Origin of the sequence: Streptomyces sp. AP-93, assembly GCF_022808175.1 — a bacterium.
Classification (GTDB): domain Bacteria; phylum Actinomycetota; class Actinomycetes; order Streptomycetales; family Streptomycetaceae; genus Streptomyces.
Genome location: NZ_JALGBX010000001.1, coordinates 337,134 through 450,643 on the forward strand (window position 1 = coordinate 337,134; position 113,510 = coordinate 450,643).

General features: G+C 70.5%; 109 protein-coding genes and 1 riboswitch (2 of these 110 cut by a window edge). Of the genes, 59 read left to right on the forward strand and 50 right to left on the reverse strand.

Going from position 1 to position 113,510, the window contains the following annotated elements; genetic code table 11:
• Window positions 1–712: the 3' portion of a DNA sulfur modification protein DndB gene (locus MTF69_RS01605; RefSeq protein WP_243329877.1), read on the forward strand. 470 nt of this gene lie to the left of the window's left edge; 712 of the gene's 1,182 nt are visible here — the last part of the coding sequence; the start codon falls outside the window, past its left edge; the stop codon is at window positions 710–712.
• Window positions 713–873: 161 nt separating this feature from the next.
• Window positions 874–1,482 carry a hypothetical protein gene (locus tag MTF69_RS01610; RefSeq protein WP_243329879.1) on the forward strand — a complete coding sequence of 203 codons (609 nt, stop codon included), beginning with the start codon at window positions 874–876 and terminating at the stop codon, window positions 1,480–1,482.
• Between the two features lie 39 nt (window positions 1,483–1,521).
• On the opposite strand, the gene MTF69_RS01615 is transcribed toward MTF69_RS01610, so the two are convergent.
• The 3 genes from MTF69_RS01615 to MTF69_RS01625 are packed head-to-tail and all read right to left on the reverse strand — an operon-like array spanning window position 1,522 to window position 2,828.
• A complete protein-coding gene (locus MTF69_RS01615; protein ID WP_243329880.1) occupies window positions 1,522–1,896 on the reverse strand; it encodes a hypothetical protein in 375 nt (124 codons plus the stop codon).
• The gene (locus MTF69_RS01620; RefSeq protein ID WP_243329889.1) at window positions 1,897–2,406 is read right to left on the reverse strand and encodes a hypothetical protein; all 510 of its coding nucleotides are present in this window, start codon (window positions 2,404–2,406) and stop codon (window positions 1,897–1,899) included. It abuts the gene before it with no gap.
• Window positions 2,403–2,828 (reverse strand): hypothetical protein, encoded by a 426-nt coding sequence (locus MTF69_RS01625; protein WP_243329890.1) that lies wholly within the window; start codon window positions 2,826–2,828, stop codon window positions 2,403–2,405. Before MTF69_RS01625 ends, MTF69_RS01620 begins: the two co-directional genes overlap by 4 nt.
• Before the next feature lie 239 nt (window positions 2,829–3,067).
• Here MTF69_RS01625 and MTF69_RS01630 point away from each other — a divergent pair, with 239 nt between their 5' ends.
• Both MTF69_RS01630 and MTF69_RS01635 read left to right on the forward strand, forming a co-directional pair.
• The gene (locus MTF69_RS01630; RefSeq protein WP_243329891.1) at window positions 3,068–3,478 is read left to right on the forward strand and encodes a hypothetical protein; all 411 of its coding nucleotides are present in this window, start codon (window positions 3,068–3,070) and stop codon (window positions 3,476–3,478) included.
• Window positions 3,475–3,684, forward strand: coding sequence for a hypothetical protein (locus MTF69_RS01635; RefSeq protein ID WP_243329892.1), 210 nt, complete (start codon window positions 3,475–3,477; stop codon window positions 3,682–3,684). The genes MTF69_RS01630 and MTF69_RS01635 overlap by 4 nt, the downstream gene beginning before the upstream one ends.
• 65 nt (window positions 3,685–3,749) lie before the next feature.
• Here the strand turns inward: MTF69_RS01635 and MTF69_RS01640 are convergent, their stop codons facing one another.
• Window positions 3,750–4,031 carry a hypothetical protein gene (locus MTF69_RS01640; protein ID WP_243329893.1) on the reverse strand — a complete coding sequence of 94 codons (282 nt, stop codon included), beginning with the start codon at window positions 4,029–4,031 and terminating at the stop codon, window positions 3,750–3,752.
• Window positions 4,032–4,090: 59 nt separating this feature from the next.
• Between MTF69_RS01640 and MTF69_RS01645 the strand changes: the two genes are divergently transcribed.
• A complete protein-coding gene (locus MTF69_RS01645) occupies window positions 4,091–4,327 on the forward strand; it encodes a hypothetical protein (protein WP_243329894.1) in 237 nt (78 codons plus the stop codon).
• On the opposite strand, the gene MTF69_RS01650 is transcribed toward MTF69_RS01645, so the two are convergent.
• From MTF69_RS01650 to MTF69_RS01730, 17 genes are all read right to left on the reverse strand, one after another.
• Entirely contained in the window at window positions 4,324–4,611 is a 288-nt protein-coding gene (locus MTF69_RS01650; protein ID WP_243329898.1) for a hypothetical protein, read from the reverse strand. The genes MTF69_RS01645 and MTF69_RS01650 overlap by 4 nt on opposite strands.
• A 53-nt stretch (window positions 4,612–4,664) precedes the next feature.
• A complete protein-coding gene (locus MTF69_RS01655) occupies window positions 4,665–5,036 on the reverse strand; it encodes a hypothetical protein (protein WP_243329900.1) in 372 nt (123 codons plus the stop codon).
• A 62-nt stretch (window positions 5,037–5,098) separates the two neighbouring features.
• The gene (locus MTF69_RS01660; RefSeq protein WP_243329902.1) at window positions 5,099–5,341 is read right to left on the reverse strand and encodes a hypothetical protein; all 243 of its coding nucleotides are present in this window, start codon (window positions 5,339–5,341) and stop codon (window positions 5,099–5,101) included.
• 36 nt (window positions 5,342–5,377) lie between these two features.
• Window positions 5,378–5,524: a hypothetical protein gene (locus MTF69_RS01665; RefSeq protein WP_243329905.1), complete on the reverse strand. Its 147-nt coding sequence runs from the start codon at window positions 5,522–5,524 to the stop codon at window positions 5,378–5,380.
• 313 nt (window positions 5,525–5,837) lie between these two features.
• On the reverse strand, window positions 5,838–6,464 hold the full coding sequence (locus MTF69_RS01670) for an ATP-binding protein (protein ID WP_243329907.1): 627 nt from the start codon (window positions 6,462–6,464) through the stop codon (window positions 5,838–5,840).
• 159 nt (window positions 6,465–6,623) lie between these two features.
• The gene (locus MTF69_RS01675; protein WP_243329909.1) at window positions 6,624–6,986 is read right to left on the reverse strand and encodes a replication/maintenance protein RepL; all 363 of its coding nucleotides are present in this window, start codon (window positions 6,984–6,986) and stop codon (window positions 6,624–6,626) included.
• A 40-nt stretch (window positions 6,987–7,026) separates the two neighbouring features.
• On the reverse strand, window positions 7,027–7,596 hold the full coding sequence (locus MTF69_RS01680; RefSeq protein WP_243329911.1) for a hypothetical protein: 570 nt from the start codon (window positions 7,594–7,596) through the stop codon (window positions 7,027–7,029).
• A 594-nt stretch (window positions 7,597–8,190) separates the two neighbouring features.
• Window positions 8,191–8,640, reverse strand: a complete 450-nt coding sequence (locus tag MTF69_RS01685; RefSeq protein ID WP_243329914.1) for a hypothetical protein — start codon at window positions 8,638–8,640, stop codon at window positions 8,191–8,193.
• Window positions 8,641–8,921: 281 nt separating this feature from the next.
• The gene (locus MTF69_RS01690) at window positions 8,922–9,521 is read right to left on the reverse strand and encodes a hypothetical protein (RefSeq protein WP_243329916.1); all 600 of its coding nucleotides are present in this window, start codon (window positions 9,519–9,521) and stop codon (window positions 8,922–8,924) included.
• Between the two features lie 62 nt (window positions 9,522–9,583).
• Window positions 9,584–9,967 (reverse strand): hypothetical protein, encoded by a 384-nt coding sequence (locus MTF69_RS01695; protein ID WP_243329918.1) that lies wholly within the window; start codon window positions 9,965–9,967, stop codon window positions 9,584–9,586.
• Window positions 9,964–10,404 carry a hypothetical protein gene (locus MTF69_RS01700; protein ID WP_243329920.1) on the reverse strand — a complete coding sequence of 147 codons (441 nt, stop codon included), beginning with the start codon at window positions 10,402–10,404 and terminating at the stop codon, window positions 9,964–9,966. Before MTF69_RS01700 ends, MTF69_RS01695 begins: the two co-directional genes overlap by 4 nt.
• Before the next feature lie 641 nt (window positions 10,405–11,045).
• Window positions 11,046–11,435: a hypothetical protein gene (locus MTF69_RS01705; RefSeq protein WP_243329922.1), complete on the reverse strand. Its 390-nt coding sequence runs from the start codon at window positions 11,433–11,435 to the stop codon at window positions 11,046–11,048.
• A gap of 81 nt (window positions 11,436–11,516) precedes the next feature.
• Window positions 11,517–11,837, reverse strand: coding sequence for a hypothetical protein (locus tag MTF69_RS01710; protein ID WP_243329924.1), 321 nt, complete (start codon window positions 11,835–11,837; stop codon window positions 11,517–11,519).
• A gap of 110 nt (window positions 11,838–11,947) precedes the next feature.
• The gene (locus MTF69_RS01715; protein WP_243329932.1) at window positions 11,948–13,042 is read right to left on the reverse strand and encodes a hypothetical protein; all 1,095 of its coding nucleotides are present in this window, start codon (window positions 13,040–13,042) and stop codon (window positions 11,948–11,950) included.
• A 186-nt stretch (window positions 13,043–13,228) separates the two neighbouring features.
• Window positions 13,229–13,501 (reverse strand): hypothetical protein, encoded by a 273-nt coding sequence (locus tag MTF69_RS01720; RefSeq protein ID WP_243329934.1) that lies wholly within the window; start codon window positions 13,499–13,501, stop codon window positions 13,229–13,231.
• A 314-nt stretch (window positions 13,502–13,815) separates the two neighbouring features.
• Complete coding sequence (locus MTF69_RS01725) at window positions 13,816–19,413, reverse strand: hypothetical protein (protein ID WP_243329936.1); 5,598 nt, start codon at window positions 19,411–19,413, stop codon at window positions 13,816–13,818.
• 434 nt (window positions 19,414–19,847) lie between these two features.
• The gene (locus MTF69_RS01730; protein ID WP_243329938.1) at window positions 19,848–21,194 is read right to left on the reverse strand and encodes a hypothetical protein; all 1,347 of its coding nucleotides are present in this window, start codon (window positions 21,192–21,194) and stop codon (window positions 19,848–19,850) included.
• A gap of 605 nt (window positions 21,195–21,799) precedes the next feature.
• On the opposite strand from MTF69_RS01730, the gene MTF69_RS01735 reads away from it, so the two are divergent.
• From MTF69_RS01735 to MTF69_RS01765, 7 genes are all read left to right on the forward strand, one after another.
• Window positions 21,800–22,258 carry a hypothetical protein gene (locus MTF69_RS01735; RefSeq protein ID WP_243329939.1) on the forward strand — a complete coding sequence of 153 codons (459 nt, stop codon included), beginning with the start codon at window positions 21,800–21,802 and terminating at the stop codon, window positions 22,256–22,258.
• Window positions 22,259–22,352: 94 nt separating this feature from the next.
• Window positions 22,353–22,724 (forward strand): hypothetical protein, encoded by a 372-nt coding sequence (locus tag MTF69_RS01740; RefSeq protein WP_243329941.1) that lies wholly within the window; start codon window positions 22,353–22,355, stop codon window positions 22,722–22,724.
• A gap of 312 nt (window positions 22,725–23,036) precedes the next feature.
• Complete coding sequence (locus MTF69_RS01745) at window positions 23,037–23,261, forward strand: hypothetical protein (RefSeq protein ID WP_243329943.1); 225 nt, start codon at window positions 23,037–23,039, stop codon at window positions 23,259–23,261.
• A gap of 195 nt (window positions 23,262–23,456) precedes the next feature.
• The gene (locus MTF69_RS01750) at window positions 23,457–23,813 is read left to right on the forward strand and encodes a hypothetical protein (RefSeq protein ID WP_243329945.1); all 357 of its coding nucleotides are present in this window, start codon (window positions 23,457–23,459) and stop codon (window positions 23,811–23,813) included.
• 33 nt (window positions 23,814–23,846) lie between these two features.
• A complete protein-coding gene (locus MTF69_RS01755; protein WP_243329947.1) occupies window positions 23,847–25,244 on the forward strand; it encodes a GIY-YIG nuclease family protein in 1,398 nt (465 codons plus the stop codon).
• A gap of 108 nt (window positions 25,245–25,352) precedes the next feature.
• Window positions 25,353–26,513, forward strand: coding sequence for a hypothetical protein (locus tag MTF69_RS01760; RefSeq protein WP_243329949.1), 1,161 nt, complete (start codon window positions 25,353–25,355; stop codon window positions 26,511–26,513).
• Window positions 26,514–26,519: 6 nt separating this feature from the next.
• Complete coding sequence (locus MTF69_RS01765) at window positions 26,520–26,675, forward strand: hypothetical protein (protein WP_243329951.1); 156 nt, start codon at window positions 26,520–26,522, stop codon at window positions 26,673–26,675.
• 12 nt (window positions 26,676–26,687) lie between these two features.
• Here the strand turns inward: MTF69_RS01765 and MTF69_RS01770 are convergent, their stop codons facing one another.
• Window positions 26,688–27,152: a hypothetical protein gene (locus MTF69_RS01770; RefSeq protein ID WP_243329954.1), complete on the reverse strand. Its 465-nt coding sequence runs from the start codon at window positions 27,150–27,152 to the stop codon at window positions 26,688–26,690.
• A gap of 141 nt (window positions 27,153–27,293) precedes the next feature.
• On the opposite strand from MTF69_RS01770, the gene MTF69_RS01775 reads away from it, so the two are divergent.
• Window positions 27,294–27,551: a hypothetical protein gene (locus MTF69_RS01775; protein WP_243329955.1), complete on the forward strand. Its 258-nt coding sequence runs from the start codon at window positions 27,294–27,296 to the stop codon at window positions 27,549–27,551.
• Window positions 27,552–27,652: 101 nt separating this feature from the next.
• Complete coding sequence (locus MTF69_RS01780) at window positions 27,653–28,192, forward strand: hypothetical protein (protein ID WP_243329957.1); 540 nt, start codon at window positions 27,653–27,655, stop codon at window positions 28,190–28,192.
• On the opposite strand, the gene MTF69_RS01785 is transcribed toward MTF69_RS01780, so the two are convergent.
• Window positions 28,189–29,412 carry a hypothetical protein gene (locus MTF69_RS01785; RefSeq protein ID WP_243329960.1) on the reverse strand — a complete coding sequence of 408 codons (1,224 nt, stop codon included), beginning with the start codon at window positions 29,410–29,412 and terminating at the stop codon, window positions 28,189–28,191. The genes MTF69_RS01780 and MTF69_RS01785 overlap by 4 nt on opposite strands.
• Before the next feature lie 399 nt (window positions 29,413–29,811).
• On the opposite strand from MTF69_RS01785, the gene MTF69_RS43310 reads away from it, so the two are divergent.
• Together MTF69_RS43310 and MTF69_RS43315 are read left to right on the forward strand one after the other, a co-directional pair.
• The gene (locus MTF69_RS43310) at window positions 29,812–29,967 is read left to right on the forward strand and encodes a helix-turn-helix domain-containing protein (RefSeq protein ID WP_308401353.1); all 156 of its coding nucleotides are present in this window, start codon (window positions 29,812–29,814) and stop codon (window positions 29,965–29,967) included.
• A gap of 50 nt (window positions 29,968–30,017) precedes the next feature.
• Complete coding sequence (locus MTF69_RS43315) at window positions 30,018–31,355, forward strand: tyrosine-type recombinase/integrase (protein WP_243329963.1); 1,338 nt, start codon at window positions 30,018–30,020, stop codon at window positions 31,353–31,355.
• A gap of 86 nt (window positions 31,356–31,441) precedes the next feature.
• Here MTF69_RS43315 and MTF69_RS01800 read toward each other — a convergent pair whose 3' ends face one another.
• Complete coding sequence (locus MTF69_RS01800; protein ID WP_243329965.1) at window positions 31,442–32,725, reverse strand: DNA sulfur modification protein DndB; 1,284 nt, start codon at window positions 32,723–32,725, stop codon at window positions 31,442–31,444.
• Between the two features lie 492 nt (window positions 32,726–33,217).
• Here MTF69_RS01800 and MTF69_RS01805 point away from each other — a divergent pair, with 492 nt between their 5' ends.
• A complete protein-coding gene (locus MTF69_RS01805) occupies window positions 33,218–33,535 on the forward strand; it encodes a MazG-like family protein (protein ID WP_243329966.1) in 318 nt (105 codons plus the stop codon).
• A 9-nt stretch (window positions 33,536–33,544) separates the two neighbouring features.
• Here the strand turns inward: MTF69_RS01805 and MTF69_RS01810 are convergent, their stop codons facing one another.
• Window positions 33,545–34,198 carry a TetR/AcrR family transcriptional regulator gene (locus tag MTF69_RS01810; protein WP_243329969.1) on the reverse strand — a complete coding sequence of 218 codons (654 nt, stop codon included), beginning with the start codon at window positions 34,196–34,198 and terminating at the stop codon, window positions 33,545–33,547.
• 86 nt (window positions 34,199–34,284) lie between these two features.
• On the opposite strand from MTF69_RS01810, the gene MTF69_RS01815 reads away from it, so the two are divergent.
• The gene (locus MTF69_RS01815; RefSeq protein WP_243329970.1) at window positions 34,285–35,055 is read left to right on the forward strand and encodes an SDR family NAD(P)-dependent oxidoreductase; all 771 of its coding nucleotides are present in this window, start codon (window positions 34,285–34,287) and stop codon (window positions 35,053–35,055) included.
• Window positions 35,056–35,071: 16 nt separating this feature from the next.
• On the opposite strand, the gene MTF69_RS01820 is transcribed toward MTF69_RS01815, so the two are convergent.
• Window positions 35,072–35,590, reverse strand: coding sequence for a DUF4240 domain-containing protein (locus MTF69_RS01820; protein WP_243330439.1), 519 nt, complete (start codon window positions 35,588–35,590; stop codon window positions 35,072–35,074).
• Window positions 35,591–35,770: 180 nt separating this feature from the next.
• On the opposite strand from MTF69_RS01820, the gene MTF69_RS01825 reads away from it, so the two are divergent.
• On the forward strand, window positions 35,771–36,964 hold the full coding sequence (locus MTF69_RS01825; RefSeq protein ID WP_243329972.1) for a serine/threonine-protein kinase: 1,194 nt from the start codon (window positions 35,771–35,773) through the stop codon (window positions 36,962–36,964).
• A gap of 163 nt (window positions 36,965–37,127) precedes the next feature.
• Here MTF69_RS01825 and aceE read toward each other — a convergent pair whose 3' ends face one another.
• From aceE to MTF69_RS01850, 5 genes are all read right to left on the reverse strand, one after another.
• The gene (gene aceE, locus MTF69_RS01830) at window positions 37,128–39,812 is read right to left on the reverse strand and encodes a pyruvate dehydrogenase (acetyl-transferring), homodimeric type (protein WP_243329975.1); all 2,685 of its coding nucleotides are present in this window, start codon (window positions 39,810–39,812) and stop codon (window positions 37,128–37,130) included.
• Window positions 39,813–40,056: 244 nt separating this feature from the next.
• The gene (locus MTF69_RS01835) at window positions 40,057–40,680 is read right to left on the reverse strand and encodes a GntR family transcriptional regulator (RefSeq protein WP_243330441.1); all 624 of its coding nucleotides are present in this window, start codon (window positions 40,678–40,680) and stop codon (window positions 40,057–40,059) included.
• 299 nt (window positions 40,681–40,979) lie between these two features.
• Window positions 40,980–42,731, reverse strand: coding sequence for a 2-oxoglutarate dehydrogenase, E2 component, dihydrolipoamide succinyltransferase (gene sucB, locus MTF69_RS01840; RefSeq protein WP_243329977.1), 1,752 nt, complete (start codon window positions 42,729–42,731; stop codon window positions 40,980–40,982).
• A 54-nt stretch (window positions 42,732–42,785) separates the two neighbouring features.
• Entirely contained in the window at window positions 42,786–44,174 is a 1,389-nt protein-coding gene (lpdA, locus tag MTF69_RS01845; protein ID WP_243329979.1) for a dihydrolipoyl dehydrogenase, read from the reverse strand.
• Window positions 44,175–44,470: 296 nt separating this feature from the next.
• The gene (locus tag MTF69_RS01850; protein WP_243329981.1) at window positions 44,471–46,009 is read right to left on the reverse strand and encodes a leucyl aminopeptidase; all 1,539 of its coding nucleotides are present in this window, start codon (window positions 46,007–46,009) and stop codon (window positions 44,471–44,473) included.
• A gap of 344 nt (window positions 46,010–46,353) precedes the next feature.
• Here MTF69_RS01850 and MTF69_RS01855 point away from each other — a divergent pair, with 344 nt between their 5' ends.
• From MTF69_RS01855 to MTF69_RS01875, 5 genes are all read left to right on the forward strand, one after another.
• The gene (locus MTF69_RS01855; RefSeq protein WP_243329984.1) at window positions 46,354–48,378 is read left to right on the forward strand and encodes a hypothetical protein; all 2,025 of its coding nucleotides are present in this window, start codon (window positions 46,354–46,356) and stop codon (window positions 48,376–48,378) included.
• Window positions 48,379–48,533: 155 nt separating this feature from the next.
• Window positions 48,534–50,048 carry a GT4 family glycosyltransferase PelF gene (gene pelF, locus MTF69_RS01860; RefSeq protein ID WP_243329986.1) on the forward strand — a complete coding sequence of 505 codons (1,515 nt, stop codon included), beginning with the start codon at window positions 48,534–48,536 and terminating at the stop codon, window positions 50,046–50,048.
• Complete coding sequence (locus tag MTF69_RS01865; RefSeq protein WP_243329988.1) at window positions 50,045–51,643, forward strand: hypothetical protein; 1,599 nt, start codon at window positions 50,045–50,047, stop codon at window positions 51,641–51,643. The genes pelF and MTF69_RS01865 overlap by 4 nt, the downstream gene beginning before the upstream one ends.
• Window positions 51,644–51,664: 21 nt before the next feature.
• On the forward strand, window positions 51,665–52,360 hold the full coding sequence (locus tag MTF69_RS01870) for a spherulation-specific family 4 protein (RefSeq protein ID WP_243329990.1): 696 nt from the start codon (window positions 51,665–51,667) through the stop codon (window positions 52,358–52,360).
• A complete protein-coding gene (locus MTF69_RS01875) occupies window positions 52,357–53,196 on the forward strand; it encodes an endo alpha-1,4 polygalactosaminidase (RefSeq protein ID WP_243329992.1) in 840 nt (279 codons plus the stop codon). Before MTF69_RS01870 ends, MTF69_RS01875 begins: the two co-directional genes overlap by 4 nt.
• Window positions 53,197–53,218: 22 nt before the next feature.
• Here MTF69_RS01875 and MTF69_RS01880 read toward each other — a convergent pair whose 3' ends face one another.
• From MTF69_RS01880 to MTF69_RS01905, 6 genes are all read right to left on the reverse strand, one after another.
• Window positions 53,219–54,400 carry a sensor histidine kinase gene (locus MTF69_RS01880; RefSeq protein WP_243330442.1) on the reverse strand — a complete coding sequence of 394 codons (1,182 nt, stop codon included), beginning with the start codon at window positions 54,398–54,400 and terminating at the stop codon, window positions 53,219–53,221.
• A 71-nt stretch (window positions 54,401–54,471) separates the two neighbouring features.
• On the reverse strand, window positions 54,472–55,215 hold the full coding sequence (locus MTF69_RS01885; RefSeq protein ID WP_243329994.1) for a hypothetical protein: 744 nt from the start codon (window positions 55,213–55,215) through the stop codon (window positions 54,472–54,474).
• On the reverse strand, window positions 55,212–56,936 hold the full coding sequence (locus MTF69_RS01890) for a phosphatidylglycerol lysyltransferase domain-containing protein (protein WP_374321932.1): 1,725 nt from the start codon (window positions 56,934–56,936) through the stop codon (window positions 55,212–55,214). The genes MTF69_RS01885 and MTF69_RS01890 overlap by 4 nt, the downstream gene beginning before the upstream one ends.
• 299 nt (window positions 56,937–57,235) lie before the next feature.
• The gene (gene cobT, locus MTF69_RS01895; protein ID WP_243329997.1) at window positions 57,236–58,297 is read right to left on the reverse strand and encodes a nicotinate-nucleotide--dimethylbenzimidazole phosphoribosyltransferase; all 1,062 of its coding nucleotides are present in this window, start codon (window positions 58,295–58,297) and stop codon (window positions 57,236–57,238) included.
• A 50-nt stretch (window positions 58,298–58,347) separates the two neighbouring features.
• Window positions 58,348–59,274, reverse strand: a complete 927-nt coding sequence (locus MTF69_RS01900; RefSeq protein ID WP_243329999.1) for a DMT family transporter — start codon at window positions 59,272–59,274, stop codon at window positions 58,348–58,350.
• Window positions 59,275–59,308: 34 nt separating this feature from the next.
• Window positions 59,309–60,514 (reverse strand): bifunctional adenosylcobinamide kinase/adenosylcobinamide-phosphate guanylyltransferase, encoded by a 1,206-nt coding sequence (locus MTF69_RS01905; RefSeq protein WP_243330001.1) that lies wholly within the window; start codon window positions 60,512–60,514, stop codon window positions 59,309–59,311.
• Window positions 60,515–60,618: 104 nt separating this feature from the next.
• Between MTF69_RS01905 and MTF69_RS01910 the strand changes: the two genes are divergently transcribed.
• A complete protein-coding gene (locus MTF69_RS01910) occupies window positions 60,619–60,831 on the forward strand; it encodes a hypothetical protein (protein ID WP_243330004.1) in 213 nt (70 codons plus the stop codon).
• Window positions 60,832–60,949: 118 nt separating this feature from the next.
• On the opposite strand, the gene MTF69_RS01915 is transcribed toward MTF69_RS01910, so the two are convergent.
• Entirely contained in the window at window positions 60,950–61,672 is a 723-nt protein-coding gene (locus tag MTF69_RS01915) for a bifunctional 2-polyprenyl-6-hydroxyphenol methylase/3-demethylubiquinol 3-O-methyltransferase UbiG (RefSeq protein WP_243330443.1), read from the reverse strand.
• 89 nt (window positions 61,673–61,761) lie between these two features.
• Complete coding sequence (locus MTF69_RS01920) at window positions 61,762–62,361, reverse strand: DUF3043 domain-containing protein (RefSeq protein ID WP_243330006.1); 600 nt, start codon at window positions 62,359–62,361, stop codon at window positions 61,762–61,764.
• A 241-nt stretch (window positions 62,362–62,602) separates the two neighbouring features.
• Between MTF69_RS01920 and MTF69_RS01925 the strand changes: the two genes are divergently transcribed.
• Window positions 62,603–63,397: a PspA/IM30 family protein gene (locus MTF69_RS01925; RefSeq protein ID WP_243330008.1), complete on the forward strand. Its 795-nt coding sequence runs from the start codon at window positions 62,603–62,605 to the stop codon at window positions 63,395–63,397.
• Window positions 63,398–63,440: 43 nt separating this feature from the next.
• Window positions 63,441–63,719, forward strand: coding sequence for a hypothetical protein (locus MTF69_RS01930; protein ID WP_243330010.1), 279 nt, complete (start codon window positions 63,441–63,443; stop codon window positions 63,717–63,719).
• 45 nt (window positions 63,720–63,764) lie between these two features.
• Here the strand turns inward: MTF69_RS01930 and MTF69_RS01935 are convergent, their stop codons facing one another.
• Window positions 63,765–64,529: a hypothetical protein gene (locus tag MTF69_RS01935; RefSeq protein ID WP_243330012.1), complete on the reverse strand. Its 765-nt coding sequence runs from the start codon at window positions 64,527–64,529 to the stop codon at window positions 63,765–63,767.
• 70 nt (window positions 64,530–64,599) lie between these two features.
• Here MTF69_RS01935 and MTF69_RS01940 point away from each other — a divergent pair, with 70 nt between their 5' ends.
• The 3 genes from MTF69_RS01940 to MTF69_RS01950 all read left to right on the forward strand — a co-directional run bounded on the left by MTF69_RS01940 (window position 64,600) and on the right by MTF69_RS01950 (window position 69,876).
• Window positions 64,600–65,421, forward strand: a complete 822-nt coding sequence (locus MTF69_RS01940) for an adenosylcobinamide-GDP ribazoletransferase (protein WP_243330013.1) — start codon at window positions 64,600–64,602, stop codon at window positions 65,419–65,421.
• Window positions 65,422–65,769: 348 nt separating this feature from the next.
• The gene (locus MTF69_RS01945; RefSeq protein WP_243330014.1) at window positions 65,770–66,486 is read left to right on the forward strand and encodes a response regulator transcription factor; all 717 of its coding nucleotides are present in this window, start codon (window positions 65,770–65,772) and stop codon (window positions 66,484–66,486) included.
• A 258-nt stretch (window positions 66,487–66,744) separates the two neighbouring features.
• On the forward strand, window positions 66,745–69,876 hold the full coding sequence (locus MTF69_RS01950; RefSeq protein ID WP_243330015.1) for an efflux RND transporter permease subunit: 3,132 nt from the start codon (window positions 66,745–66,747) through the stop codon (window positions 69,874–69,876).
• 92 nt (window positions 69,877–69,968) lie between these two features.
• On the opposite strand, the gene nadA is transcribed toward MTF69_RS01950, so the two are convergent.
• Window positions 69,969–71,171 (reverse strand): quinolinate synthase NadA, encoded by a 1,203-nt coding sequence (gene nadA / locus MTF69_RS01955; protein ID WP_243330016.1) that lies wholly within the window; start codon window positions 71,169–71,171, stop codon window positions 69,969–69,971.
• A 340-nt stretch (window positions 71,172–71,511) separates the two neighbouring features.
• Here nadA and erpA point away from each other — a divergent pair, with 340 nt between their 5' ends.
• On the forward strand, window positions 71,512–71,868 hold the full coding sequence (erpA, locus tag MTF69_RS01960) for an iron-sulfur cluster insertion protein ErpA (RefSeq protein ID WP_243330017.1): 357 nt from the start codon (window positions 71,512–71,514) through the stop codon (window positions 71,866–71,868).
• Between the two features lie 125 nt (window positions 71,869–71,993).
• Here erpA and MTF69_RS01965 read toward each other — a convergent pair whose 3' ends face one another.
• Window positions 71,994–73,496, reverse strand: a complete 1,503-nt coding sequence (locus MTF69_RS01965; RefSeq protein ID WP_243330018.1) for a hypothetical protein — start codon at window positions 73,494–73,496, stop codon at window positions 71,994–71,996.
• Between the two features lie 82 nt (window positions 73,497–73,578).
• A complete protein-coding gene (locus MTF69_RS01970; RefSeq protein ID WP_243330019.1) occupies window positions 73,579–73,797 on the reverse strand; it encodes a hypothetical protein in 219 nt (72 codons plus the stop codon).
• A 132-nt stretch (window positions 73,798–73,929) separates the two neighbouring features.
• On the opposite strand from MTF69_RS01970, the gene MTF69_RS01975 reads away from it, so the two are divergent.
• A complete protein-coding gene (locus tag MTF69_RS01975; protein WP_243330021.1) occupies window positions 73,930–74,907 on the forward strand; it encodes a carbohydrate kinase family protein in 978 nt (325 codons plus the stop codon).
• A gap of 302 nt (window positions 74,908–75,209) precedes the next feature.
• On the opposite strand, the gene MTF69_RS01980 is transcribed toward MTF69_RS01975, so the two are convergent.
• Window positions 75,210–76,592, reverse strand: coding sequence for a cysteine desulfurase/sulfurtransferase TusA family protein (locus MTF69_RS01980; protein ID WP_243330023.1), 1,383 nt, complete (start codon window positions 76,590–76,592; stop codon window positions 75,210–75,212).
• A 316-nt stretch (window positions 76,593–76,908) separates the two neighbouring features.
• On the opposite strand from MTF69_RS01980, the gene coxB reads away from it, so the two are divergent.
• The 4 genes from coxB to MTF69_RS02000 all read left to right on the forward strand — a co-directional run bounded on the left by coxB (window position 76,909) and on the right by MTF69_RS02000 (window position 81,391).
• Window positions 76,909–77,883, forward strand: a complete 975-nt coding sequence (gene coxB, locus MTF69_RS01985; protein WP_243330025.1) for a cytochrome c oxidase subunit II — start codon at window positions 76,909–76,911, stop codon at window positions 77,881–77,883.
• Window positions 77,880–79,610, forward strand: a complete 1,731-nt coding sequence (ctaD, locus tag MTF69_RS01990; RefSeq protein WP_243330026.1) for a cytochrome c oxidase subunit I — start codon at window positions 77,880–77,882, stop codon at window positions 79,608–79,610. The genes coxB and ctaD overlap by 4 nt, the downstream gene beginning before the upstream one ends.
• Window positions 79,607–80,005, forward strand: a complete 399-nt coding sequence (locus MTF69_RS01995; protein WP_243330028.1) for a cytochrome c oxidase subunit 4 — start codon at window positions 79,607–79,609, stop codon at window positions 80,003–80,005. Before ctaD ends, MTF69_RS01995 begins: the two co-directional genes overlap by 4 nt.
• A gap of 138 nt (window positions 80,006–80,143) precedes the next feature.
• Window positions 80,144–81,391: an Ig-like domain-containing protein gene (locus MTF69_RS02000; RefSeq protein WP_243330030.1), complete on the forward strand. Its 1,248-nt coding sequence runs from the start codon at window positions 80,144–80,146 to the stop codon at window positions 81,389–81,391.
• A gap of 138 nt (window positions 81,392–81,529) precedes the next feature.
• Here the strand turns inward: MTF69_RS02000 and MTF69_RS02005 are convergent, their stop codons facing one another.
• On the reverse strand, window positions 81,530–81,931 hold the full coding sequence (locus MTF69_RS02005; protein WP_243330031.1) for a hypothetical protein: 402 nt from the start codon (window positions 81,929–81,931) through the stop codon (window positions 81,530–81,532).
• Window positions 81,932–82,143: 212 nt separating this feature from the next.
• Here MTF69_RS02005 and MTF69_RS02010 point away from each other — a divergent pair, with 212 nt between their 5' ends.
• The 6 genes from MTF69_RS02010 to MTF69_RS02035 all read left to right on the forward strand — a co-directional run bounded on the left by MTF69_RS02010 (window position 82,144) and on the right by MTF69_RS02035 (window position 89,519).
• The gene (locus MTF69_RS02010; protein WP_008738823.1) at window positions 82,144–82,764 is read left to right on the forward strand and encodes a heme-copper oxidase subunit III; all 621 of its coding nucleotides are present in this window, start codon (window positions 82,144–82,146) and stop codon (window positions 82,762–82,764) included.
• Window positions 82,765–82,840: 76 nt separating this feature from the next.
• Complete coding sequence (locus MTF69_RS02015) at window positions 82,841–83,650, forward strand: c-type cytochrome (protein ID WP_243330033.1); 810 nt, start codon at window positions 82,841–82,843, stop codon at window positions 83,648–83,650.
• The gene (locus MTF69_RS02020) at window positions 83,647–84,705 is read left to right on the forward strand and encodes a Rieske 2Fe-2S domain-containing protein (protein WP_243330035.1); all 1,059 of its coding nucleotides are present in this window, start codon (window positions 83,647–83,649) and stop codon (window positions 84,703–84,705) included. Before MTF69_RS02015 ends, MTF69_RS02020 begins: the two co-directional genes overlap by 4 nt.
• Complete coding sequence (locus MTF69_RS02025; protein ID WP_243330036.1) at window positions 84,702–86,330, forward strand: cytochrome bc complex cytochrome b subunit; 1,629 nt, start codon at window positions 84,702–84,704, stop codon at window positions 86,328–86,330. The genes MTF69_RS02020 and MTF69_RS02025 overlap by 4 nt, the downstream gene beginning before the upstream one ends.
• Before the next feature lie 224 nt (window positions 86,331–86,554).
• On the forward strand, window positions 86,555–87,619 hold the full coding sequence (gene trpD, locus MTF69_RS02030; protein WP_243330038.1) for an anthranilate phosphoribosyltransferase: 1,065 nt from the start codon (window positions 86,555–86,557) through the stop codon (window positions 87,617–87,619).
• A gap of 111 nt (window positions 87,620–87,730) precedes the next feature.
• Window positions 87,731–87,847, forward strand: a riboswitch (SAM riboswitch).
• A 256-nt stretch (window positions 87,848–88,103) separates the two neighbouring features.
• Entirely contained in the window at window positions 88,104–89,519 is a 1,416-nt protein-coding gene (locus MTF69_RS02035; protein WP_243330040.1) for an aminotransferase class V-fold PLP-dependent enzyme, read from the forward strand.
• 481 nt (window positions 89,520–90,000) lie between these two features.
• Here the strand turns inward: MTF69_RS02035 and MTF69_RS02040 are convergent, their stop codons facing one another.
• Window positions 90,001–90,282, reverse strand: a complete 282-nt coding sequence (locus tag MTF69_RS02040) for an Lrp/AsnC family transcriptional regulator (RefSeq protein WP_243330042.1) — start codon at window positions 90,280–90,282, stop codon at window positions 90,001–90,003.
• On the reverse strand, window positions 90,279–91,013 hold the full coding sequence (locus MTF69_RS02045) for a rhomboid family intramembrane serine protease (RefSeq protein ID WP_243330044.1): 735 nt from the start codon (window positions 91,011–91,013) through the stop codon (window positions 90,279–90,281). The genes MTF69_RS02040 and MTF69_RS02045 overlap by 4 nt, the downstream gene beginning before the upstream one ends.
• 135 nt (window positions 91,014–91,148) lie before the next feature.
• On the opposite strand from MTF69_RS02045, the gene MTF69_RS02050 reads away from it, so the two are divergent.
• The 7 genes from MTF69_RS02050 (at window position 91,149) to MTF69_RS02080 (ending at window position 99,971) form a co-directional block, all read left to right on the forward strand.
• Window positions 91,149–91,388: a hypothetical protein gene (locus MTF69_RS02050; protein WP_008738811.1), complete on the forward strand. Its 240-nt coding sequence runs from the start codon at window positions 91,149–91,151 to the stop codon at window positions 91,386–91,388.
• 40 nt (window positions 91,389–91,428) lie between these two features.
• Window positions 91,429–92,793: an NYN domain-containing protein gene (locus MTF69_RS02055; protein ID WP_243330445.1), complete on the forward strand. Its 1,365-nt coding sequence runs from the start codon at window positions 91,429–91,431 to the stop codon at window positions 92,791–92,793.
• A gap of 264 nt (window positions 92,794–93,057) precedes the next feature.
• Window positions 93,058–94,089: a C40 family peptidase gene (locus MTF69_RS02060; RefSeq protein ID WP_243330046.1), complete on the forward strand. Its 1,032-nt coding sequence runs from the start codon at window positions 93,058–93,060 to the stop codon at window positions 94,087–94,089.
• Window positions 94,090–94,339: 250 nt separating this feature from the next.
• Entirely contained in the window at window positions 94,340–95,392 is a 1,053-nt protein-coding gene (locus MTF69_RS02065) for a C40 family peptidase (protein WP_243330048.1), read from the forward strand.
• 43 nt (window positions 95,393–95,435) lie between these two features.
• Window positions 95,436–96,623, forward strand: coding sequence for a hypothetical protein (locus MTF69_RS02070; RefSeq protein ID WP_243330056.1), 1,188 nt, complete (start codon window positions 95,436–95,438; stop codon window positions 96,621–96,623).
• 312 nt (window positions 96,624–96,935) lie between these two features.
• Window positions 96,936–98,078, forward strand: a complete 1,143-nt coding sequence (locus tag MTF69_RS02075) for a glycosyltransferase family 4 protein (protein WP_243330057.1) — start codon at window positions 96,936–96,938, stop codon at window positions 98,076–98,078.
• A 279-nt stretch (window positions 98,079–98,357) separates the two neighbouring features.
• Complete coding sequence (locus MTF69_RS02080; protein ID WP_243330059.1) at window positions 98,358–99,971, forward strand: GMC oxidoreductase; 1,614 nt, start codon at window positions 98,358–98,360, stop codon at window positions 99,969–99,971.
• Between the two features lie 42 nt (window positions 99,972–100,013).
• Here MTF69_RS02080 and MTF69_RS02085 read toward each other — a convergent pair whose 3' ends face one another.
• Complete coding sequence (locus MTF69_RS02085; protein ID WP_243330060.1) at window positions 100,014–101,810, reverse strand: long-chain fatty acid--CoA ligase; 1,797 nt, start codon at window positions 101,808–101,810, stop codon at window positions 100,014–100,016.
• A gap of 240 nt (window positions 101,811–102,050) precedes the next feature.
• Between MTF69_RS02085 and MTF69_RS02090 the strand changes: the two genes are divergently transcribed.
• From MTF69_RS02090 to MTF69_RS02115, 6 genes are all read left to right on the forward strand, one after another.
• Window positions 102,051–102,833, forward strand: coding sequence for a metallophosphoesterase (locus MTF69_RS02090; RefSeq protein ID WP_243330062.1), 783 nt, complete (start codon window positions 102,051–102,053; stop codon window positions 102,831–102,833).
• An 83-nt stretch (window positions 102,834–102,916) separates the two neighbouring features.
• The gene (locus tag MTF69_RS02095) at window positions 102,917–103,369 is read left to right on the forward strand and encodes an SRPBCC family protein (RefSeq protein ID WP_243330063.1); all 453 of its coding nucleotides are present in this window, start codon (window positions 102,917–102,919) and stop codon (window positions 103,367–103,369) included.
• A gap of 506 nt (window positions 103,370–103,875) precedes the next feature.
• Window positions 103,876–105,024 (forward strand): ArsA family ATPase, encoded by a 1,149-nt coding sequence (locus tag MTF69_RS02100; RefSeq protein ID WP_243330064.1) that lies wholly within the window; start codon window positions 103,876–103,878, stop codon window positions 105,022–105,024.
• Window positions 105,025–105,170: 146 nt separating this feature from the next.
• Entirely contained in the window at window positions 105,171–105,689 is a 519-nt protein-coding gene (locus MTF69_RS02105) for a DUF5304 domain-containing protein (protein ID WP_243330067.1), read from the forward strand.
• Window positions 105,690–105,750: 61 nt separating this feature from the next.
• Entirely contained in the window at window positions 105,751–106,692 is a 942-nt protein-coding gene (locus MTF69_RS02110; protein ID WP_243330069.1) for an ROK family glucokinase, read from the forward strand.
• Window positions 106,693–106,771: 79 nt separating this feature from the next.
• Window positions 106,772–107,539, forward strand: coding sequence for an endonuclease/exonuclease/phosphatase family protein (locus MTF69_RS02115; RefSeq protein ID WP_243330071.1), 768 nt, complete (start codon window positions 106,772–106,774; stop codon window positions 107,537–107,539).
• Window positions 107,540–108,212: 673 nt separating this feature from the next.
• Here MTF69_RS02115 and MTF69_RS02120 read toward each other — a convergent pair.
• Both MTF69_RS02120 and MTF69_RS02125 read right to left on the reverse strand, forming a co-directional pair.
• A complete protein-coding gene (locus tag MTF69_RS02120) occupies window positions 108,213–108,794 on the reverse strand; it encodes a hypothetical protein (protein WP_243330073.1) in 582 nt (193 codons plus the stop codon).
• Window positions 108,787–109,566, reverse strand: a complete 780-nt coding sequence (locus tag MTF69_RS02125) for a carboxylesterase (protein WP_243330075.1) — start codon at window positions 109,564–109,566, stop codon at window positions 108,787–108,789. The genes MTF69_RS02120 and MTF69_RS02125 overlap by 8 nt, the downstream gene beginning before the upstream one ends.
• Before the next feature lie 163 nt (window positions 109,567–109,729).
• Here MTF69_RS02125 and MTF69_RS02130 point away from each other — a divergent pair, with 163 nt between their 5' ends.
• The 4 genes from MTF69_RS02130 to MTF69_RS02145 form a co-directional block, all read left to right on the forward strand.
• On the forward strand, window positions 109,730–110,485 hold the full coding sequence (locus MTF69_RS02130) for a lysophospholipid acyltransferase family protein (protein ID WP_374322003.1): 756 nt from the start codon (window positions 109,730–109,732) through the stop codon (window positions 110,483–110,485).
• A 38-nt stretch (window positions 110,486–110,523) separates the two neighbouring features.
• Window positions 110,524–111,732, forward strand: a complete 1,209-nt coding sequence (gene macS, locus MTF69_RS02135; protein WP_243330079.1) for a MacS family sensor histidine kinase — start codon at window positions 110,524–110,526, stop codon at window positions 111,730–111,732.
• A gap of 86 nt (window positions 111,733–111,818) precedes the next feature.
• Window positions 111,819–112,463 carry a response regulator transcription factor gene (locus MTF69_RS02140; RefSeq protein WP_243330446.1) on the forward strand — a complete coding sequence of 215 codons (645 nt, stop codon included), beginning with the start codon at window positions 111,819–111,821 and terminating at the stop codon, window positions 112,461–112,463.
• A 172-nt stretch (window positions 112,464–112,635) separates the two neighbouring features.
• Window positions 112,636–113,510: the 5' portion of a 6-phosphofructokinase gene (locus tag MTF69_RS02145; RefSeq protein ID WP_243330081.1), read on the forward strand. It continues 154 nt past the right edge of the window; the window shows 875 of its 1,029 coding nt (coding positions 1–875); its start codon is at window positions 112,636–112,638; the stop codon falls past the right edge of the window.

A 113,510-nucleotide genomic window follows, 5' to 3' on the forward strand; every position in this document is an offset into this window, starting at 1 on the left:
GAAGTCCCGCGCCCAGGACTTCGCCGACCTCCAGCGCAACGTGAAGCCGCCCACGGCCTCCCTCGGCCAGTCCATGGACCGCCGCCAGCCCATCAACAACGAGCTCTCCGATCTCTTCACCACCGTCCCGCTCCTCGTCGACCGCGTCGAGTACAGCAAGGACAACCCCGGCAAGCTCTCCGCGAAGCTGTTCAGCTTCAAGACCATCCGCTACGTCTCCGGCCTGCTCCTCGTCGGCAACGGCTACCGTTCCCCGGCCACCATGGACAAGGCCGTCAACGCCTGCTTCGAGGGCGAAGCCAACGCCGAGAAGGCCCGCAAGACACTCAAGGACTTCTGGACCACCCTCGGTGAGCTCGTCCGCTTCGCCGACGTCATCGACGAGGACGTCCCCGTCCCCGAGCTGCGCGAGGCCACCTACCTCACCTCCGCGGGCGTCCTCTACGCCATCGCCTACGCCGTCCACCAGACGATCCAGACCTACGACATCACCACCCCCGGCGCGGTCCGCGCCCTGGACGACGTCAGCTTCGACCGCGCCCCCAAGGACGGCAACGGCGACCTCGTGCTCCCGGTGACGGCCGAGCACACCATCTTCGCCGGCACCCTGATCAACGCGCAGAACGGCAAGCTGGAGGCTGGCCGTACCGCCTGGGAGGGCGCGGGGATGGTCCTGTACAAGCACATCAAGGAGACCCTCGCCACCGACTGATCCGCGCCCCGCACGGCACGGCCCCGCCCCCCTACACCGGGAGCGGGGCCACCGCCTTATCCGGACCCAACGAGAGGAAACCCGTGCACATACCTGCCGACAACCACCACATATGCTCCGTCTGCGGAACTAAGACTCAGAAAACCCCCGGCCGACACGAGATGGGCCCGCACAACACCCCCGGAAATGAGAAGTGCCCGGCTTCGGGGACGCTCTCCAGCGCAGACCGAACACGGCTCTTCATAGCGGCCCTCGAACGAGGCGAAGTTCCTTCCCTGCCCGTCCCCGTACGCAGCTCGTTCGGAAGCCCGCTGGCACTGGCGCCCTGGTTCCCCCGCTGGGACGGCAACGCCTACCCGTCCATCGCGCTCTTCGCCCGCCGGCGCATGGCCTACTGGCTCCCGGAGACGACCAGCACGGACCACGAAGAGAAGATCCGGGATCTGCTCGGCAAGCGGGTCCGCCCCCGGTGGGAATCGGAGTACAAGTGCTGGACCGTGGCCGATACCCACTTCCTCGTACTCGCATTCGAACTCCTGCGGCGCTACCCGAAGCTGTCGATCGGGCGCGAGTACAACCCGCACGAGAAGTGCGTTTGGCGGTGCCGGAACGCCGAGGGCCCCCTGTGCACCTGCTCCTGCCAGGCCCGCAACCACGCCGGGGGGCGGTGGAAGGACGGCTGGAACATCCTGTCCGAGGACACCCGCGTCATCGACCGCAGCAGCTGGAGCTGGATGGCCGTCGAGACCAAGACCCCCGAGACCCTCTGACAGTCGCAGTACCCCGACGGGGCCGCCGCACCGGCCCCATCACCACCACGGCCGCGCCGGTCGCGAAGGCGCCGATCGGGTGCCCAGCCCGTACCGCACCATCCTCTGCTCGCGCGACTCCACCGGGCCCTGCTCCGGCTCAGGCGCCAGCATCTGCGGCTGCTTCGCCCGCGCGTCCTCCACCATCCGCTGCTGCCGCATCTTGATGTCCCGCGCGTGCGCGCGGTCCCACTCGGTCCAGTCGCTCTCCGGCTTGGCCATGGCCTCGGCCATCCGCTGCTCATCGGCGGCCACCGCCTCGTCGTAGCGCTGCCGCTGCTGGTCGTTCCCGAAGTCGACGACGACCGGCACGTCCAGGGCCGGGTCCGGCCTCTCCGCCGACGCCTCCGGCTTACGCCGCCACGGTGCCCTCATCTACGCCTCCTCCTCCGCCACGATGGTGACCTCGTTCTCCGGGTCGACGCCCGGTGGCGGCCCCGGCTTCACCGGACGTAGGCCGTCCGGCGCGATCACGGTCCCGTTGTCCTTGGGCATCCCGTTCGGGTAGCGCTCAACCGGCGGCGCCGGCCAGTTCCTGGTGCCTGTCATCGCCGCCTGCGCCAGCCCCATCAGGAACGGCGTGCGACCCTGCTCCACGTCGTCCCACACCGGCGGCAGCTCCTCGGACGCCCGCAGGCCAGCAGGGACCGACCTCTCGGCCGCCTCCCGCCGGGACCGCACCTCGGACAGGGTCGACGTGCCCTGGTCGCTCATCCACGCCCGCTCGGCCGGGTCGGGCGGAAGCTGCAACCCCTCGCGGGGGTCGTAGTAGAACTGCTCGGCCTCGTTCTGTTCCTGCGAGCCCGGCGGGTTCTGCTTGAGCCAGTAGGCGGCCTTCCATTCCCGCAGCAGCTTCTTCCGCCGCGACGCCCGATGCTCGCTCACAGGATGTCCGGCAGGGCCCGCCGCATCCGCTGCGCGGCCTCCCGGCTCAGGCTCTGTTGCGCCGCGCCGGCCAGCTTGGACTCCCAGAACCCGCCGCCCGAGGTGGTGTTCGCGCTGGCGGTGTAGTCGGCATAGGTCTCTCGCACCCCGCTGTACGCGGCGTTGTCCTCGCGCACCGCGCCGGGCCCGCGCACCAGCGCCGCCCTCTGCCGGGCCTCGTCCACGGTCGGGGAGTCGGTCAAGTAGACGGCGTTGCCCCGGGGCAGGGACCGGCCGCCGAACGCCTCGGGGGCCACCGACTGCACGAACGCACCCCGGTCGTGGGCCTCCGTCTGCGTGTTCCACGTCCCGCGCTGGCTGGAGTAGAGCTGCCACGCGAGCTGAGCGTGCGCGTTGCCGTCGTAGTACGCCTCGCGGTGCATCCGACGAACCTCGGCCTGCTGTGCACGGACGTTATCGATGGTGGGGGCTACACATTCGTCGCCCTGGTACATGAGGACTCCCGAATACGGCGGAATAGATTCACACCAATTGTCCCTTTATCATGAAGCTGGACGCTAACCCTCTACTCCACTCGTGACCGCTCGATCATCGGACCCACCCCCGGCCTCAGACACAGGTGCTATTTCCCGAGAGCCCCGACGACCGAGAAGAGTCCCGCGTGGACCCCGAGCAGATCAGCCCACTATCGCCGGACCCGGATCTCCCCGAGAGCCGCGGCATCGCGCTCTCCGCCGACCGGCACCTGAACGCCCGCCAGTTCGGCCACGGCCTCGAACCGCGCGGTGCCGACCGCTCCGGCGTCGGAACCGGCGCCCCCACCGGCTACACCCTCCCGCACTACGGCAGCACCGGCGAAAGTTGCGTCCGCCCCCTCGGCGGCGAAGTCAACGACGACGACAACGGCCTCGCCCCCGGCTGCTGCACCGGACCGCCCGGAATGATCACCCGAGGCTCCGACATCACCTTCGACTACGCCGAGCGCAACATCGTCAGCCGGCCCCACCACGGCGCCCGCCGCGAGGACGACGAATTCGCGGACGAGGCGTACCGCAGTCTGGGGCACCGATGACCCACACCTACGGCCGCCCCGAAGGCGCCGCCGCCGCACAGCGCGAACTCGACCGACTCGAACACCGACACCAGGACATCCACAAGAGCGCGCCCGACTACCCGCACGACCCCAAGCCCGAAGAGATCGACCACCGCGCCGCCCTGTACGCGGCCGTCCCCGGCGACGACCACGGCTGCACCTTCCACAACCGAACGAACAACTGAACACACAACTGCATACACAACTGAAAGAGGGGCCCGACGGGGCCCCTTTCTCGTTGGCAGTGGCCTCAGCGGCGCAGGGTCGAGGACCGCTCCGGATGGGCCTCGCTGACCCCGTGCACGACCTTCACCGACACGTAGTCCGCGTGCAGCACCGCGACCACGTCGTTGACCGCGTGCCGGTCGAACTCGGCGGCCCCGCGCTCTGCGTTCCACGTGAACACGTTCGGCAGGGCGTCCGCCACCCAGTTGTGCGTCTCCGCGTCGTAGTCCGCGGGCATCGTCAGCCTCGCCGGCGCGTGCCTGCTGTCGGTGGGGACGAAGATCTTCGGCATGTCGTTCTCGTTCATCATGTTCTCCTTCGTAGATCCCCCCTGTGCGGGCACTGCTGGTACGGCACCCTTGACGCATGAAGCTGCCCCGAGCCGCCTGCCCGATCTGCGAGAAGCCGGTGTCACTGCTGCCCACCCGCAGGAGCGGGCACGGTAGCCTCCATGATCACAAGCGCAACGCCCGCGCCCTCGTGCTCTGCGAAGGGAGCATGACTCACGTTCCCTACGGCGACGCGGTGGGATGGCAGGAGACCCTCCCGGAAGACGCGGACCGGGCAGTGGCTCCGGTGGCTGAGACCCTGGCCCTTTTCTAGCGGGCGAAGGCCGGATTGACCGCCGGCACCACTTCGGGCAGCTCCTCCAGCGCTTCGATGTCCTCCGCGCTGATGAAGTGGCGAAAGGTGTGTCCTTCCAGGTGGTTGACGGCCGTCGGACCGTGGTTCTCGTCCATCACGAACGCGGTGCGCCTGCTATTGGCTCGGACGTCCCACGCGTGGACGGGGAGGATGATGTCGTCGCCGCCCCCGTCCGGCGCGAACAGGGCATGCCAGCCGTGCGTCTCGGGGTACGAGGCGACGACGTCGGTGTTCTGGAGCATGTGTGGTTCTCCTGATTCGGGGGGCGCTGGGGGCCTTCTGCGGCGGGGGCGGGTCACTGCCGGGCGTACCCTTCGAGGCGCGTGGCGAAGGCGTCCAGCTCGCGCAGGCTCCTGCGCAGGTTCAGCGCCAGCTCCGTCGCGTGCTCCGCGGTGACGTTCTCCTCGACCGCGGAGACCCTGGCCAGCCCGTCGGCTTGTACGTGGAGTTCGAGGAGCCTCCGGTCGATGGCCTTGAGATCGAGCGATCCTTCGCGGATCATCTGGCGTGGACGCGTCACGGGGACGCCAGCCAAGGGCTCCGTCGAGAGCGCGGTCCGCTCCCAGTGCTCCTCCAGACAGGCGGCGCAGTACTCCTCTTCGGGGCACTGGGAGCAGCCGTCGTCTTCGACTGCCGCCGCTGATGCCGCGATCTCGGTCATGGTCATGCCGTTCTCCTGGTTCGGGGGTGTTGGTGTGGGGGCCGTCTGCGGCGTCGCTGGCGGGCGGGTCACGCTGTCGCGGCGCTCAACTCATCGGCCCCCGCGAGGAAGCGGGCCAGCAGCTCGGCGTAGGTGAACTGCCCGTGTGTGCGGAAGAGGGCCAGCAGCTCGGTGTGGGCGTGCCTTTCGTCCGCGTCGAGCGCGGCGATCTCCTTGGCCTGGGTCTCGGCGAGCGCGGCGGTCTGCATGATGTGGGTCTCGATGAGATCGGCGATCTTGAGGCGCGCGTCGGCGTCGAGGTTGTTGGACATGGCGGTGCCTTTCGACGGGGAATCGGTTCTGCGGAGTCAGGCGGGGAGGTACGGGGACCACTCGGTCTCGGCGCTCCACACGCCGGCCTCCTTGTCGAAGCCGAGCAGGCGTTCGTAGGAGGCCACGGCGTCGAAGGGGCGGGTGAAGTAGCGGTGTTTGACCTGCGCCCCACTCTCGGTCATCCAGCGAACGACGTAGAGGTGCCCCGCGCGGGGGGCCAACGGGTTCTCCATATAAGGGGTATTCGGGGTCATATGTCCATTGTGGGGCCCTCGGCGCGATCCGCAAGGGACCGCCGTCAGGTTCATCCGCGCGGCCTCGGACCTGGCCTAAGACCCAGTTGCGCGGACGTGAGTTCGAGGTCCGCGGCTCACTCTTCCCCCACGATGGTCACGCGGGGGCCGGGCGGGGGGCCGACACCGGAGAGCATGGCCCTGTTCAACCACCAGAGCGTCTCGGGATCTTCCTCGGGCGCCCCGTCGGGATGCAGGTCCATCAGCGCCCCCGCAAGGAGGGACCACCGATGAACACGACGTCGGCACATGCCTCGTACAGGAAGGACGCCCCGCTCTCGCCATAGCGCTCCGCCCACTCGTCCATACGCAGGGCGGAGGTGATGATCGTCGGCTTCCCAGAGAGGTACCGGCCGCGGAGCAGGTCGTCGAACACATCAGCCGAGAAGCGCGATGGGTTGCGACCGTCCACGCTGTCGACGAGGAGGAGATCCGCACCTCTCGCTTCGGTAACGAGCCGGTGGGCGCGCTCGATCTCCGCGCAGCTCGCGGGGCCGGCGATCTGGCGGGGCTGCCTGGCGTCGGCCAGTTCGGCGAAGCGCACGAACATCACCGTCCGCCCCTGGAGGTAACTCGACACCAGCGCCGCCGCGGCCAGGGTGGTCTTGCGGGTGCCGTAGGGGCCGCACAGCAGCAGACCCCCGCCGCAGCCCTCGCGGTCGACGGGAACACCATCCTTGAGTCGATGGCGTTCCGGCAGCCCCGAGTGCCAGGCTACGACGGTCTCGTACGCCTCGCGGCTGTGCTCGGTGGGCGTGTAGGAGATCAGGTCGCGCGGCCAGTACACCAATGGGAACGACAGGGGCCGGGGCGGGAGATCGGATGCCATCGTGAGCGGTCCTGTTCTTCGATCAGATGCTGGTCAGGTGCGCCGGGGCACAGAAGCAGATTCACCCGTTTATCGGCTATTGCGGCAAACGCCCCAGTGGCTAACCTGGAAGAGTTCTGGCCCCCGGGGTCCCTCCGAGCTGCGGGGGCCGCTGCATGTTCAGGACGCGCGGGAGAAGAGGTCGATGACCTCGGCGGTCGGCTCTTCCTCGAACGGGTCCTCCCAGTCCGGCGACAGGCCGAACATGATGTAGTCCGGGTTGATCAGCAGCAGGCGCTTCATCTTGATGCGCACGATGCCGGCGTCCAGAAGCTCCTTGAAGGCCCGCGAGACGGTCGGCTGGGACATCCCCGTCCCCACGGCCATGTCCATCTGGACGGCGCCGATGACGCAGCCGTTCTTGAAGCGGTTCTGGTTCGCGCACAGCCAGAACAGGAGCTTGTAAGCCGGCGGCTTGAGGTCGAAGCAGAGCTCGGGGGCGACGGGATTGACGGTCTCGCCGTAGGTGAACTTGCCGGGCATGGCGGTCTCCATGTGGTTCGGTGGCCGGAGCCGGTGAAGGTCAGGCCGCGTTGCGCTTCGCTTCGCGCTCGATTCGGAGCGCACGCCAGGTGTCCTCGCTGATGGTCTTCCCGGCGGGGAGACGGTCCTTGCAGTACGAGGTGGCGGGGAACAGGTCGGGCACGTGGCGGGGAACGCGGCGCAGCGCGTAGAAGTGCGCTTCACCCCCGGCGTTGAAGAGCCAGCGGGGATTCAACTGCCAGCCCCCGTTCTCCTCGTAAGCGAGGCCGCTGGCCAGAACCTTCCCCCGCGCCCGGTAGAAGGACGGCCGGCTCATGCCCATCTCGGATGCGAGGTCGGCCGCCGAGCCGGTGTTGACACGGCCGTGGTCGGTGCGGGATCGGTGGCGGATGAGGTGGTGGATGAACCTGTACTCGTTCTTGCCGAAGTCGAGGATGTCCATCAGTTCAAGGGCCGCGTCGCTGACGGTTCCGTACGGAGCGCCGCGGTAGTCGATGGCGTACTTCGACGTTTCCTTCTCGGTCACGCGCTGCTCGTCGAGAACCTCGCCGGTCCTCTTCCGCGTGACGGTGCGGTCGTAACTCCGCTGCTTCTCATGCTTGAAACCCATGGAAATGCCCTCCGAGGCATCCGTTCTGCTGCTGCGGAGGGCTATCCGGCCATGAATGGCGGCGTTCCTGCTCTGAGACAACCCTATTCATCTGAGCCAGTCGCGCAACAGGTCAAATGGGTGATCATATGGATAAGCGCGACATAAGGAAAAGCCCGAATGTGTCTCATGTGTGAGACACAGTGTCTCCCGTGTGAGACACACGAAACGGCATTTCCGCAGGTCAGGGGCGGTGCGGGCAAACGCCCCTCTAATAGCGAAGCTAAAGGTCCGTGCTCAAGCTCAGGTCCAAGCACCCGGACACCTTGAAGTTCATCCGCCAAGGCTGGCCAGCCGGAAGCGACCGTAGGGAGCGGGGATGGCCTTAGCGACCGTAGGGAGCGGGGATGCCTTTGAGGACCGAAGGGACTCTACAAGCTCAAAGCTTTTGGCTCTTAGCTTCTGATCTCCCTACGGTCGACAAGGACATCCCCGCTCCCTTCGGTCGCTAAGTGCGTCCCCGCTCCCTTCGGTCGCTTCCGGCCGCACACTTTGGGGGAACGATCGGTAATGCCGAAAGGGTCACGCAGTACGAGCACAGCACAAGTAAGCGCTCTAAACCCAGCCCAGCGCTTTGCAGTGCACGAAGACCCGCTCGTAGTTCCGGACATCCGGTGGCATCAGCACCCACGGGGTCTGGATCTTAATGACCCAGCCGGCACTGATCCCCTCCCGCTCCTGGACACCCCGCAGAGCCTCCACCAGGTAGAGCTGCTTCACCGTCACCAGTCGGGCCCTCGGCTCTTCCACCGCCACGGACTCACCCGTCAGCGCAGGCCCCAGGAGCTTCTCCATGGCCCGCTCCTTGTACGACATGTCCTTCTGCCGCGCCTTCGAGTCCTCGCCCACCAACCGCTCCAGCGGCGAGAACTCGGTGACCATGGCCGGCTGCGTCTTGCCGAACCCGTCGTACCACGTCTCCAGGTACTCCACCGGCCTGAACGCCACGAGCAGGCAGTTGTACTTACTGGGCTGGAAGACTTCCTGGACTGTTTGAGTGCTCACGGCTCAGCCTGACCTGCCCGACGCCCCCGCGGCAGCAGCCGAACCGGTGAACTTTCCGTCCGAGTAACTCCCCTGCGCGGAAGGGTGGCAGGTAGATGCGGGGCATCCGGGGAAACTGAACCGTCCGCAGTTACGGCGACACAAACAACACCGTCACCGAGGGCTCGTCACGGGCCGCAGCGCGGCCGGCGCACCCGACACCTTCATCTGCGCAAGCTACGCAGATGCGTTGAGAGTGTAAGAACAACGGAAAGCGCAGGGGGCGCAGTAACTGCCTCCACTCAGGCGGGCCGCTCCGAGGCTGCCTCCTGCTGCTCCAGCACGTGCGCCGCCAGCCACAGACCCACGTCGCGCTTCGGCACCACCACCACGTCCCAGGCGCCACGCCCCCGCACCGACACCCTGACCGGCGTCCAGGCCCTGTACGGCTCCAGGAGCGCCGACAGCTTCGGAGAGGACACCCAGACCTCAAGACGCCGGTGCTGGGCCCTCCGCGGCCCCAGGAACGCGTCCAGCGGGTACACGCTGATCCGCGCGCACCGCGCTGGCCGCGACCCGTTGTGCACCAGCTCCAGCCGGTGCGCCTTCACCACCACCGTCTGCACGCCGCTCGGCGTCCACCACAGCCTGCCCATGCGCCACCGAGTCCCCGGCTCCGCCGGGTCGTGAAGCCGCTCGAAGGCCCTCGTCTGCTCACCCCGCAGACCACCGCGCACCTCGACGACGTCGGGCTCGACGACCCCCACGGGGCCGGAAATCGCGGGGGCCTTAACAGCTTCCGACTCCCGCTCCGTGTACTCGCGCACCAGGACCGCCCGCTGCTGCGGCGTGCCGGCCGGGTTCCTGTTCTTGTCCCGCGCGAGGGGCCGAGAAGTTCTCATACAGGAAGTCTGCTCAGCCGCGGCGAGGAACTGCTAGCTGCTGGTTACCTACGGCACCAGCTCTAGGCCCAGCGCGCGGTCCACTCCTCCTGCTGGAAGTCCCGCCACTCGCCGAAGCCGAACGTACGCGGCGCGGGCACCTCGTTCGTCAACATCTTCTCCAGGATGGCCCGGCGCTCGGGCGTGAGGGCCAGGACCCGGCGCAGGGCCTCAAGGTCGCTCTCGTCGTCGAACGCGGCCCGCTTCGCCTCCAGGTCCGCCCTGGCCGCCTCCGGGCTGTCGCCCGCGCCGACCGGGAAGGGGGGCTTGATGTAGAACTCCTGGCACGTGTTGTCGTCCCCGAACGCCGCGTCAGGAACACGGTCAGGCGGAACCGGGAAGGCCACCCAGCGACCCCCCTCGTACGTCCCGCCGTACCGAGCCTCGATCACCGTCACCGAGCTCAAGATGACTCCCCGCGGCCCAGAGCCGTCCGCACGAACCGCTCCACATCATCTTCGCTGTACCCCAGCTTCAACACGCGGTCGATGCCCATGAGCAGCAACTGCGCGGCGATGTCCCGGCCCCAGGTGTTGCCCAGCTCTCCCGACTCCGCAGGATCGCCGGGATCATCACCGTTCCACTCGTACAGCTTCTCGACGCCCAGGTCGTGCAGGAACACACCGTGCTCGCGGTACACATCACCCACGACCAGGGCCACGGCCTCGAACCGGGTCGGCGCCTCGATCTCGCATCGCAGGCCCGGGTAACGACCCCAGACCTCCGCGTCGTACGTGCACCCTGCCGGCGGGCTCACCGCCAACGACGCGAACCCCTCGGGCAGGTGACCGTCCTCCCGGCCGTAGTCAGGCCACGGATCGACCAGAGCGAATGTGTGCTTCATCGGCTGCCTCCACACGCGTCGGACGTCAGCACCATGTCAACGATGCTCGGCATGCGGCGGATACTCCCACACCGCACCGACAACATCCCCGCCAATATCAGAAAGGTTCCTTTTTTTCGGGGTGCAATTGGCTCCCTGTCTACTACCGGCCATGAGAGCAGTACTACGAACACAGCAGCCGAGCACACGCCAGAGCACGCGCACGCTTATGGGATGCCAGAGGAGATGCAAAATCGAGAAAACGGCGGGGTGCAACAAGTCCATGGCCTGCCAGTAGGTACTAAGACACTGCGGATAGAACCACGGTCGTGCCAGAGCCGTGCTGATGGGATGCCCGCGCGCTTGCCCTCGCTTATGGGCTACCTTCCCGTGCTTACGGGCTGGAGAGAGCAGGCAGGCGCCCGCGCGCTCGAAACGGACAATCAGGGCAGTACCCCGGTGTCAAGCATCTTCCTGCGGAGAGATTTATTTAATGTCACACAAAAATCGCCAGCTACGATGAGAGCACGGCCTCTCCCCCCAGCGGCCGGAGCGGTTGAGCCCCCTTGGGAGTAGGCGCCTGAGGGGGCTCCTGCATTTTTCTCGGCAACAAAAAAGAAGCCCCCGCTCCGAAGAACGGGGGCCTGTGGTTCAGGGGCTCACTAACAGCCGATCACAACGCGGTCGAAGGCGTCGATCTCATGGTCCAAGGTGCGGCCGGCGTTCGCGTTGGAATCGCGGAGGGCCTTCAAAACCTGCTTCTGCGCACACCGGTTCACGTGGCCCGCGGTCACTTTCGTCACGGAGTAGCGCCTCGCCTGGATGTCGTCGCCCATGTCGAGCAGCAGCAGCCGCAGGCGGTTGGCGAGCGGGAATGGGACGTCCTTGAACTTGAAGGCGAAACCGTCCTTGCCGTGCGGCCGGACCTGGGTTCTGCGGAGTAGCTCGGCCACCTCTCCGTCGCCGACCCCCTCGTTTTCGGGTAGGCGGACGAGGAGCCCATGGCCCACGAGGTCGGATATCTGGAACTTGGCCACGATGCGCTCGGTCATGGTTCTCCTCAGGGGATCGGTGTGCAGGATCAGGCGGAGAGCTTGACGTCCAGGCTGGCCCGCAGTCGGGGCGCTGGACGGTCAGTGGTTCGGACCGCGCTCGCGCCATTCAGGGACGAGGATGCGGCCAGACTCTGTGTACGCGGACGTCTCGAAGGTCTGGTAGCCGAGTCGGTTCAGGGCTTCCATGCACTCCTGCGAGTTGGGGTTGCTGGCGCTACGGTCGAGGCCCATCGCGAGGAAGACGATCTGCCGCGGCGGGTAGAGCCGACCGTTGACGAGCACGCCGTAGGTCTTCGTTATCGGCTCCGGTTCGAAGTCGTCGGCGATGATCTGCACGGACGCACGGTCAAGTTCCTGGCGGCCGTTGCCGGGGATGTGGATGGTGGTGGTGTCGGGCACAGGCGTCCCTTTCGGTCTGCGCGATATCCGGGTAGCCCCGGAGGCTGAACCGCACGGACACCCCGCACGCCCCCGCAGGGAGGGCGCCGGAGAGACGGCACGGGTTCTCATCAAGCGGTGTCGCTGGTGCGCGGCGCGGGGATGGTGGGAACGTTGGCCACGGCGTTGTTCTTCCACTCGTCCTTGTGGCGGATGTAGCCCTCGGCGACGTTGGATGTCGGCGACCAGCGTCCCTGACGGCGCAGGTAGGCGCCCGTGGCTCCATGCTCGTCGGCGATGGTGGCGCCCGAGGCGCGCAGGCCGTGAGCGGTGAGCTTGAGTCCGTTCTCGTCGTAGTCGACGCCGGCCGCGGCGGCGATTTTCTGGATGATGTCGTTGACGGACTCGGCTTTGAGGTCGCCGCCGATGTTGCCCCAGCGGTCGACGCGGCGCAGGATGCGGCCGGTCGTGAGGCCGCGTTCGGCGAGGGCTGTGCGGTATTCGGTCCAGGCGGTGACGGGGTCGAGGATGTCGTCGCGCCGGGGCATCTTGACGTCCACGCCGTCGCCGGCCTGGTCGGTCTTGGAGCTGGAGAAGTAGAGGACCAGGCCCTCCTTCATGACCGTCGCGTCGGGGATGTTGCGTGCGGCGAATTCGGATCGGCGGGTGAAGGCCCAGATCGACCAGATGACGATGAGGCGGTCCCGGAGGCCCGTCAGGGTGCTGGTGTCGCACTGCTGGACCATGGCGGTGAATCCGTCGAGGTCGACCACCGCGGACTTCTTCACCCTGCGGCCGGCGTCGGAGAGCCGCTTCTTGTGCGCCTTGAGGAGCATCCGGGCCTGGGTGTCGTCGGGCTTGTCGTGGCCCTTCCAGGTGTGCAGGGTGCGCACGGCTGCGATGGCGATCCCGATGTACGAGCCGCTGAGCGAGGCGCCCGTCTTGGGTGACGGGGTCTCGGTGAGGACCCGTGTCCATTCGGTGAGGGTCTGGGAGGTCATCGGAAGGAAGTCGCGGTTGTTCTGTGCGCACCATTCGCCGCACTGTTCCCACCATCTCCGGTAGGAGCGCATTGTCTCCGGAGGGATGGAGTCGGCCAGCGCCTTGACCGTTTCGGGGCTGAGTTCGTAGTTCGCCGGGTTGTGTGACGGAATGACCAGTTCGCCGGATTCGCTTACCCGATCACGGAAGGTGACCGGAAGTAGCTCAGCGTCGATGATTTCCATGGATTGAATTTGTCCTATTTCGTCGATCCCGTGAATCAGGCTTCACGGGACTGAGCCATACCTTACTGAACTGCCGTTCGCTCAGGGGGGGTTGTCCGGATCTTGGACCCGACCTACGCCCGGATCGAGAAGATGATGCCGAAAACTTCTCAAAGTACCTTTTGGAACCTGCACGGCCGGCCCGGGTCACCTCCGCGCCCGCTGCACCTCCCCGCACTCCTCCGCGAGATACCGCCGGAAGTACTGCGCCAGGGTGCGCGCGTCGTCGCTGCTGACCGTTCCCGCGGGGACGCCCCAGAACTCGCCCTCCGCGACCGCCGGCCACAGGATGGGGTGGCAGATCACCGATCCGAAGCCGACCGGGACGACCAGCCAGCGCGCGAACTCGTCGTCGAACGCCGGCCGAGACATCAGCATGCCCACCGTGGAGCTTCCGTCCGGCTTCCTCCACTCGACCATGCGCTGGTGGTGCATCTGCTTCCGGGTGAGGGGCCGACTGAACGGCGCTGCCCGCCTGGACTTGGGGATGGATTCTTCGGTGCAAGTTGTCATCATCCTTCGATGATCACTCGGTCGAATTTCGAACTTTAAATATTCGAAGGTTCGAGAAGTTGTTGCTCAACTCCTCCGGCCGCTTCAACATCCCCCGACAGGCTCGGCCACGCGTAGTGGCTCGCAGGGTTGCGCCCCTGTCTCGGCCGGCCCGCCCCCGCGAAGACCTTCCTGCCCCGGCCGGGGAGACCGGGCCACCCGCAGGCAGCCCGGCCCCCGCCTCAGACCCGGGGCGGCACCACCGTCCCCAGCGCCGCGCCCAGACCGGCCACCGTCCCCGCGACCGACGCGGCCATCGCCCAACGCCTGCCCCTGGGAGTCTCGATCGCCGCCCACCGGACCGGACCCCAGCCCAGCTCCTCGCGCAGCTCCCGCGCTTCCCGCCGCAGCGCCTCGACCTCCAGCAGGCGCAGCTCCGACGCCAACTCCCTCACGATCGTCTCCGCGTTCGCGACCGCCGTTGCAGCCGCCACGCCACCCCAGGTGTCGATGTCCGCGCGCAGCTCCTCCAGCTCGGCGCGCAGCGCGGCGAGGACGTCCACCGGCTCCGGCGTGACCTCGTACGTGGCCCACGCGGTACGCGGGTCCACCGGTTCCGGCTTCGGCATCATCCACGCGGTACGCGGGTCAGCAACGCGCTTCGGCACCGTCGGCATGTCCAGCACCGTGCACACCACCAGCGCGGGAACCTCGGGCACCTCGTACGCCTCCAGGATCTCGCTCCACGTGAGGAACACCTCCTCCTCGGCGGCAGCCCGGCGCGGCACGGTCAGCGTGACCGGCGTCCCGCACACGACGTACCGCTCGGCGACCAGGGCGCGCGGGTCCACGTGCTCCAGGTGGCCCGGCTCGGCCCCGTCCAGCTCGACCAGGGTCTTGCCGATCGTCGCGCTGACCACACGCCCCGCGCGTCCCTGGTGAAGCACGCGGTCTCCGGTGTTCCAGTAACCGCGTCCCGTGCTGGGGAGCACCGGCGCGACGGGCTCAATGTCGGCACGAGGAATTTCCTGGACGGACTCGCCGGCCGGGGTGTTGAGGCTTTCTCCGGCAGCCATCCGCCACGCTGCCTTGCGCTGCTGCTCGCTGATGGGCGCGAGGCCCTGCACGGCCGCCTGCTCCTCCTCCTGGTCGTCCTCGCCGTACAGGGAGCGGTCGACGTCCTCGAAGGTGCAGCCGCCCCGCCAGTCGGGCCCGTAGTGCTGCTCCAGCAGCTCCGCCATGACCGACTTCTTCTCCGTGTCGGCAACAGGAGATTCCTCGACGGGCTCGCCGGCCAGTTCCTGGACCTGCCCGGAGATTTCTTCGCCGTTGGCAGGCTGCTCCTCGCGCAGCGGCACCAGGCAGAACCCGCGCTTGGTGTCCACCGCCGCCGCCGTGTCGCGCAGCCCCTCAAAATCGGTGTCCAGGGGAAGGCGCGCGCACCAGCCGCACCACGCACCAAGCGTCCAGTCCTGCCCGAGCCAGTACGGCGACTTCGTGATGACGCTCCCGCACTCACCGCACGGGGCGTGATCCGGCGCCTGTCCCAGCAGGCCCGGCAGCGGCTTGATCTTCCGCATGCGGCGCAGGACATCGCCCTTGAAGACCTCGACGCGCACGAGCTGCGCCGTGGAGTCCTCGGCCATGCCGAACTCGCCCAGGTCCGCGCCCTCGTACTGCTCCCACGGGCCCGCGCCGTACCCTTCGGCCTCCAGGTACATCGGGACGAACTGCTGGTCATAGGCGCCGTTGCAGGAGCGCTTCCACACCACGTGGCCGCACTCACACTCCACCGTCAACCGCGACTCCACGCGGTGCTTCTTGCCGGGGAAGGAGACGTAGCGGGCGAGGGTGCCCGTGTGCTCGTGCTCGTCGGCAACGGGAAATTCCTCACCCTGCTCGCCGGCGACTTCCTCGAAGAGAATTTGGAACGGTTCGGCGAGCCCGTACCAGTCGCATAGCCGCTCCACCGATTCCGTGAGGGACTCGCCCGCCTGCGCGGGCACCTGGTTCTGTTCGTGGTCCTGGAGGTGGAAGGAGGAAGCGCCCGCGCCCGCCGTGTGGAAGCCGATGCGGCACTCAATCCCGGCGTGGCCGTCGAAGGTGACCGAGCGCAGCCGGTAGCCGCTGGGGCTGGCCACCCAGTCGTTGACGTCCCGCACGCGGGCAACGGTCTGCGGCTCGGAGGGGACGGGGGCGAAGCCGCGCACCCGGTGAGGGTTGATGCCCACCTGACGGAACCCGGCGTCCCTCAGGGCCTCGGCGAACTCCCCCAACATCTCGTCCCACAGCTTGCGGTCGGTGAGCTTGCGGGGCCGCCGGTGGTCGCTGTTCAGCACGGGGACCACGGCCACGGCGTGCATGTCGTTGATGACGACGAAGCCGCTGCCGGTGGTGGAGTCCTGGTCGTGGTCGTTGAATCCGGCGGCGGTCAGCACCTCCTTGGCCCGGCGGATCTCCCAGCGGTGCGCGCGGGGGCGAGGTGTGTACTTCTCCTCCGAGTCGGCAACGGGAATTTCCTGGCCCTGGTCGCCGGCCGGGGTCTGCTCGATCGGCTCGGAGATTTCCGCTGCGTCCGCGCCGTGCATCGACGGGTACAGCTCACCCAGGTACACGCCCAGCGTCTCCCGCCACGCCGCCCCCGTCAGCTCGCCCCACACCGCGAGCGACACCAGCGAAGAGAAGACGTCCCCGAGCTGCTGGCACTGCGAGGAGCGGGACCCGACGACCGGGAAGTCCGCCGGGAGACCGACGAGGAGGCACACTTCCGCGATCGTGAACCGGCGCCCCGTCGTGGCCTCGTACCAGCCTCGGATCTTCGAGGTGATGCCGTTGATGGGCTTCGGGTCGGGGTGTCGGCGGGTGACCCCGTCCATGCGGAACACGTTGCCGCCGGAGGTCTGGCGGTTGCCCCGCGTGTTCACCTCCGCGTCTGCCTCCCAGCCGATGGCCTGGTAAGCCAGGGTGGTGATCCCCGGCGCCTCGGGCAGGGCCGCCATGCGGTACCAGTGCGCCGCCATGATCGAACGCCGACGGTGGCTGGGCGAGCCGAAGTCGGCGGCGTCCAAGACATCCCACGAGGCCGACTCGCAACCGGCCACGGACAGCTCAAGCCAGATGTCTTCCTGAATCTCCTCGGGCAACTGGGCGGCCTGCTCGATGACCACCCGCGTGAGGGGGGCGCCTATGTACCGCAGCCCCAGGCACCAGATCACCGGGGCCAGCATGAGCCCGGCGGTCTTGCCGTCCATGCCGTCCACGAGCGCCCACATCTCCGGGACGGTGAAGTCCGTCCGCGACCCGTACGAGGAGAAGCACCCCTCCTCCTCCGAGCACTCCTCCCCCTCCTCCTCGTGGTCGCAGTACTCCGTACCGTCCTTCTCGTAGTTGCCGAAGGCGAAGCCAACCTGGGCAATCGCCTCGGTCAGGATCTCCAGGCTCTGCGCCGTACGGCCCGCACCGTTGCCCGCTATCGAATAGTCCGGGCAAGGCATCGTGAACATCGCGTCACGGGTCCAGCGGAGCGCGGGGTGTTCCGGGGTCAGCGTCCTGACGTCCGCCTGCACCACCGTGCACCCGGCGGCCCTCGACGTCGCCACCGGGCCCTTCTCCAGGTCCACACAGACCATGTCCGAGTCCGTCACCAGCCGCTTGCCCTTGCAGCCCCCGCCGCAGCCCGCGCAGAAGTTCAGCCCGCGCGGACGGTCGCCCTGCTTCTCCGGGTACAGCCACCGCACCGGCCACGGCGCGGCCAGATCCTCCCGCTGCTCCTCGCTCAGGCAGTCCAGGAGCGCTACCAGCTCCTCGCCGTCCACCGCCATGAGGTCCGCGTGGGTCACCGGCTTCGCCTCGGGCTTCGGCATCGCCCACTCAAGGCGCGGGTCCACCGGCTCCGCGTCGGCCCACGGCAGTGCGTCCGCGAGGATCGCCCGCTTCATCGCCGCGCGAGACTTCTCACCCCTGACGACCTCCACACCGCTGGCCATGTGCGTGACGGAGTAGAGCCCGTCCAGCAGGACGGCACGGTACGTGTGACCTCGCAGCTCGGCCCACTCGTGCCCGCGCTTCTGATCACCCGTGAACACGATGTCGCCGACCTTGACCGTCGCCGCCTTGGCCCTGGGAGCCATACCGCGTCGTCCCATCGTGCTGCTCTCCCCGCCCGTGCTGGTGTTCTTCTGTGCCGTCTTCGCGGCCTTCGCTTCCTGCTGCGCCCGGATCGCGTCAGCCTCGGCGTACAGAGCCGCCACGACGTCGGGGCGCGGGTTGGACTCGCCTGCCTCCAGGGCGGCCGTCACCATCTCGGCGACGATGTCGCAGTACCGCTCTTCCCAGTCCAGGCGCGATCCCATCGCCCCGGACGTCTTCCCGCACAGCTCGTACGCCGTCTCCCACACGTTGCCGTCGTGGCCGGATGCCTTGGCCAGCGGGCGGGCCAGGTGCAGCGCGCAGACACCGACCGTGCCCATCACCGCGCCGTCCTCGGCGAGGATGTCGACGACGAACCGCGCCGGGGCGTTCTTGTTCCAGCACGCCCCGATGCACAGCCCCGCTTCATCCCACGAGCCCGGCCCGCACTCCAACGCGGTCTTGCCGTGCACGCCGTACTGCTCCCGGACGCCGTCCGTCCTCGTGATCACCCAACGGTCCAGCGGGACTTCCCTCAGCCCGGCCACCGTCAGCTTGTGCGCGGCCCGCTTGCGGAACATGCCGTCCACCGCACCGGACGTACCGGCCTCCGCAGACCAGCCGTTCGGCCGGTGCTCCCAGCCCCACGTGTACTTCGCCATGATCCCGACGCGCCCGTACCGCTCGACCCGGAACACCCTGGGCTCAAGCTCGGTCTGCACCAGCTCGGCCGACCACGTCACCCGCTCCTCGTTCATGTGCCCGAACCGGGCCCACACGTCCTGGGCCCATGCGGCGGACGCCGAGTCGGCGCGGCACCACGCGACGGCCGCCGTGAGGCTGTTGTCCTCGTCCAGCTCTGCCCACCAGAACGTGGAGTCGTGCACCCCTCGCACCACCTGCCAGCGTCCCCGCTCGTAGCCCCGCGAGAACAACCGGTACTCGTCCCCAGACGCGAGGGTCAGCACCCAGTCATAACCGTCGTCATCGGTGCGGTGGTGCTCACCCGCGTACGGCTCGACGGACTCACCGGCCAGCAGCTCGGCGGGGAATTCCACCACCGGTTCCGGCTGCTCCTCGACCTCGACGGGCGCCGGAAAGTAGTTCGCGGGCAGCACGGTCAGCAGTGCTTCGCCGTACGCGAATTCCGCCCGCTGACCCTTGCCCGGCATTGCCATCCATGCCCACTTCGGCATACCGGCATCGGCGTGCTTCGTCGCCCAAACGGTCTGCGCGAGCATCGACGTATCCGCGTCACGCTGCACCTGAGACAGGGTGTACTCACCGGGGAGATTGGGCTCCGGCGCGGCCTCGACCGGTGCGACGTCTTCCGGGGTCTCCTCGATTTCCTCGAAGGTCACCATGTCGCCATGCTTGGCAATGATCTCTTTAGGGGTCAACGGCTCGGCCGAGAGGTTGACCGTCTCGCGACCACTTTTCCATTTGATCGCGTCGGTATTCTTCGCGAGCGTGGACTTCCACTTGGACTTGGGGCGCTGGGCCGCGCGGTCAATCTTGGCCTGAATCTTGATTTCCAGTTCCGCACGCTTGGCGATGTGCTCGCGCATGACCGACTCGGCAGACTCGCGCGTCGAGGACATGGAATGTCCGACAGTGCGCATGTCGGTGCCGCCGGTCTCATTGGTCACGGAACGGCGCACGCGGAGTACCCGCTGGCCCTCTCGGGTCACGCTGTCCACGCCAAACGTCATGCCGCGCCACGATGAGCGGACGATTGCCGCGCCAAGGAGTTCGGTCCACTCGAACTTGATTTGGACAGAGCTGTCCGCTGCGGGTGTACTGCTCATGCGCGTGTTTCCTCCGAGAGTGGCGTTGGCTGGGGCCGGGGGTTCAGGTCCGGCGTTCCCCTAATTATCGCAAAGGGGCGGGGAGGATAACAGAGGGAAAGGGGAAAAGTAATGTGACAAAAAACATGGTTCAGGATTTGAGAAAAGGAAAATAAAACTTGCGCGGTCGACTATGTCCTGAGTGTCCCGGCGAAATGTAATAAATAATTAAATAGGCGGACACCCCCCAATATCAATTGACATGAGTGTATGTATGGGGGCCTGGGCTCTCACATTTCACCCTGGAGCGGGGGCGGAGGCAGCATCAGAAGGCAGTGTCATTTCCTTGTGCGTTGACCCTACGGAATTGCCGTGTCCCAGGCAATACCCTCCAGCTCATACGCTTCGTATACTCCGGCCGGGACAGTCTCCGTCGCTCCGTTGTGCGGCATCTCCTCGTTGGTCACCGCCGGCAGATGGCCCTCGCTCCGGACCGCCGCGAGGACTGCCTGCTCCACCTCCCACGCCTGGGCCCCTGTGTCGACGCCCAGGTACCAGCAGATGTCCCAGCCGGCGCACCGGAAGCTCCGGAAGCGCTTGACCGGGTCGTTGGCAGCGCCCACCTTGAGCACACCGGACTCCTTCTGTTCGGCGATATAGATCCACGCGGGCTTGGCGTGGTTGAGACCCCTGGTGCAGCAGTAGGGACAGCCGCCGCTGCCCGCCGTGAGCACCCACAGGGCGCTGCGCAGGCTCCGCGGCATCTTCGTGCCGCAGCGTCCGCACGTCGTCTCCCAGCGCCCGTCAGGGAGCTTCGTGAAGCCCGCGGCGATGAGCCTGTCGTGCTCACGGACGGCCCGCGCCTCTGCCACTTCCTCCGCCTTCGCCGATTCGCGGCAGCTTCGGCAGTTCCGTAGTCCCGTGATGACGGAGGCGTCGGCGGTGAAGAGCCGCGCGCAGTCTTCGCATGTGCGCCGCCACCTGTTCTTGTGCTCCGTGGGGATACAGCCGGTCAGGCGGAGGCGCCGAGCGGTGCGGTGTTCCCCGAAGCACTTCCTGCATCCGAGGCGGATGTTCTCGGCCTGGTGGAGAGGGCGCTCGCTGATGTCCCCGCACCGCGTGCAGCGCATCAGCCAGGAGGCGGCGGCTCCGCGGTAGGGACCGGCGGCCTCGAACTGCGTCAGGGCGAGACGGCGACGGGCTTCATCCTCGGGCAGGGAGAAACGGTCGGAGGTGGCTCGCTTCTTGCATTCGCCGCAGCCTTTTCCCTTCCTGATGTAGCAGAGCCGGGTGGTCACGACGGTGCGGCAGACCTCGTGAAGGCAGGACCAGGGATCTTTCGAGCCGGGAAAGGGCTCCTGTGGAATGTAGCCAGCCTGGTTCATGAACTTCACCGCAGCCGGTTCCTGCGCCTTCCGCTTCTCCCTCCAATGCTCGGTCTGCCGGACGAGTTCCTCTTCCCTCCGCTGCGCCTTCCGATCTGCTGTGGCGGCCTTCCCTTCCGCCTTCCTCCGCTCCCGGCACATCCCCGGGCAGGCCCTGTTTCCGATCGCCGAGACGTTGTTGAGCGTCACCCAGGCGTCCCCGCCGCAGATGTTGCAGGTGCATTCCCACTTCGTCAGGACGCCCGGATAGTCGCGGTCCTTCGGCGTGAACCCCGCCTTCACCATGCGATCGAAGGCCACATCATCGTCGGTGCGCGTCATCGGGCCGGCGCGGTAGCAGTAGACGCACTCCTTTCCCTGCCGGATGCTGGTCAGCTTCTTCGTGTCCTGGTTTCCGCACTCCACGCACTCGACCCGGTGGGAGACGTCGCATCCCCGGTATCGGTCGAGGAGAATCCAGCCCGCGGTACGGAATTCCGCTTTGCCCCATTCGGTGTCAACCATCTCTCATGATTGACACGCTCGATTTCCAGGGTGCTAATCCCGCCTCGTGGACGGCGCTGGAGCCTTCACAACTTCTCGGGTAAGCTGCAACATGTTCCTCCAACGGCGTTGGCGGACACTCAGGCGCCCGTGGGGTTCAGCCTCTCTCCGGAGAGGACCGCGGGCGCCTTCTGCATGTTCTGGCCCGTGAGATGGGCTGTTCGCTGCGTACGGCAGAGCGTGCGCGATGGGCTGAACGGCTGGAGATCCGGGTCGTCCAGCACCGCTCCAACGCGCGCGGCCACCTGCGGAAACTCGGAGCGTCCCAGGTCAGCGCGTTGCTCCAGCAGTTCCTAGACAAGCCGTGGGTGCTTGCCGGGGCGTCGTTCCGGGTGCTCATCTGGGTCCGTCCCCGAACCATCAGCCCGTAAGGGAGCTTTGCCGTGACCGTGCTCTACCACTACACCTTGGTTTTCCACCTGCCCCAGATCCTTCGCTCCGGCTATATCAACGTCACGGAGTCGAACATCTCCGCGGGCCGTGAGCACGCGGGCCCTGACGTGGTGTGGCTGACGGCGGCCAACACGGCGGATCGCTCCGGTGGGTGGTACACGGGCTCCCATGTCGACAAGACCGCCGTCAGGATCACCGTGGACGTGCCGGAGCGTGAGGTCTACCGCTGGACGGAGTGGGCGCCGCGCCACGGCTGCTCGGCCCGCACCATGGCCGCGCTCCGCCGCGTCAAGGGGGGCAACTCGTGGCGGGTGGTGGCCCGGCGGGTGCAGTGCGAAGAGTGGAAGGAGATCGTCGTCTCGCGCGGCTTCAAGGACGGCGAAGTCCGTAAAGGTGTGACTCGGGTGGATGCCTTTGGGCGCCGGCTCGACTTCGACGTCATCGGCTAGCCCAGCTACCTGGACTCTCCTGGCCCCCGCTGGATACGACCCCGCTTCCTCGCGAAGGTACGGCCGGCGGGAGCTTCTTCACCCGATCGTGAGCATGTCTCTGCGGCTGTCCGGCGGCGCCGCGGCCGAGGATGACGGCATGACCATCCCTGGGACGCAGTCCTTCTACGCAGAAGCCGACCTGCTCGGAACCGCCATCGTGCGCGCGCTGCACGAGACCGACGACACTGTCGACCGGCGCGGTTCCGGCATCGTCCTGCCCCTGGTCGACGAGGCCGTTCAGCGCTTCCCGGACGATCTGCGGTACACGTTTCTGATTTCTGTGATCCGGGCGCTGGCCGAGTGGGACAGGGCCGCGCTGACGGTGATCGAGGATCTGACGGCGGACACCATGAACGAGGCGACGGTGGCGTCCCTTCTCGACAACCGCGAGCGCGTGGCCCTTCGGGACGAGCACCGCACCTAGCCGGCACTCGCGCACACAAGAAGCCCCAGGAGCTGCCCTGCGCCAGCATCATCTTCTTCTCCAGCTCCAGCGCCGTCCCTGTCCGTGTCGCGGTACCTCTCCTCGTACCACCAGGATTGACGGACCTTCTCCATTTCCCCCGCGGAATTCGTTCCGAACCGGCCGTCCGGTACCTCGCGTTGGACTGGTGACCCCCGGCGACCGCCGACAGCACTCGTTCGGCTCCTGCGGTCGACCGGGGCACTGCGACCCCTCCGGCCTACCGCCGGTAACATGCGGCTGGGCTGGCGCCCGTTCTCTGGGAGGGGACTCATGGATATGTCACCGCATGTGCTGGAGCGTCCGGACACCGACGAGGAGAAGCCGGTGTGGGTGATGGTGCGGGTGGGCGTATCCCGCTACTGCTACCACACCGACCTCCAGTGTCCTGCCCTGCAAGGCAAGCACGACACCGGCCGCCACTTGGAGCTGATGACCGAGGTGACGGCCCAGGGCCAGGAGCTCACCCAGTGCGGAAGGTGCCGCCGGCACGCGTAGGAAAATACGGGGCCCCTGCCTTCGGGCGGGGGCCTCTTCATCTTCCCGGCTCCCGCCCGGCCGCGGTGGCGTAGTACCTCAACGGGCAGGGGGAGTTGTTGAAGTCCCCCGCGAAAACAGGGTTCTCAGCCCTGGTCGCGACCGGTCCTTGGGACGCCTCTGCCGTGTTCGACCTGCGGAAGCTACCTTCCTGCGGTGACTACTGACGAACCGTCCAGCATGTCCGGTGCTCCGAGCCCGGAGCCCGTGAAAAAGACCTCCCTCGACAAGGCCGGCCCCGAGCCCGCTCCCGATAAGCCCGAGCGCGGGGAGCCGGAGCTCTCGCTCGGCGAGGCCCTCATAGGCGTCGCTGCCCTCGGGGCCGGTGCCTACGTGGCGGCGAAGGTGGCCGCTGCGGAGGAGGAGCGAAAGTGGCAGGAGACCAAGAACAGTTGCTTCGGCTGCCTGTTCCTGATCGTGCTCGTCATCGGGGGCATCGGCTCGGCGTGCAGCCCCACGGAGGAGAAGACCGAGCCGTCGCCGTCGTCCACCTCGGTCTACGGAACTCGCTGACCGCTTGTCAGACCCTGCTGCGAAGATGCGGGGATGACCTCCGCCAACACCCGCGCCGCCGTCGCCCGCCAAGCTTCCACCCTCGCCTCTCGCGCCGCGGAGGCCCTGGCGGACATGTTGAAGGCCCGGCAGATGCCGAAGGACCCACAGGGCTATCAGAGCACCGGTGTGCCATGGCCGGCTACGTGCATGGACTGCGGACGCGACACCGCGCCGCAGGTCAACAGCCTTCGCAACGGCCAGGGCGGATGCCGGTTCTGCGGGAACGAGCGCCGGGTCGCCGCGCTAAGGATGGCGGCCACCGCCCTGGCCGAGAAGGACGCGCGCCGTTCGGGGTTCGTGCCGCTGGAGGCGTTCCAGCACACCAAGCACCGGTGGCGGCTGCTGCATGTGGCCTGCGCCCGGGAGACGCGGATGCGGGTCAACGACATACGCAACGCGCTGGCGAAGGGGAACGTCCGCGAGTGCTGGGAGTGCAGAAACGAAACGATCGGGCGGAAGCGGTCGTTCGAGGAGGCCGAGGCGGTCGCCATCGCCCTGCGGAGGAACAAGAGGCCGCTCGTCCCCTACCCCGGCGCCAACGAACCGTGGAAGTGCGAGTGCCTGGACTGCGGGGCGGTGGTGTATCCGAGGTTCGGGAAGCTGAACAGCCGGGACACGGGAAACTGCTCGAACTGCGGCCCCGTCGCTGCCGCCGCCAAACAGCTTGCCGACAATGGCGGCCAGGCGGCGGCTGACATGCTCGCAGCCGGGTTCGAGCCGCTGGAGGACTATCCCGGAACCAGCCGCCCGTGGAAGAGCCGTCACCTGTGCGGGCGTGAGGTACGTCCCCGCCTGAGCAACATCCGAGCCGGTACCGGCGGCTGCCGGGAGTGCGGGTTTGAGGCAACCGCGGCGAAGCTGTTCGGCGATCCGGCGGTGGCCGTAGCCGACATGCGCGCGGCCGGGTTCGAGCCACTGGAGGACTACCCCGGCGTCGTGCACCCGTGGCGGTGCGTCCACTTGCGGTGTGAGCGTGAGGTAAGCCCGCGGCTGAACAGCATCCGCAACGGTCAGGGAGGATGCCGGGAGTGCTTCCCCGGTGGCTTCCAACACGGCAAGCCGGGACTCGTGTACGTGCTGATGCACTACGCCTTCGGGGCGGTGAAGGTAGGCATCACCGGCACGGCCACGAGCCGCCTGGCGGACTTCCGGTCGATCGGCTGGACCGTGGTGAGGACGTATCCCTTCGAGGTCGGCGGGGAGGCGTACGGGGTCGAGCAAAGTGTCCACGCGCACCTGCGCGACGACCGCGGGCTCATCCCCTTCCTGACCGCCGAGCAGATGCCGTACGGCGGGTGGACGGAGACCTACGACGCCCGTCTCGTCTCCGCGCTGGAGCTGATGAGCATCGTGGAGGCCGAGATCGGCGAACGTGTGGCCGTGGCTTAGAGGACGCCCCCGCGGAGAAGATGTTCTGGCTGATTTCCGGGCATTGGTGCAGAAACTCCGCGACTGGGAGAATTGGTGCAACTTACCTTCCAGTAGCGGAGTACGCCGATGCCAGCCAGCAAGACCGACACCAAGACCGGAAACAAGACCGCGGTTGCCGCTCCGGCCGCACGGGATCTCACGACGCTCAAGACCAACCTGCTCGACAACACCGACCTCACCGCCGAGCGCGACGACTTCGTGTACCCGGACGACGACCCGGACCCGGCGAAGAGGGGAAAGTCCTCGCGGACCGGGGAGCCGCCGGCCACCGCCGAGGAGCGGATCGCGGACCGGGCGGACTGGGTACCGGCGTACGGCTCCGCTCCCGTGCCGCCGGCCCCGCGGTGGTTCCAGTCCCAGGGCGTCGGCTCCCGGCCCGTGACGGGCGGCAGGGGCAGCGGACACGAAATCTCCCTCGCGTGGACCTCGGGTGTCGGCGCCATCCCCAAGGGCTCGAAGACACCCCCGCTGACACCCGTACCGAACGGCGACCCCGTCAACGCGGGCGCCCGGGGCCTGGACTCGATCGGGATCGGTGAACACCGGCTGTACGTCGGTGCGCCCGCTCCGGCCCCGCCGGACGGTACGACGCCCCCGGCCGGTGACGTGCCTCCGCCCCCGGCGACGCCCACGATGGTGCTGACGGGGGCGGGGACGACCGTGCACTTCGACGGGTACTTCCTCCCCGCCGTGGACCCCGCTCCGCCGGTGTGGACGCCGATCGCGGCCAACAAGGTCTACGCGGTGCAGGTGGCCGCGGTGAGCGCGGACGGGGTCGAAGGCGCGCGCAGCGAGGTCCTGGTCGTGAACACGCACGCGAGGGTGGACCCGGACGAGCTCGACGACGTCGTCCCGCCTCTGGCCCCGCCTGACTTCCAGCTTCTGCGGATGCCGGACATGGCGGCGCCGTCACCGAAGGTCAAGGTGTCGTGGAGGCCCGTGCCGAACGCCGCCGGGTACGAGGTCTATCTGCGCGTGGTCGGTACCGGGGCCGCCGGCATGGACCCGACCCGGCCGGGCCTGCTGACCGGTGACGTACTGGCGGGGACGGCCCCGCAGCCCGCTGTGCCCGGAGCTGTGGTCGAGTTCGAGATTCCCGTCAGCAGGCCCAACGCCCAGCACACGCTCAAGGTCCGGTCGAAGCGGGTCGCCGTGCGCGAGGGCGAGGACGAGACCAAGTTCAGCCCGTGCACGGAGCTGACCGTTCGCACGGCCGCGGTGGCGTAGGAGGACATGATGAAGAAGCCCCTGGTGAAGAAGAGCGGTGAGCCCGCCTCCCCGTCGGGCCGGCTGAGCAAGGTGACGCAGGCGGTTTTCAAGAAGGCCGATCCGGGTGCGGCTCAGGCTCAGCGACGGGCGGCGGTCCGGCAGCGTTCGAAGGGGCGCTGAGAGACGTCCTGCCTACGCCGCTGGGGAAAAGATGCTGCGCAACTTCCTGCGCTCGGTCTCCCGCTTGCAGGCATCGCGAGAGCAGGGCCTCATCCGACGGTCCAAGGCTTCGCCTTCAAGCAGTGGGGTGAAGTCGTTCCCGTAGTTGCACCAGACGTATGAGCACAGCTTGTCGTAGTGGTAGACCTCTGAGTACCTGGAGTTCGTCGCCCGAATCCAGACCAGGGGGTCCCTCATCCAAGAGCGGATCTTTTCCCCGCGTTCGTTGAGGCGCTTGGCTCCGGGGTCGTCGTCGAGCGCCCACCCGAGACTCTTCGAAGCCAGGCTCTGGTCGCCCCTGGCGTAAGCCTCGTGAGCCTGCTTGAGGAAGCAGTTCCGCCTGTCACCACGCTCGCGGTAGTGCTTCTCACAGGCGCGGGCGTAGTCCTCCAGCAGGCGCGCGATGTGCCCGTTGCGCACGTCGTTCAGCGTCTCCATGGTCCCCTCCTTGATTCCGCACAAGGCTAGTGGTCGACGCGCATCTGCGGTCTTGGCTTTGTCAATCGAGAAGGGCTACCACTTCCTTTTTCTGGCGATTGATCATGGAGGGGAGGCAGTGGCCGGACGAAGGAGATCGCGATGAACACGCCGGTGAAGGCGAAGGACAGGCTCACGGAGGGTTCCGTGTCGACGGTGTTGTCGTTGCCGGGGCAGGCGCCGGGGACGTTCCAGGTGTGCGCGGTGGAGGCGCTGGCGGAGGTGCGGGTGCCCCCGCCGGGCGCGGTGTTGCTGGGATGGTTCCCGGCTCCGGTGGAGCTGCTGACGTCGGACTCGGATGCGCTGGGGCATGCACTCTGGTCGGCGGGCGGTTCGGTGGTGCGGAGGTACGGGAGCTAACCGGAGCGGACGCGGAAGTCATCGCCCTCGTCGGCACCGACTACTCCAAGACCCTCGACGCCATCCTCAACCGAGGTGTCGTACGCATCGGCAACGAGACCATGAACCGCGCACTCGCCCAGGAGCTGCTCCTGGGAGACCGCGAACTACTCGTCCTGGGCATCCGCAAGGCCACCTTCGGCGACACCGTCACCCTCACTGCCGCCACCTGCCCCGACTGCGGCCAGAGCTTCGAGGCAGCCGTCTCCACCGACGACATCCCCGTCAAGCACCTCGACGACCCCGAGCGCATCGAATACGCCGTACCCCTGCGCGACGGCGCCACCGCTAACGTCCGGCTTCCTATCGGGTCCGACTACGCCCACGTCGCCGGCCTCGCGCAGGACAACCCCGCCCAGCAGAACACCGCGCTCCTCGACCGCTGCATCGTGAAGATCACGCAGTCCAACGGCGCGGAACAGCGCGGCGGGGCAGGAACCGCGGGGAAGTTGAAGATGCCCAACCGCGCCAAGATCGTGAAGTTCCTGATCGAGAGCCAGCCCGGCCCCCGGTACACCGACACCGTCCTCGTACACGAGGCGTGCGGCGCGACCATCCCGGCGCCGGTCACCTTCTTCGACCTGTACGGGGAGATCATCTAAGCCGGAACCGACCGCACGCCGTCGAACTGCTCGGCCCTCGGGACGTACCCGGCAGATACCGGCGCGTCCGACTGTCCAGGCAACAGGGCGATTTCCATACGTGCACGGGCCCATACCTCGGCCAGTGATAGCTCGTCCGCGCACACCGTTTCCGAGGCGCCGTTCTGAGGCATCTGCTCGGGCGACAGCCACTGCGGTAGCTCCCTGTCCACCCGAAGCCACCGCAACACCCGCTGCTCGACCAGGTACGCCTGCGCGCCAGTCTCGAACAGCCGTCTGCGGTAAACCAGCCACCCTCGCCGGGTGTGCTGCCGCAGCCGCGGCAGTCGACCCCGTGGTCCGCCCGTTCCGATCTTGTAGGCCCGAAGTTCAGGGTGGTGAAGCAGATACAGCAGCGCCGGCTCGGCGAGTTTGAGACCACGGGTCGAACAAAATCCGCACCGGCTTCCCTTCCTCGCACTCGCGACGCCGGGGAAGCTGATGTTCCCGCAGTCCCTACAGCCGCACTCCCACGGCGCGTTCGCGTTCCCCGGGTACTCGCCGACCGGCTCCCAACCGGCCGCCTCCATCAGCAGTACCGCCTCGCCCACTGCACGCCTAGCCCCCTCCGCCAGACGCCCGTACCGGCACGGGTTGCAGGACGTCTGCCCCCTCCGGACGGCGTTCAGTTTCACCTCCGCCGGCTTCCCGCACACCGGGCACCGGCACAGCCACCACTGGGCAGCGCCGGGGTATCCAGCCAACGGAATCCATCCGCGCGAACCCATATCCGCCACGGCGGTCTCGGCCTTTCGCAGCCGCTGCGTCTCCCCGTTCGCCCGGCGCGCACACGTCTTGCAGCCGTGTCCGGCCCGCACGTCGCCCTCGCAGGGGCTCTGCACGGTGCCGCAGACCATGCAGCCTGACGGCCACGGCTCACCGACCCCCGGGTACTCCACCAGGGGCTCGAACCGGGCCTGCCGCATCGTCTCGTACGACCGCGTACGCGTCCGGGCCAGATGTGACTCGCGCTTCTTGCGGTGCCCCCAGGGCGTACACGACCCCTGCCCCCGCTTGGTCTGCTGCCGGATCGTGCTCAGCTTCGTGCGGACCGGCGCGCCGCAGACCAGGCAGGTGAGCTTCCAGTAGTCCATCGCCCTACCCGGGTACTCCTCCGCCGGTTCAAGACTGTGCGCACGGGCATCGGAGACGGCGACGGCGCCAGCGATCGGAATGGTCACGCCAGGAGAGTAGGCGCCCCCACCGACAACGAGCCCTGCGCGAGCGGAAGACGGAGATCCGTGTAGGCGCACACCGTGGCGAAGCCGGCCCAGGCACTGCTCCATGGGAGGGAAACCCTGGGCAGCTCCGTGACAATGACGATGAAGGATGATCGGATCTAACACGAGGCTTTGAGAGACGGAGAGCCCGGTACCACTGCCGGGAACGCCGTTGAGGCGCGTGTGGTGTGCGCCCTGGGGCCGGAGCGGACGGAGTCCGCCAATGAGCAATTCCCGTATTGCCCAGGCAGGGCAGGAGTCTCGGCTACTCTGCCCGAAGTCGCTCTCCGGGCGGTCGCAGTGACTGCGTCCCAGGATCGGCGTTCTGCTGCACGGCGTCCGAAGGCCACGACCGAAGAGGTGGCCGCCTTCCTTCAAATCCCGGTGCCCACGCTGTACCAGTGGCGGCACGCGAAGAAGGGGCCCCCGGCTGTTCTCGTCGGCCGGCACCTGCGCTTCGCCTGGGACGACGTCGAATCCTGGTGGGACGCCCAGAAGGCGCAGCAGAACCCGTAGCCCGCGGTGGCCACTCCCTCTTCTTCGTTCTCACCATCAGGAGCTTTTGCGTGCCGTACGACCGTTGGCACTGGGCCCGGCCTCCGAAGGAAGCACTCGCGTGCCCCCACAGCTCGCCCGCGGAGTGTGCCGCCCGGCACCCCGAGGCCCCCAGGTGCGAGCACAAGGGCAAGTTCGCGCAGCAGTCGCATGGGGCGCCGAAGCGCTGGCAGGCCCGTTGGCGCGACCCTGACGGTGCGCAGGACTCCGAGGCGTTCACCAAGGAGACCGACGCCAAGAAGCACGAGAACAAGATGCGGTCCGAGGTCGACGCCGGCACGTACATCGACCCCAAGAAGGGGAAGATGTTGATGAGCGCCCTCGTGGACATGTGGCTGGGCGCCAAGCAGTACCCGAACCCCCGATCCCACTATCAGGTCGAATCCCGAACCCGCGTGCACATCAAGGACCAGTGGATCGGCGGGATGCAGCTCAATGAGGTCACGGCCAGCACCATCCTGCGGTGGATCGTGGATCGTAAGCGGGTGCTCGACGAGACGTACGTCGGTCTGATCCTCAGCGAGATGCAGTCCATGTTCGATCTCGCGGTGGACGACGACCTGATCCGCAAGAACCCCTGCCGGGCGTTCACCGTGAAGCAGCAGAAGCCGCGGCGGTCGAAGCCGACGGCGAAGGAGCTTCCGATCACCTGGGAGCAGTCGGACAAGATCCGGGTCGAGCTTGCGGACCGCTGGAAGGCGATCGTGGACGTCGGCCGCGGCCTCGGTCTCCGCCAGGGTGAGATCTTCGGGCTGAGCGACATCGACATCATCTGGGACCATCCCGACGGTCCGATGGTGCACGTGCAGCGTCAGATCGCCTGGGACGGGTCGGTCATGGTCTTCGACGGCGCGAAGGGCGAGGACGACCTCAATCCGAAGGACCGGTGGATCGAGCTGGGCGAGGAGGTGGGGATCGCGCTTCTGGAGCACATGGAGAAGTACCCGCCGATCGAGGTCACGCTGCCGCACGAGACCAAGGACGGCGATCCGGTGACCGTGCGGATCATCTTCTACTCGCGTGAGAAGAAGCCCGTGAACAAGAACTACTTCAACAGCTTCGTCTGGAAGCCGGCGCTCGCGGCCGTCGGCATCATCGCGGACCTGGACCCCGAGCTGAAAGCCAAGGGAAAGCGGCGCTGGGAGAAGTCGCGGGACAAGATGATGCACGCCCTGCGCCACCTGTACGCGTCGATGATGATCGAGGCAGGGGTGGACATTTACACCCTCGCCGATCGGCTTGGACATGCCGATCCCGCGTTCACGCTGCGGAAGTACGTGCACCGCGTTGCGAGCGCTGGTGCGAAGGTCCGGAGCGCGCTGCGGAACATGTACGGCACGGCCGCGTAGAGCCCAGACGGCCGTCGTTCGTATAGTGGAACAGCCGAAGCCCCCTCCGCATGCGACGTGGAGGGGGCTTCGGTGTTCTAGGTGGGTCAGATGGCGGCGGGCGCCTTCTTGTACCAGTCGGTGATGACCTTGGTCAGGTGGACGATGTTCTGCTGGCGCATGATCGGCGCGGACGCGTTGGGCTCGAAGTCGTCCTTCGCATCGGTGGTGAGCCAGATGCTGTTCTCCGAGACCGGGGCGGTCATGTGGCGGTCCAGGCGCTTGAAGAACTCCTGGATGTCGCCGTCCTCGGCGCCTTCCTCCTTGATGTTGCGGTAGACGCCACCGAGGACGCGAAGCATGCCGACGGAGCCGAGGAGGGAGTTCGAGCGAAGCAGCATGGCCTTGGTGGGCGGGGCCGCCGGCTCGTCCTTCTTCTTGACGGACAGGGCCGGGTCGTAGTTGTCGACGTCCTCCTCCGTGATCGCCGCGAGGTCGGTGAAGGAGGTGGAGGCGATGTCCAGGAAGCCGCGGACGTTCTCGATGACCTCGGTGTCCGTCAGCGCCTCGACCTTCTTGTTCATCCGTCCGCCGGGTCCGGCGATGACGGCCCGGGTGATGTCCGCGACGTGCTTGACGCCCATGAAGTTGCGGTTGGCCAGGGTCATACGGTCGCGCTCGATGTCGATCTTCCCCGCGAAGAGGGGGTGGGCGACGATGTCGGTGAGCGTGCGGTTGGCGATGCGGGAGGTGTCGAAGCGGGCTCGGACGGCGCCGGAGATGCCCTTGGCGTTGTCGGCCACGTCCACGAACATCTGCTGGCCCTTGACCGCGTCGGTCTCGACGTAGATGTCCACGCCGACGAACTCCTCCTTGAGGCGTTGGAGCTGGCGGATCAGGCCCTCCCGGTCAGCCTCCAGCTTCTCCTTCTTGGCGGGGCTGGCGCGGAACACCTCGCGGTCGACACGTGCGATGTCGTCCGTGATCCGCTTCTTCTCCAGGTGGATACCGAGGACTCGGTGCTGTCCGTCGATCGTGACGAGCCGTCCGATGCCGCCGATGGCCCACGGGACGGTGAGGTAGCCGACGGTCCCGTCCGCGCTGATCGGCTCGAACCGGCAGCCGCCGGTGTCGCGGATGAGCAGGGCCGGCGCGACCCAGCCCGGGTTTTCGGCGAGGTAGTGGCTGAACCCCTTGGCGTGGATGAGGTCGACCTGGCGGTTGTCCGGGTCGGGCTTGGACGGGTCGGGGAGCGGGAGGATGACCGGCAGTTCGGCCAGCGGGACACGCGTCGTGTAGACGGTGCGACCTCCCTGCTTCGTCCGTATGGCCAGGAAAGTGGACTCCTCGCGGGTCAGCGACAGGCGCGAGGAGTCGATGGTGATGGACATCTACAACATCCCTTCTGAGATGGCCGGTTGGCGTCCGGCTCTAACAAGGCGCAACGTTACGCAGCTTCCAGACTGTCCGTCAACTCTGCATGCAAACCTGCGATTTAGCGCTTAAAGCAGGGAGGTTAGCGCGTAAAGCCTTCCCCGCTGCCGCGGAGGGTGGGGTGCCGCGAACCCGTCGTCGGGCGGTCCGGGCGGCGAATGCGGAAGAGAGTCTTGACTACTTACGGTTACCTCGACGGCTGGGCTCTTGCGGGGCCGGAGGGGGCCCGACCGCGGGCCGCCCGCAGGGGGCCGGCGCGCATCGAGGTCCGCATGTGCAGTGTTTGTGCAAGATGATCTTGTTTTGAGTGCATCGCCGCAGGTCAGTGGGATGTATGAGTAAATCTTCGACCTCTAAGCCGTGCCGTGCTGACGCACTGATCGCACGAAGCCCCGCCCCCTTCTCCGAGAAGGGGGCGGGGCTTTGTCGTGTGGCGCTAGCTTCGGGGGATGGACGACACGTGGAAGACCATCGGGGCGCTCGTGGCGCGGTTCGACGCGCATGACCGGGAGCGCGGGGTGGCGCACGAGGAGAGCGTGACGCTGCAGATCCTGAAGATCGGGGAGGAGTTCGGGGAGGCCGCGCAGGCCGTCATCGGGGCCAAGGGAACCAATCCCCGCAAGGGGAACTCGCACACCTGGGCGGACGTGGAGGCGGAGGTCGCCGACGTCATCGTGACGGCGATGGTCGCGCTGGCCCGGATGCGGCCCGACGCCCCCGCCTTCTTCGCGGAGCACTTGAAGGAGAAGTCCGCCCGGTTCCTGTGACGGGTGTGCTCAGCGCATCAGGGGCATCGCGCCCGTGAGGTCGCGTAGGCAGCGGACCGCCAGTTCCGCGGGGGAGCCGGGGCCCGAGGGCGGGGTGTCCGTGGTGGACCAGAGCTCCAGGGAGATGCGGATCGCGTCCGTGGCCGCCGCCGCGAGGAGGCGGACGGCGAGGGGTTCGGCGTCGGGGCCGGCGAGCCGGGCGACGACCGGGACCAGGCGCTCCTCGGAGTCCTGGTTGACCCGGTACCAGACGGCCCGCAGGGCCTCGTCGGTCGTGGCGGCGCGCAGCAGGCCGCGGGTGACCTCCAGGCCCTCGTCGAGGGCCTGGGGGCCGGTGAGGGAGCGGGTGACGGCGCGCTCCAGGGCCTCGGTGAGCGGGGTGCCGGGGTCCTCCTCGGCGAGCAGCGCGCGCCAGGCGTCGCCGCCGCCCGCGAGCAGGGGGGCGACGGCCTCCTGCTTGTTGCGGAAGTAGCGGTAGAAGGTGCGCAGTGCCACGCCCGCGCGGTGGGCGATGTCCTCGGCGGTGGTGCCGTCGGGGCCGTGCTCGGCGAAGAGTTCGCAGGCGGCGCGGGCGATGTCGAGCTGGGTCGCCGCCTTGCGGCGCTCGTTCAGCGACTGGGCTCCGGGGCCGGCCTGGGGAGAGTACGGACGAGGGGATCTCACCGGGGAAGGATACCTTGGCCCCGGGTCGCAATTGCATGTTTTGACAGGGTGGCAAAACGTGTCATGGCGCGAGTACGCTCCCCCTCATGAACCGTTACGAAGGACGTCGCGTCCTCATCACCGGCGGCGGCTCCGGCATCGGCCAGGCCACCGTCCACCGCATCCTCTCCGAGGGCGGCCGCGTCCACACCGTGGACGTCAACGAAGCCGGCCTCAAGGCCACCGCCGACCAGGCGGCAGCCGACGGGCACGCGGACCGCCTCACCACCGCGGTCCTCGACATATCCGACGAGGCCGCCGTCAAGGCGGGCGTGGCCGCCGCGGTCGACGCCCTCACCGGGATCGACGTGCTGGTCAACGCCGCGGGGATCCTGCGCTCCGCGCACACCCACCAGACCACGCTCGAGTTCTGGAACAAGATCATCGCGGTGAACCTGACCGGTACGTTCCTGGTCATCCGCGAGTCGCTCCCGGCGCTGCTGGCGGGCGACCAGCCGGTCGTCGTCAACTTCAGCTCCACCTCGGCGTCCTTCGCCCACCCCTACATGAGCGCCTACGCGGCCAGCAAGGGCGGCATCCAGTCCATGACCCACGCGCTGGCCGCCGAGTACAGCAAGCAGGGGCTGCGCTTCGTCGCCGTCGCGCCCGGCTCCATCGAGAGCGGCATGACCACCGGCACCGGCCCCGGCCTGCCCGAGGACACCGACTGGAGCCTGTTCGCCAAGCTCGCCCCGGCCCTCGGCCAGGGCTTCGCCGGCCCGCAGACGGTCGCCGGCGTCGTCGCCATGCTGGGCTCCGAGGACGGCGCCTTCATCACCGGCACGGAGATCCGCATCGACGGCGGCACGCACTACTGACGCAACGGCGGGGGCGTCAGCCCCTGAAGCGGTCCCACAGCCGGGGGAAGCGCTCCGCGAGCACGGCTTCGTTCTCGAAGTCCAGCGCAGCGCCCTCCGGCTCCGCCGCCTGCAGCGGGATCCCCAGATCCGGCGCGACCGACCCGGTCAGCTGCTCGTACGCCTCGTCAGCCGCGTACCCCAGCTCCTCGCCGTCCCCGTCGATCTCCTCGTCGAACTCGTCGAGGAGCTCCGCGAGCTGGTCCGGATCGTGCACCCCGCCCTCGAAGACCTCCCGGCCCTGGCCGATCAGCCAGCACCGGAAGTAGTCGAACGCGTCGTCGCTGGCCCCGTCGAGCAGCACCCACGCCGCGCCCCACAGGTCCCAGGTGTAGGCCCGGTTGTACCGCGACTCGAAGTGCCGGGCGAAGTCCAGGACGGAGTCCGGGTCGAGCTGCGCCAGCCGCTCCACGAGCAACTCGGCGTGTTCCTCGGGGTCGCCCTCGGCGGCCTCGCGGGTACGGTCGACCATCTCCCAGAACTCCGTCTCGTCCATCACCGCTCAAGCATCACGGGTACACCCCCTCGCCGCCACCGCGCATGCCGCGAAAGGCCGGTCCGAGACCCCCGCACGGCCGCATACTCGGACCGGGAACGGGTGACCGGCGACCCGGCGGCCGGGAACGGGTGAGCGGGAACGGGTGACCGGGAACGGGCGGAGGGAAGGGGCACGGGGATGCGGGGGGAATTGCTCGGAGGCCGATACCGGCTCGGAGAGCGCCTCGGCGGGGGCGGCATGGGCGAGGTCTGGGCCGCGGAGGACGTGCGCATGCGCCGGGCCGTCGCCGCCAAACTCGTCGACGCCGTACCCGGCCGGTACGGGGACCAGGTCGAGCGGCGCTTCGTCCACGAGGTGCGCTCCGCGGCGAACCTCCCGCACCGGCACACCGTGACCGTCCACGACTGCGGCGAGGACGTGGTGGCGGGCCGCCGGACCCTCTACCTGGTCATGGAGCACGTCGACGGCCGGGACCTGAGGGCCGTCTTCCACTCCGGCCCGCGTCCGGCCTGGCACGAGGTCGCCGACTGGGCCGGCCAGATCGGGTCCGCGCTCGTCGCCGCGCACGCGCACGGCATCCTGCACCGGGACATCAAGCCGCAGAACGCCATGCTCACCGGCGAGGGCGTGGTCAAGGTGCTCGACTTCGGCCTCGCCAAGATCCTCCGCGAAAGCTTGCGCCTCGGCGAGCTCACCGCCGGCGGCACCGCGCTGGGCACGCTCCCCTACATGTCTCCCGAGCAGTGCCGCGGGGACCGGGGCATCGACCACCGCACCGACCTCTACAGCCTCGGCTGCCTGCTCTACGAGGGCTTCACCGGGCGCCCGCCCTTCACGAACCCGGCCCCGCACGCCCTCCTGCGGCAGCAGCTCTACGAGGCTCCGCGCCCGCTCACCGCCCGGAACGCGCCCGGTGTCCCGCCCGGCATCGCGGACCTGGTGGCGAGCCTGCTCGCCAAGGACCCCGCGCACCGCCCGCCGGACGCCGCCACGGTGGTGGCCCGGCTGCGCGCGGAGCTCCCGGACCCGGGTCCGGGGCCGGGCCCGCAGCCCCGTACGGCCGCGGCCGACGAGGCCGCCGCCGAGCTGCTGCGCCGGACCGAGCGGGAGGCCGGGGAGCTGCGCGCCAGGGTCGAGCGGGACGTCCGGCGCGTGCGCGAGCAGGCCGCCGAGGACGTGGCCGCGGCCCGGGCGACCGCCCGCCGGATGCTGGACGAGGCGCAGGCGAACGCCATCGGGCTGCTGGAGCATGCCAAGGAGCGGGCCGACGCCCTGCTGCGGGAGACGGAGAAGGACGCCGTGCGCCTGCTCGACGAGGCCCGGGCGCGCGCCGACCGGCTCGCGTCCGCTCCGGCCCGGCCGCAGCCGTAGAACCGCAACCGTAGAAGCGAAGCCGTAGAACCGCAGCCCGTAGAACCGCAGCCCGTAGAACCGCGGCCGGAGGCGGCCCGGGGAACGCGAAAGGCGGCCCGCCCCCGAAGGAGCGGACCGCCTCACGGTCGTTCAGAACGCCGGCCGTCCGGGCCGCCAGGGCCTACAGGCCGTAGCGCTCCCGGGCCTCCTTGATGGAGGACGCCGGTACCTCGCCGCGGCGGGCGAGCTGGGCCAGCGCGGCCACCACGATCGACTGGGCGTCGACACCGAAGTGGCGGCGGGCGCCCTCGCGGGTGTCGGAGAGGCCGAAGCCGTCCGTGCCCAGCGAGGTGTAGTCCTGCTCGACCCACTGGCTGATCTGGTCCGGGACCTGACGCATCCAGTCGGAGACGGCGAGCACCGGGCTGGTGACGCCCTCCAGGGCGCGGGTGACGAACGGGGTGCGCATCTCCCCGCGCAGCAGCGCCTCGTCGCACTCCAGCGCGTCGCGGCGCAGCTCGCCCCAGGAGGTGGCGGACCAGACGTCGGCGGCCACGTTCCAGTCTGCGGCGAGCAGCTTCTGCGCGTCCAGCGCCCAGTGGATGGCCGTACCGGAGGCCATCAGCTGGATCTTCGGGGCGTCGGCGGCCGGGGCCGCCTCCGCGAGGTCCGCCGCCGTGTTGAAGCGGTAGAGACCGCGCAGGATGCCCTCTTCCACGCCCTCGGGCATGGCCGGCTGCGGCTTCGGCTCGTTGTAGACCGTCAGGTAGTAGAAGACGTCTTCCGGCTTCTCGCCGTACATCCGGCGCAGACCGTCCTTGACGATCACCGCGATCTCGTACGCGAAGGCCGGGTCGTAGTTGAGCGACGCCGGGTTCGTGGACGCGATCAGGTGCGAGTGGCCGTCCGCGTGCTGCAGGCCCTCACCGGTCAGGGTGGTGCGGCCGGCGGTGGCGCCGACGATGAAGCCCTTGCCGAGCTGGTCGGCGAGCTGCCACATCTGGTCGGCGGTGCGCTGCCAGCCGAACATCGAGTAGAAGATGTAGAACGGGATCATCGGCTCGCCGTGCGTCGCGTACGACGTACAGGCGGCGATGAAGTCGGCCATGGCGCCGGCCTCGGTGATCCCCTCGTTGAGGATCTGGCCGTCCTTGGCTTCCTTGTAGTACATGAGCTGGTCGCGGTCGACCGGCTCGTACGTCTGGCCCAGCGGCGAGTAGATGCCGGCCGACGGGAAGAGCGACTCCATACCGAAGGTACGGGCCTCGTCGGGGACGATCGGCACCCAGCGCTTGCCGGTCTCCTTGTCCCGCATCAGGTCCTTGACGAGCCGGACGAAGGCCATGGTGGTGGCCATCTCCTGCTTGCCGGAGCCCTTGAGCAGCGGGGCGAAGGAACGGTCCGCCGGAGCGGGCAGGGCCACGTGCTTGACCTTGCGGGCCGGGGCCGGGCCGCCGAGCGCCGCGCGGCGCTCGTTCAGGTACTGCACCTCGGGGCTGTTTGCGCCCGGGTGACCGTACGGGACCTGGCCGTCGGCGAAGGCGCTGTCCGGGATCGGGAGGCCAAGGAGGTCACGCATGTCCTTGAACTCGTCGATCGTCAGCTTCTTCATCTGGTGGTTCGCGTTCTTCGACTCGAACCCGGCGCCCAGCGTGTAGCCCTTGACGGTCTGCGCGAGGATGACCGTCGGAGCACCCTTGTGCTCCAGCGCGGCCTTGTACGCGGCGTAGACCTTGCGGGGCTCGTGGCCGCCGCGGGAGGTGTGGAAGCACTCGGCGATCTTCGCGTCGGAGAGCACACCGGCCAGCTGCACGAGCTCGGCGTTGGCGCCGAAGAAGTGCTGGCGGATGTAGGCCACGTCGCGGGTCGCGTACGTCTGGAACTGCGCGTCGGGTACCTCGCGCAGGCGGCGCACCAGGGCGCCCGTGGTGTCGAGCTGGAACAGCTCGTCCCAGGCGGAGCCCCACAGCGACTTGATGACGTTCCAGCCGGCGCCGCGGAACTGGGCTTCCAGCTCCTGCACCACGCGGAAGTTCGCGCGGACCGGACCGTCGAGGCGCTGCAGGTTGCAGTTGATGACGAAGGTCAGGTTGTCGAGCTGCTCGCGGGAGGCCAGGGCCAGGGCGGCGGTCGACTCGGGCTCGTCCATCTCGCCGTCGCCCAGGAAGGCCCAGACGTGCGAGTTGGCGGTGTCCTTGATGCTCCGGTTCTGCAGGTAGCGGTTGAAGCGCGCCTGGTAGATCGCGGAGAGCGGGCCGAGGCCCATGGAGACCGTCGGGAACTCCCACAGCCACGGCAGGCGCCGCGGGTGGGGGTAGGACGGGAGGCCGTTGCCGCCGGCTTCCTGGCGGAACTTGTCGAGCTGCTGCTCGGAGATCCGGCCGTCGAGGAAGGCGCGGGCGTAGATGCCGGGGGAGGCGTGGCCCTGGATGTAGAGCTGGTCGCCCGATCCGTCGGCCTCCTTCCCGCGGAAGAAGTGCTGGAAGCCGGTCTCGTACAGCCACGCGGCGGAGGCGAAGGTGGCGATGTGGCCGCCGACGCCGTACTTGGAGCCGCGGGTCACCATGGCGGCCGCGTTCCAGCGGTTCCACGCGGTGATCCTGGCTTCCATCGCCTCGTCGCCCGGGAACTCGGGCTCCGCGGCGGTGGGGATGGTGTTGACGTAGTCCGTCTCGAGCAGCTTCGGCAGTGCGAGACCGGCGGCCTCGGCGTGCTGAAGGGTGCGACGGAGCAGGTACTCGGCGCGGCGCGTACCGGCGGCCTTGGCGACGGCGTCGAGCGAGGCCGCCCATTCGGCGGTCTCCTCGGTGTCGCGGTCCGGGAGCTGGTCGAGCTCGCTCGGAAGCTTTCCTACGGGGTCGGACATCGGTGTGCGCCGCCTTCCGGACAAAGGAGAGGTGGTGAAGAAATCCCTGACGGGCAGGACAGGGTCGTTGGACCCGGGTGGGGTCCGCGGATGACTGTAAGGCGCTGATCGATGATCGATCAAATGAAAGTGACGAAGAAACGTCAATCTGGCAAAAGTCGGCACCGGGTGCCATGAAAATGGGCACCCAGTGCCGGGCAAATCGGGACAAGGTGGGCGGTCGAGCGCGTCTCGAAGGGCGAGATCAAGCCCGCGGCGCGCACCCCAGAACGTGCCGCTTCACGAGCAGGCCGATGTCCGGGTCCTGATTGCGGAAGGCGTCCACCAGGGCTTCGTGCTCTTCGGCGTAGGACTTCTGGACGGTTCCCAGCCACCGGATGGACAGGGCCGTGAAGACCTCGATGCCCAGGGACTCCCAGGTGTGCAGCAGCACGCTGTTCCCGGCGGCCCGCACCATCTCCCGGTGGAAGCCCACGGTGTGCCGCACCTGGGCCGTGCCGTCCGCGCTGCGGTCGGCCTCCCACAGGGCCGCCACGTGCGGTTCCAGGGCCGAGCAGTCGGCCGCCAGCCGGGGCGCGGCGAGCTCGGCCGCGATCTGCTCCAGGCCCGCCCGGACCGGGTAGATCTCCTCCAGGTCCGCCGCCGACAGGTTCCGTACGCGCACCCCCTTGTTCGGCGCCGACTCGATCAGCCGCAGCGTCTCCAGCTCGCGCAGGGCCTCGCGCACGGGTGTCTGGCTGACCTCCAGCTCCACCGCGATCCGGCGCTCCACGATCCGCTCACCGGGCTTCCAGCGCCCGCTGACGATCCCCTCCACGATGTGCTCGCGGATCTGCTCGCGCAGCGAGTGCACGACGGGTGGGGTGATCATCGGGGCTTCATCTCCTGGTGGGTGTGCAGGGTCATGCGGGGCCTTGATGCGTAGACAATACGGCGGAGCCGCTCGTCGCGATGCGTTCCTGGTCAGAGGCGCAGCGTGAGGCTGGTTACAGGCGTGGCGCGGGGCCGGTCGCGGGCGCGGCGCGAGGGCGGCGCGAGCGTCCGCGGGCGGCGTCCGCGGCGGGGTCCGGGGCAGGGCCCAGCGTACGACGACGGCGCCCCCGCCCGGGACTTGCATCCCGGGCGGGGGCGCCGTGGCGACAGTCGTGAACCGCTGCCGCAGAGGCCTTACAGGCCGAGCTCGACCTCGAACTCGCCGGCCTCGAGGATCGCCTTGACGGCCGAGAGGTACCGGGCCGCGTCCGCGCCGTCCACCAGGCGGTGGTCGTAGGACAGGGTCAGGTACGTCATGTCGCGGATGCCGATGTTCGTGCCCTCGGCGGTCTCGATGACCACCGGGCGCTTGACCGTCGCGCCGATGCCCAGGATGGCGACCTGGTTCGGGGGCACGATGACCGTGTCGAACAGCGCACCGCGCGAGCCGGTGTTGCTGATGGTGAAGGTCGCGCCCGACAGCTCGTCCGGCGTGATCTTGTTGCCGCGGACCTTGGAGGCCAGGTCGGCGGTCGCCTTGGAGATGCCCGCCAGGTTGAGGTCACCGGCACCCTTGATGACCGGGGTCATCAGGCCCTTCTCGGAGTCCACGGCGATGCCGATGTTCTCCGAGTCGAAGTAGGTGATGGTGCCCTCGTCCTCGTTGATCCGGGCGTTGACGACCGCGTGGGCCTTCAGCGCCTGGGCCGCGGCCTTGACGAAGAACGGCATCGGGGACAGCTTGACGCCCTCGCGGGCGAGGAAGCCGGCCTTGGCCTTCTCGCGCAGCTTCATGATCTTGGTGATGTCCACCTCGACCACGGAGCTGAGCTGCGCCTGCGAGTGCAGGGCCTTCATCATGTTGTCGCCGATGACCTTGCGCATGCGGGTCATCTTGACGGTCTGACCGCGCAGCTCCGAGACCGCGGCGACCGCGGCCTTGGCGGCGGGAGCGGCAGCAGCCGGCGCCGGGGCGGCAGCGGCGGCCTTGGCGGCCTCGGCGGCGGCCAGGACGTCCTGCTTGCGGATGCGGCCACCGACACCGGTGCCCGAGACCGCGGACAGGTTGACGCCGGACTCCGTGGCGAGCTTGCGCACCAGCGGGGTCACGTAGGCACCCTCGTCACCGGCGGAAACCGGGGCGGCGGGGGCGACCGGAGCGACCGGAGCCGGAGCGACCGGAGCCGGAGCGGCCACGGGGGCCGGGGCGGCAACCGGGGCGGCCACGGGAGCCGGAGCGGCAACCGGGGCGGCGACGGGCGCCGGGGCGGCAACCGGGGCGGCCACGGGAGCCGGAGCGGCCACGGGCGCCGGAGCGGCGACCGGAGCCGGAGCAGCGGCGGCCGGAGCGGCCGCGGGAGCCGCGCCCGCCGCGCCGATGACGGCCAGACGCGCGCCGACCTCGGCGTTCTCGTCCTCGGCGACCAGGATCTCCAGCAGGACGCCGGCGACCGGGGCGGGGATCTCGGTGTCGACCTTGTCGGTCGAGACCTCGAGCAGCGGCTCGTCGGCCTCGACGGACTCGCCGACCTGCTTCAGCCAGCGGGTGACGGTGCCCTCGGTGACGGACTCGCCCAGGGCGGGGAGCACGACATCGGTACCGGCGGTGGCCGGAGCGGCGGCGGCCGGGGCCGCGGGGGCCTCGGCGACGGGGGCCGGAGCGGCCGGAGCCGCGGCAGCCGGAGCCGCGGCAGCGGCCGGCGCGCCCGAGCCGTCGTCGATGACGGCCAGCTCGGCGCCGACCTCGACGGTCTCGTCCTCGGCGACCTTGATGGAGGCCAGGATGCCCGACACGGGGGACGGGATCTCGGTGTCGACCTTGTCGGTCGAGACCTCGAGCAGCGGCTCGTCGGCCTCGACGCGCTCGCCCTCGGCCTTCAGCCAACGGGTGACAGTGCCCTCAGTGACGCTCTCACCGAGCGCCGGAAGGGTTACGGAAACCGACATGGTTTCAGTTGCTCCTAACGAATGTGCGGAAGTGGTCGTCGCGCCCAGTGACGATTAGTCGTGTGCGTGCAGCGGCTTGCCGGCGAGCGCCAGGTGAGCCTCGCCCATCGCCTCGTTCTGCGTCGGGTGCGCGTGGATGAGCTGCGCGACCTCGGCCGGCAGGGCTTCCCAGTTGTAGATCAGCTGGGCCTCGCCGACCTGCTCGCCCATCCGGTCACCGACCATGTGGACGCCGACCACGGCACCGTCCTTGACCTGGACGAGCTTGATCTCGCCCGCGGTCTTCAGGATCTTGCTCTTGCCGTTGCCCGCCAGGTTGTACTTGAGGGCCACGACCTTGTCCGCGCCGTAGATCTCCTTGGCCTTGGCCTCGGTGATGCCGACGGAGGCGACCTCGGGGTGGCAGTACGTGACGCGCGGCACACCGTCGTAGTCGATCGGGACGGCCTTGAGGCCGGCCAGACGCTCCGCGACCAGGATGCCCTCGGCGAAGCCGACGTGCGCGAGCTGGAGGGTCGGGGCGAGGTCACCGACGGCCGAGATGGTCGGCACGTTGGTCTGCATGTACTCGTCGACCACGACGTAGCCGCGGTCCATCGCGACGCCCTGCTCCTCGTAGCCCAGGCCCTGGGAGACGGGGCCGCGGCCGATCGCGACCAGCAGCACCTCCGCCTCGAAGGTCTTGCCGTCGGCCAGGGTGACCCGCACGCCGTTCTCGGTGTACTCGGCCTTGTCGAAGAAGGTGCCGAGGTTGAACTTGATGCCCCGCTTGCGGAACGCGCGCTCCAGCAGCTTGGAGCTGTTCTCGTCCTCGACCGGCACGAGGTGCTTGAGGCCCTCGATGATGGTGACGTCGGTGCCGAAGGACTTCCACGCCGAGGCGAACTCGACGCCGATGACGCCGCCGCCCAGGACGATGGCGGACTCGGGCACGCGGTCCAGGACCAGCGCGTGGTCCGAGGAGATGATGCGGTTGCCGTCGATGTTCAGGCCCGGCAGCGAGCGCGGCACGGAGCCGGTCGCCAGGAGCACGTGGCGGCCCTGGATGCGCTGGCCGTTCACGTCGACGGACGTCGGCGAGGAGAGGCGGCCCTCACCCTCGATGTAGGTCAGCTTGCGGGAGGCGACCAGACCCTGCAGGCCCTTGTACAGGCCCGCGATGATGTCGTCCTTGTACTTGTGCACACCCGCGATGTCGATGCCCTCGAAGGTGGCCTTGACACCGAACTGGGCGGCCTCACGCGCCTGGTCCGCGATCTCACCGGCGTGCAGCAGAGCCTTCGTGGGGATGCAGCCGTTGTGCAGGCAGGTGCCGCCGAGCTTGTTCTTCTCGATCAGGGCAACGTCCAGACCCAGCTGGGATGCGCGCAGTGCCGCGGCGTAACCGCCACTGCCGCCGCCGAGGATCACTAGGTCGAAAACGGTGCTGGCGTCGTTCGCCACGTCACGTCCTCCATGCATGTGCGCCGAGCACCGGTCCTCTGTGACCGGGCGGCGGCTGGTATACGGCCGCTTTTTCTTCGGCCCTGTGGTGGGGGCCCTGTCCTGCCGAGAACCCATCTTCGCATTTGTCGGCGGAACGCGGGACGCCGGGCCTGCCCTGAGGCAGGTCGTTCTGCCCGAACCGGGGGTTACCGCAGCGTAGAAACCTACGGATTTCGTTGTCAGTGAACAGGCCCCGGCCATGATCAGAAAATCTGATCATGGCCGGGGCCTGCGTGGAGCTCGGCTGAGAGGCGTCAGCCCAGGTCGCCCGTGGCCGTGCGCTCGGCCAGGCGGACCAGGGTGCGGACGGCGGAGCCGGTGCCGCCCTTGGGGGTGTAGCCGTACGGGGCGCCCTCGTGGAAGGCGGGGCCCGCGATGTCGAGGTGGGCCCAGGTGATGCCCTCGCCGACGAACTCCCGGAGGAAGAGGCCGGCCACCAGGCCGCCGCCCATCCGGACACCCATGTTGGCGATGTCGGCGGTGGGGGAGTCCATGGACTTGCGCAGGTCCTCGGGGAGCGGCATCGGCCAGGAGGCCTCGCCGACCTCCTCGGCGATCTCGTGGATGGAGGTGCGGAAGGCGTCGTCGTTGGCCATGATGCCGAAGGTGCGGTCGCCCAGCGCCATCATCATGGCGCCGGTCAGGGTCGCCACGTCGACGATCGCGTCCGGGTTCTCCTCGGAGGCCTTGGTCAGCGCGTCGCCCAGGACCAGGCGGCCCTCGGCGTCCGTGTTGAGCACCTCGACGGTCTTGCCGCTGTACATGCGCAGCACGTCGCCGGGCTTGGTGGCCGAGCCGGAGGGCATGTTCTCCGCGAGCGCGAGCCAGCCGGTGACGTTGACCTGGAGGCCGAGCTTGGCGGCCGCGACGACGGCGGCGAAGACGGCGGCGGCGCCGGCCATGTCGCACTTCATCGTCTCGTTGTGGCCGGCCGGCTTCAGGGAGATGCCGCCGGAGTCGTAGGTGATGCCCTTGCCGACGAAGGCGAGGGTCTTCTCCGCCTTGGCGTGGGTGTAGGAGAGCTTCACCAGGCGCGGCGGGTTCTCGGAGCCCTTGCCGACGCCCATGATGCCGCCGTAGCCACCCTTGATCAGGGCCTTCTCGTCCAGGACCTGGACCTTGATGCCGTTCTCCTTCGCGGTCGCGCTCGCGACGGCGGAGAAGGCCTCGGGGGTGAGGTCGTTCGGCGGGGTGTTGACGAGGTCACGGGCGATGTTGATCTCGGTCGCGACGATCGTGGCGCGCTCGGCCGCGGCCTTGTGCTCCTTGTCGCGGGGCTTGGCGCCGAGCAGGGCGATCTCGGCGAGCGGCTGCTTCGGGCCGCTGTTCTTGCTGCCGTCCGAGGCCTTCTTCTCGCCGCCCTGGTACGCGGTGAACGCGTACGCGCCCAGCAGTGCGCCCTCGGCCACGGCCGTGACGGCGGAGGCGTCGTCCAGGGGGAGCGCGAAGGCGGCCTTCTTGGATCCGTGCAGTGCACGGGCGGCGGCGCCGGCGGCGCGGCGCAGCGCCTCCTCGTCGTAGGACTCGTCCGCGTCGGGAAGGGCGCCCAGTCCGACCGCCAGCACGACCGGGACCTTGAGGCCGTCCGGGGCCGGCAGCTTGGTGGTCTCGCCTTCGGCGCCCGAGGCACCGAGCGCGTCGAGCACGGCGGCGAGCTTGCCGTCGTACGCCTTGTCCACGGCCTCGGCCCCCGCGGCGACGACGGGGCCCTTGGGGCCCTTCGCCACGCCGACGACGAGGGCGTCGGCGCGCAGCGTCGCCGGTCCGGCAGTGCTGAGAGTCAGAGCAGTCACGGTGGTGAATTCTCGCTTCCGTTTTGATGATGTGGGCCGAGTGGGTGGACGGCCTTCCGTAGCGATCGTATTCGGGCCCGATGGCCGCCGGAAACGAGCGTACGCGTACGTACTCGTCCGCACGCCACTCGAAGGTTTGGCAAGTTGTTCGATCACGCGGTGGGCAGGTTCACCCGTCTGTGGCTTCTGTTCCAGGTTTGCCTCTTGGGCCTGACGAGGTCCGAAACACTCGGACCACTCTCGCAAGGGGACGCGGGGTTCCTTTGCATCATTTCCACAGAGCCTCCCCGGTGTGGCCCAACGCCACGGGCCGAAGTCGAGGATCTGCGGGGGGAAAGGGCGAAATGGTCCACAAGAACCGCATGAACAGGCTCGCCGCCGTCTGCCTCGCGGCCGCCATAGCATCCGTCGCGGTACCCGGAGCGGCCGCGCGGGCCGCGGTGACGCCGCGCATCGACCTGCGGGTGCTCGTCGTCGACGACGGCGGGAGTTCGGTCGAGGCGATCACGGCGGAACTCCGCGACACGGGGGTTCCGTACACCCGCGTCGACCTGGGCAGCGCAAGCCGTCCGGTCGTCAACGCGGCGTTCCTCGCCGACACGGTCGACGGGCGGCCGCGCGCCAAGTTCCAGAGCGTGGTGCTGCCGAACGAGAACCCGTTCGGGGAGGGCTCGGCCGAGATGGCCGCGCTCACCGCGTACGAGACGGCGTACGGGATCCGCCAGGTCGACGCGTACACCTGGGCGCACCCGGGCGTCGGCCTGGAGTACACCGACAACGGCGGCTACAGCGGCACCCTGGACGGCACCCAGGCCGCCGTTACCGCCGCCGGCAAGGCGGGCCCCTTCTCCTACCTCGGGGGGGAGGTGGCCTTCGAGGACAACTCGGCGCTGATCCCCGAGAGCTACGGGTACATGGGCAAGCCGCGGACGGGCTACACCAGCTACCTCGACGCCCCGGTCGGCTCCGGACGGGCCTCGCTCGTCGGCGAGTACACCCACGACGGGCGCAGCGAACTGGTCGTCACCTTCGGCTACAACCAGTACCAGCAGCAGTTCCGGCTGCTCGCCCGCGGCATCGTCGAGTGGATGACCCAGGGCGTCCACCTCGGCCAGGAGCGCAACTACTTCGCGGTCCACGTCGACGACGTCTTCGCCCCGGACGCCCGCTGGAACAAGGACCTCGACTGCACCCCGGGCGACTACGCCTGCGCCGGCGGCGAGGGCCAGGAGTCCACGATCCGGATGACGGCCGCCGACGCCGTGTACGCGGCGCAGTGGCAGACGTCCAAGAACTTCAAGCTCGACATGCTCTTCAACGGCGGCGCCGGCGAGGAGTGGAAGGCTGAGAACGGCGGCGTCGACGCCCTGACCGCCCAGCTCGTCGCCGACCGGGCGAAGTACCGGTGGATGAACCACACCTACACCCACCCGTTCCTCGGCTGCGTCCAGGACACCACCACCGTCCCGTGGACCTGTACGAAGAACAGTGCCGGCGCGATCAACTGGATGAGCCGCGCCGAGATCTCGGCGCAGATCCGGGACAACAACAACTGGGCGGCCTCCAAGGGCATCACCACCGACCGGACCGAGCTCGTCACCGGTGAGCACTCCGGCCTGAAGACCAACCCGCAGCAGGCCCAGGACAACCCCAACCTGGCCGGCGCGCTCGCCGACAACGGCGTGAAGTGGGCGGGCAGCGACAACTCCCGCGAGCCCGCGCAGCGGGCGGTCGGCGCCGCGCTGACCGTCCCCCGGCACCCGATGAACGTGTACTACAACACGGGCACCAACGCCGAGATGGCCGACGAGTACAACTGGATCTACACCAGCCGGGCCGACGGCGGCAGCGGCATCTGCGAGGACAACCCCGGTACCTCCACCTGTCTGCCGGCCCCGCTCGACGTGCAGACGGGCTACCTGGACTACATCGTCCCGGCCGAGGCCAGGACCGCCATGCGGCACGTCCTGAACAACGACCCGCGCCCGCACTACGTCCACCAGTCCAACCTCGCCGAGGACCGCACCCTCTACCCGGTGCTGAACCAGGTCCTCGACACCTACCGCACCCTCTACGCGCCCTCCGCGCCGATCGTGAACCAGAGCATGAAGGACACCGGCGTCGAGCTCCAGCGCCGCGCGGCCTGGAACGCCGCGGTCGCCGCCAACCAGGTCACCGCCTACCGCATCGGCAAGGTCGTCACCGTCAAGGCGCCCTCCGGGGTCGTGGCCCCGGTCACGGCGCCCACCGGCACCAGGAAGCAGCTCCTGCTGGGCACCGCGGACTTCGGCACCGCCTACGCCGGGTCCCGCTCCACCTGGACGGCTCCCGAACTGCTCCAGAGCGCCGTCACGCTGAACACGCCCTGACGCGCCACATGACCTGATGCTCCGCGCGCCCGACGTTCCGCATGCCCTGACCGGCCGGGCACGCACGTACAAGACAGCCACGCGCACCACCTAGCGCCGGCGCTCCGCGAACCACGGGCGCCGGCCCCTTTTCCGTCCTTGGGGGGACACACCGCATGAGCCATGGGCGCCATGTCACCATGCTCACCGAAGGCACCTACCCGCACGTCCACGGGGGCGTCAGCACATGGTGCGACCAACTGGTCCGCGGCATGCCGGAGGTCGACTTCAACGTCATAGCCCTGACCGGCTCCGGACGCGAGCCGGTCACCTGGGAGTTGCCGCGCAACGTCTACCGCCACACCAGCGTTCCCCTCTGGGGTGCTCCGCCGACCCGCAGACTCCGCTCCGCCCTGCGGGGCAGGGCCCGGCGCGGTTTCGCCGAGACCTACGAGACCTTCCTGCTCTCCCTGCTCGACCCCGCTCGCGGCGGATTCTCCGAATCCCTGCGCGAGCTGGCCGCCCTGGCCCGCGCCGGGCGGCTCGCCGCGGCCCTGCGCTCCGAATCGGTGCTGCGCCTGCTGATGACCGTCTGGACCCGCCCCGGCCTGGTCACCGCCGCCGCCGAGCCCACCATCCACGACGCGCTCACCGCCACCGACCTGCTGGAACACGCACTGCGCCCGCTGTCCGTGCGGATCCCGCCCGACAGCGTCGCGCACGCCGTGAGCAGCGGCCTGGCCACCCTCCCCGCGCTCGCCGCCAAGTACCTCGACCAGGTGCCCTTCCTCCTCACCGAGCACGGCATCTACCTCCGCGAGCGCTACCTCGGCTACCGCAGCGCCGAACAACGCTGGCCCGTCAAGGCGCTCATGCTCGGCTTCTACCGCGAGCTCAACACCGAGGGCTACCGGCAGGCCGACCTGATCACCCCGTGCAACCAGTACAACCGCCGCTGGGAGGAGCGCGGGGGCGCCGACTCCGAGCGGATCCGCACCGTCTACAACGGCGTCGACCCGCACGCCTTCCCCGAGGCCGGTCCCGAGCCGGAGGTCCCCACCCTCAGCTGGTGCGGGCGCATCGACCCCATCAAGGACCTCGAAACCCTCATCCGCGCCTACGCGTTCATGCGCGAGGAGCTCCCCGCCCTGCGGCTGCGCCTCTTCGGCCCGGTCCCGGCGGGCTGCGAGGAGTACAAGCTCAAGCTGGAGAAGCTCGCCGCCGAGCTGGGGGTGAGCGACGGGATCTCCTACGAGGGCCGCATCGAAAAGGTCGCGCAGGCCTACGCGGCCGGCTCCATCGTGATGCTCTCCTCCATCAGCGAGGGCTTCCCCTTCTCCATCATCGAGGCCATGTCCTGCGGCCGCACCACCGTCTCCACCGACGTGGGCGGGGTCCGCGAGGCCGTCGGCGACACCGGCCTCGTCGTCCCGCCGCGCGAACCCGAGACCATGGCCCGCGCCACCCTCGCCCTGCTCCGCGACGACGAACGCCGCGCGGAACTGGGCCGGATGTCCCGCAAGCGGGTGGTGGAGAAGTTCACGCTCCACCAGTCCGTGGACGGCTTCCGCCACATCTACCGCGAGCTCGCCGGCCAGCCCGTCCTGCCCGTCCACGTGGGCGACGAGTGGACCCAGCGCCTCGCCGACCCCTGGTACAAGGAACTGGCCGCCGACGGGAGCCTGTGGTGAGCGGATCCCTCTGGCTGGGGCCGCCCGGCCCGGACGCGGCCTGGGTCCCCGTCGGCCACGCCGCGGCCGCCGGGCGCGGTACGGCGCCCGCCGCGGACGCCGCCGACGCCCTGCCCGGCATCCCCCGGCCGCGCCGCGAAGGCCCGGCCGCCGACCCGATGGACGAACTCGCCGAACGCCTCGACGTGTTCATCGCCGCCGCCGTCCACCCCGACGAGATCGCCGCCGTCCTGGAATCCGACGGCATGACCGACGAGCACATCCGCCTCGCCTACGGGCGCCAGGACTCCTTCGGTCTCGCCGAGGAGCTCTACGCCCGGGTGCCGCGCTCCTTCCCGGAGCCCGAACGGCTCCCCGACCCCTGGAAGGTGCCCCTCACCGCCTGCCTCCTGCGCGGGGTGATCTTCGCCCTGCCCGGGCTCGCCTACCTGCTGGGCGCGCCCCTGCTGGACGGCCCCAAGGACCGGCTGGGGCTGCCCGCAGGGACCCTCACCCTGCTCGCCGGGGCGCTCATCGGCTGGGTCTGGGACCAGACCCTGTCCCACCGGGCGTACTCCTGGCTCGGCCTCGGCGACCGGGCCGCCGCCGGGCGGACCCTGCTCGCCGGAGCCCCCGCGGGGGCCCTCCTGGGCACCGCCGCCGCGCTGGCGGTACCCGGCGGGCCCCCCTTCTCCTACGCCTTCGCCGCAGGTCAGGCCCTGTACGTCGGGGCCGCCACCGTGCTGCTCGTCCTCGGGCGGGAGCGGCTGCTGCTGGCCGCGCTCGCACCGATGGCCGCCGGGGCGCTGCTCACGCTCCTCGTGGAACTGCCCGTCCCGGTCCGGGTGTTCCTGCTGGCGGTCTCCCTGCTGGCCGCCTGCACCCTGGCCGTACGGGAACTGCCGCTGGCCGACGGCGTACGGGCCCTCGTGCTCCGCGTCCGCGGCTGGACGGAGCACCGGTCGGGCGAACGGGGTCCGGTGCGCTGGCAGATGCTGCGCGGCGCAGAGGAGGAGTACGGGCCGCGCGGACCCCGGCTCGGGGACTCCGTCCCGTACGGGGTGTTCGGCCTGGGCACCGGTCTGCTCGTGCTGTACGCCGCCCTGGGGGAGGTCCTCGCCGGCGGCCCCGCCGAGGCGGTCGCGGCCCCCTCCGCGGTGGCGCTCACGCTCAGCATGGGCCCCGCCGAATGGCTGCTCCACCGGTTCCGCAGCGGCAGCCTCGCCGGCCTGCGCGCGGCCCGCTCGCCCCGGCAGTTCTGGCTGCGGATGTTCTCCACCCTGGCCCGGTGCCTCGCCGTCTACCTGGCGGTGCTGCTGGCCCTCGGCGTCACCGGAACCCTGCTCTGGCCCGGCGCGCCCGGCCTGACCGGGGTCCGGGTCGCCACCCTGCTGCTGCTCGGGGCCGTGATGTGGACCGGGCTGCTCCTGCAGTCCTTCGGGGCGGTCAGGCCCGCCGCGGTCGTCTGCGCCTCGGCCGCCGTCGCGCAGAGCCTGGCCCTGCTCCTGGGCCTCGGCCAGCCGCGCGCCGTGCAACTGGCCGTCGCCGGAGCCGCGGCCCTCGCGCTGGGCACCCTGGTCTGCCTCCTCCTCGGCCGCGCGACGGCCCACCGCTGACCCCCGCCCCCCCCATCGCCGATGCACGTGACCCCGTACGAGAAGAAGGACCTCATGCTCCTGGTGCCCCTCTACGAGCACCCCGCCGACCGCCCCGAGTACTGGGAGCGGCTCATCCGCTCCGCGGGCCGGCTGCACTCCGTGGTGCTCAACCCCTCCAGCGGGCCGGGCGGGTCCCCCGACGCGCGGTTCGCCGCCGTAGCGGAAAGGCTGCGCGGGGCCGGGGTGCCCGTCCTCGGGTACGTCGACACCGACTACGGGCGCCGCCCGCACGCCGCCGTGGTCCAGGACCTGCTGCGCCACCGCGACTGGTACGCCGCCGACGGGACCTTCCTGGACCAGGCCGCGGCCGGCCCGGAGTTCCTGCCGCACTACCGGCGGCTCGTCGTCGCGGCGCGGGCCGCCGGGGCCCGTACCGTCGTCCTCAACCACGGAGTGCACCCGCACCCGGGCTACGCCGAACTCGCCGACCTGCTCGTCACCTTCGAGGGGCCCTGGGACGCCTACCGGGACGCGGCCGCCGTTCCCCCGTGGACCGCGGACCACCCCGCCCACCGGTTCTGCCACCTCGTCTACGCCGTCCCGCCGGGCGCCCCGGCCGCCGAACTCGCCGAGCGGCTGGCGGCCCAGCGGGGGGCGGGGGTGCACTGCGCGGTCCCGGGGACCGGCGCGCACCCGTGGGGGACCCTGCCGTACGCCCTGGAGGCCGCCGGATGAGGCGCTCACCCACCCGCTCGCCCTTCCGCCGCCTGCTGGTCCTCGTAGCGCTGCTGCTGCTCGCGGCCTGCACCTCCGGACCGGTGGAGGACGAGGAAGCCCGGCCCGACGACCTCTCGCCCGCCCCGGCGCCGGGGGAGCGCTGGCAGCCGGCGCCCGGGGTGAGCTGGCAGTGGCAGCTCACCGGGAAGCTCGACACCTCGGTGAAGGCGGCGGTCTACGACATCGACGGGTTCACCACCACCAAGGAGCAGGTCGCCGAGCTGAAGGCGGCCGGCCGGCGGACCATCTGCTACCTCTCCACCGGCGCCTGGGAGGACTTCCGGCCGGACGCCGGGGCCTTCCCGGCGTCGATGCGCGGGGAGGGCAACGGCTGGGAGGGCGAGCGCTGGCTCGACATCCGGCGGCTCGCGGAACTGGAACCGCTGATCGCCAAGCGGTTCGACATGTGCCGGGACAAGGGCTTCGACGCGGTGGAGCCGGACAACATGGACGCCTACCGCAACACGTCGGGCTTCCCGCTCACCGCCGGCGACCAGCTGAACTACAACCGGCTGATCGTGCGGCTCGCACACGACCGGGGGCTGTCGGTCGGGCTCAAGAACGACCTGGACCAGATCCCGGAGCTGGTGGGGGACTTCGACTTCGCGGTCAACGAGCAGTGCGCCCAGTACGACGAGTGCGGACGGCTGACCCCGTTCATCGCGGCGGGCAAGGCGGTCTTCCACGTGGAGTACGAGCTTGCGGCGAGCCGGTTCTGCGCGGCCTCGCGCGAGCTGAAGCTCAGCTCGCTGGAGAAGAAGTACGAGCTCGGCGTCTGGCGGAAGGCCTGCTGACAGCCTGCCGCCCGCCCGCCGCTCAGCCCACCGGCAGGATCGCGTGCACCCGGTAGCCGCCCCCGAAGCGGGGCCCGGCGAAGCAGGAGCCGCCCAGGGCCACGGCCCGCTCGCGCATGCCGAGCAGGCCGTGCCCGCCGCCGGGATCGCGGGGCTCCGCCGAGGGGTCCGCCGCGGAGCCGCCGTCGTCCAGCACGGTCACCTCCACCGAGCCGCCCACCCGCACCACGCTGACCTCGGCGCCGGCCCCCGGGCCCGCGTGCTTGCGGACGTTGGTCAGCGCCTCCTGGATCACCCGGTACGCCGCCAGGTCCACGGCGGCGGGCAGCGGAACCGCGGCGGCCGGGCCCAGCTGGACCATCACCTTCACCGGGAGCCCGGCGTGCCGGAAGGTGCCCACCAGGTCGTCGAGGACGGCCAGACCGGGCGCCGGTTCGGTCGGCGCCTCCGGGTCGCCGGACTGGCGCAGCAGCCCGACGGTGGCCCGCAGCTCGTTCAGGGCCGAACGGCTGGCGTCCCGTACGTGCGCCAGCGCCTCCTTGGCCTGGTCCGGGCGCTTGTCCATGACGTGCGCGGCCACCCCCGCCTGCACGTTGACCAGGGCGATGTGATGGGCCACCACGTCGTGGAGGTCCCGGGCGATCCGCAGCCGCTCCTCGGCGACCCGGCGCCGGGCCTCCTCCTCGCGGGTCCGCTCGGCGCGCTCGGCCCGCTCCTGGATGGCGTCGATGAACGCCCGCCGGCTGCGCACCGCGTCCCCGGCCGCCGCGGCCATGCCGGTCCAGGCGAAGATGCCGAGGTTCTCCTGCGCGTACCAGGGCAGCGGTCCGGCCAGCATGGCCACCCCCGTCAGCCCGGCCATGGTGAGCAGGCCGAGCTTCCAGGTGGTGGGCCGGTCGGTTTGGGAGGCCACCGTGTACAGCGCGATCACCGTGCACATGGCGACGGGCGTCCGCGGCTCCCCGGTGGTGAGTTCCAGCAGCGAGAGCCCGACGGTCACGGCCAGCACGGCACGGGGCCGCCGGCGCCGCAGCACCAGGGCGCCCGCGCCGAGCACCATGAGGACCAGCGAGAACGGCTCGGGGGTGCGGGTTCCGAAGGTCGGCCCGTGCGGCCCGTGCGGGTCGGCGAAGGAGCCGACGACCATGGCGACGAGCGCCCCGAGCGCCAGCGCGGCGTCGGTGGCGAGCGGATGGTCCCGCATCCACTGCCGCGTGGGAGCGAGCGGCCCGAGGTGTGTCGTCACCCCGATACGGTACGGCCCCGAGCGCGTTCTCAGACCCGGGGCGGCGGGACGGGAGGCGTCCCGGGCGGGGCCGGGGGCGGGGTCGCGGCCGGGGGGCCGCCGAGCGGGGCGCGGGAGCGCTCCGGGCCCCACGTGGCGCGGACCAGGCAGATCAGCATCACCGAGGCGATGGCGGCCAGGTGTTCCTTGCCCGCCAGGTTGTCCTTGAAGAGCAGCTCGCCGATCATGACCAGGATCACGACGGAGCCGGTCAGGTAGGCCCGGTAGCGCCAGCAGACGTACACGGCGAGCCCCACCACCGCCGCCGAGGGCCCGGTGTCGTTGACGATCCTGTCCGACGCGGGCAGGCCGAAGGGGTGGTCCGGGCCCAGCGCGAGCCCGATCCGCGCGTACGTGGTCCCGGCCAGGGTGGCCACGTAGCCGATGACCAGCGTGCGCCACCAGCCGATGCAGATCTCCGCGATCCCGAAGACGAGCAGGATCTGCGCGAGCGCGCCCCACACCGGCAGGTCCAGCGCCGGGACGAACAGCGACAGCGGGGTCCGCAGCAGGGCCAGCCAGAGCGGGTCGACGGCCTTGACCGACCCGAGGTCCTGCACCGGCTGGAAACCCCATGAGGTCTGCTGCACGATCTGGAAGACCGCGGTCAGGCAGACCGCGCCGAGGGTCATCGGGATCGCCCGCCACGTGTCGCGGACGAGCGCGTCCCGGACCGTCCGGTACAGGGGCCCCCACTCTCGGCGGGCGAACCGCCGCAGTGAGCCAGTGCTCAACGCTTGCTCTCCAGATGTCTGCGGTGCATCCACTTCGGCAGCCCGGGTGCTTCCAGGAAGCCCTCGGCCCGGCCCGCCGCGATCCCGATCCGCAGCAGGTCCGAACTCTTCTCGAAGAGCATGAACCGCGGTTCCCAGATCGGCCGGTATTTGGCGTTGGCCCGGTAGAGGGACTCGATCTGCCACCACCGGGAGAAGAAGCTCAGCAGCGAGCGCCACAGACGCAGCACCGGACCGGCGCCGAGCTTCGACCCGCGCTCGAAGACGGACCGGAACATCGCGAAGTTGAGCGAGACCTGGGTGACCCCGATCTCCTTTGCGCGCTCCAGGAGTTCGATGACCATGAACTCCATCAGACCGTTCTCGGAATCCCGGTCGCGGCGCATCAGGTCCAGCGACAGGCCCTTGGGCCCCCAGGGCACGAAGGACAGCACGGCCCGCAGATCGCCGTCGCCGTCGAAGCACTCCAGCATCACGCACTGGCCGTCGTCGGGATCGCCCAGCCGGCCCAGTGCCATCGAGAAGCCGCGCTCGGTCGCGCCGTCGCGCCAGTCGTCGGCGCGCAGCAGGAGTACGTCCATCTCCTCGGCCGGGATGTCGGCGTGGCGGCGGATGCGGACGGTGTACCCGGCCCGCTTGACCCGGTTGTACGCCTGGCGGACGGTCCGCATGGCGCGGCCCTCCAGGGTGAACTCGTCGGTCTCGACGATGGCCTCGTCACCCAGCTCCAGCGCGTCCAGTCCGTGCCGGGCGTAGATCTGTCCGGCTTCCTCGCTCGCGCCCATCACGGCGGGGACCCAGCCGTGCTCGCGGGCCTCGGCCAGCCAGGGCTCGATGGCGCCGGGCCAGGCCTCGGGGTCGCCGATCGGGTCGCCGGAGGCCAGCGAGACCCCGCCGACGACGCGGTAGGTGACGGCGGCCTTGCCGGTGGGGGACCAGATGACGGACTTCTCGCGGCGCAGCGCGAAGTAGCCCAGCGAGTCGCGGTCGCCGTGCCGGGCGAGCAGCAGGCGCAGCTTCTCCTCGTCCTCCTCGCCGATCGGGTCCACGGCGCGGCGCGAGCGGAAGGCCGCGAACAGCACGGCGAGCAGCAGCAGCGTCGACATGACGTTGATCGTCACGTCCACCCAGCCCGGGGTGGTGATCGTGTGGTACGCCTTGTCGCCCGGGGCCAGCGTGACCAGCCGCATCACGCCGTACCGCCAGCGGGCCAGGAAGGTGGCGTCCGCGGCGTCCGGGGCGGTGTTGGTCGCGCCGACGAGCAGGGCGGCGACCAGCGAGGTCACCAGCAGGCCGACGGAGGCGACCAGGCTGGCCAGCAGCGGGTTGGAGCGGTCGCCCTTGGCGTAGAACTCCCGGCGGCCCAGCAGCAGCGAGCCGACGAAGAGCGCGGTCAGCCCGAAGGCCACCCAGTTCTGGGCGTGGACGCGGAACTCCGGGTAGCAGAACTCGTACGAGCCCCCCGAGCACGGCGTGAAGGAGGCGACGGCGGCCATCGCGAAGGCCGCCAGGAGCAGCCCGCTGAGCACGAGGTTCAGGATCCAGGCCGCGCGTTTGCGGCGGCCCATCGTGACGGTGAGCAGCAGCGAGAACGCCGCGGAGGCGAAGCCCGCCGTGAGCAGGTACGGAGTGTAGAAATCGGCGGTGCTGTGCCGGCGCAGGTCCTGGCCGAGCGAGAACCACACCGCGCTGAGCAGGTTGACGAAGGTGACGGCGCGCAAGTACCACACCGCGAAGGTGGCGCTGCGCCGCGAGCGGACGCTTCCCCTGCCGCTTCCCCGGCTGGTTCCAGGAGTGTTCCCCTGGGCGTTCGCCTGAGGGCCGGCCTGGGCGTTCCCCCGCCCGCCCCCCGGATTGTTTCTGCCGTTCGGATCCCCACCGGTTCCTCGGTCGGTCTTCCGATCGGTCTCTGCGCTGGTCAAACGGACCTCTCCCATAAAAAGCGATGATATGGGGCATCGCGGTCCGTGCTTCGCTCCGGAGAGCCGCGGCCTGGTCAAGGCCGCGGACCTCAGGTGACTCAGCCGGTGGGCTCGGCCTCCCGCTCGGGGAGTTCCGCCGCGAGTGCGGCGGCCGCCTGGACGAGGGGAAGAGCCAGCAGCGCCCCGGTTCCTTCTCCCACAGTGACGCCGTGGTCGAGTACGGGGTTGAGTGCCATCCGGTCCAGGGCCTTCGCCTGGCCGGGCTCCCCGCTGGCCTGTCCGGCCAGCCACCAGTCCGGGGCCCGGAAAGCGGCCCGCTGGGCCACCAGCCCGCAGGCCGCCGAGACGACCCCGTCGAGGATCACGGGGGTGCGGCGCACCGCGCACTGGAGCAGGAAGCCGGTGATCGCGGCGACGTCGGCGCCGCCGACGGCGGCGAGCAGCGCGACCTGATCCCCGAGGACGGGCCGGGCGCGTCGCAGCGCGTCGCGGATCGCCGCGCACTTGCGCATCCAGGTCAGGTCGTCGATCGGCATGCCGCCGCGGCCGGTGACCACGGAGGCGTCCGTGCCGCACAGGGCGGCGACGAGGGTCGCGGCGACGGTGGTCCCGCCGACGCTCAGGTCGCCGAGCACGACCAGGTCGGTCCCGGAGTCGGCCTCCTCGTCGGCGATCCGCATGCCGAGCCGCAGCGCGTCGGCGGCCTCCTCGGCGGTGAGCGCGTCCTCCACGTCGATCCGCCCGCTGCCGCTGCGGATCCGGTGCCGGGTGACCTCCTCCGGCAGCAGCGCCGGATCGCAGGCCAGGCCGGCGTCCACGATCCGTACGGAGGCGCCGAGCCGCCCGGCCAGGACCGCCACCGGGCTCCGGCCGTCCAGGACGGCCCGCACCAACTCGTGGGCGCTGCCGGCGGGACGTGCGGAGACCCCCTCGGAGGCCACCCCGTGGTCGGCGGCGAACAGCACGACCCGGGGCCGCTCGATCGGCTTGACCGGCACCTGACCCTGCGCGGCGGCGAGCCACTCGGCGAGTTCGTCGAGCCGCCCCAGCGCCCCGACCGGCACGGCCAGCCGTTCACGGCGTTCCTCGGCGTCACGCCGGACGCCCCCGTCGGGGCGCTCGATCAGATCGGAGAAGTCGTCGAGATTCAGCGTGGTCATTTGCCAGAGGGTACAGCCGGTGACGCCCTGCCCAAGCCCCTCCCGGCCCCCTATCCGCGGTCCGCAGGAGCCTTGGGCGGCCTCTCCAGGCCCGGCCGCAAGGCACCGAGATAGACGCCGAGGAGGACGAGCGGGGCACCCAGCAGCAGACCCGCCGTCAGCTCCTCCTCGTCGAGCCAGGCGGAGAACACGATCGTGATCACCGGGATGACGACGAAGACGTACGCCGCCCGCGACCCGCCCCACCGCCGGACCACCATCAGATAGAGGACGAAGGTCAGCACCGAGCCCGCCACGACCAGGTAGGCCAACGCCCACCAGGTCGCCGCCCGCTCCGGCATCCGCCAGGTGTCGCCCGCGGCGAACGAACCCGCGAACAGCAGCACCGAAGCGGCCGTCATGCCCACCGCGTTCATCGTCACCGGGTGGACCGGCGGCAGGCGGTGCACGAGTACGGTCGCCTCGGCGAAGGACAGGACGGCGCCCAGCACCGCCAGCAGGGACAGCAGCGGCACATCGTCCTGCAGCGGCGCCCGCGAGGCCAGGGCGACCCCGGCGGCCGCGAGGAGCGTGCCCGCCAGCGCCGACTTCCGGAAGGGCTCCTGACGCTGCGCCACCACCAGCAGGAGCGCCACCAACGGGACCAGGGCCAGCAGGGTCTGCCCCAGACCCGCGTGGATGCGGACCAGCGCGTAGTAGGCCAGCGCGAAGGTCACCCCGAAGTTGAGCACTCCGTACAGCACCGCGCCGGCCAGGGCGCGCCCGCGGGGCAGCGCCAGGCGCATGACGGCCATGACCGCCAGCAGCACCGCCGCCGCCGCGCCGAACCGCAGCGCGGCGCCCCACAGCGGGTCCAGCTCGCGGTTGCTGAACCTGACCCCGACCGCGTTGCCGCCGCCCAGGAGCGAACAAGAGACGAAGGCGGTCAGCCCGGCCCGCCCCCGGCCCGGACCGATGGAAGCGCTTGAGGATTCCACGGGATCACCTCGTCCGTTCCCCGGCTGTGCCCGGCTATTCCTTGAGGACCACGGCCTGACCCGCGACGACGAGGAGTACGTGCTCGCACTCGCCGGCGACCTGCGCGTTCAGCCGCCCCAGCTCGTCCCGGAACCGGCGCCCCGAGGCGGTCGCGGGGACCACGCCCGAGCCGACCTCGTTGCTGACCAGCACCACCGGCCTGCGGGTCGCGCGGACGGCGGCCACGAGCTCCTCGGTCCGTTCCCGCAGCTCCGCGGCGCCCTTGTCCGCCCACACCGCGTCGTCCCAGGCACCGGCCCGGTCCATCGCGTCCGTGAGCCACAGCGCCAGACAGTCGATGAGCAGCGCCGGGCCCTCCTGCCCCAGCAGCGGCACCAGATCGCAGGTCTCCACCGTCCGCCAGGACGCGGCCCTGCGCTCGCGGTGGAGCCCGACCCGCGCGGCCCATTCCGCGTCGCCCTCGCGCGTACCGCCCGTGGCCACGTAGACGACCTCCGGGTAGCCGGTCAGCCGGCGCTCGGCCTCGTACGACTTGCCCGACCGGGCCCCGCCCAGGACCAGGGTCCGCCGCGGCAGCTCCGGCGCCGGCCGGTACTCCCCGGCCGCCACCGTGGTCCCGTCCGCCACCGTCCGTGCGCCCGCGGCCGCGCACCGGCGCTCCAGTTCCGCTCCCGGCGGGGTGTCGTGGTCCAGGTGGACGGCGATCACGTCCGTCGCCGGGCCCACCGCCCCGCTGGCCCGCAGCCGCGCCAGCGCCTCCGGCCGGCCGAGCACGTCCGCGAGGACCACGTCGTACGGGCGCCGCCCGCTGGTGCCCGAGGTCCCGGCCGGGGCGCCGCCCGGCGGCAGGTACATCATCCGGGCGCCGTCCGGCCCGGTCACCTCGTACCCGGTGCCGGGCGCGTCCATCGGCACGGCCCGCACCCGGTGCCCGGAGATCACCGCGAGCTCCCGCCCGTCCGGTACCCGCCCGGCCGCCGGCAGCCCCGGCGGCAGCTCGACGGCGGGGCCGTCGTGCGGGTGGGTCAGCAGGACCTGCCGTACGGCGGCCAGCGAATGCCCCGCCCGGGCGCCGGCGAGCACCGCCCCGGGGGTCAGGTCCAGCAGCAGCGCCCCGTCCACGAGCACGGAGGTGGCGGCGCGCGCCCTGGGCCCCACGGAGAGCGCGCAGGCGGCGCAGGGACAGCCGGGGCGGGGCAGTCCTTCGGGTGTGCCGGTGCCGAGCAGAGTGAGTTCCACAGGATGATCCTCCCGCGTCGCCGGGACTGCTGCGCGCCCGGTTAGTCTGCGGGCACACTCAAGGCGAGAAGCGTGTGAGAAGCGGACGAGCAACGGAGGCGGACATGGCGTGGACGTGGCGGTTCGAGACGGCCGACGGCAGTGAGACGAGCCCGTCGGTGGTGCCGGAGGAGTTCACCACGCAGGGGGACGCCGAATCCTGGATCGGCGAGTACTGGAAGGACCTGCTCGAGGGCGGTACCGAACAGGTGAAGCTCTCCGACGACAGCGGGGTCCAGCTCTACACGATGAGCCTGCGCGAGGCCGCCGAACTCTAACCGGCGCTGACCGGCGCTGACCGGTTCCGGCCGGCGCTGACCGGTTCCGGCCGGGGTGCGCGAGAGCCCGGGCCCCTCAGGGGTCCGGGCTCTGTCGTGCGAAGGGGTGCCCGGGCGCTCAGCCCCGCACGCCACACAGGTGCAGCAGCGCGGCGACCCCGCGGTAGGGGTCGGTCCGCCCGGCACGGTCCTCGGCGGCGAGCAGCCCCTCCAGTTCCGCGTCGGAGGGGAGCTTGTCCCCGGCCTCGGTGCCGTCGGTGAAGACGCGTACGCCGTACCAGGTCTGCAGCGGGGCGCCGATCCCCGACAGGGTCGCGGTCAGCGTGGCGAGCCGGTCGGCGCGTACGTCCAGGCCCAGCCGGTTCGTGTAGTCGACGCCGTCGAAGGCCGCCAGCGCGGCCGTCCAGTCGCCGTGCAGGCCGGGCCGCATCGCGAGGGCGTCGCCGTTGCGCACCAGCAGGGACAGCAGTCCGCCGGGGGCCAGCATCCGGGCGAGCCCGGCGAGCATGGCGTCCGGCTCGGGCACGTACATGAGGACGCCGTGACAGAGCACGACGTCGAAGCTGCCCGGCAGGAAGTGCGCGCCGGTCTCCCGGCCGTCGCCCTCCATGAGGCGGACGCGGTCCTGGATCCCGGGGGGCTCGGCGGCCAGTACCTCACGGGCGACGGCCAGCATGGCCGGGTCCTGCTCCAGCCCGGTCACCATGTGCCCGGCGCGGGCCAGGCGCAGCGCCTGGGTGCCCTGGCCCATGCCGACGTCCAGGACGCGCAGCCGCTGCCCCACGGGGAAGTGGTGCGCGATCTGCTCGTCGACCTGACGGCCGACGAGCTCCTGGCGCACCACGTTGCGGAGCCCGCCCAGGCCTTCCAGCCACAGCCGGGCCCCGCCCGCGAAGCCACTCCCGCCGAACGCTCCGGGCGTTCCTCGGCTCAGGGCCGTTCCCCGCGCTTGACCTGCGGCTTCGGCAGACGCAGCCGGCGCATCTGGAGGGTGCGCATCAGGCCGTACGCGACGGCGCCGCGCTTGGGTTCGTCCGGGAAGCGCTGGTTCAGGGCCTTGCGCAGGCGGATGAACATGCCGACGGAGTCGACGATGATCAGCGCGATCACGCCGAGCCACAGCAGGAGCGCGATGTTCTGGATGGACGGAACCCGCACCATGCTCAGCACCAGGATGATCACGGCCAGCGGCAGGAACATCTCGGCGACGGAGAAGCGGGAGTCCACGAAGTCGCGTACGTACCGGCGCACGGGACCCTTGTCGCGGTTGGGCAGATAACGCTCGTCGCCATTGGCGAGAGCCTCGCGCTGCTTGGTCATCTCGACCCGGCGGCGCTCACGAGCTCGCTTGGCATCCTCCTTGCGGTTGCCGGTCGAGGCCACCACGGCCTTGCGCTGTGACTGGGCCACAGCACGCTTCGGCGTCGGGCGGCCCTTCGGGGCCTGAGGGTCACGGGACTGCGAGAGGTCGGCGCTCACCTTGTCGGTGGCGGCGTCCTTCTCTTCCTTGGAGGATCGGCTACCAAACACAAACCCAAGGGTACGTGGTTGAGGGCACGCGCCCCATCCCACCGGGGAACGATCCGGCAACGGCGGGCGTCCTTCCTGAGGGGAGCACCTACTCCTTACGCCTGACACGGCGGACGCGTAGTCGTCCTGGAGGAGGAGCGCATCCCTGCTCGAACAGTGCGGTAATAGAGACAGGGCCCGTACTGTGGGTCTTGTTGGTGACCTGGAGCGAAGTCCGTCTAGAAGGGGGCGCGCGAAGCCCATGAGCGGTGTCATGAAGCGTATGGGGATGATCTTCCGCGCGAAGGCGAACAAGGCCCTGGACCGGGCCGAGGACCCGCGCGAGACCCTCGACTACTCGTACCAGAAGCAGCTGGAGCTGCTTCAGAAGGTGCGCCGCGGCGTTGCCGACGTGGCGACCTCCCGCAAGCGGCTGGAGCTGCAGCTGGGCCAGCTGCAGGGCCAGTCCAGCAAGCTGGAGGACCAGGGCCGCAAGGCGCTGGCGCTGGGCCGCGAGGACCTGGCCCGCGAGGCCCTGTCCCGTCGCGCCTCCCTGCAGCAGCAGGTCAGCGACCTGGAGGTGCAGCACCAGACCCTCCAGGGCGAGGAGGAGAAGCTGACCCTCGCCGCGCAGCGGCTGCAGGCCAAGGTGGACGCCTTCCGCACGAAGAAGGAGACCATCAAGGCCACGTACACGGCCGCCCAGGCGCAGACGCGGATCGCCGAGTCCTTCTCCGGCATCTCCGAGGAGATGAGCGACGTCGGCCTCGCCATCCAGCGCGCCGAGGACAAGACGGCGCAGCTCCAGGCCCGCGCCGGCGCGATCGACGAGCTGCTCGCCTCCGGCGCGCTCGACGACCAGAGCGGCCTCGGCTCCAAGGACGACATCCAGGCCGAGCTCGACCGCCTCTCCGGCGGGACGGACGTGGAGCTGGAGCTCCAGCGCATGAAGGCCGAGCTGGCGGGCGGCACCTCCGCCCCGCAGTCGGCCATCGAGGGCGGAGCCCCGGGCGCCGGCCAGCCCTCGCAGACCCAGCACCGGTTCGACAAGCAGTAGTTCGACAACCAGTAGTTCGACAAGCAGTAGGACGGGGCCCGTCATGATTGTCCGCATCATGGGGGAAGGTCAGGTGGAGCTGGCGGACAGCCACTTCACCGAGCTCAACACGCTGGACGACGAACTGCTCGCGGAGATGGAGAGCGGTGACGAGGAGGGCTTCCGGCGCACGCTGGGCGAGCTGCTCGCCGCCGTACGGCGGCTCGGCGAGCCGCTGCCCGACGAGGCGCTGGAGCCGTCCGAGCTGATCCTGCCCGCCCCCGACGCCTCGCTCGGCGAGGTGCGGGAGATGCTCCGCGACGACGGGCTGATCCCGGGCTGACGTAGCAAGAGGGTCCGCCCCCAGGGGGCGGACCCTCTTCCCACGTCAGAGCAGCTCCTTCTCCGAGGGCTGTTCCGCGTCCGGGGTCCCGCCGATGAAGTTCTCGAACCTGCGCCGCGGCGAGGACCACCGGCGGTCGTGGTGGAAGGCGCGCAGCTTGGCCTTGGCCCGGGCCTTCGGGCGGTTCGCGTAGAACTTCTTCGCGTACGGGGAGCCGGGCCGGGCGAGGCGGATCGCGCCGATCAGCGCGACGAAGGGGATGACCGTGCCGAAGAAGGCGGTGCGCGCCTTGCCCTTCCACAGGGCGATCAGGGCGAGGAAGAAGTTGGTCGCCGTGTTCATGGCGACCAGTCCGCGGTTGTGCCGCTCGTCCTCGGTGAGGTCGTTGACCCCGAACGGCAGGAAACCGCCCAGCACCAGCGCCACGACCGCCGCCGTCAGGACGACGATCTCCACGCTCTTGCGCCCCTGCTCGCTCCAGTAGACGTCGTCCAGGTGCAGGATCAGCGCGAACTCGTCCAGCACCAGCCCCGCGCCCAGCCCGAAGATCACGGCCGACAGCCCCGCCCCGAAGCTGTGCCGGGCGCTGCCGATCGCGCCGAAGCCGCCGATGATCACGAGGATCACTCCGGGGACCACGTGGTGGATGTGCATCCCGCCCGGGGTGACGTTCTTGAAGGGCCCCCGGCCCGCCCGGATCATGCGGGTGATCATGCGGGTGACCAGGAAGGACAGGACGAAGGCGACCAGCGCGAGGAGCAGCGGGAGCTTCCCCGGCTCCACGATGTTGCGATACCACCAGTGACCCATGCCACCACCTCCCGGTTTGGGGCGTTATGGGTAACTTACCGGTCCCGTCGAGCGGGTAGCGTTCGCGCCGATGACAGATTCGTACGATGGCCCGCCCCTGACCCCGCCCACGGAACGGGCCTCCCTGCTCGACGGGGTCCGCTTCGCCTTCGGCACGCTCACCGTGCTGCCCGCGCGCATCACCCGCTGGGACCGTCCGGCCGCCCGCACCGGCATGGCCTGCGCCCCGCTCGCCGGGCTCGTCGTGGGGCTCCTCGCGGCGGTGCCCGGGGTTGTCCTGCTGCTGTGCGGCGGCGGTCCGCTGCTCGCCGCGGCCGTCACCGTCGCCGTCCCGGCGGCCCTGACCCGCGCCCTGCACCTGGACGGCCTCGCCGACACGGTGGACGGACTGGGCAGCGCCAAGCCCGCCGACGCCGCGCTGCGCATCATGAAGCAGTCCGACATCGGCCCCTTCGGGGTGGTGGCGCTGGTGTTCGTGCTGCTGGTCCAGGTCGCGGCGCTGGCCGACGTGTACGCCGACAGCTGGGTCCGGGGTGCGCTGGCCGCCGTGGCCGCCGCCGTCACCGCCCGCCTCGCCATGACCCTGGCCTCCCGCGACGGGGTTCCCCCGGCCCGCCCCGAGGGGCTGGGCGCGGCGGTCGCCGGAGTGGTCCCGCGCAGGGCCGCCGCCGTGGTCGCCGGACTCGTGGTGGTCCTGTCCGCCGCAGCCGCGCTGCCCCTGGGCCTGCCGGCCGCCGCGCAGCACGCGGTGGCGGTCCTGGCCGCCCTGCTGGCGTCGGAGGCCCTGCTCCGCCGCTGCGTACGCCGCTTCGACGGGGTCACGGGAGATGTCTTCGGAGCCCTGGCCGAGGTCTCGGCGACGACGGCCCTGGTGGTACTGGCCCTGGGCTAAGACTTGATCCGCTATCCCTGTGGGGATGACGGATTGCAGCCGGGGCGGTTCCTGGGCTGTCCGGCGTGGTCGCCCGGGGGCGGCTCATCCGGGGTCGCTCAGGGCGCTGGTCCGGCATTCGGGGAGCAGAGGCACAGTTCAGCTGTTGTGCTGCCGCGTGATCCGTACCGGCAAGCCGGGGACGGACACGGTGCGGTTGACTCCCACAGGGCGTCTTCTCGCCCTATCCCTTGCGAGACTTGGCGATCGTACCGAAGTTGCGGAACCTTGGCGGGTGTTTCCCGGACCTTGCCCGGGGCCGGGCCGGGGTGCCGGACCGCGCCGCGCGGAACGACGTAGGGTCAGGGCGTGGAAAAGACCCCGAACCAGGCCCCGACGCCCATCCGGGTGCTCCTCGCCGACGACCAGGCCCTGCTGCGCAGCGCGTTCAAGGTGCTCGTCGACTCCGAGGCCGACATGTGTGTCGTCGGGGAGGCGTGCGACGGGGCGCAGGCCTTCGAGATGGCGCGCACGGAGCGGCCCGACGTCGTGCTCATGGACATCCGGATGCCGGGCACCGACGGCCTCGCCGCCACCCGGCTGATCAGCGCCGACCCCGAACTGGCCGACGTGCGCGTGGTGATGCTGACGACCTTCGAGGTGGACGAGTACGTGGCGGCGGCCCTGCGGGCGGGCGCCTCCGGGTTCCTCGGCAAGGGCGCCGAGCCAGAGGAACTGCTCAACGCCATCCGCGTCGCGGCCGCCGGCGACGCGCTGCTCTCCCCGGCCGCGACCAAGGGGCTCATCGCCACCTTCCTCGCGCAGGGCGGCGGCGAGGGGGCCACCCCCGCCGCGGGCGCGGCCCACGTAGAGCGCCTCGCCGCGCTGACCGGACGCGAGCGCGAGGTCCTCGTCCTCGTGGCGGCGGGCCTGTCCAACGACGAGATCGCCCGCCGGCTGGAAGTCAGCCCGCTCACCGTCAAGACCCACGTGAACCGGGCCATGTCCAAACTCGGTGCCCGTGACAGGGCGCAATTGGTGGTCATCGCCTACGAATCGGGACTGGTCCGGCCCAGGGCCGAGTAGCCGCAGCGGGTTCGCAGGGGGTCCGCAGCGGGTTCGCACTGGGTTCGCAGTGGTTCGGAGCGCTTCGCAGCAGTTCGCAGTAGCCCCGCCTACTGCGGACGCGGTATGCCCCGGATAAGGACGGGACCTGGGGGCGACGTCGGCGTGCCCGTGCGCGGGAGAGGCTGAGGGGCCCCGCGCGTGCCCGAAGGCACGGCTCCGTCATGCCTCCATGCCTCGTAGACGTCACCGCGTCCCTGCAGAGAGATCCCCATAGCCATGTTCCGGCTGTCCCGCTTCAGCCTCGCCCAAAGGGCGCTGGTCGGCCTCGTGTCGCTCGTCGCGCTCCTCTTCGGCGCCATCGCCATCCCCCAGCTCAAGCAGCAGCTGCTGCCCTCCATCGACCTGCCGATGGTGTCCGTCCTCGCGCCGTACCAGGGCGCCTCGCCCGACGTGGTGGAGAAGCAGGTCGTCGAACCGATCGAAGCCATGCTCAAGGGCGTCGACGGGATCACCGGCATCACCTCCACCGCCAGCGAGGGCAACGCCCTCATCATGGCGACCTTCGACTACGGGGACGACGGCACCAAGCAGCTCGTCGCCGACGTCCAGCAGGCCGTCAACCGGGCCCGTGTACGGCTGCCCGCCGAGGTGGACCCGCAGGTGATCGCCGGTTCCACCGACGACATCCCGACCGTGGTCCTCGCCGTCACCTCCGACAAGGACCAGCAGGCGCTGGCCGACCAGCTCACCAAGTCCGTGGTCCCCGTACTGGAGGACATCGCGGGCGTCGGCCAGGTCACCGTCGACGGGGTCCAGGACCTCCAGGTCACCGTCACCCCCGACGACGCCAAGCTCGCCGCCGCCGGCCTCGACGGCGCGGCCCTGGCCCAGGGGCTCCAGGCGGGCGGCGCCACGATCCCCGCCGGCTCCTTCGACGAGGCGGGCAAGAACCGCACCGTGCGCGTCGGTTCGGGCTACACCTCGCTCGCCCAGCTCGAGGACCTGCGCCTCACCGCGGGACCGGGCAAGCCCGCCGTCCGCCTCGGCGACGTGGCGAGCGTGAAGCAGGAGCCCGCCAAGGCCGACTCCCTCACCCGCACCAACGGCAAGCCCAGCCTCGCCCTGGTCCTCACCATGGACAAGGACGGCAGTGCCGTCGCCATCTCGGACGCGGTCAAGGACAAGCTGCCCGAGCTCCGCTCCACCCTCGGCTCCGGCGCCGACCTGGCCGTGGTCAGCGACCAGGGGCCGGCCGTCGCCAAGTCCATCTCGGGCCTGACCACCGAGGGCCTGCTCGGCCTGGTCTTCGCGGTCGTCGTGATCCTGGTCTTCCTCGGCTCGCTGCGCTCGACGCTGGTCACCGCGGTCTCCATCCCGCTGTCCGTCGTCCTCGCGCTGATCGTGCTGTGGACCCGCGACCTCTCCCTCAACATGCTGACGCTGGGCGCGCTCACCATCGCCATCGGCCGGGTCGTCGACGACTCGATCGTGGTCCTGGAGAACATCAAGCGCCACCTCGGCTACGGCGAGGAGCGCCGGAGCGCGATCATCACCGCGGTCAAGGAGGTGGCCGGCGCGGTCACCTCCTCCACGCTCACCACCGTCGCCGTCTTCCTGCCGATCGCTTTCGTCGGCGGCATGGTGGGCCAGTTCTTCGGCCCGTTCTCCATCACCGTCACCGCGGCCCTGCTGGCCTCGCTGCTCGTCTCCCTGACGGTCGTCCCGGTGCTCTCGTACTGGTTCCTGCGCGCGCCGAAGGGCGTCAGCGAGGGGGACGCCGCGAGCATCGAGAAGGCCCGCCGCGAGGCCGAGGAGAAGGAGTCCCGCAGCAAGCTCCAGCAGTTCTACGTACGGGCGCTGGGCCTGGTCACCCGCCGTCGGGTCGCCACCCTGATCGTCGCCGTCGTGGTGTTCGTCGCGACGCTGGGCATGACCCCGCTGCTCAAGACGAACTTCTTCGACCAGGGCGAGCAGGAAGTCCTGAGCATCAAGCAGCAGCTCCCGCCCGGCACCTCGCTGGCCGCCGCCGACGAGGCGAGCCGCAAGGTCGAGAAGGTCCTGGACGGGACCGACGGCGTCAAGGACTACCAGGTCACCGTCGGGTCCTCCGGCTTCATGGCCGCCTTCGGCGGCGGTACGGGCTCCAACCAGGCCTCGTACCAGGTCACGCTGGAGAACTCGGGCAAGACCGAGTCGGCCAAGAAGCACATCGAGACCGCCCTCAAGGGGCTCGACGGCATAGGCGAGACCACCATCGCGGCCGGTGACGGCTTCGGCAGCCAGAACCTCAGCGTCGTCGTCAAGGCCGGTGACGCGGCCGTCCTCGCCCGGGCCGCCGAGCAGGTCCGCACCGAGGTGGCGAAGATCGAGGACGTCACCGACGTCCAGAGCGACCTGTCGCAGTCCGTGCCCCGGATCTCGGTCACCGCCACCCCCAAGGCGGCGGAGTTCGGCCTGAACCAGGCCGCGCTCGGCGCCATCGTCGGCCAGGCCGTACGCGGCAACCCGGCGGGCAAGGCCGTACTGGACGACACCGAGCGGGACATCGTCATCAGGTCCGCGCAGCCGGCCGCCACTCTGGCCCAGCTGCAGGCGCTGCCCGTCGGCCCGGTGAAGCTCGGCGACATCGCCGAGGTCGAGGAGGTTCCCGGCCCCGTCGCGATGACCCGGATCGACGGCGCCCGCGCCGCGACCATCAGCGCGAAGCCGATCGGCGACAACACCGGCGCCGTCAGCTCCACCCTGCAGTCGAAGATCAAGGCCCTGGACCTGCCCGCGGGCGCCACGGCCTCCATCGGCGGCGTCGGGGAGGACCAGAGCGAGGCCTTCGCACAGCTGGGCCTGGCCATGCTCGCCGCCATCGCGCTCGTGTTCATGCTGCTGGTCGCGACGTTCCGCTCGCTGGTCCAGCCGCTGATCCTGCTGGTCTCCATCCCCTTCGCGGCGACCGGCGCGCTCGGCCTGCTCCTGGTCACCGGCACCCCGCTCGGCGTCCCGGCACTGATCGGCATGCTGATGCTCATCGGCATCGTCGTGACCAACGCGATCGTCCTGATCGACCTGGTCAACCAGTACCGGGCCCAGGGCTACGGCGTGATCGAGGCGGTCGTCGAGGGCGGCCGCCACCGGCTGCGCCCGATCCTGATGACGGCACTGGCGACGATCTTCGCGCTGCTCCCGATGGCGCTGGGCGTCACGGGCGAGGGCGGCTTCATCTCGCAGCCGCTCGCGGTGGTCGTCATCGGCGGCCTGATCAGCTCCACCGTGCTGACCCTGCTCCTGGTGCCGACCCTCTACACGATGCTGGAGCTCCGCAAGGAGCGCCGCAGCGCGAAGAAGACGGCCCGCCTGACCGTGGTCCCGGCCCCGTCCGCCCCGGCGGACGAGGAGAGCCCCGTCAAGGTCTGACCCGCGGGGGAACCCGTACTCCGGGAACCCGTACACGCCGAAGGGCCGCCCCTCGCAGGGCGGCCCTTCGGTCGTCGTGCTGCGGGACCGGGTTACGGAAGCGCGAGCATCCGCTCCAGGGCGAGCTTGGCGAAGCTCTCGGTCTCCTTGTCGACCTGGATCTGGTTGACGAGGTTGCCCTCGGCCAGGGACTCCAGGGTCCACACCAGGTGGGGGAGGTCGATGCGGTTCATGGTCGAGCAGAAGCAGACCGTCTTGTCGAGGAAGACGACCTGCTTGTCCTCCGCGGCGAAACGGTTCGCCAGACGCTGGACGAGGTTCAGCTCGGTGCCGATGGCCCACTTGGAGCCGGCCGGGGCCGCCTCCAGCGCCTTGATGATGTACTCGGTGGAGCCGACGTGGTCCGCGGCCGCCACGACCTCGTGCTTGCACTCGGGGTGGACCAGCACGTTCACGCCGGGGATGCGGGCGCGCACGTCGTTGACGGAGTCGACCGAGAAACGGCCGTGCACCGAGCAGTGGCCGCGCCACAGGATCATCTTGGCGTTGCGCAGCTGCTCGACGGTCAGGCCGCCGTTCGGCTTGTGCGGGTTGTACAGCACGCAGTCGTCGAGGGTCATGCCCATGTCGCGGACGGCGGTGTTGCGGCCCAGGTGCTGGTCCGGGAGGAAGAGCACCTTCTCGCCCTGCTCGAACGCCCACTCCAGGGCCTTCTTCGCGTTGGACGAGGTACAGATCGTGCCGCCGTGCTTGCCGGTGAAGGCCTTGATGTCGGCCGAGGAGTTCATGTACGAGACGGGGACCGTGGCTCCGGCGACACCGGCCTCGGTCAGCACGTCCCAGCACTCCGCAACCTGCTCGGCGGTGGCCATGTCGGCCATCGAGCAGCCGGCGGCCAGGTCCGGCAGGACCACCTTCTGGTCGTCCGAGGTGAGGATGTCCGCGGACTCGGCCATGAAGTGGACGCCGCAGAAGACGATGTACTCGGCATCCGGCCTGGCGGCCGCGTCCTTGGCGAGCTTGAAGGAGTCACCGGTGACGTCGGCGAACTCGATGACCTCGTCACGCTGGTAGTGGTGGCCGAGGATGAAGACCTTGTCCCCGAGCTTCTCCTTGGCGGCGCGGGCGCGCGCCACGAGGTCCGGGTCCGACGGCGAGGGCAGGTCGCCGGGGCACTCCACCCCGCGCTCGCTCTTGGGGTCGGCCTCACGGCCGAGCAGCAGCAAGGCAAGGGGCGTCGGCTGGACGTCCAAGGGCTGGTTGTCCAAAGGCTGGGCGGTGGTCACGACACGCACCCTTTCTGTTCTGCGACAAGGGACTTCTGAAGCCACTCTGAAGCCATCGCTTCGACTTCTCGTCTATTTGACGCTATCTATCATAACTGCTTCACGTCACTTTGACGATGCCGATAGTGTCGATGTGACGAATTCGCCCGCCGGGCACCGGGACCTCGCGGGGACCTCGCGCAGACCTCGCGGGGACCCACCCCCGCGCGGCGGTGTGCGAGCATGGAATTTCTGAAAGACGCGTCGGGTCCCGGAATGAATCCGCGGCCCCGCTCGTTGCCACCGACGGCAAGAGTCCGACGTTTCCCCGCTCCCGGCGGGGAGCCGCCCACTTCGGGAGTGAATGCAGATGTCCGTACAGGACGAAAAGACCACCGTGAGCGACGGCATCCTCCTGTCCGACGCCGCCGCCGAGAAGGTCAGGACCCTGCTGGAGCAGGAAGGCCGCGATGACCTGGCGCTGCGCGTCGCCGTCCAGCCCGGTGGCTGCTCGGGCCTGCGCTACCAGCTCTTCTTCGACGAGCGCTCTCTCGACGGCGACGTCGTGAAGGACTTCGACGGTGTGAAGGTCGTCACCGACCGGATGAGCTCCCCGTACCTGCACGGTGCGTCCATCGACTTCGTCGACACCATCGAGAAGCAGGGCTTCACGATCGACAACCCGAACGCCACGGGCTCCTGCGCCTGCGGCGACTCGTTCAACTAAGCCCGGACGTCCCGGCCGGCTCGCAGGGCCGGCCGGACTCGCAGGGCCGACGAGAGGGGCCCGCCCGCGGACATCCGCGGGCGGGCCCCTCTCGCACGTCCGGGCGCCTGCCGGCGTCCCGGTGGCTACTGGCGGGGGACGGCCTTGCCCGTGGTCGCGTCGACCACCTTGCGGTCGCCGACCGGCTGCTGGAGCGTGGCCGTCACCGTCATCTCCTGCGCCAGCATGATGCAGGCCTGCCCCGGCTTGTTCGGGGTGTCCGTGATCCTCACCATCACCGACTCCGGCTGCTCACGGACCTCCAGGGCGTACGTGCTGCACACCCCGCCCCAGAAGTTCACGGTCAGCGTCCGGTCGGCCGAGGAGTACGAGAAACCGGGCACGGTCTGCCCCTTCGCGGGCGGGTCGACGGGGGTGGGCAGGTCGACCGGGGGAATCTCCTCGGTCAGCCCCGCCGGCTGGGCCACCGTGTGGCCCGGGCCGCCGCCCTTGCCGGCCACCTCGAACAGCCAGGCCGGCACGAGGCCGCGGGCCCCGTCGACCGTGCCCGGGACCAGCCCGAGCTCGGCGGCCCGCACCGACTCCGTCCGCGACGGCTTCATCGGCCGCGGCTCCGGGTTGCACGGCAGCGTGTCCGTGGCGCCGTCCGGGGTGTCCGGGGTCAGCGGGACGCTCGTGGCGCAGCCGCTCGGGCCGGGGTCCGTGGCGCCGGAGCCCCGGGACTTGTCGTTCAGCCGGGCCAGCGCGTCCACGGCGCCGATCACCGGCTGCTCGGCGGCCCGCACCGGAACCTTCAGCTCGCCACTGCCCGACACCACCTTGGAGTCCACCCCGACGCCGATCCGGGTGGACCAGCCCTGCGTGGGCAGGCCGCCGATCACCGGGTCGGCCGTCACCAGGCGTACGGAGCCCTGGGCGATCCGGGCGTCGAGCGCGGCCGAGCCCTGGCCCACGGCCGCCAGCACGGGTGCGGCGGCGGCCTTGGCGGCCTCCTCGGAGACGGGCGTCCCGGCCGTGCCGCCGTGCTCCCGGCCCAGATCCTGGGGGAGGGTTGCGGGGCCGCAGGTGTCCTTGCCGCGCACGCAGTCGTCGCCGGTGCCGCCGACCTGGAAGCGGGAGAAGTTCCAGGTCCCGGGCGCCTTGAGGTTCACCGTGAGCCGGGGCCCGGAGCCGTCCGCCCTCTCCCCGGCCTGCCAGGTCTCCCCGGCGAGCCGGGGCGCGCCGGAGATCCCGAGCGCCGTCGCGAGCCGCGCCACCTCGGCGGAGGTCACCTCACCGCTCGCACGGAAGGCCGGCGCCCGGGCCGGGCCGTCCGGGAGGGGGACATCGGCGGTGTACGTGACCCCGCCGCCGGAGGGGTCGGGTTCTCCGGGGGCGATGCCGGGCCCGGGCGGAGTGGGCAGCGCGCGGGGCGCGGAGGCCGCGCTGTCGCCCGTACGCCCCTCGCCGTGGGCGGTCGACGCCCAGTACGCGGTGCCGCCGCCGGTGAGCAGGACGGCGACCGCGATCGAACCGACGACCCAGACCGGCCGCCGTCGTGTGCCGCGTGACGCGTCCGGAGTGCCGGGTGCCTGGAGTGCCTCGGGTCCCTCAGGGCCCTCGGGTGCATCGGACTGTTCGCTGGTCACCGCATCGCTCCTTTGCCCGTCCCGCATGGGGTGATGCGGGTGTGACGGAACAGACGCGGATCCGGTTCCGCCGGGCCCCGGCCTAGAAGCCGTAGACCGCCGTGGAGGCGATGAGGCGGGCCGAGGCGGCCGGGACGCGGATCCCGTTGATCTGGGAGGGAGCCACCTGATCCGGCCGCGCACCAGTGGGAACCGGCCAGTGCGGGGCCATCCGGGCGCAGTCGCCCAGCAGCTGCTCGAACTCGGTGCCCGCCGTGATCTCGGAGGGCCGGGCGGGCCCGAAGCCATCGGTGTAGGTCATGGGGCACGGTAGGCACGGCGCCGCGGGTGAAGAAAGACCTACTACGGGGTAGTTTCTTCCGGTCGGCCCGGGGCCCGTCGACCGGGTAGTTTTGAATGTCCCCTTGCCTTCCCCCGCAGGAGCGTCCACGCCGTGCGTATCGCAGTCACCGGCTCCATCGCCACCGACCACCTCATGACCTTCCCCGGCCGCTTCGCCGACCAGTTGGTCGCGGACCAGCTGCACACGGTCTCGCTCTCCTTCCTCGTCGACAACCTCGACGTACGGCGCGGCGGCGTCGGCCCGAACATCTGCTTCGGCATGGGGCAGCTCGGCGCCCGGCCGATCCTCGTCGGAGCGGCCGGCTCCGACTTCGACGAGTACCGTGCCTGGCTCGACCGGCACGGCGTCGACACCCAGTCCGTGCGGATCTCCGAGGTCCTGCACACCGCGCGCTTCGTCTGCACGACGGACGCCGACCACAACCAGATCGGCTCCTTCTACACGGGCGCGATGAGCGAGGCCCGCCTGATCGAGCTGAAGGCGGTCGCGGACCGGGTCGGCGGCCTGGACCTCGTCCTGATCGGCGCGGACGACCCCGAGGCGATGCTGCGCCACACGGAGGAGTGCCGTACGCGGGCGATCCCCTTCGCCGCGGACTTCTCGCAGCAGATCGCCCGGATGGACGGCGACAACATCCGCACCCTGATGGAGGGCGCGACCTACCTCTTCTCGAACGAGTACGAGAAGGGCCTCATCGAGGCGAAGTCCGGCTGGACCGACGTCGAGATCCTGGCGAAGGTCGGCACCCGGGTCACCACGCTCGGCTCGAACGGCGTCCGCATCGACCGGGTCGGCCACGACCCGGTCGTGGTCGGCTGCCCGGAGGAGACCGCGAAGGTCGACCCGACGGGCGTCGGCGACGCGTTCCGCGCGGGCTTCCTGACGGGCCTGGGCTGGGGCGTCGGCCTGGAGCGGGCCGCTCAGGTCGGCTGCATGCTGGCCACCCTCGTCATCGAGACGCTGGGCACCCAGGAGTACACCCTGGGCCGGGCCCACTTCATGGAGCGCTTCACGAAGGCGTACGGCGACGAGGCGGCGGCGGAAGTCCAGTCCCACCTCCCGGCGTAGCCCCTCGCGGCGCCGGGCTCTGTGCCCCTGGGCGGGCCCGGTGGGCGGGTGCGGGTGGGTGGGCCCTGCGGGGCGAAGTCCCCTACCCGCCCTTCCACCGTTCCCCGGGGCTGCGCCCCGGACCCCGCGCCTCAAACGCCGGCGAGGCTGGAGGGTGCCGCGCAGCGGCACATCCAGCCCGTCCGGCGTTTGAGGACCGGGTCCGGGCAGAGCCCGGGGAACGGGCGAAGGGCGGGTAGGGGACTTCCGCCCCGCAGGGCAGAACCCGCTGCGGCCGCAGGCCGGCCAGGGCGCGGCCCGGGTCAGACCGCCCGGCGGACCGTGTACGCAGTACCCAGGGGACGCGGGGCTTCGCCCACATACACCTGCCCCCGCATCGCGCACCACGCCGGAATGTCCAGCCGGGCGACCTCGTCGTCCGACAGGACGGTCACCGTGCCACCCACCGGCACCCGGACAATGGCCCGGGCCAGTTCGATCACCGGCTGCGGACACCGCAGGCCGAGGGTGTCCAGTTCCAGGGACTCCGCCTCCGGATCGGCGGCCATCACCGGTTCCACCACGCCGAGTTGCTCGCGGACCCCCGCCACCAGCCCCGGCAGGACCTCCAGGAAGCCGTTGACCTCCGCCGCCGTCGTGCCGGCCGGCAGGGACACCCGTACGTTCCCCTCCGACAGCACCCCCATGGCCCGCAGGACATGGGACGGCGTCAGCGTCGAGCTGGTGCACGAGGAGCCGGAGGAGACGGAGTAGCCGGCCCGGTCCAGCCCGTGGAGCAGGGTCTCCCCGTCCACGTACAGGCAGGAGAAGGTGACCAGGTGCGGGAGCCGGAGGTCGGGATGGCCCACCACCTCCACGTCCGGCACCAGACGGGCAACCCGCCGCCGCAGCCGGTCCACCAGGATCCGCAGGCGGGCCGCCTCCGCGTCCGCCTCGGCGCGCACCGCCCGCAGGGAGGCCGCCGCGGCGACGGCCGCGGGGAGGTTGACGAAGCCGGGGGAGCGCCCCGACTCCCTTTCGTCGGCGGGGCCTTGGGGGGAGAAGCGCACTCCCTTGCGGACCGCCAGCAGGCCGACTCCGGCCGGGCCGCCCCATTTGTGGGCGCTCGCGCACAGCACGGACCAGTTCCCGGGGACCGGCCCCCAGCCCAGCGACTGCGCGGCGTCCACCAGCAGCGGGACCCCGGCGGCGGCGCACACCTCGGCGACCTCCGCCACGGGCTGGACGGTGCCGACCTCGTGGTTGGCCGACTGGAGGCAGGCCAGCGCGGTGGAGGGCCCCAGGAGTTCCCCGTAGGAGGAGGCGGCGACCCGGCCGAAGCGGTCCACCGGGACCTCCTCGACCCGCCCGCCGCCCGCCGCGTGGACCTCCGCCGCGTGGAGTACGGAACTGTGTTCCACCGCTGATACGACCAGATGCCCGCCGACGCGCCGACGCCCCGCCAGGACCCCGGCCATGCCCGAGTGAACCGCGTGCGTCCCCGAAGGAGTGAACACGAGCTCGTCGGGGCGGCAGCCCACCGCCTCCGCCGCCGCCTCCCGCGCCGCGTCCAGCAGCAGTCGGGCCCGGCGCCCTTCGCGGTACAGCCGGGCGGGGTCGGCCCAGCCTTCGTCAAGGGAGGCCTGGAGCGCCTGCCGGGCCACGGGGTGCAGCGGGGCGGCGGACGCGGTGTCGAAGTACGGCATCCGGTCACGCTAACCGGACGCCGCGCCGGCGCCGCGCCCGGCTTGGGGCATGCCGTCGAAGTTCCTAGGTCAGGGGCCGTCAGATGCCGTCGGGACCCCGCCATTCGGGGCCCGTTGGGCCGTCCCCCGTACGGCGGATCCATCCCTTCGGGGTCAGTAACGGCGCGTTGGGCACCCTCCCCGCGCGACCCCAAATAGCGTCCAGTAGGGTTTGGTCCGCATAAACATCCAAACCCCTGCCTGCGTCAGGGCCGGCGACCGACCCGAATGCGGCCGCGGCCGGCCGCGCGGGCCGAGACTCTCGGGAAGGCGCTACGTGAGTCCCTACGGCTCCGACCGCTCGCCGCGGCGCCCGATGCGGCGGAAGCTGCTGCAGGCGCTGACTGCGGGCGTGGTCCTGGCGACCGCCACTGGTTGCTCGTATACATGGAAAGACTTTCCCCGCCTCGGATTGCCCACCCCGGTCACTGAAGAGGCGCCTCGCATCCTCTCCCTGTGGCAGGGGTCCTGGGCGGCCGCTCTGATCACCGGCGTCCTCGTGTGGGGCCTGATCATGTGGAGCGTCATCTTCCACCGGCGCAGCCGGACCAAGGTCGAGGTTCCCCCGCAGACCCGGTACAACATGCCCATCGAGGCGCTGTACACCGTGGTCCCCCTCATCATCGTCTCGGTGCTGTTCTACTTCACCGCGCGTGACGAGTCGAAGCTGCTCGCCCTCTCCGCCAAGCCGGCGCACACGATCAACGTGGTCGGCTTCCAGTGGAGCTGGGGCTTCAACTACGTCGAGGACGTCGACGGCGACGCGGCGACTCCGAAGGCCGGCGAGGTTCCCAAGGAACTCGCCTCCCTTCCGGACCGCTACACCAAGGACTTCCCCGCGGGCGCCGAAGGCGTCTACACCAAGGGCGTCCCGAGCGACCGGAACGCGGAGACCGGCAACCCGGGCCCGACGCTCTGGCTGCCGAAGGGTGAGAAGGTCCGCTTCATCCTGTCGTCCAACGACGTCATCCACTCCTTCTGGGTGGTCCCCTTCCTGTTCAAGCAGGACGTCATTCCGGGGCACACCAACGTCTTCGAGGTCACCCCGACCGAAGAGGGCGTCTTCATGGGCAAGTGCGCCGAGCTCTGCGGTGTCGACCACTCCCGAATGCTCTTCAACGTCAAGGTCGTCTCTCCGGAGGCGTACAAGGCGCACCTGAAGGAGCTCGCGGAGAAGGGTCAGACCGGCTTCCTCCCGGCCGGTATCCAGCAGACCGACCCGGCCCGCAATGCTGAGGTGAACAAACTGTGAGCATCCTCAACCAGCCTCAGGGTGCCGAGGCCGACTCGTACGAGAACGAGTTGCCGGTACGGAGCAAGCAGCCGGGCAATGTCGTCGTGAAGTGGTTGACCACTACCGACCACAAGACCATCGGCACGATGTACCTGCTCACGTCGTTCGTGTTCTTCCTCATCGGCGGCCTGCTGGCGCTCTTCATGCGCGCCGAGCTGGCCCGTCCGGGTACGCAGATCATGTCGAACGAGCAGTTCAACCAGGCGTTCACCATGCATGGCACGATCATGCTGCTGATGTTCGCCACCCCGCTGTTCGCGGGCTTCGCGAACTGGATCATGCCGCTGCAGATCGGCGCGCCCGACGTGGCGTTCCCGCGGCTGAACATGTTCGCGTACTGGCTGTACCTCTTCGGTTCGACCATCGCGGTGGCCGGTTTCATCACCCCGTCGGGTGCCGCCGACTTCGGCTGGTTCGCCTACTCCCCGCTGTCGGACGCCGTCCGCTCGCCGGGCATCGGCGCCGACATGTGGATCATGGGTCTGGCTTTCTCCGGCTTCGGCACGATCCTCGGCTCGGTCAACTTCATCACCACGATCATCTGCATGCGCGCCCCCGGCATGACGATGTTCCGCATGCCGATCTTCACCTGGAACGTGCTGCTGACCGGTGTTCTGGTCCTGCTCGCCTTCCCGGTGCTGGCCGCCGCGCTCTTCGCGCTGGAGGCCGACCGCAAGTTCGGTTCGCACATCTTCGACGCGGCCAATGGCGGCGCCCTGCTATGGCAGCACCTCTTCTGGTTCTTCGGACACCCAGAGGTGTACATCATCGCGCTGCCGTTCTTCGGAATCGTTTCCGAAATCATTCCGGTCTTCTCGCGCAAGCCGATGTTCGGTTACATCGGCCTGATCGCCGCGACGATCTCGATCGCCGGCCTTTCGGTGACCGTGTGGGCCCACCACATGTACGTCACCGGCGGTGTGCTGCTGCCGTTCTTCTCCTTCATGACGTTCCTCATCGCGGTTCCGACCGGTGTGAAGTTCTTCAACTGGATCGGCACGATGTGGAAGGGCTCACTGTCCTTCGAGACCCCGATGCTCTGGACGATCGGCTTCCTGGTCACCTTCACCTTCGGTGGCCTGACCGGCGTCATCCTGGCCTCGCCCCCGATGGACTTCCACGTCTCCGACTCGTACTTCGTCGTCGCGCACTTCCACTACGTCGTCTTCGGCACCGTGGTCTTCGCGATGTTCGCGGGCTTCCACTTCTGGTGGCCGAAGTTCACGGGCAAGATGCTGGACGAGCGCCTCGGCAAGATCACCTTCTGGACGCTGTTCATCGGCTTCCACGGCACCTTCCTGGTGCAGCACTGGCTGGGCGCCGAGGGCATGCCGCGTCGTTACGCGGACTACCTCGCGGCGGACGGCTTCACGCTGCTGAACACCATCTCGACGATCAGCTCGTTCGTGCTGGGCCTGTCGATGCTGCCGTTCATGTACAACGTCTGGAAGACGGCGAAGTACGGCAAGAAGATCGAGGTCGACGACCCGTGGGGCTACGGCCGTTCGCTCGAATGGGCGACGTCTTGCCCGCCGCCGCGGCACAACTTCCTCACCCTGCCGAGGATCCGGTCCGAATCCCCGGCATTCGATCTGCACCACCCCGAGATCGCGGCCCTCGACCACCTTGAGGACCACGCCGTGGCCGCCAAGGCCGTCGCTGGTGGCAAGGAGGCCGGCAAGTGAAGATCCAGGGCAGGATGTTCCTGTGGCTCGCCGCCTTCATCCTGATCATGACCGTCGTGTACGGCGTGTGGTCCAAGGAGCCCGTCGGCACCACCGCGCTCGCACTGGCCTTCGGCCTGAGCGCCATGATCGGCTACTACCTGGCCTTCACGGCCGCGCGCGTGGACGAGATGGCCCAGGACAACCTGGAGGCCGACGTAGCCGACGAGGCGGGCGAGCTGGGGTTCTTCTCCCCGCACAGCTGGCAGCCGCTCTCGCTGGCCATCGGTGGCGCCTTCGCCTTCATGGGCGTCATCTTCGGCTGGTGGCTGATGTACTTCTCGGCGCCGCTGATCCTGATCGGCCTGTGGGGCTGGGTGTACGAGTACTACCGCGGCGAGAACCAGAACCAGTAGCCGCACCCGTGCCGCCGCCCCTCGTGGCGGCCGCAGCGTGAGACCAGGGGCCCGGACACCTCCAATGGAGGAGTCCGGGCCCCTCGTTTGCAGTCACCCCGCGCGCCGTAATTGTCATACCTTCATAGCGTTGGCTCCATGAACCAGTCACCGCGTCTTTGGACGGTTATCGGCTGCTCCCTGCTGGTCGCGTCCCTCGGGGCCGGCGCCACCGCATGCGGGTCGGGCGACGACAACCCGCTGTCCGCCCGCCCCTACGACGCGGGCGACCAAGTCGCCCTCAACCAGACTTCCGGCAGTCGCCCGGTCGACCCGGACCGGCCCCTGGAAGTCACCGCCAAGAGCGGCGACGGCCGGATCACCGACGTGAGCGCCGTGGACACCCACGGACGCCGCCTGGCGGGCGAGTTGTCCGCCTCCGGCGACCGCTGGCACAGCACCGTCCCGATGGCCGCCGGCGTCCGCTACACCGTCCTCGTGAGCACCGAGGACGAACGCGGCGCCCCCGGGCAGCGCACGCTCACCTTCGACACCACCCCGGCCCAGAAGGTCCTCAAGGTCGAATTCGGCCCGGACGAGGGCAAGTACGGCGTCGGACAGCCCCTCACGGCCGAACTCAACGAACCCGTGAAGGACAAGGCCGCCCGCGCCGTCATCGAGCGCGGCCTGGTCGTCGACGCCCCGGCGGCGGCCGTGGGCGCCTGGCACTGGGTGGACGACAAGAACCTCCACTACCGGCCCAAGGACTACTGGCCCGCCAACACCACCGTGTCCGTCCGGAGCAACCTGGAGGGCATCAAGATCGCCGACGACATGCACGGCGCCGCCTCCAAGCCGGTGAAGCTGGAGATCGGCGACCGGGTGGAGGTCACCACGGACGCCTCCTCGCACTGGATGACGTTCCGGCGCAACGGAGAAGTGATCAATTCCATCCCGGTGACCACCGGCAAGCCCGGATTCTCCACCCGCAACGGCGTCAAGGTGGTCCTCGGCAAGCAGTACTACGTCCAGATGCGCGGCGACACCGTCGGCATCGGCGGCAGCGAGTACTACAACCTGCCCGTCTACTGGGCGACCCGCGTCACCTGGAGCGGTGAATACGTCCACGCCGCGCCGTGGTCCGTCGGCTCCCACGGCTACGCCAACGTCAGCCACGGCTGCACCGGCATGAGCACGGGCAACGCCGCCTGGTTCTACGAGAACATCACCGAAGGCGACATCGTCAGCGTCATCAACAGCATCGGCGACGACATGGACATCTTCGGCAACGGCTTCGGCGACTGGAACATGGACTGGAAGGACTGGCGCGAGGGCAGCGCCCTCCTCAAGGGCACCCAGGAGGGCCGCAGCCCGGTCGACCAGGCCCGCCTGCGCCCGCAGGTGTAACCACCGGGGCGGGAGCGGCGGGAGAGCCGGAAGCGCCGTGAGAGGCCACAGCCGGGGCACGGGTGCCCGTACGGACCGTACGGGCACCCGTGCCCCGGTATGCGCCGGTAAGGGGCTCTGCGGGGCGCACAGGCCCCGTTACGCCGCCGGGGAGAGCCGCGCGCGCAGCAGACCCGCCAGGGCCTGCGCGAAGTCCACCGGATCAACCGGAAGGGTGACCGCGGCGTCCGCGCGGCTCCAGGTGGCCAGCCAGGCGTCCTGCGGACGGCCCATCAGGAGCAGCACGGGCGGGCACTGGAAGATCTCGTCCTTGATCTGCCGGCACACCCCCATGCCCCCGGCCGGAACCGCCTCGCCGTCCAGCACGCACACGTCGATGCCGCCCGCGTCCAGTTCCTTCAGGACGGCCGGCAGCGTGGCGCACTCCAGGAACTCCACCGGCGGCAGGTCGGCGGCCGGCCTGCGCCCGGCCGCCAGCCGCACCTGCTCCCGGGTGTCCGCGTCGTCGCTGTAGACCAGAACCCGCGCAGTCGCCCGCATTTCGTTCCTCCACGTGTCCCGTGAATCACGTTGATGTTGCGCGGGATGCTACTCCGTCCGACCCGGTGTCAACATCGGTTCGCGCAGCCTCGCCCGAGGGACGGCGGACGGGCGTCCGCAGGGCGATCTGATGGGCCGTTCGGGCCTTGCACACGCCCCTGACACTCCGAACGGCACCCCCCGGGGTGAGGGCGGGATAAGGGACCGACATAATGTCGGTCGTGGCGACAGCAACGACAGTAGATACCGGGCACGCGCACCCGACGGTCAACAGGCCGAACCTCGTCAGCGTGGGAACCATCATCTGGTTGAGTTCCGAGCTGATGTTCTTCGCGGCCCTCTTCGCGATGTACTTCACCCTGCGATCCGTGACAGGCGCCGAGTACTGGACAGAACAGGCTTCGGCCTTGAATCTGCCCTTCTCGGCGACGAACACGACGATCCTGGTGCTTTCCTCGCTCACCTGCCAGCTCGGCGTATTCGCAGCCGAGCGCGGTGACGTGAAGAAGCTCAGGACGTGGTTCATCATCACGTTCGTCATGGGTGCGATCTTCATTGGCGGCCAGGTGTTCGAGTACACCGAGCTGGTCAAGCACGAGGGCATGAGCCTTTCGTCCGGTCCGTACGGCTCGGTCTTCTACCTGACCACCGGCTTCCACGGTCTGCACGTGACGGGCGGTCTCATCGCCTTCCTGCTGGTCCTCGGCCGGACGTACGCGGCCAAGAGGTTCACCCACGAACAGGCCACGTCGGCCATCGTCGTGTCCTACTACTGGCACTTCGTCGATGTCGTCTGGATCGGCCTCTTCGCAACGATCTACCTGATCAAGTAGCGAACACGTCGCCGGGCCGGGCCCGGCACTCCATCCAGACACACCGACGCAGAAGATCCTGACACCGGGGTAATCCGTGAAAAAGCTCTCCGCACGACGACGCCATCCGCTGGCGGCGGTCGTCGTTCTACTCTTCGCGCTGGCGGTTACCGGGGGGCTGTACTCCGCCTTCGCGCCCGCGGGCAATGCGAAGGCCGACGAAACCGTCCAGTCCCTCGCCATCGAGGAGGGCCAGAAGCTCTACGCCGTCGGCTGCGCAAGCTGCCACGGTACCGGCGGTCAGGGTTCCTCTGACGGCCCCAGCCTGGTAGGCGTCGGCTCCGCTGCCGTCGACTTCCAGGTGATGACGGGCCGTATGCCCGCCCAGCAGCCCGGCGCCCAGGTGCCGAAGAAGCCCGTCATCTACACCCAGGCGCAGACCGACCAGCTCGCCGCGTACATCGCGTCCCTCGGAGCCGGCCCGATCGTGCCGACCGAGAAGCAGTACGACCCGGCGGGTGCCGACATCGCCAAGGGTGGTGAGCTGTTCCGCAACAACTGCGCGCAGTGCCACAACTTCACCGGCGAGGGCGGCGCGCTGACGAACGGCAAGTACGCCCCCAACCTTGAGGGTGTCGAGCCGAAGCACGTCTACGAGGCCATGCTCACCGGCCCGCAGAACATGCCCTCCTTCCCCGACAGCACCATGCCGGAGAAGCAGAAGAAGGACATCATCGCGTACCTCCAGCACGTCAACGGCGAGAAGTCGACCAGCCCCGGTGGCCTCAAGCTCGGTGGCCTCGGCCCCGTCTCCGAGGGTCTCTTCGGCTGGATCTTCGGACTGGGTGCGCTGATCGCTGTCGCCGTCTGGGTCGCGGCCCACACCGCTAAGGCCAAGAAGTCATGAGTAGCCAAGACATTCCCGAAGAGAAGCACCTGCCGAGCGAGCAGGGCGACGCGCACCACGGTGCCGTGACAGTGGCGGACGACCCGTTCGCCGACCCCGGCCTGCCGGTTCACCGGCCGCGGATCCAGGACATCGACGAGCGGGCCGCGAAGCGCTCCGAGCGCACGGTGGCCTTCCTGTTCACCCTGTCGATGCTGGCCACGATCGCCTTCATCGCCTCGTTCGTGATCCTGCCGGTCGACAAGATCGTCTACATCTTCCCCATCGGGAAGGTGAGCGCTCTCAACTTCGCCCTCGGCGTGAGCCTCGGCGCGGCCCTCTTCTGCATCGGCGCGGGCGCGGTCCACTGGGCCCGCACCCTGATGTCCGACGTGGAGGTCGCCGCCGAGCGCCACCCGATCGCGGCTTCGCCCGAGGTCAAGGCGCAGGTCATGCAGGACTTCGCGGACGGCGCGAGCGAGTCGGCCATCGGCCGCCGCCCGCTCATCCGCAACACGATGTTCGGCGCGCTGGCCCTGCTGCCGCTCTCCGCCGTCGTGATCCTGCGCGACCTGGGCCCGCTGCCCGAGGACAAGCTGCGCAAGACCATCTGGGCGCGGGGCAAGATGCTCATCAACCAGAACACGATGGAGCCGCTGCGTCCCGAGGACATCGTCGTCGGTTCGCTGACCTTCGCCATGCCGGAAGGCCTGGAGGAGGACGCGCACGACTTCCAGGTCCAGATCGCCAAGGCCGCCCTGATGATCGTCCGCATCCAGCCGGAGAACATCAAGGACAAGAAGGAACTGGAGTGGTCCCACGACGGCATCGTGGCCTACTCCAAGATCTGCACCCACGTCGGCTGCCCGATCAGCCTGTACGAGCAGCAGTCGCACCACGTGCTCTGCCCGTGCCACCAGTCCACCTTCGACCTCTCCGACGGCGCCCGAGTCATCTTCGGCCCGGCTGGTCACGCGCTCCCGCAGCTGCGGATCGGCGTCAATGACGAAGGTTTCCTCGAGGCGCTCGGCGACTTCGAAGAGCCCGTCGGTCCCTCTTTCTGGGAGCGCGGATGAGCACTGCCACTCAAACCAAAGAGCGCAAGGCTCCGGCCGGCGAGCGCGTAGCCGACTGGGCCGACGGCCGGCTGGGCATTTACAGCCTCGCCAAGGCCAACATGCGCAAGATCTTCCCGGACCACTGGTCCTTCATGCTGGGCGAGATCTGCCTCTACAGCTTCATCATCCTCATCCTCACGGGTGTGTACCTGACGCTGTTCTTCCACCCGAGCATGAACGAAGTGCACTACGACGGTTCGTACATCCCCATGCAGGGTGTACAGATGTCGGAGGCCTTCCGCTCGACCCTGGAAATCAGCTTCGACGTCCGCGGCGGTCTGCTCATCCGGCAGATCCACCACTGGTCGGCGCTGATCTTCATCGCGGCGATGCTCGTGCACATGATGCGCGTGTTCTTCACCGGCGCGTTCCGCAAGCCCCGTGAGGTCAACTGGGTCTTCGGCTTCCTGCTGCTGGTCCTCGGCATGTTCACCGGTTTCACCGGTTACTCCCTGCCGGACGACCTGCTCTCGGGCACCGGTGTCCGCTTCATGGAAGGCGCGATGCTGTCCGTGCCGATCGTGGGCACGTACATGTCGTTCTTCTTCTTCGGCGGGGAGTTCCCCGGCGGCGACTTCGTGGGCCGGCTCTACTCGGTGCACATCCTGTTGCTGCCCGGCATCATGATGGGCCTGCTGGTGGCCCACCTGATCCTGGTCTTCTACCACAAGCACACCCAGTTCGCGGGCCCCGGCAAGACCGAGAAGAACGTCGTCGGCATGCCGCTGCTCCCGGTCTACATGGCCAAGGCCGGAGGCTTCTTCTTCCTGGTCTTCGGCGTCATCGCGCTGATCGCGGGCATCGCCTCGATCAACCCGATCTGGGCGCTCGGCCCGTACCGCCCGGACCACGTGTCCACCGGTGCGCAGCCAGACTGGTACATGGGCTTCTCCGAGGGCCTGATCCGTGCCATGCCCGGCTGGGAGATCAACCTGTGGGGCCACACCCTGGCCCTGGGCGTCTTCATCCCGTTCATGATCTTCCCGCTGGTCCTGGCCACGATCGCGGTCTACCCGTTCATCGAGTCCTGGGTCACCGGGGACAAGCGCGAGCACCACATCCTGGACCGCCCGCGCAACGCCCCGACCCGTACGGGCTTCGGTGTGGCATGGCTGACGTGGTACGTCATCCTGCTGATCGCCGGTGGAAACGACATGTTCGCGCAGTACTTCCACCTGTCGATCAACTCGATCACCTGGTTCGCCCGCATCGGGTTCTTCGTCGGTCCGGTCATCGCGTTCATCATCACCAAGCGGATCTGCCTCGGCCTCCAGCGCCGGGACCGGGACAAGGTGCTGCACGGTCGCGAGACCGGCATCATCAAGCGCCTGCCGCACGGTGAGTTCGTCGAGGTCCACGAGCCGCTCTCGCAGGGCAAGCTGCACGCGCTCACCTCGTACGAGCAGTACGAGCCCGCCGAGATCGGCCCCACGGTCGACGAGAACGGTGTCGAGCGCAAGGTGAAGCCGCTGGAGAAGCTCCGCGCCAAGCTCAGCAAGGGCTACTACGGGGAGAACAACCAGATCCCGAAGCCCACGGTCGAGGAGTACAAGGAGATTCAGAACGGCCACGGCCACCACTGATCTCCCGCATCACGGCTTCACGGCTTCACAGCTTCACGATTCACGCAGTACGCACCACGCATGACGCATGACTGCTTGAGGGACTGATTTCGGTCAGTCCTGGTGTCGCCACGGCGAGAGCCCCGTCCAGTGTCTGGACGGGGCTCTTTGCCGTCCCCGGGGCTGGATAGGCTGAAGCCCTTCGCATTCGACGTGGAATCCTCGATGAGCAGCAGGAGCGGACCATGAACCTGGTGACCCCGGCAGGCGGCGACAGCGCGGCGGCCCGCAGCTGGCCGGGCGTTCTGGAGGCCCTGCTGACCGGCCGTGACCTCGGCGCCGACGACACGGCCTGGGCCATGGACCGGATCATGCGCGGGGAGGCCACCGACGCCCAGATCGCCGGCTTCGCGGTCGCGCTGCGGGCCAAGGGGGAGACGGTCTCCGAGATCAACGGCCTGGTCCGCGCCATGTACGAACACGCCAACCTGATCGAGGTGCCGGGCCGGACGGTGGACATCGTCGGCACCGGCGGCGACGGGGCCAAGACGGTCAACATCTCCACGATGTCGGCCATCGTGGTGGCCGGTACGGGTGCCAAGGTGGTCAAGCACGGCAACCGGGCCGCGTCCTCCGCGAGCGGCTCCTCGGACGTCCTGGAGAAGCTGGGCGTCAACCTCGACCTCACCCCCGCGCGGGTGGTGGAGGTGGCCGAGGAAGCCGGGATCACCTTCTGTTTCGCGGTCAAGTTCCACCCCGCGCTGCGGCACGTGGCGGCCGCCCGCCGGGAGCTCGGCATCCGGACCACCTTCAACTTCCTCGGCCCGCTGACCAACCCGGCACGGGTCCGGGCGCAGGCCACCGGTGTGGCCGACGCGCGGGTGGCTCCGATCGTCGCGGGCGTCCTGGCGGAGCGGGGCTCCTCGGCCCTGGTCTTCCGCGGTGACGACGGGCTCGACGAGCTCACCACCACGGCGACCTCCCGGGTCTGGTGGGTCCGCGACGGCGAGGTCCGGGAGCAGGGCTTCGACCCGCGCGACATCGGCATCCCGCTGGTGGAGGTCTCCGCCCTGGCCGGCGCGGACGCCTCGTTCAACGCGGACGTAGCCCGCCGCCTGCTGGCCGGCGAGACCGGCCCGGTCCGCGACGCGGTGCTCCTGAACTCGGCGGCGGCCCTGGTCGCGCTGGACCCCGGTACGGGCACCCTGGAGGAGCAGCTCGCCGCCGGTGTCGTCCGGGCGGCGGAGTCGGTGGACTCGGGCGCGGCCCGTCAGGCGCTGGCCCGCTGGGTGGCGGCGAGCAACGCGTAGCCGTCCCCGTCCCCGTTTCGACGGGATCCGGCCAAGATCCAGCACTGACCCCGGTCCGCCATGTGGACCGGGGTCTTGCGTTCGGAAGATCGTGTGGCAGGATGCTCCTCAGGTCACGAGTGACAGCGTTTAGGCCCCGGCTTGCTGTCCGGCAACCCTCCTTCCGTGGCGGGGTGCCCCGGGTGATGACCAGGTCGTAGGCAGTGAGGTCTACGGCAAGCGCGGATCCCTCGAACGCCAGGGGTCCTGGTCTCTCGAGGAGCGTTTTCCGTGAGCAAGCGAATGCGATAGGGCGACTCCGCCCCTTCTTCACCCCTCGGAACAGGGTCACTTCCGCGTACCCGCAGCACACCTGCGGCAGCACATCTGCGTGCGGCGGCCGATCCGCGTTCCGGGGCACTCCCGTACCCCGAACGGCCGCAGCGCCGTATCCGCGTACGGGCACACCGAAGCCATTCACACCTGCCTGCCGGGAGATACCGCCATGTCCGCAACCCTGTCCGCGTCCTTCAACTCCGGCGCCCCTGCCGTCACCGCCTCCGCCGTCGACCCCGCCTGTGCCGAGCCGCTGGCGGTCCTCGGCCGTGAGGTCACCGTGCCGCTCGTCACCGGCGGCGAGGTCACCTACGCCGCCCTCGACTACGCGGCCAGCGCCCCCGCGCTGCAGCGGGTCTGGGACGACGTCGCCGCGTACGCCCCGTACTACGGCAGCGTCCACCGCGGCGCCGGGTACCTCTCGCAGCTCTCCACCGACCTGTTCGAGCAGAGCCGGGTCACGGTCGCCGAGTTCCTCGACTGCCGCCCCTCCGACCAGGTGATCTTCACCCGGTCCACCACCGACTCCCTCAACCTGCTCGCCGCCGTGCTCCCGGCCGGCTGCCAGGTCTTCGTCTTCGAGACCGAGCACCACGCCTCGCTGCTCCCGTGGACGAACGCCCAGGTCACCTACCTCAACGCCCCCCGCACCCCGGACGAGGCCGTCGCCACCCTGGAGCGCGCGCTGGCCGACCGCACTGTGTCCATTCAAGAGGGGTACGGCCCCGCCCTGGTCTGCGTCACCGGCGCCTCCAACGTCACCGGCGAGCTGTGGCCGGTCAGGGAACTCGCCGCCGCCGCGCACGCCCACGGCGCCCGCATCGTCCTGGACGCCGCCCAGCTGGCCCCGCACCACCCCGTCTCGGTCCAGGACCTCGACGTGGACTGGGTCGCCTTCTCCGGACACAAGCTCTACGCGCCCTTCGGCTCGGGCGTGCTCGCCGGCCGCGCGGACTGGCTCCAGGAGGCGGACCCGTACCTCGCGGGCGGCGGTGCCTCCCGCAAGGTGGCCCGCCGTGAGGACGGCGGCGTGGACGTCGAGTGGCACACCACCGCCGCCCGTCACGAGGCCGGCTCCCCGAACGTCATCGGCGTCTACTCCATCGCCTCCGCCTGCAAGGCGCTGAAGGAAGCCGGCTTCGAGACCCTCGTCGCCCGCGAGCAGCGCCTGATCACCAAGGTCCGCGAGGGCCTCGCCGAGGTCCCGGCGGTCCGCGTCCTGTCCCTCTTCGGCGACGACGCCCCCCGCGTCGGCGTCATCTCCTTCGTCGTCGACGGCTGGAACAGCTCGCACTTCGCGGCCGCGCTCTCCGCCGAGTACGGCATCGGCGTCCGCGACGGCCTGTTCTGCGCCCACCCGCTGGTCCGCACCCTGCTCGGCAGTGAGCCGCAGGCCCAGGGCGAGTGCGGAGCCCCGGAGGCGGCCCCGGGGGAGCGGTCCCTGAACGCGATCCGCGTCAGCTTCGGCGCCGGCACCCCCGACGAGCACGTGGAGCGCTTCGTCCGCGCGGTCAAGGAGCTCGTCGCGGACGGCGCCAAGTGGCAGTACCGCACCGAAGAGGGCCGCTGCGTCCCGGCCGTCTGACAGGCTGCGGGGCATGCCGTACTGGGACCCGATCCCGACCGTGCGGTCCTGCGTCACCGGTGAGCCGCTGCCGGGCAACGCGAGTTGGGTGCCGGCGTACAGCCCGCCCTGGGGCGGATGGCCCGACGCGTGGGCGCAGCGCGACTGGCGCAGCGGGCTACCAGTGCGACGGCGACGTGCGCTGGACGCCGGAGCTGGTCCGTCAGTGGTGGAGCGAACGCGGCCGCGTCCGTGCATGGGCCGGGGCCCTGGACCGGAAGTGGTCGGTGTCGGCGCGGGCCGACGAGCGGGAGGCCGCCACCGGTGCCCGCGACTACGTGGCCCACATCGACGGGGACTCGCGGACTACCTGCGCGGGTACCTCTTCCGGCTCCAGGAGGGCCGCCCGGCCGGGGCCGGGGAGAGCCTGCCCGGGCTCGGTGCCGGCTGAGGCCCGGGACGGGGGCCCGAGCCCTGCTGACGTTCCCCGGCCGGCCAGGCCCTACGCGTCGAGGCCGATCGCGAAGGCCGCTTCCAGGTCGTGCTGGGAGTACGTGCGGAACGCCACGTGGGTGTCCGTCGCCTCGACGCCCGGGATCTTGCTGATGCGGCCGGGGATGATGTCGGCCAGGTCCTCGTGGCGGGACACCCGGACCAGCGCGATGAGGTCGTAGGTGCCCGTGACCGAGTAGACCTCGCTGACGCTGTCCAGCGCGGCGATGGCCTCGGCGATCTCGGGGATCCGGTCCACGCTGGTCTTGATGAGCACGAGTGCGGTGATCACGGTTGGCTGTCTCCCTCGACGGCAGTCACTGGTCGACCCACTCTAGTCCCACCCCGGTAGCGGGCCCACGCGTAGAGGAAGCCCACCGAGAAGCCCACCACGTGGGCCAGATAGGCGACTCCGGGTCCGCTCGCCGCCCGGTGTGCCGCCAGCCACTGCAGGCCGAACCAGAACATCAGCACGATCCACGCGGGGAAGCGCAGCGGCAGGAAGAAGAGGAACGGGAACAGGCTCGTCACCCGCGCCTTGGGGAAGAGGTACAGGAAGGCGCCCAGGACCGCGGAGATCGCCCCGGAGGCCCCGACCAGCGTCTGGTCCGAGGAGGCGTAGGCCGCCGCGTACGCCGCCAGGGCCAGGTAGCCCGTACAGACGTAGAAGCAGAGGAACCCGGCCCGGCCCATGCGCCGCTCCGTCATCGCCCCGAAGACGTAGAGGAAGAGCATGTTGCCCAGCAGGTGCAGCCAGCTCCCGTGGACGAACAGGGCCGTGAGGGGGGTCAGCGCCGCCCGGCCCGAGCCGGTGAAGAGCACGTCGGGGACCACGCCCCAGCGCCGGAAGTACGCCGTGCCCGTGGCCAGGAGCTGATCGCCCGTCCCGTAGACCGGGTTCAGCCCCGACGCCGGGCTCATCACGAACACCACGCAGCAGCCGGCGATCAGCGCATGGGTGACCACCGGGCCCCGGGCGGCCTCGCGTACGGCCTGCCACCTTACGATCATGCGACCGAGCATGACCCAGCCGGGCCCACCGGCGGGTGCGGCAGGCCGTAGGGTTACGAGCTACGCACGCACGCGCGCGCCATCCGCGACGACACGGGAGGGTGCGGTGCTTGCGCCATGTGAGCGATAGAAGGAGAGAGCGGCCTGATGACGGTTCCCCTGCCGACCGACACCACCCGGTGGCGCTGCACCCTGTGCGGCAACCTCACGCGCTTCGACGTCACCCGTTCGTCGAAGGTCGTGGAGTACGTCCACCTGGACCTCGCCGGGGAGCCCAAGGTCGAGGAGCGCGAGGTGGTCAATGAGACCATCGAGTCGGTCCGCTGTCGCTGGTGCAACGCGGTGGACCAGATCGAGCTCGTCGACAGGCCGGGCGCGGACTCCTGACGGAGCCCCGCCCACAGGTGAATGACGGTAGGGGTGACGGATTGTGGAGCCAGCAAGCGGCGCTGAGCCGGCCGACGCGGCCGGCGACGCCGCGGAGGTCCTCGACCGCCCGCTGCCGGAAGGCGTGCGGCGCCGGGTCGTCGCACTCGTCTCCGACGCCTTCGGCGGGCTGACGGTCGCGGACCTCCCGGCGCAATTGCGCCAGTACGCCCGTTTCACCCCGACCCGGCGCGCCAAGTTCGCGGGCAACGCCATGGCCACGGCCGTGGAGAGCGACCCCGTCTTCCGGGGCCGGGTCGCCGAGAAGCTCCGCGAGGCGCAGGCCGACCTGGCCTCCGCGCTGGAGTCGGGTGCGCCGCCCGCTGCCGCCGATCCGCTGGACGTGGCGGCCGCCGCGTACGTGCTGCGGCCGGCCGGCTGGGTCAAGCTGGTCGCCGCCGCCGGCGAGGAGGCGCAGCGCGCCGACGCCGAGCGGGTCGACGAGGAGGCCCGCCGCGAGATGGAGCGGCTCCGCGAGGAGCTGGCCCACGTACGGGAACTGCAGCGCACCGGCGTCGACCAGGTGCGGGCCGAGCTGGAAGCGGCGCGCAAGGAAGCGGAATCGCTTCAGCGCAAGCTGCGCAGCGCCCTCAGTGACGTCAAGCGCGGCGACGCGGCCCTGCGCAAGATCAACGCGGAGGTCGACGGCATCCGCGCCGAGGCGGCCGCCCAGGTGACCACCGCGGAGAGCGAGACCCGGCGGCTCAAGTCCCGCCTCGCGGAGGTGGAATCGGCGCTGGAGACCTCGCGCCGGGCCACCCGCGAGGGGCGCAGCATCGAGGACATGCGGCTGCGGCTGCTGCTGGACACCGTGCTGGACGCGGCCGCGGGACTGCGCCGGGAGCTCGCGCTGCCGCCGGTCTCCACACGGCCCGCCGACACGGTGGAGGCGGTGGAGCCGGGCCGGATGACCCCGAAGGACATCGCCGCGCGCGCCCTGTCGGAGACCGACCCGGCGCTGCTGGACCAGCTTCTGGCGCTGCCGCAGGCCCATCTGGTGGTCGACGGCTACAACGTCACCAAGACCGGCTACCCGACGATGCCGCTGGAGAAGCAGCGCCTGCGGCTGCTGGGCGGGCTGTCGATGCTCGCCGCGCAGACGGGCGCCGAGATGACCTGTGTCTTCGACGGGGCGGAGCTGGCGGCCCCCGTGCTGCTCGCGCCGCCGCGCGGGGTGCGGGTGCTGTTCTCCAAGGCCGGGGTGACGGCGGACGAGCTGATCCGCCAGCTGGTGCGCGCCGAACCGGCGGGCCGTCCGGTGGTGGTGGTCTCCACCGACCGCGAGGTCGCCGACGGGGTGGCCAAGGCAGGGGCGCGGCCGGTGGCGTCCGCCTTGTTGCTGAAGCGGCTTTCGCGCGTTTCGTAACTGCTGGGCCCAATGCCGGAATTGGCAGGGCCTCGCAGGAACGTACCGTCAAGTCATCGGCACAGAGCGTGCGCTGTAGGTAAAGAACCTGGTCGGACAGCGAGTTTTTTGCCGACAGGATTTGAACTGATCACAGAAGGGTCACTAGGGTCAGTCAAACCTTCGTGCGGTAGTTCACTCATTCGGGGTGATGGCGAAGGTGTCGCTGAGTCTCTAGGACGGATTGCGTCCTTCGGCGGCTCTAGGAAGAAGGAGATCGCCTTCGTGGCGTCCCACCGTCGACCCAAGCAGCCGACCCGCATGCGCACGACCGTGCTCGGCGTCACCGCGGCGGCCGCCGTGGTCCTCTCGGGGCAGGCCGCTCACGCCGCCCCCGCCAAGCCGAACAAGGACGAGGTCAAGGCGAAGGTCGACGCCCTCTACGAGGAGGCGGAGCAGGCCACCGAGAAGTTCAACGGGGCCCAGGAGCGCCAGGACAAGCTCGAGACCGAGATCGGGCAGCTCCAGGACCAGGTCGCCCGCGGCCAGGCGGACCTCAACGCGCTGCGCGGCACGCTCGGTTCGATGGCCAGCGCCCAGTACCGCAGCGGTGGCATCGACCAGTCCCTCGCGCTCTTCCTCTCGGCGGACCCGGACAACTACCTCGACAAGGCCTCCACCCTGGAGCAGCTGAGCGGTCAGCAGGTCGAAGCGGTCCAGAAGATCCAGGCCAAGCAGCGCACCCTCGCGCAGCAGCGCCAGGAGGCCGCGGGCAAGCTCACCGACCTCGAGGCCACCCGCAAGGAGCTCGGCGAGAAGAAGAAGGCCTCCTCGGACAAGCTCGCCGCCGCCCAGGCCCTCCTCAACACCCTGACCGCCCAGGAGCGGCAGCAGATCAAGGACGACGACTCCCGCGCCAGCCGCGGCGCCGGCCAGCGCGTCCCCGACCTCGGCAACGCGAAGCCCTCCGGCCGGGCCGGCGCCGCCCTCGCGGCCGCCAAGACCAAGATCGGCAGCGCGTACATATCCGGGCACGAAGGGCCCAACTCGTTCGACTGCTCGGGCCTGACCCAGTGGGCGTACAAGCAGGCCAACGTGTCGATATCGCGCACCACGTTCACGCAGATCAACGACGGCACCCGGATCGGCAAGAGCCAGCTCCAGCCGGGCGACCTGGTGTTCTTCTACGGCGACCTGCACCACGTCGGCCTGTACGCGGGCGGCAACACGGTGCTGCACGCCTCGAACCCGCGCAGCGGCGTCAAGTACGAATCGATCGACAACATGCCGTTCCAGTTCGGCGTGCGCGTCGGCTGACGCCCCCTCCGCCCAGGACCCGACCGGACGCGCCGTACACCGCCCATCCGGGCGAATTCCGAGGCCCCGCTCTGACCACACGCCCCGCCGGTGACCTGCGTCTCCGACGGGGCGTCACTGTGCGTGCCCACCGGAGGTCGTTGGCCGGTGCCCTCCCGCGCGGCTACTGTCTGCCAGCGCGGACCCCCGGCACACGGCCGCCCACGGAGGGCGGACCCGGGTCCCGCTCAGCAGGAGGGAGCGGTTTCACGTGGCGTCCCATCGCCGGTCCGGGCCCAGCGCCCTCGACCGGAACACCAAGGTCACCGTCCTCACCGCCGCCGCGGCGGGAGCGGCGGCTCTCATGTCGGGCGCACCCGCCGGTGCGGCCCCGGGCCTCCCGCAGGAGCCCGCCGCGGGCTCCCGCGCCCAGGTCGACCGGCTCTTCGAAGAGGCCGAACAGGCCACCGAGCGCTTCAACCAGGCGGGCGAGCGCGCCGGCCGGCTCCGCGCCGAAGTCGACCGGGTCCAGGACGCGGTGGCCCGCGGGCAGGACCGCATCAACACCATGCGCGGGGTACTCGGCGCCTACGCCGGAGCCCAGTACCGGGCCGGCGGCATCGACCCCGCCGTCGAGCTGATGCTCTCCGACGACCCGGACGACTACCTCGCCAAGGCCGCCGCCCTCGACCGGCTGTCCGGCCGCCAGGCCCGTCAGCTCGACGAACTGCACTCCGAGCAGCGCCGCCTCGGCCAGGAACGCCAGGAGGCCTCCCGCAAGCTCTCCGAACTCGACGCCCTGCGCGCCGACGTGGCGAAGGAGAAGCGCGCCGTCACCGCCAAGCTCGCCGCCGCCCGCCGGCTGCTGAACGCGATGCCCACGCAGGAGCGCGCCGACTTCGACCGGGCCTCGCGCTCCGGCGGCCGCCCCGACGCCCTGCCCGAGCTCCCCGACCCCGCGGCCTCCGGGCCCTCCTCCGGCCGCGCCATGACCGCCGTGATGGCGGCCCGGTCCGCCGTCGGGCGGCCCTACGTATGGGGTTCCACCGGCCCCTCCGGCTTCGACTGCTCCGGACTGATGGTGTGGTCGTACCGGCAGGCGGGCGTCGCCCTGCCGCGCACCTCGCAGGCCCAGCGGCAGGCGGGGCGGCGGGTGCCGCTGTCGGAGGCGCGCCCGGGGGACCTGGTGACGTACCGCTCGGACGCCAGCCACGTCGGCATGTACGTCGGCAACGGCCAGGTGGTGCACGCCCCGTACCCGGGGGCGCGCGTGCGGTACGACCCGGTCGGGATGATGCCGGTGTCCTCGGTGACCCGGCCCTAGGTCTGTCGCCACTGCCCTGGGCCGCGCTGCGTACGATCGGGTGATGCTCCCGGTCCTGGGCCGTACCCCTCGCCTGCGCCGGCGCCCGCGCGCACTGCCGCTGGTGCTGCTCTGCCTGCTGCTGCTCTGGGTGCCTCTCGCCGGATGCGGCTCGGGTTCTCCCTCCGGCTCCGGCTCCGGTTCCGGGGTCCGTTCTGCGGATCCCGCCGAACGGGAGGTCCGGCGGGCCGTCGCCGACTGGTCGGCGGCCCCGCCCGCGGCCCTCGCGGCGATCCCGCTGGAGGGATGGTCGTACGAGGTCTCCGCGGTCCGAATGGAAGGCGTACGGGCCTTCGCGCGCGCCGAGCTGCGCTACCGGCTCACCGGCTACGACGCCGCCCCGGCCGGCTCCGCCCGGGAGGTGGAGCTCACCCGCGACGGCGGCGCCTGGGCGGTGACCGCCGACCGCCCCGCCCCGGGAGCCCTGCCTCAGCTGTGGGACCAGGGCCCGGTGTCCGTGGAGCGCGGGGCGCACGCCCTGGTGCTCGGCGGCGCCGGCCAGAGCTCCGGCTCCCTCTCCGAGATCGCCGCCGAGGCCGACAAGGCCGTGCCCGCGGCGAGCGCGGCCTGGCCGCGGCCCTGGCCGGGCCGGGTGGTGGTGCTGGTGCCCGGCTCGCTCGACGCGATGGCGGCGCTGCTGGGGCGGCCCGCGGACGAGTACCGGGGCCTGGGCGCCGTCACCACCGGGCGGACCGGGGCGGGCCCCGCCCCCGCAGACCGGGTCGTGGTGAACCCGGAGGGGTACGGGCAGCTCACGGCGGAGGGCCGCCAGGTGATCCTGACCCACGAGACCACCCACGTGGCCACCCGGGCGGCGACCACCGCCCGGACCCCGCTCTGGCTCTCCGAGGGCTTCGCCGACTGGGCCGCCTACCGCGACAGCGGCCGCACCCCGGCCGAAGCCGCGCCGTCCCTCGCCCGCGCGGTGCGGCGGGGCGACCTGCCGGGGGAGCTCCCCGCGGCCGGGGCCTTCGCCTTCGGCGGGGACGCGGACGCACTGGCGCGGGCCTACGAGGGCTCCTGGCTGGCCTGCCGGCTCGTCGCCCGCCGCTGGGGGGACGCGGCACTGGTCTCGCTGTACGAGACTGCCGGGCGCGAGTCCCTGCCCGCGGCGCTGCAGGAGAGCCTCGGCACGGACCCCGCCGGGCTGACCCGGGCCTGGCAGCAGGACCTACGGCGCGAGTTCCGCTGACCGGGCCCTACGCGCGCCGCCGTTGCCGGGGGCCAGCCCCCGGACCCCCGCGCCTCAAACGCCGGCGGGGCTGGATTCTGGCGCGTTTGCTCTGCACGTGAACGCCGTGGTCCCGCAAACCCAGCGCCCGCTGACCCGCACGTGTGGGCTGACGCCGGCCAAATCCAGCCTCGCCGGCGTTTGAGGCGCGGGGTCTGGGGCTGAGCCCCAGGAGCCCTGGGGCTCAGCCCCGGCTCCGCCGGTCCGGCCCGTCCCGCAGGGCCCCGCTCCGCAGGTCCAAGCCCCGCAGGCCTCCGGTAGGGTCGGCAGGCGATGGACAAGACGCTGATCGTGACCAACGACTTCCCGCCGCGGCCGGGGGGCATCCAGGCCTTCCTGCACAACATGGCGCTGCGCCTGGACCCGGACCAGGTCGTGGTCTACGCCTCCACCTGGAAGCACTCGGCGGAGGGCCGGGCGGCAACCGCGGCCTTCGACGCGGAGCAGCCCTTCCAGGTCGTGCGCGACCGCACGACGATGCTGCTGCCGACGCCCAGGGTCACCCGCCGGGCCGTGGGCCTGCTGCGCGAACACGGCTGCTCGTCGGTGTGGTTCGGCGCCGCGGCCCCGCTGGGCCTGATGGGCCCCGCCCTGCGCAAGGCCGGCGCGCGCCGGATCGTGGCGACCACGCACGGGCACGAGGCGGGCTGGGCGCAGCTCCCGGTCGCGCGCCGACTGCTGCGGCGCATCGGCGAGGGCACGGACACCCTGACCTACCTGGGGGAGTACACCCGTTCGCGGATCGCCCCGGCCCTGACGGACCGCGCGGCGGCGCGCATGACGCAGCTCCCGCCGGGGGTGGACGAGAAGACCTTCCATCCGGAGTCGGGTGGCGCGGAGGTGCGGGCGAGGCTGGGCCTGACGGACCGGCCGGTGGTCGTCTGCGTCTCGCGGCTCGTCCCCCGCAAGGGCCAGGACACGCTGATCGAGGCGATGCCGCGGATCCTGGCGGCGCTGCCGGACGCCGTCCTGCTGATCGTCGGCGGCGGCCCCTACGAGGCCGACCTGCGGGCCCTGGCCGGATCGACCGGGGTCGCGGAGTCCGTCGTGTTCACGGGCGCGGTCCCGTGGTCCGAACTGCCCGCCCACTACGGGGCCGGGGACGTCTTCGCGATGCCCTGCCGGACCCGGCGCGGCGGCCTCGACGTGGAGGGCCTCGGCATCGTCTACCTGGAGGCCTCCGCCACGGGCCTGCCGGTGATCGCAGGCGACTCCGGCGGCGCCCCGGACGCCGTACTGGACGGGGAGACGGGCTGGGTGGTCCCCGGCGGCGCCCCGGCCGAGACCGCGGAGCGGGTCGTCGCCCTGCTCCGGGACCCGGCCCTGCGCGCGCGCATGGGCGAGCGCGGCCGTGCCTGGGTCGAGGAGAAGTGGCGCTGGGACCTGCTGGCGGAGCGCCTGCGCGAGCTGCTGTAGCGAGCGGGCAAGCGGGCAAGCGGGCAAGCGGGCCAGCGGGCCAGCGGGCCAGCGGGCCAGCGGGCGAGCGAGCCAGCGGGCGCCGCGCCCGACGCCCGGGATCCCCCTTCCGTACGGAGGGGGGATTATCGCCCCCCAGGGCCCGATCGCGGGCAGAGTCGATCAAACCGCACGGGCCGCGGCGGGGCCCGCCTACGGTCGAGCCATGTCTGACTGTCACTCAGAAGCGTGTCAGTGCGGGTTATGGCCGGTTGAGTGGAATCCGCTCATGATGCGGCCATGACACCCAACCTGACACGCCGTCATGTTCTCGGTCTCGGCGCCCTCCAGACCGCGGCGGCCCTCGGCTTCACCCGGATCGGCCTGCAGTCCGCGGCCGCCGCCGAGCCCGCGGCCGCGACGTACGCCCCGGCCATCGTCGTCGGGTCCGGCTACGGATCCGCCGTCGCCGCGCTCCGCCTCGGGCAGGCCGGCGTGCGGACCGTCGTCCTGGAGATGGGCCGGCTCTGGGACACCCCGGGCGCCGACGGGAAGGTCTTCCCCGCCACCTCCGCCCCCGACCAGCGCTCGATGTGGTTCCGCAACCGCACCGAGGCCCCGCTCGCCCAGTTCCTCTGGCTGGACGTGGTCAACCGCAACATCAGCCCGTACCCCGGCGTCCTGGACCGCGTGAACTACGGCGACATGTCGGTGTACGTGGGCCGCGGCGTCGGCGGCGGCTCCCTGGTCAACGGCGGCATGGCGCCCACGCCGAAGCGGTCGTACTTCACCGAGGTCATGCCCCGGGTCGACGCCGACGAGATGTACGGCACCTACTACCCCCGGGCCCGCGCCATGCTCGGGGTCAACGACATCGACCCGGCCTGGTTCGAGTCCACGGAGTGGTACCGCTTCGCCCGGATCTCCCGCAAGCACGCCCAGAAGACCGGCCTGAAGACCACCTTCGTCCCCAACGTCTACGACTTCGAGTACATGAAGCGCGAGGCCGCCGGGACCGCCACCAGGTCCGCCCTCGCGGGCGAGGTCATCTACGGGAACAACCACGGCAAGAAGAGCGTCGACAAGACCTACCTCGCCGCCGCCCTGGGCACCGGGAACGTCACCATCGAGACCATGCAGCGCGTGGTCGGCGTACGGCAGGACCCGGCCGGCGGCTACGTCCTGACCGTCCGGACCAGCGACCTCACCGGCCGCGTCACCCAGGTCCGCGAACTGGGCTGCAAGCAGCTCTTCCTCGGCGCCGGCAGCCTCGGCACCACCGAGATCCTGCTGCGCGCCCGCGAGACCGGCACCCTGCCCGCCCTCAACGACAAGGTGGGCCTCGGCTGGGGCCACAACGGCAACGTCATGACCGCCCGCGCCAACCACCTGTGGGACACGGTCGGCGCCAACCAGGCCACCATGCCCGCCCTCGGCATCGACGACTGGGACAACGCCTCGAACCCGGTCTTCGCCGAGATCGCCCCGCTCCCGATGGGATTCGAGCACTGGATCTCGATGTACCTGGCGATCACCAAGAACCCGGAGCGCGGACACTTCACCTACGACGCCGCCAGCGACTCGGCGAAGCTCCAGTGGACCCGGGACCAGAACACCCCGTCCGTCCAGGCCGCCAAGCGGCTCTTCGACCGGATCAACCGGGCCAACTTCACCATCTACCGCTACGACCTCTTCGGCGACAACAAGAACTTCGCCGACAACTTCACCTACCACCCGCTGGGCGGCTGCGTCCTCGGGGACGCGACCGACGACTTCGGCCGCGTCAAGGGCTACCAGGGCCTCTACGTCACCGACAGCTCGCTGATCCCCGGATCGCTCGGCGTGAACCCCTTCGTGACCGTCACCGCGCTGGCGGAGCGGAACATGGCGAGGGTCCTCGCCGACCCGCGCTGATCAGCGGCCTCCGGCCGCGGGCCGCCAGCCCCGCTAGCCCCGTTAGCCCCGGTAGAGGGCTTCGATCTCGTCCGCGAAGTCCTTCGCCACCACATTGCGCTTCAGCTTCAGCGAAGGCGTGATGTGCCCGGACTCCTCCGTGAACTGGGAGGGCAGAATGCGGAATTTCCGCACCGATTCCGCCTTGGAAACCGCCGCGTTGCCGTCGTCCACGGCCTTCTGGACGGCGGCGACGAGATCCGCGTCCTCGCGCAGCTGGGCCGCCGTCGAACCGGCCGGCTTGCCGTGCTCCGCGGCCCACCGGCTCAGGAACTCCTCGTCGATGGTGACCAGCGCGGCCACGAACGGCCGCGCGTCGCCGACCACCATGCACTCCGCGACCAGCGCGTGCGCCCGGATCCGGTCCTCGATCACCGCGGGCGCCACGTTCTTGCCGCCCGCCGTGACGATGAGTTCCTTCTTGCGCCCGGTGATCGCCAGGTAGCCGTCCTCGTCGAGCGTGCCGACGTCGCCGGTGTGGAACCAGCCGTCGGTCAGCGCGTCGGCGGTGGCCGTCGGGTTGTTCCAGTACTCCTTGAAGATGTGCTCGCCGTGCAGCAGCACCTCGCCGTCGTCGGCGATGCGCACCACGGAGCCCGGGAGCGGCTGGCCGACCGTACCGATCTTCGTCTTGTCCCACGGGTTGAAGGCCGTGGCGGCGCAGGACTCGGTCAGGCCGTAGCCCTCCAGCACCGTGAAGCCGATGCCGCGGAAGAAGTGGCCGAGCCGCTCGCCCAGCGGGGCGCCGCCGGAGATCGCGTACTCGCCGCGCCCGCCGAGGACCGTGTGCAGCTTGCTGTAGACCAGCTTCGAGAAGACCTTGTGCTTCAGCTTGAGCCTCAGGGAGGGCCCGCCCGGCAGGTCCAGCGCACGGCTGTACGCGATCGCCGTCTCGGCCGCCGCGTCGAAGATCTTGCCCTTGCCGTCGGCCTGGGCCTTCGCGCGGGCCGAGTTGTAGACCTTCTCGAAGACGCGCGGCACACCGAGGATCAGCGTGGGCCGGAAGGACTGCAGCTCGTCGGTGAGGTTCTTGATGTCCGGTACGCAGCCCAGCCGGATCGGCGCCAGCACGGCCGCCACCTCCACCAGGCGGCCGAACACGTGCGCGGCCGGCAGGAAGAGCAGCACGGAGCACTCGCCGGTCCGGAAGAGCGGACGCAGCCGGGCCACGATGTTCCCGCACTCGGCGAAGAAGCTGCGGTGGGTCAGCACGCAGCCCTTGGGGCGGCCGGTGGTGCCGGAGGTGTAGACGATGGTGGCCGGGTCGTCGGCGCCCGCGAGCGCGCTGCGCTCGTCGACCTCGGCGTCGGAGACCTCGGCGCCGGCCGCCTTCAGCGCCTCCAGGGCGCCCTGCTCGATCTCCCAGACCTCGCGCAGCTCCGGCAGCCGGTCGCGCAGGGCGGCCACGGCCGCGGCGTGCCCGGGGGACTCCACGACGACGGCGACGGCGCCGGAGTCGCCGAGGATCCACTGGATCTGCTCGGGGGAGCTGGTCTCGTACACGGGGACCGTGACGGCGCCCGCGCTCCAGATCGCGAAGTCGATCAGTACCCACTCGTAGCGGGTGCGGGAGATCAGGGCGACCCGGTCGCCGGGCTTGATGCCGGCCGCGATCAGGCCCTTCGCCGCGGTGCGGACCTCGGCGAGGAACTGCGTCGCGGTGACGTCCTGCCACGCGCCGCCGACCTTGCGGGCCATGACGGCGGTGTCGGGATGCTGCGCGGCATTGCGGCGGATGAGATCCGTCAGGTTCCCGTCCGACGGGACCTCGTACAGGGCCGGAAGGCTGAACTCGCGCAAGACTGCTGCTCCTCTGGGCGCCATCGCCACCATGTGGACCGACCGGACGTTACCCACCGGTAGTGGGTTCCGGATAGAGGGAACCGGCCAGATGTTCCCTGCGTCACATGCCGCGGCCGTGTCCCACCGACAGTAGTCGACCCGGTTTGCGACTCGGAAGTAACCGCAGGTCCGGCCGCCTGGCCCGAATCGCTACCCGCGGTGGCCAAGCGCCCCTAGGGTGGCCGCATGGGTGGCTCTATGAGTGGAACGAAGAACCGGACACGGATCCACGTCGTCAGCGACGTCCACGGCAACACCGAGGCCCTGGCGCGGGCCGGGGAAGGCGCCGACGCGCTGATCTGCCTCGGCGACCTCGTCCTCTTCCTCGACTACGCCGACCACTCGCGCGGCATCTTCCCCGACATCTTCGGCGTGGAGAACGCCGACCACATCGTCGAACTGCGCACCGCCCGCCGTTTCGAGGAGGCCCGGGATTTCGCCCGCGGACTCTGGGCCGGCCTGGACCGGGAACGGCTCGTCGAGGGTGCGGTCCGGCGCCAGTACGCCGAGATGTTCGCCGCCTTCCCCCGGCCCACGTACGCCACGTACGGAAACGTGGACGTCCCCGGGCTCTGGCCCGAGTACGCCGGCCCCGGCCTCACCGTGCTCGACGGGCAGCGGGCCGAGATCGGGGGCCGGGTCTTCGGCTTCGTCGGGGGCGGACTGCCCTCGCCGATGCGCACGCCCTACGAGGTGCCCGAAGAGGAGTACGCGGCCAAGGTGGAGGCGCTGGGCGAGGTCGACGTGCTGTGCTCGCACATCCCGCCGGAGGTGCCGGAGCTCTGCTACGACACCGTGGCGCGGCGCTTCGAGCGGGGGAGCGGGGCGCTGCTCGCCGCGATCCGCCGGATGAAGCCCCGGTACGCGCTCTTCGGCCACGTGCACCAGCCCCTCGCCCGGCGGATGCGGATCGGCGCCACCGAGTGCGTGAACGTCGGGCACTTCGCGGCCACGGGAAGGCCGTGGGCCCTGGAGTGGTGAGGTCTTGACGCGCGATAGCCTTCACGCGGCGGCCCAGAACCGTCCGCACACTTCCTCGAACTCCCCCCGGAGGAGCGACCGCGATGGCGGAACACACCAGCTCGAGCATCATGATCGAGGCGTCCCCGGCCGACGTCATGGCCGTGATCGCCGACTTCGCCCGCTACCCGGAGTGGACCGGCGAGGTGAAGGAGGCCGAGGTACTGGCGAAGGACGACGTCGGCCGGGCCTCCCTCGTGCGCCTGCTGCTCGACGCCGGCGCGATCAAGGACGACCACACGCTGGCGTACACCTGGCCCGCCGAGAACACGGTCAGCTGGACGCTGGACAAGTCCCAGATGCTCCGGCAGCTCGACGGGTCCTACCAGCTGGCGCCGGTCGCGGGGGGTGCGCGCACCGAGGTGACGTACTCGCTGACGGTGGACGTCAAGATCCCGATGCTCGGCATGATCAAGCGCAAGGCGGAGAAGGTCATCATCGACCGGGCGCTGGCCGGCCTGAAGAAGCGCGTGGAGAGCCACCCCGCCTCCTCTTGATGCGCCGCTCGCGCGGCTCGGCCCCTGGGGGGCCTCCCCGGCTTCGCGCCGCTGCGCCGGACTCCGTCCGGCGGTGGCCGGTCGGGGCTGCCGCCACTGCCGTCTGGGGCGGGGGCCGGTGGGCGGGTGCGGCTGGGTCGGCCCTGCGGGGCGGGTCCCCTACCCACCCTTCGCCCGTTCCCCGGGCGCTGCCCGGACCCTTGCCGCGTGCGGCGCCGTTGCCGGGGGCCAGCCCCCGAACCCCCGCTCCTCAAACGCCGGAGGGGCTGGATTTTCGCCGGCGTCAGCCGTATCCAGCCTCGCCGGCGTTTGAGGCGCGGGGTCTGGGGCGGAGCCCCAGGGGGGTCCGGGCAGCGCCCGGGGAACGGGCGAAGGGCGGGTCGGGGACTTCGCCCCGCGCAGCGGCACACCCGCAGCCGGGGCTGCGCGCGTACCGGCCGGCCCCGGCCGAAGGGGGCGTGGCAGGCTGGCGGCGGCCACCAGGCACACGCGGAGCAAGGAGCAGCATGCACACCCTTCTCGTCACCGGCCCCGGCGGCGCCGGGCGGAGCACCGTCGCGGCGGCCACCGCACTCGCCGCCGCACGGCAAGGGCACCGGGTGCTCCTGCTCTGCGCCGGCCCCGGCGAACCGCCCGTGGCCGCGGAAGGCACGCTCGAGGTGGCCCGCGTCGACTCCGGCGAGGAGTTCCGGCGCGAGCTCGTCGAGCTGCAGGAGCGCGGCTCCGCGGTGCTCGGGATGCTCGGCGCCCGCCCCCTGCACGCCGACGAGATCACCGAGCTGCCCGGCGCCGAGCAGTTCGCCCTGCTCCGCGCCCTGCGGCGGGCCGCGGACGAGCCCGGCACCGACCTCGTGGTGGTCGACCTGCCCCCGCTGCACCAGGCGATCACCACCCTCGCCCTCCCCGCCCAGCTCCGCCGCTACCTCGCCCGGCTGCTCCCCGCGGAGCGCCAGGCGGCCCGCGCCCTGCGCCCCGTACTCGCCCAGCTCGCCGGTGTCCCCATGCCCGCGCAGTGGCTGTACGAGGCCGCCGCCCGCTGGGACGAGCACCTCGCGGCCGTCCAGGACGTCCTGGAGGCCCCCACCACCTCCGTACGGCTCGTCGCCGAGCCGGGACCCGCCGCCGACGCCGCGCTGCGCCTGGGCAGGCTCGGGCTCGCCCTGTACCGGCTGCCCGTCTCGGCGCTCGTCGCCAACCGGATGCTGCCCGCCGGATCCACCGACCCGTGGCTGGCGGGACTCGCCGCCCAGCAGGAGAAGTACGCCGCCCAGTGGGCCGGGGACGAGAGCCTTCCGGTGCTCCCCGTCCCCCACCTGGGCCGCGACCCGCACGGCCCCGAGGACCTCGCGGAGCTGGCCCCGGCCCCCGCCCCGGCGACCCTGCCCCGCCCCGCCTGGGCCGTCGAGGACCGGATCGCCGAGGACGGGGTGCTGCTCTGGCGGGTCCCGCTGCCCGGCGCCGAGAAGCGCGAGCTCGGCCTGGTCCGGCGCGGAGACGAGCTGCTGCTCACGGTGGGCCCGTACCGCAGGATCGTTCCCCTGCCCGCCGCGCTGCGCCGCTGCACGGTCTCCGGGGCCGCCCTCGCCGACGGCGAGCTCCGCATCCGCTTCACCCCGGACCCGGACCTGTGGCCCCGGAGCGGCGAGAAGGCGTAGCCGGCGGTTTGGAGGGCCCCGGGGCCCTGGGGGGCGTACCACCGTTCGGGTAACGTCGGAGGTAGCAGGAGTCCGTACCGTGTGGGAGTCCGCACCGTGCAGGAGTCCGCACCGCACGCCCAGCCGCCGCCGCAGGAGAGTCCGCCATGAGCGAGGCCACCGACCGCCCCACCGATGCCTCCGTCGATCCCGCCGGGGACGACGCCTGGGCCGAGGCCTGCGCCGAGGACCTCGCCGCCGAGCGGGAGCGCCGCAGGTCCGAGCAGGGCGCCTCCGCGGGCGCCGGCACCGGGACCGCCGCCGAGGAGCTGTTCAAGCTCTTCGAGGCCGTCGCGGACAAGGTTTCCGACAAGGTCTCCGCGCTGAACAACCCGCTGTTCGGCGTCGCCGCGCAGGGCGCCGTACGGCAGTTCGTCAACCAGGCGAAGACCGCCGCCAAACCCGTCGTCGAACGCAACCCCGAGGTCTTCGACCACCTCGCGGCGGCCGGCTCGGAGCTGCTCGCCGCCTACCGCTCCGCGGTCGAGGGCCACGAGCGCCGCTGGACGCGCGACGAGCCGGCCCCCGGGCGGGGGAGCGGGCCCACAGGGAAGGCCTCCGGGAACGCAGAGGACCCCCGTGACGAGGGAGACGGCGGCCCGGCCGAGCGGATCGATCTCGACTGAACCCCGCCCTCCCTCGGGTACGGTTGACAGCGGCGGGGTTTGACCGGAAACCGAGGGACTAATGGGACTCACCATCGGCGTCGACATCGGCGGCACGAAGATCGCGGCCGGCGTGGTCGACGAAGACGGCACCATCCTTGAGACGTACAAGGTGCCCACCCCGCCGACCGCGGACGGAGTGACGGACGCGATCTGCGCCGCCGTGTCCGAGGTCAGCGCCAGCCACACCATCGACGCGGTCGGCATCGGCGCCGCCGGATACGTCGACGACAAGCGCGCGACCGTACTCTTCGCGCCGAACATCAACTGGCGGCACGAGCCGCTCAAGGACAAGGTCGAGCAGCGCATCGGCCTGCCCGTGGTCGTCGAGAACGACGCCAACTGCGCCGCCTGGGGCGAGTACCGCTTCGGCGCCGGCCAGGGCCACGAGGACGTCATCTGCATCACGCTCGGCACGGGCCTGGGCGGCGGCATCATCATCGGCAACAAGCTCCGGCGCGGACGCTTCGGCGTGGCCGCCGAGTTCGGCCACATCCGGGTGGTCCCGGACGGCCTGCTGTGCGGCTGCGGCAGCCAGGGCTGCTGGGAGCAGTACGCCTCCGGTCGCGCCCTCGTCCGGTACGCCAAGCAGCGCGCCAACGCCACCCCCGAGAACGCGAAGGCCCTCCTGGCGCTCGGCGACGGCACCCCCGAGGGCATCGAGGGCAAGCACATCAGCGAGGCGGCCCGGGCCGGCGACCTGGTGGCCATCGACTCCTTCCGCGAGCTGGCCCGTTGGGCGGGCGCCGGCCTCGCGGACCTGGCCTCGCTCTTCGACCCGTCGGCCTTCATCGTCGGCGGCGGCGTCTCGGACGAGGGCGACCTGGTCCTCGACCCGATCCGCAAGTCCTTCAAGCGCTGGCTGATCGGCGGCGCGTGGCGCCCGCACGCGCAGGTGCTCGCGGCGCAGCTGGGCGGCAAGGCCGGCCTGGTCGGCGCGGCGGACCTGGCGCGCCAGGGCTGAGCCCTGCGGCCACCCGTATCGGCGGACTGCCCGCCGCGCCCCCTGGGGTGCGGCGGGCAGTCTCGTTATGTTGCCGGGTATGGAACTGGAACAGGAACGCGCCGAGCTGCAGAACTCCCGTACCGAAGCCGATGGTTCCGCCGTGATCCGGGTGCTCTCCTACAACGTCCGCTCGCTGCGCGACGACGAGGACGCGCTGGCGCGGGTGATCCGCGCCTGCGCACCGGACCTGGTGTGCATCCAGGAGGCACCGCGGTTCTTCCGGTGGCGCAAGCACGCGGCGCGGCTGGCCGCGAAGTGCGACCTGGTGGTCCTGTCGGGCGGCGCGACGGCGGCGGGACCGCTCCTCCTGTGTTCGCTACGGGCCTTCGTGGAGCGGACCGAGGACATCCTGCTGCCGTTGACGCCGGGCCGCCACCGGCGGGGTTTCGCCACGGCGGTCGTACGCCTGGGCGGGGTCCGGGTCGGGGTGCTGAGCGCGCACCTGTCGCTGGACGGGCCCGAACGGCTGGCCCAGTCGGAGCTGCTCCTGGAGCGGCTCGCCGGGATGGACGTGCCGTACGCGATCGCGGCGGGGGACATCAACGAGGGGCCGTCGGGGGCGGCCTTCCGCCGGCTGGCGGGGGCCCTGCAGGACTGTCGGGTGGTGGCGCCGTGGGGTGGGGAGCACACGTGGGTGCGGTCGTCGCCGCCGCGGCGGATCGACGCGGTCTTCGCCAGTGCGGGCGTGGAGGTCCTCGCCTGCGGTGTCCCCGAGGGGCTGCCGGGAGTCACCTCCGCGGACCTCGCCCGCGCGACGGACCACCTCCCGGTCCTGGCCGCCCTCCGGCTGCCCGCACCTTCTTGATGCACCCCTCCCTTCTTGATGCACCCCTCGCACCGCTGTGCGGGCTTCGGGCTGCTGCGCCGGGCACCTTTTCGACGCGCCGCTTGCACCGCTGCGCGGGCTTCGCGTCGCTGCGCCGGACTCCGTCCGGCGGTGGCTGGTCGGTGCTGCTGCCACGGCCGCCTGTCGCTGGGGCCGGTGGGTGGGTGCGGGTGGGTTGGCCCTGCGGGGCAGGGTCCCCTACCCGCCCTTCGCCCGTTCCCCGGGCTGTGCCCGGACCCTTGCCGTGTGCGGCGCCGTTGCCGGGGACCAGTCCCCGGACCCCTGCGCCTCAAACGCCGGCGAGGCTGGATGTGCCCGACGGGGCTGGAAGGGCCGGGGGCGGCTGGAAATAGCCCGGGCAATCCACCGCGGTGCGCGCAGCGCTGCGCGCACGTGCACCCCGAGGCCGGCCAAAACCCGGCCCCGCCGGCGTTTGAGGCGATCTTTTCAGCCCGTCCGGCGCTTGAGGACCGGGTCCGGGCAGCGCCCGGGGAACGGTGGAAGGGCGGGTAGGGGACTTCGCCCCGCAGGGCCGGCCACCTGCACCCGCCCACCGGCCCGCGCAGCGGAACAGCGGAACAGCGGAACGGCGGGAGCGGTCCGGGCTCCGCGTAGCGGAATGCCGCGGCGGCGGAGCAGCCAGGGCCTCGGGCTAGACCACCGCGCCCCGACCGGGGTCGTCGTCCTCGTCATCGCCCGTGGACATCCGCGCGACCAGCGTGGCGAAGCCGCCCAGGAAGCCGCCGACGCCCAGCGTCGTCAGCCACCAGGTCATCTCCCACTGGAGCAGCACCGCCAGGAGCAGCAGGACCGGTCCGCCCACCACCGCCAGCCAGGCGAACTTCGACGTCGTGTCCGCCTCCGGCAGCTCCGGCTCCGGGGGTACGAAGTGCCCCTCGTCCTTCGCGGTCCCGGGGGAGTCGTCGGGGTCGGCCAGGGAGTGGTCCCGCGGCCCCGCCCCCGCGCCGCCCACGCCCGGGGCGAACACCACCGAGCTGCCCAGAGCCGCCGCAGGCGGTTCCGGGGCGGCCGGGCTCGCCGGGTCGGCCGGGGGCACCGGGCCCGCCGCCGGTTTCACGTCCTCCTCCGGCAGGAGGAGGTTCTCGATCGGCCGGAACGGTCTCGCGCCCGGCGGATCCGCCGGCTCCTGGCCGTAGCCGGCCACGATCGCCGCCCACGCCGCTTCCTCGTCCAGCGGGGGAACACCCCCGGACGACTCCTCGTGCTCAGCCACCGCTGGCCGCCCCCTCCCTGCCCAAGCTCTCCGACAGCCGTCCGACGAACGCGTAGCTGTCCGCGAAGATCCGCTCCGCGTCATGGTCCAACGTCGCGACGTGGTAACTCTGTTCCAGCAGCGTCTCGGTGACGTCCGTCGAGGACACCCGCGCCAGGATCCGCGTCGAGTCCGTCGGCCGCACCACGTGGTCCTGCGGGCTGTGCAGCAGCAGCAGCGGCTGTGTCACCTGCGGCAGTTCGGTGTCGAGCATCTGCAGGAACTTCCGCAACGAGTGCGCGGCCCGGGTCGGGACCCGGTCGTAGCCGACCTCGTCCGTACCGGGCTTCGCGATGTCGCTCGCGATGCCCGGCCTCGACCGGATGAAGTGCTTGACCACCGGCAGGGCCACGGCCAGCGGGTCGTGGATCTTGTTGACCGGGTTGACGAGGACGATCCCGCTGATGCTGTCCCCGTGCTTCGCCGCCAGTCGCAGCGTCAGCGCGCCGCCCATCGACAGCCCGAAGACGAACACCTGATCGCAGCTGTCGAGCAGCTCCCGCAGCGCGCGGTCCACCTCGGCGTACCAGTCCTGCCAGCCGGTGAGCTGCATGTCCTGCCAGCGCGTCCCGTGCCCGGGGAGCAGGGGCAGCGACACCGTCAGTCCCTGCGCGGCCAGATGGTCGGCCCAGGGCCGCATCGACTGGGGGGAACCGGTGAAGCCGTGGCAGAGGAGGACGCCGACCTTTCCGCCCTCGTGGCGGAACGGCTCGGCTCCAGGGAGGACGGGCACCAGGGTCTCCTTCGAGGGGGGTGTGGGGTGCGTAGCGCTGTGTGACTTCACCGTACGCGACGGGGGTGGCACCGACCAGGGTCGTCGGACGGCTCCGGGGACGACCAGGGGATAAGGTCTGTTCGACAGACACAGGAAGGCTTTCGAGTTGATCTACGGCGCAATGAAGTTCTCGATCGGCGGTTCCCTGAAGCTCGCCTTCAGGCCGTGGGTGGAGGGCCTCGAGAACATTCCCGCAGAGGGGCCGGCGATCCTCGCGAGCAACCACCTGTCCTTCTCCGACTCCTTCTTCCTCCCGGCCGTGCTGGACCGGAAGGTGACCTTCATCGCGAAGGCGGAGTACTTCACCTCCCCGGGCGTCAAGGGCAAGCTGACGGCCGCCTTCTTCAAGGGCGTCGGCCAGCTCCCGGTGGACCGTTCGGGTGCGCGCGGGGCCGGCGAGGCCGCCATCAAGAGCGGCATCGACGTCATCGAGCGCGGAGAGCTGTTCGGTATTTACCCCGAGGGGACGCGTTCACCCGACGGCCGGCTGTACCGCGGCAAGCCCGGCGGTCTGGCCCGGGTGGCGCTGGCCACCGGCGCGCCCGTGATCCCCGTCGCGATGATCGACACGGAGAAGATCCAGCCGCCCGGCAAGGTGGTGCCCAAGCTGATGCGCCCGGGCATCCGGATCGGCAAGCCGCTGGACTTCAGCCGCTACCACGGCATGGACGGGGACCGCTTCATCCTCCGCTCGGTGACCGACGAGGTCATGTACGAGATCATGAAGCTCTCCGGCCAGGAGTACGTCGACATCTACGCGACGGCCGCCAAGCGCCAGATCGCCGACGCGGAGAAGGCCGCCGCCAGGAGCGAGAAGGCCGGGAAGGCGGAGGGCGCGGAGAAGGCCGGCCCGGCCGCCGCGGACAGCGACAAGTAGCAGCACACGGGCGGGACCGCCCGTACGGGGTGGGGGAGATGGCGAAGCGCGAGCGCGTCGTACGCATGTCGGTCGAGCAGCCGCTGTGGCGTGCACTGACGGCCTATCGGCTGCTCACCATGGTCTACGCGGCGCTGCTGTTCGCCTCCGCCTACAAGCAGTTCGACCGCCCCTGGATCGCGGCCTCCTACCTCGCCTTCCTGGCGGGCTGGACCCTGGTCACCCTCCCGAAGGTGGCCAACGCCGCCAGCTGCACCAAGCGGTTCCTGGGCGCCGACCTCACCGTCGCCTGCGTCGGGATCCTGCTCACCCCGCTCGCGGACACCCACGCGCGGATCGTGGACGGCGGCCCCACGCTCCCCACCATATGGACCGCGGGCTCCGTCCTCGCCTTCGCCATCAAGGGCGGCTGGCGCTGGGCCTGTTTCGCCTCCAGCTTCGTCGCCGCGGCCAACCTCGTGCAGCGCGGCGAGCCCACCCGGGACACCCTGCACAACGTGCTGCTGGTCTGGGTGGCCTCCATCGCCATCGGCTACGTCGTCGAGGTGGCGCGGGCCAGCGAGGCGACCCTCGCCCGCGCCCTGGAGATCGAGGCCGCCACCCGCGAGCGCGAACGCCTCGCCCGCGACATCCACGACGGGGTCCTCCAGGTCCTCGCCATGGTCCAGCGGCGCGGCACCGAACTGGGCGGGGAGGCCGCCGAGCTGGGCCGGATGGCGGGCGAACAGGAGGTCGCGCTGCGCACCCTGGTCTCCAGCGGACTGGCGCGCCCCTCCCGGATCTCCCGCGACGAGGCGCTCGGCGCGATCGTGGCCGCCTTCGAGGTGGAGGATCCCGGCGAGGAGGAGGGCGAGCTCGATCTGCGGACCCTCCTCGCCCCGCACGCCGGCTCGCGGGTGAGCTTCGCCGAACCGGGCACCCCGGTGCCCTTGCCGGTGCCCGCGGCGCGGGAGCTGGCCGCCGCGGTCGGGGCCGCCCTCGACAACGTGCGCAAGCACGCGGGCGAGGGGGCCAGCGCCTGGATCCTGGTCGAGGACTGGGGCGACGAGGTGATCGTGACCGTCCGCGACGACGGCCCGGGCATCCCGGCCGGCCGGCTCGACCAGGCCGAGGGCGAGGGCCGGATGGGAGTGGCCCTGTCCATCCGGGGCCGGCTCCGCGACCTCGGCGGCAGCGCCGAGCTGGTGTCCGTCCCGGGGCAGGGCACCGAAGTGGAACTGAAAGTACCGAGGGGGAGCACCCAGTGAACGAGTCGAGCGGGCAGAGCGGGCAGAACGGGCCGGGCGGGCAGAGCGGGCCGGGCGGGCAGAGCGACCTGGCCGGGATCAAGGTCATGGTCGTGGACGACCATCCGATGTGGCGGGACGCGGTGGCCCGCGACCTGTCCGCCGCCGGCTTCGACCTGGTGGCCACCGCGGGCGACGGACCCGAGGCCGTACGCCGGGCCCGCGCGGCGTCCCCGCACGTCCTGGTCCTCGACCTCAACCTGCCCGGCATGCCCGGGGTCCAGGTCTGCAAGGAGCTGGTCGGCGCCAACCCGGCGCTGCGGGTCCTCGTGCTCTCCGCGAGCGGCGAGCACGCCGACGTCCTGGAAGCGGTGAAGTCGGGCGCGACCGGCTACCTGCTGAAGTCCGCGGGCGCCCAGGAGCTCATCGACGCCGTGCGCCGCACGGCGGCCGGCGACCCCGTCTTCACCCCGGGCCTGGCCGGCCTGGTCCTCGGCGAGTACCGGCGCCTGGCCACCGACCCGGCGCCGGCCGCTTCCGACGAGCCGAAGGCCCCGCAGCTCACCGACCGGGAGACCGAGGTGCTGCGGCTGGTGGCCAAGGGGCTTTCGTACAAGCAGATCGCGGAACGGCTGGTCATCTCCCACCGCACCGTGCAGAACCACGTGCAGAACACCCTGGGCAAGCTCCAGCTGCACAACCGGGTGGAGCTCGTCCGGTACGCGATAGAGCGGGGCCTCGACGACGCGTAAGGCGGGCAGGGGGCGAGGCAGCCGCTCGTACGAGTGAACGGGCGTACGCAACGCCCCGCGATTCCCCCGGAATTGACCCTTCCCGGCATCTTGCTGTGACCTGAGTCACCACTAGCGTGACGGTCATGCGGGCCCCGCGGCCTCAGCGGGCCCTGTGGCGAAGGGAAATTCCATGAAGGTCGGAGTGCTGACGGGCGGCGGCGACTGCCCCGGGCTCAACGCGGTGATCCGCAGTGTCGTGCGCAAGGGCGTGCAGGAGTACGCCTACGATTTCGTCGGTTTCCGGGACGGCTGGCGCGGCGCGGTCGAAGGCTGCACCGTCCCCCTCGACATCCCCGCCGTCCGCGGGATCCTGCCGCGCGGCGGGACCATCCTCGGCTCCTCGCGCACCAACCCGTTCAAGCTGGACGACGGCGTCCGCCAGATCAAGGAGAACCTCGCCAAGTACGAGGTCGACGCCCTCGTCGCGATCGGCGGCGAGGACACCTTGGGCGTGGCCGCGAAGCTCTACGAGGAGTACGGCATCCCCTGCGTCGGGGTCCCGAAGACCATCGACAACGACCTGTCGGCCACCGACTACACCTTCGGCTTCGACACCGCCGTCGGCATCGCCACCGAGGCCATCGACCGGCTGCACACCACCGCCGAATCGCACATGCGGGTGCTGGTCGTCGAGGTGATGGGCCGGCACGCCGGCTGGATCGCCCTGCACTCGGGGCTCGCGGGCGGCGCCAACGTCATCCTCATCCCGGAGCAGCGCTTCGACGTGGACCAGGTCTGCGCCTGGGTCAGCTCGCGGTTCAAGGCGAGCTACGCTCCGATCGTGTGCGTCGCCGAGGGCGCGATGCCCAAGGACGGCGACATGGTGCTGAAGGACGGGACGAAGGACTCCTTCGGGCACGTGCGGCTGTCGGGCGTGGGCGAGTGGCTGGCCAAGGAGATCGAGGCGCGGACCGGCAAGGAGGCCCGTACGACCGTACTCGGACACGTCCAGCGGGGCGGCACCCCGAGCGCGTTCGACCGGTGGCTGGCCACCCGCTTCGGGCT

Coding starts and splice junctions, on each gene's coding strand:
- MTF69_RS01610 (WP_243329879.1), top strand. CDS start 874: ATGGGCCCGCACAACACCCCCGGAAATGAGAAGTGCCCGGCTTCGGGG.
- MTF69_RS01615 (WP_243329880.1), bottom strand. CDS start 1,896: ATGAGGGCACCGTGGCGGCGTAAGCCGGAGGCGTCGGCGGAGAGGCCG.
- MTF69_RS01625 (WP_243329890.1), bottom strand. CDS start 2,828: ATGCACCGCGAGGCGTACTACGACGGCAACGCGCACGCTCAGCTCGCG.
- MTF69_RS01635 (WP_243329892.1), top strand. CDS start 3,475: ATGACCCACACCTACGGCCGCCCCGAAGGCGCCGCCGCCGCACAGCGC.
- MTF69_RS01640 (WP_243329893.1), bottom strand. CDS start 4,031: ATGAACGAGAACGACATGCCGAAGATCTTCGTCCCCACCGACAGCAGG.
- MTF69_RS01645 (WP_243329894.1), top strand. CDS start 4,091: ATGAAGCTGCCCCGAGCCGCCTGCCCGATCTGCGAGAAGCCGGTGTCA.
- MTF69_RS01650 (WP_243329898.1), bottom strand. CDS start 4,611: ATGCTCCAGAACACCGACGTCGTCGCCTCGTACCCCGAGACGCACGGC.
- MTF69_RS01655 (WP_243329900.1), bottom strand. CDS start 5,036: ATGACCATGACCGAGATCGCGGCATCAGCGGCGGCAGTCGAAGACGAC.
- MTF69_RS01660 (WP_243329902.1), bottom strand. CDS start 5,341: ATGTCCAACAACCTCGACGCCGACGCGCGCCTCAAGATCGCCGATCTC.
- MTF69_RS01665 (WP_243329905.1), bottom strand. CDS start 5,524: ATGACCGAGAGTGGGGCGCAGGTCAAACACCGCTACTTCACCCGCCCC.
- MTF69_RS01670 (WP_243329907.1), bottom strand. CDS start 6,464: ATGGCATCCGATCTCCCGCCCCGGCCCCTGTCGTTCCCATTGGTGTAC.
- MTF69_RS01675 (WP_243329909.1), bottom strand. CDS start 6,986: ATGCCCGGCAAGTTCACCTACGGCGAGACCGTCAATCCCGTCGCCCCC.
- MTF69_RS01680 (WP_243329911.1), bottom strand. CDS start 7,596: ATGGGTTTCAAGCATGAGAAGCAGCGGAGTTACGACCGCACCGTCACG.
- MTF69_RS01690 (WP_243329916.1), bottom strand. CDS start 9,521: ATGAGAACTTCTCGGCCCCTCGCGCGGGACAAGAACAGGAACCCGGCC.
- MTF69_RS01700 (WP_243329920.1), bottom strand. CDS start 10,404: ATGAAGCACACATTCGCTCTGGTCGATCCGTGGCCTGACTACGGCCGG.
- MTF69_RS01705 (WP_243329922.1), bottom strand. CDS start 11,435: ATGACCGAGCGCATCGTGGCCAAGTTCCAGATATCCGACCTCGTGGGC.
- MTF69_RS01715 (WP_243329932.1), bottom strand. CDS start 13,042: ATGGAAATCATCGACGCTGAGCTACTTCCGGTCACCTTCCGTGATCGG.
- MTF69_RS01720 (WP_243329934.1), bottom strand. CDS start 13,501: ATGGTCGAGTGGAGGAAGCCGGACGGAAGCTCCACGGTGGGCATGCTG.
- MTF69_RS01725 (WP_243329936.1), bottom strand. CDS start 19,413: ATGACGTTTGGCGTGGACAGCGTGACCCGAGAGGGCCAGCGGGTACTC.
- MTF69_RS01730 (WP_243329938.1), bottom strand. CDS start 21,194: ATGACGCGCACCGACGATGATGTGGCCTTCGATCGCATGGTGAAGGCG.
- MTF69_RS01740 (WP_243329941.1), top strand. CDS start 22,353: ATGTCTCTGCGGCTGTCCGGCGGCGCCGCGGCCGAGGATGACGGCATG.
- MTF69_RS01745 (WP_243329943.1), top strand. CDS start 23,037: ATGGATATGTCACCGCATGTGCTGGAGCGTCCGGACACCGACGAGGAG.
- MTF69_RS01755 (WP_243329947.1), top strand. CDS start 23,847: ATGACCTCCGCCAACACCCGCGCCGCCGTCGCCCGCCAAGCTTCCACC.
- MTF69_RS01760 (WP_243329949.1), top strand. CDS start 25,353: ATGCCAGCCAGCAAGACCGACACCAAGACCGGAAACAAGACCGCGGTT.
- MTF69_RS01765 (WP_243329951.1), top strand. CDS start 26,520: ATGATGAAGAAGCCCCTGGTGAAGAAGAGCGGTGAGCCCGCCTCCCCG.
- MTF69_RS01770 (WP_243329954.1), bottom strand. CDS start 27,152: ATGGAGACGCTGAACGACGTGCGCAACGGGCACATCGCGCGCCTGCTG.
- MTF69_RS01775 (WP_243329955.1), top strand. CDS start 27,294: ATGAACACGCCGGTGAAGGCGAAGGACAGGCTCACGGAGGGTTCCGTG.
- MTF69_RS01780 (WP_243329957.1), top strand. CDS start 27,653: ATGAACCGCGCACTCGCCCAGGAGCTGCTCCTGGGAGACCGCGAACTA.
- MTF69_RS01800 (WP_243329965.1), bottom strand. CDS start 32,725: ATGTCCATCACCATCGACTCCTCGCGCCTGTCGCTGACCCGCGAGGAG.
- MTF69_RS01805 (WP_243329966.1), top strand. CDS start 33,218: ATGGACGACACGTGGAAGACCATCGGGGCGCTCGTGGCGCGGTTCGAC.
- MTF69_RS01815 (WP_243329970.1), top strand. CDS start 34,285: ATGAACCGTTACGAAGGACGTCGCGTCCTCATCACCGGCGGCGGCTCC.
- MTF69_RS01820 (WP_243330439.1), bottom strand. CDS start 35,590: ATGGACGAGACGGAGTTCTGGGAGATGGTCGACCGTACCCGCGAGGCC.
- MTF69_RS01825 (WP_243329972.1), top strand. CDS start 35,771: ATGCGGGGGGAATTGCTCGGAGGCCGATACCGGCTCGGAGAGCGCCTC.
- aceE (WP_243329975.1), bottom strand. CDS start 39,812: ATGTCCGACCCCGTAGGAAAGCTTCCGAGCGAGCTCGACCAGCTCCCG.
- sucB (WP_243329977.1), bottom strand. CDS start 42,731: ATGTCGGTTTCCGTAACCCTTCCGGCGCTCGGTGAGAGCGTCACTGAG.
- MTF69_RS01855 (WP_243329984.1), top strand. CDS start 46,354: ATGGTCCACAAGAACCGCATGAACAGGCTCGCCGCCGTCTGCCTCGCG.
- pelF (WP_243329986.1), top strand. CDS start 48,534: ATGAGCCATGGGCGCCATGTCACCATGCTCACCGAAGGCACCTACCCG.
- MTF69_RS01870 (WP_243329990.1), top strand. CDS start 51,665: ATGCACGTGACCCCGTACGAGAAGAAGGACCTCATGCTCCTGGTGCCC.
- MTF69_RS01875 (WP_243329992.1), top strand. CDS start 52,357: ATGAGGCGCTCACCCACCCGCTCGCCCTTCCGCCGCCTGCTGGTCCTC.
- MTF69_RS01880 (WP_243330442.1), bottom strand. CDS start 54,400: ATGCGGGACCATCCGCTCGCCACCGACGCCGCGCTGGCGCTCGGGGCG.
- cobT (WP_243329997.1), bottom strand. CDS start 58,297: ATGACCACGCTGAATCTCGACGACTTCTCCGATCTGATCGAGCGCCCC.
- MTF69_RS01910 (WP_243330004.1), top strand. CDS start 60,619: ATGGCGTGGACGTGGCGGTTCGAGACGGCCGACGGCAGTGAGACGAGC.
- MTF69_RS01925 (WP_243330008.1), top strand. CDS start 62,603: ATGAGCGGTGTCATGAAGCGTATGGGGATGATCTTCCGCGCGAAGGCG.
- MTF69_RS01930 (WP_243330010.1), top strand. CDS start 63,441: ATGATTGTCCGCATCATGGGGGAAGGTCAGGTGGAGCTGGCGGACAGC.
- MTF69_RS01935 (WP_243330012.1), bottom strand. CDS start 64,529: ATGGGTCACTGGTGGTATCGCAACATCGTGGAGCCGGGGAAGCTCCCG.
- MTF69_RS01940 (WP_243330013.1), top strand. CDS start 64,600: ATGACAGATTCGTACGATGGCCCGCCCCTGACCCCGCCCACGGAACGG.
- MTF69_RS01950 (WP_243330015.1), top strand. CDS start 66,745: ATGTTCCGGCTGTCCCGCTTCAGCCTCGCCCAAAGGGCGCTGGTCGGC.
- erpA (WP_243330017.1), top strand. CDS start 71,512: ATGTCCGTACAGGACGAAAAGACCACCGTGAGCGACGGCATCCTCCTG.
- MTF69_RS01970 (WP_243330019.1), bottom strand. CDS start 73,797: ATGACCTACACCGATGGCTTCGGGCCCGCCCGGCCCTCCGAGATCACG.
- MTF69_RS01980 (WP_243330023.1), bottom strand. CDS start 76,592: ATGCCGTACTTCGACACCGCGTCCGCCGCCCCGCTGCACCCCGTGGCC.
- MTF69_RS02000 (WP_243330030.1), top strand. CDS start 80,144: ATGAACCAGTCACCGCGTCTTTGGACGGTTATCGGCTGCTCCCTGCTG.
- MTF69_RS02005 (WP_243330031.1), bottom strand. CDS start 81,931: ATGCGGGCGACTGCGCGGGTTCTGGTCTACAGCGACGACGCGGACACC.
- MTF69_RS02010 (WP_008738823.1), top strand. CDS start 82,144: ATGTCGGTCGTGGCGACAGCAACGACAGTAGATACCGGGCACGCGCAC.
- MTF69_RS02020 (WP_243330035.1), top strand. CDS start 83,647: ATGAGTAGCCAAGACATTCCCGAAGAGAAGCACCTGCCGAGCGAGCAG.
- MTF69_RS02025 (WP_243330036.1), top strand. CDS start 84,702: ATGAGCACTGCCACTCAAACCAAAGAGCGCAAGGCTCCGGCCGGCGAG.
- trpD (WP_243330038.1), top strand. CDS start 86,555: ATGAACCTGGTGACCCCGGCAGGCGGCGACAGCGCGGCGGCCCGCAGC.
- MTF69_RS02035 (WP_243330040.1), top strand. CDS start 88,104: ATGTCCGCAACCCTGTCCGCGTCCTTCAACTCCGGCGCCCCTGCCGTC.
- MTF69_RS02045 (WP_243330044.1), bottom strand. CDS start 91,013: ATGCTCGGTCGCATGATCGTAAGGTGGCAGGCCGTACGCGAGGCCGCC.
- MTF69_RS02050 (WP_008738811.1), top strand. CDS start 91,149: ATGACGGTTCCCCTGCCGACCGACACCACCCGGTGGCGCTGCACCCTG.
- MTF69_RS02070 (WP_243330056.1), top strand. CDS start 95,436: ATGCTCCCGGTCCTGGGCCGTACCCCTCGCCTGCGCCGGCGCCCGCGC.
- MTF69_RS02075 (WP_243330057.1), top strand. CDS start 96,936: ATGGACAAGACGCTGATCGTGACCAACGACTTCCCGCCGCGGCCGGGG.
- MTF69_RS02080 (WP_243330059.1), top strand. CDS start 98,358: ATGACACCCAACCTGACACGCCGTCATGTTCTCGGTCTCGGCGCCCTC.
- MTF69_RS02090 (WP_243330062.1), top strand. CDS start 102,051: ATGAGTGGAACGAAGAACCGGACACGGATCCACGTCGTCAGCGACGTC.
- MTF69_RS02095 (WP_243330063.1), top strand. CDS start 102,917: ATGGCGGAACACACCAGCTCGAGCATCATGATCGAGGCGTCCCCGGCC.
- MTF69_RS02100 (WP_243330064.1), top strand. CDS start 103,876: ATGCACACCCTTCTCGTCACCGGCCCCGGCGGCGCCGGGCGGAGCACC.
- MTF69_RS02105 (WP_243330067.1), top strand. CDS start 105,171: ATGAGCGAGGCCACCGACCGCCCCACCGATGCCTCCGTCGATCCCGCC.
- MTF69_RS02110 (WP_243330069.1), top strand. CDS start 105,751: ATGGGACTCACCATCGGCGTCGACATCGGCGGCACGAAGATCGCGGCC.
- MTF69_RS02115 (WP_243330071.1), top strand. CDS start 106,772: ATGGAACTGGAACAGGAACGCGCCGAGCTGCAGAACTCCCGTACCGAA.
- MTF69_RS02130 (WP_374322003.1), top strand. CDS start 109,730: ATGAAGTTCTCGATCGGCGGTTCCCTGAAGCTCGCCTTCAGGCCGTGG.
- macS (WP_243330079.1), top strand. CDS start 110,524: ATGGCGAAGCGCGAGCGCGTCGTACGCATGTCGGTCGAGCAGCCGCTG.
- MTF69_RS02140 (WP_243330446.1), top strand. CDS start 111,819: ATGGTCGTGGACGACCATCCGATGTGGCGGGACGCGGTGGCCCGCGAC.